Here is a 110,142-nt window from a genome sequence, read left to right as displayed (position 1 = left end):
TGTCGGTTATTCCCTGAATGACACGGTCGTGGTCTATGACCGAATGCGCGAGAATCTGAAGCGATACAAGAAGATGCCGCTGCCGATCCTGATCGATGCGTCGATCAACCAGACGCTGTCGCGCACCATACTGACCGCGGCGACGACGCTGCTCGCCTTGCTCGCGCTCTATCTTTTCGGAGGGGAGGTTATCCGCTCCTTCACCTTTACGATGCTCTTCGCCGTCGCTCTCGGCACCTTCTCTTCGATCTATATCGCCGCTCCTGTCCTGATCGTCTTCCGGCTGCGGCCGGCGAGCCCCGACGAGGAAGAGAGCAACAAGACGGATGCTGGTATAAAATCCGGCACGGTGGTTTGAAAACATGGCAAAAGGCATAGAAATCCGCGCCGCGCATTTTCCCGGGCGCGCGCCGATCGATACTTACGGCAATGGCGGTTTCCGTTTTGCCGACATGTCGCATCGCGGCTCGATCCTTTGCCTGCCCTCCGGCATTCACGGCTGGGACATGGACATGTCGAAACCGCTGTCACCGGAAAATTTCCGGCGGGTGCTTGATGAGGCTGATGATATCGAGGTTCTGCTCGTCGGGACCGGAACCGAGCTTCGCCGCCTGCCGGAAGAATTGAAGCAGGCGCTGAAATCGCGCGGCATCGCCTCCGATCCGATGAGCACGGGCGCAGCGGTACGCACTTTCAATATCATGCTGGCCGAGCAGCGCGCCGTCGCCGCGGCACTGATCGCGGTCTGACCAATGGCTGAAGCGAAAACTGCGACGAACCAGGAGATCTGCCTGGCGATGCTGCGCGACAGCGATCGTGATCGCTACCTTGCCTGCCTGCTGTCGCCGGATGACAAGCGCGGCGCGCTTGCCGCTCTGTACACCTTCAACGCCGAGCTTGCCCGCATTCGTGATCTCGTGCACGAGCCGCTGCCCGGCGAGGTCAGGCTGCAATATTGGCGCGATCTGCTGGAAGGCAGCGCCCATGGTTCAACGGCTGCCAATCCCGTCGCCGCCGCACTTCTGACGGCGGTCGAAACGCACCGCCTGCCGCGCAAGACGCTGATCGACATGATCGAGGCCCGGACCTTCGACCTCTACGACGATCCGATGGAAACGCGTCTGTCGCTCGAAGGTTATGCCGGGGAGACGGCATCGGCCCTCATTCAGCTCGCAAGCCTCGTGCTGTCGCCCGAGGAAGCCGCACGATCCGCCGATGCCGCCGGCCATGCCGGTGTGGCCCAGGCGGTCGCCGGCCTGTTGCTGCTAATGCCGCTGCATCGCCGCCGCGGCCAGGTCTATATTCCGCTGCAGATCCTGTCCGCCACCGGTCTTAACCGTGATGCCTTCCTTGCCGGCGAAGACAGGCCGCGCATCTCCGCCGCCATCGAGGCCTTTGCCGGCCTCGGTCGCGAACATCTGGCAAAGGCGAGGGCGGCAGGGCCGATCACGCCCAGGGTCTTTCCGGCCTTCCTGCCGGCGACGCTTGCCGAACCGGTGCTTCTCAGGGCGCAGAAGCTCGGCGCCGTCCTGTTCGACCGGACGCTGCAGCCGCCGCAATGGCGCCGCCAGCTCAGCATGGCGCTCTCGGCGAGCCGGAAAAAAATCTGACGCGGGTCAAACTCGCGCAAGTCTCGCGCGTTACAAGGCTTGAACCGCTACCCTTTCGAACGGAGACTCGGCGTGGGCATTATCGTCTGGTGCGTTCTTTTCGCCATCGTCATTTTCTTTGCCTTCGTGGCAACGCGTTTGGCCGCGCAGAACAAGGAAGACGGCCTGCATGACACGGGCCTCGCCATCATTGAATTCGGCCGCGCCTTTCCGAACGAGGCGATCCGCCAGTTGCAGGCGACGGAGAACGGCCAGGCGATCTTCGTGCGCCTGCATGACAATAAGGCGGGCTTCATGCGCAACATGTCGCGCCACTTCGCCTGCCATCTGATCGAGCCGGGCCGCGTGCGCGTGGTCAGCTCGCAAACGGGCAGGGGCCTGGTGATCGATTTCCTCGATGCGCCTCACCAAAACGGCGATTTCGAATTCGCTTCCGCCAAGGAGTCCTCGGAAGTCGCGCTCTGGCTGCTCGGCAATTATATCGCCGAGCCGGATAAGGATCTGCCGTCCAACCATATTTCGGCGGCGAACAAGCACTAAACCGCCAATCAGGCGCTGTCGGCAAGCGGGGAATTCTGGCCGAGCCAGGCGGCGCAGTCGGCAAGCGCGCGGCGCGCGATCAATTGCCGCTTCATGATCGTCTTATCCTTGCCGCGGAAGCGCTTGACGCCCTCGGGCTTGACGATCGAACCGGGCTGAAGCTCCGGAAACAGCCCAAAATTGATGTTCATCGGCTGGAACGAGCGTTTGCCCGGCTCCTCGTCGGTGACGATATGCCCGCCGGTGATATGGCCGAGCAGCGAGCCGAGCGCCGTCGTTGCCGGCGGCAGCGAGATCGCCTCGCCCTTGCGTTCGGCGGCGGCGAAGCGGCCGGCCATCAGCCCGACGCTGGCGCTTTCGACATAACCCTCGCAGCCGGTGATCTGGCCGGCGAAACGCAGGCCGGGCCGCGATTTCAAAGTCAGCGACGGGGTAAGCAGGGTGGGGGAATTGATATAGGTGTTGCGGTGTAGGCCGCCGAGGCGGGCGAACTCCGCATTTTCCAGACCTGGGATCATCCGGAAGATTTCCGCCTGCGCCCCATATTTCAGCTTGGTCTGGAAGCCGACCATATTGTAGAGCGTGCCGAGCGCATTGTCCTGGCGCAGCTGTACGACGGCATAGGCCTTGACCGTCGGATTATGCGCGTTCGTCAGCCCCATCGGCTTCATCGGACCGTGGCGCAGCGTCTCGCGGCCGCGTTCGGCCATCACCTCGATCGGCAGGCAGCCGTCGAAATAAGGCGTGCCTTCCCATTCCTTGAAACCCACCGTGTCGCCTGATATCAGCGCGTCGACGAAGGCATTGTACTGCGCTTCGTCCATCGGGCAATTGATGTAATCCTTGCCGGTGCCGCCGGGGCCGACCTTGTCGTAGCGCGACTGATACCAGCAGATATCCATGTCGATGCTCTCGCGGTAGACGATCGGCGCGATGGCGTCGAAGAAGGCGAGCGAATCCTCTCCCGTCTCCGCCTGGATGGCGCTGGCAAGCGACGGCGCCGTCAGCGGTCCGGTGGCGACGATGGCAAGATCCCAGTCGTTCGGCGGCAGGCCGGTGATCTCTTCGCGCACGACGGTGATCAGCGGGTGGTCATCGATCGCCCGGGTCACCGCCTCGGAGAAGCCATCGCGATCGACGGCGAGTGCGCCGCCGGCCGGCACTTGGTGCCGATCCGCCGTGGCCATGATCAGCGAGCCGGCCATGCGCATCTCGGCATGGATGACGCCGACGGCATTGCTGGTCGCGTCGTCGGAACGGAAGGAATTGGAGCAGACCAGTTCGGCAAGACCGTCGGTCTTATGGGCATCCGTACCGCGCACCCCGCGCATTTCATGCAGGATGACGGGAACGCCGGAACTGGCGATTTGCCAGGCGGCTTCCGAACCGGCGAGCCCGCCGCCGACGACGTGGATAGGGGAATAGGAGGAGATCGTGTTCATTCCGGGCTGATATCATGTCGGCAGGTGCGATCCAACACCTCGGAATCAAAAACGGCGCCTGAGGGCGCCGTCTTGGAAGCATCGCGCTAGCGGCCCGCTATTAGCGGAACGAGCGGGATGCGATATTGCGGATGTCGTAGCGGCTGACGCCGATATCGGACAGGGTCTGGTTCGAAAGGCCGCCCAGTTCGTTGAGCGTACGGCGGTAGCTGAGCCAGCTTTTTGCAATGCGGATCGGGTTCATTGTCTTTTTCCTCAAACAAATGTCCGCTGGATGGCGGGATCGCCTATCTCTCTGCGGTTGATGTTTATATAGGCGATATCAGTGCTTTTGTGCAGTGCAAATAAAAGGCGTCTGCTATGCAATTGTGCAATGTGATGCATGCCAATTAAGCGATGGATATTTTTTGAGCGGGCTAAGGAAGCGGGTAATGCCGTGCAACCGACGCGGCAGTGCCTAGCGACAAAGAAAACGCCCGCTGTGGGTACAGCGGGCGTTTCGATCGAGGACGAACGGCTTGGGAGGAAGCAGCGATCGCCTTGAATTAGCGGGAGGAAGCCTCACGGGCGACGCGATGGATGTCCGAACGATCGATGCCGAGGTCGTGCAATTCGCGGTTGCTCATGCGGCCGAGTTCAGTGATGGTCTGACGGTACTTGCGCCAGTTATTGAAAGAGCGAGAGAAGTTCATGTTAAGCCCCTTTCTGAGGGTTTGATCTGCCAGCAGCCACTGATCGGCGCTGACCTCTATTTGATGACCGGAATATATGTTGCGGCGCGAAAGAGGAAAACAGCCAAGTTTTCAGATCACCTATGCGAATTGTGCAACGCTCACAGGGTGTTTGACTAGGACTCGCCGCTTTTTGGTCAACGATTAGGCAGAATGGTTCTCAGGAAGGCAATCTGGTTTGGCGCCCTGCACAGTTGCCCGTGCTCCAAGACGCTGCTCCCTCCATGGTGCCGCCTGCGTCCACCGTAAAGAGGCGTTTCGCGTCGGATCGAAGGCCGCCCATTTATGGGCAGCCTCGGTGGGGCCGGTGAGGCGGCAGGCTCGCACGACGGGGCCAAATCCCCGAAATCCTGAGAGCGCTAAATGTTTTGATTGCATTTTTGCTCAATAAAACGCCCGCCGGGGGAGGATCCGGCGGGCGCATTATGGTGACTGGCAACTGGGAGGAGGAGGGTTGCCAGCCTTATCGCAGTGCGCTTGGGAGGAGGAGCGCGCGGCTGCGAATCTCGTCGCGGACATCCATCCGCGGGCATCCGGCAGAGCCGGGCGGGGCGCCATCCCCTGCTTCGATGACTTCTTAAATAGTATGACTAATTGGATTTCTGCAGTGCAATAAATTCATGAGGGATATGCCCTTAGCGCATACCTCTCCAGCATACCCTTACAATAGCACTAATGACGTTAGCGGCCGGTTAATACTCGCCCCAATTTAGACCAATGAGGAATTTGTATATTTGTCGTGAGGACGTTTATAACGACGGAAGCGCAGCGCTGGAATGAGCGTCGCGAAAATAAGGGGTGGGAGCATGTATCGCGGCAGATTGGAGCGGGATCTCTCGCTCTGGGTGGGCAAAGGCCTGTTGGGCCAGGAAACGGCGACCACGCTTCTCGCCGAATATGACGGTCGCCCGGCAAGCTTCAGCCTCGGCAGGGTGCTGATGGCGCTGGCAGCGGTGCTGCTTGCATCAGCCATCCTGCTGGTCGTCGCCTCCAACTGGGAGGCCATCCCACGCCTTGTCCGCGTCGGCGTTATCCTGGGGCTGATCTGGGTGGTGCACATCGCCGCCGCGTTGATGCTTGGCCGCGGTGCGACAGCGGCCGCAGGCGGCTTGCTGGTCATCGGCGCCATGAGTTTCGGCGGCGCCATATCGCTGGTTGGGCAGATGTATCATCTCTCCGGCGACGAGCAGACGGTGATGTATCTTTGGTTCGCCATCGCGACCATCTCGGCAATCCTGTTCCGTTCGGGCGCAGTGACCGTCGTCGCCGGCTTCCTCTCCTGGGCGTCCTTTGCCGTCTACCTCCAGAATTACGACACGCACTGGGTCGGCCTCGATCCCTGGATGGCGCCCGTCATGGCGGCGATCACAATCGCCCTGGTGCGCTATACCGACGCCGAGCGGGCCCGCCATCTCGCCTATCTGCTTTTGATCGGCTGGCTCGCCTGGCTCTATACTCTATATGAGGAGATCGCCGTTGCGCTCGCCTTCGCCGTCGGCGGCATGGCGGCCGTCGTCCTGGCGGCGTTGCCGCTCCCGCGCATCGCTTCCCTGGTCAGGACCGCCGGTGCTGCCCCGGCCTTCTACAGCTTCCTCGTCGCGGCAATCGGTTTCCTGCTGCTGCATATCGAAATCGAGGACGGTTGGCGGCTGGTGGTGCTTGGAGTGGCGACGCTTGCCGCGTCCGTGCTGGCGATCGCCCTGCATGGCAGGGACAACGGTGCGGTGCGTTATCTCGCCTACATGAGTTTTGCCGCCGAAATGCTTTATCTCGCCTCCGTCACGGTCGGCTCGATTCTCGGCACGTCGAGCCTGTTCCTGTTCTCCGGTCTGGTGGTGGCGCTGGTTGCCTGGCTCGTCATCCGTCTCGAACGGCGGTTTTCGGCGAATGCACAGGGGGAGCGCGCATGAACTCGCTCCTGGCAAGGCTGCAATCCGGCAGAGGCTATGTGCTTTCGGCAATCATCGTCGCCGGCCTTCAGACCGTGATCCTCGGCACGATCATCCAGAGCCGCGCGTCGATCCTCAATAGCGGTGCCGAGGTGCTGCTGAAGACGGCGCCCGTCGATCCGCGTGATTTCCTTCGCGGCGATTATGTCGTCTTGAACTACGACATTTCCTCGGTGCCGGTGCAGACGGTCTCAGGCGGCATTCCGGCGGAGCCCGGCGAGCGCACGTTATGGGTTCGGTTGAAGAAGCAGGAGGACGGTTTCTGGACGGTGATCGAATCGTCCTTTCACGGGCTGCCGCCGCTGCCGGAGACCGTGATCCTGCGCAGCCAGCCATTCTATAGTGGCGGACTTGCCGCCGGCGACAGCATCCGCGTCGAATACGGCATCGAGCGCTATTACGTTCCCGAAGGCGAGGGAAAGCCGATCGAGGAGGCCCGAAACGGCGGCAATGTCGCCATATCAGTACGCGTCTCGCCTGATGGAAGCGCGCAGATTCGCGGTCTTCTCGTCGACAACAAGCCGGTTTACGACGAGCCGCTCTATTGATCCGGCGGCACTTCGGGAGAGGGCGGTTTGCGGGCCGCAAATCCCTGTCATTTGCCGTTCATTTTTCCTTTGCCTCGACCAAATCGGGTGATATAGAGACGCCGCGCTCCGGAAGGCCTCATGCGCAGGCATAGGCATGCGGTTTTGTGAACGCGGGTATGGTGAAATTGGTAGACACGCCAGATTTAGGTTCTGGTGCCGCAAGGCGTGGGAGTTCAAGTCTCTCTACCCGCACCAAGCTGTTTGCAGCGGGAGACGGAGATAGTGGTCCCGAATACCCGGAAGCGAGCGCCGTTCCCCTTTGGGCGGAATGGCAGGAATTGGGAAAAGCCACGCGCGGCACGCTGCCGGCGTCGTGCTCATCGAAACGAACGGCGTCTGGGCACGGCCGCCAGGACATGAAGGTAGGAAGACATGCAGGTTATCGAAACGCTCGCTGAAGGGCTGAAGCGCGAAATCAAGGTCGTTATCCCGGCCAAGGACATGCAGGACAAGATGAATGAGCGTCTTGCCGATGTGAAGGACAAGGTCCGCATCAACGGCTTCCGTCCGGGCAAGGTACCCCCTGCTCACTTGAAGAAGGTCTACGGCAAGTCGATCATGGCCGAACTCGTCAACGAGATCGTCCGCGAGCAGCCGGCCGCCATCCTGTCCAGCCGCGGCGAGAAGTCGGCCACGCAGCCGGAAATCGCCATGACCGAGGACAAGGACGAAGCCGACAAGATCCTCGCCGCCGAGAAGGATTTCGAATTCACGCTCTCTTATGAAGTGCTGCCGCCGATCGAACTGAAGTCGGTCAAGGGCATCAAGGTCACGCGCGAAGTCATCGATATTTCGGACGACGAAGTCAACGAGCAGGTTCTCAAGGTCGCCGAAAGCGCCCGCGCATATGAGACCAAGACCGGCAAGTCCGCCAACGGCGACCGCATCACCATGGATTACGTCGGCAAGGTCGACGGCGAAGCCTTCGAAGGCGGCACCGACCAGGGCGCCGAACTGGTGCTCGGCTCCGGCCGCTTCATTCCTGGCTTCGAAGACCAGCTCGTCGGCGTCAAGGCCGGCGATGAAAAGACCATCACCGTGACCTTCCCGGCCGACTATCCGGCCAAGAACCTTGCCGGCAAGGAAGCCACCTTCGACGTGTCCGTCAAGGAGGTTGCAGCCCCCGGCGCCGTCGAGATCAACGACGAACTCGCCTCCAAGCTCGGCATCGAATCTGCCGACCGCCTGAAGGAAATCGTTCGCGGCCAGATCGAATCGCAGTACGGCTCGCTGACCCGCCAGAAGCTGAAGCGCCAGATCCTCGACCAGCTCGACGAGATGTACAAGTTCGAGACCCCGAACTCGCTGGTCGATGCCGAATATAACGGCATCTGGAGCCAGGTGAACAACGACCTCGCCCAGTCCGGCAAGACCTTCGAGGACGAAGACACGACCGAAGACAAGGCACGTGAGGAATACAAGACGCTCGCCGAGCGTCGTGTCCGCCTCGGCCTCGTTCTCTCCGAAATCGGCGAAAAGGCCGGCGTCGAAGTCAGCGAAGACGAAATGCAGCGCGCCATCTACGATCAGCTGCGCCAGTATCCGGGCCAGGAAAAGCAGATCCTCGAATTCTTCCGCAGCCAGCCGGGCGCCGCCGCTTCGATCCGCGCGCCGATCTTCGAAGAGAAGGTCATCGATCACCTGCTGACCGAAATCGACGTCACCGACAAGAAGGTGACCAAGGAAGAGCTGCTCGCCGAGGAAGAAGGCGAGGCGAAGGCTGAAACCAAGAAGGCCGCCCCGAAGAAGAAGGCTGCCGCCAAGGCCGAAGCTGCCGACGCCGGCGAAGGCGAAGAAGCCGCTCCGAAGAAGAAGGCTGCTCCTAAGAAGAAGGCAGCTGACGAAAGCGCCGAATAATCGCTTTTCAGTTCTGAAGTTTGGAAGGCCCCGCCATCGTGCGGGGCCTTTTTGTTTTTCGGCTCATCCGGACGGGCTACTCGACGCCCTCTTCATCATGGTGTTATCTTCGCCAGCAGCAACAGATAGTTGAAATAAGTATAAACCGATGCAGATCTTGCTGGTGCATGTCGCCCGGGGATGACGACATGCATAAAACAACGAGCTTTGGGTAGTGGGAGGACCTGAAAATGACTGCAAAGAAAGACATGAAGACGCTGGTCGAGGAAATCTATTCTGTGCGCGACCGTGGCGATATCGAGGGTACGCTTGCGCTGATCGGCGACGGTTGCACCTTTCGCATGGTCGGCAATGCACGGCTGGCGCCTCTGACGACTGAAACGAGCGGGCATGACTTTCGCCAAACGATAACGCAGCTTATCGCAGCATGGGATCTATCCAAGATCAGGACGACCGGTATCTATGTGGACGAGGATGAGCAGATGGTCTTCGCCCATCGTGAAGGGGAGGTCAGGCACGTTCCATCGGGCGTGAGCTTCAATACGGAATTCGTCGACAAGATCCATTTTCAGGATGGCAAACCGGTCAAGATCGTCGAATTCGTCGACACGCTGCAAGTGGCGGAGACGAGCCGGATGATCCAATTCGCGTAAGCGGCAACCGAAATCGGAGCCGCCAAAGCGCGTCGCATCGAACGTGATTCCTGCGACGCGCTTCAGCGCGAATTGCAACTCAATGCCGTGTGAGTTCCGCGACTTTCCTGACGTGGCTCACGGCTGCGGTTCCGCCTGATGTCTTGGTGAAGAGGCTGAGTGTCTCTTCCTCATCATCGGCGACGGGCGTTAAGGCCTGATCCATATAGGTCTTCGACTTCGCTTCCCTTGAAATCAGGAATGCCGAAATCGTCAGGCCGATGATCGTGCCGGCAAGCGAAGCGTGTTTTCTGAAGGTTTCCCAGGCAAAGCGCGGCCAGAAGACCAGCGGATTTTCCCGCGGCAGTTCCGGGCGCCGCTCCGACGGCGTCTTCAGGCGCAGCAGGCCGCTTTGCAGCGGATGCACGTTTTCCAGCGGCACGGTGGTCGCGAAGGAGACGAGAACCTTGACGAGCCTTGCGAGCGGTACTCCGGTCGCCACAGCGCGGCGCAACAGCGTCTTCATGTGATCAGGCGAATAATAGAGCGCCCAGGCCTCGTGGTAGATGTCTTCCCATTCCTGCTTGCTCATCTTCGGATGCGCGGTGCAGACGTGCTCGACATCGTAGATGTTGAGATCGCCATCCATCTCGACACCCTTCTTCCACAGCACCTGATGGTCCTCGGAGCCGGGCAGCGGCGTCAGGATGAAGAATTCGATGACGTCGAGCGGCAGCTCTTCCTGGATGATCGCGATGTCGCGGCGGATCGATTCCGGCGTGTCGGCCGGGAAGCCCAGGATATAACCGGCGAGCGTCATGATCCCCTGCGCCTTCCAGGCGAGCAGCATCTTGCGGTATTCGGTGATCTTGTTCTGGTTCTTCTTGGCGGCGGTCAGATTGTCCGGATTGACGTTTTCGAGGCCGATGAAGACACGGGTGACGCCGGCGCGCCGGGATTTCTCGATGAAATTCGGGATCTTGTGGCAGAGCGTGTCGACCTGGATCATCAGGCCGAGCGGAATGCCGTCCCGCTCCTTCAGCTCGATCAGCCGGTCGAAGATCGCTTCCCAATCCTTGTTGCGGGCAAAATTGTCGTCGGTGATGAAGAATTTGTGGATGCCCTGCGCCCAGTTCATCCGCACCAGCTTTTCGACGTCGTCGGCCGAGCGGAAACGCGACTTGCGCCCCTGGACGTTGATGATGGTGCAGAACGAGCACTGGTAGGGACAGCCGCGTCCGGCATCGAAGCTGGTGCTGAGCCCGAGCGTTCGCTGGATATTGTCCTTCGGCAGGAAGGGAACCGGCGTGCCGCCGATGCCGGGAAGGTCGTTCATGAAATTGTAGAGCGGCTTCAGCTCGCCGCCAGCGGCGTCGCGCAGCACCATCTCCAGCCGGCCCTCGGCCTCGCCGGCAAACATCGAGATGCCCATGTCGCGGCAGGCGTCGAGCCAAACCGCCTTGCCGTCCAGCATCGACAGGCAGCCCGAAACATGGAAGCCGCCGATCGAAACCGGCAGGCCGGCATCGCGAAACGGCCGGGCGATATCGAGGGCACGCGGATACTGGTTGGTCTGGACGCCGACAAGCGCGATCATGCCGAAATTGTCGTGGCGCTTGAACTGGGCGAGCAATCCGGCGAAGTCGATCCGCGTATTGGTCTCGTCGATCACGGTGATGTCGATCGCGGTATCGGGGCCGAGCACTTTGCGCTCGGCGCATTCGGCGGCGATGCCATAGAGAGCCGCGAGCGAATTGGAAGGAATCATCGCCCGCCACCAGCGGATGACATAGCCGTCGTCGTCATAATGCGACGGCTTGATCAGAATCAGCTGAAAACGTCGGCGCGCAGCTTCCAAGACATGGGACAAGAGTATCTATCTTTCTTCAGAAGCTTTTGCCGGAGGCAAAATGGAGTTGAAAGCACATATCATGCATGGCGTATCAATGCGACTTATGAGGGTTCAAACCAAGACGTAAAACACGGCGCTGCGCGCAAAACGTTTCGCGCAGCGTATCATTCCTCAATATACTACCCGATATCGAGCAGCAATGCGCGGTGGTCGGACACCTCCGGCGTCTCGACCACCTCGAATTTGGCAACGCTGACCCCTGGTGTGACCAGCATATAGTCGGCAAAGCGCCCCGGCTTCAGATAGTAGGAGGTTCGCGTGTCTACAAGGCCATTGCCGGTGACGAGCTCGCAAAGCCCGAGTCGGGTGAGAATCGCAAAGGTGGCGCTGTCAGCCAAAACGTTGAAATCACCGCAGACAACGAGGCCTTCATTGCCGGGCCAGATGCGCTCGACAAGCTTGACCAGTGCCGCGGCCTGCTCTTGGCGGGCCGCCGTGTCGTCCTTGCCGGCGGGATCGCGCAGGCCATGCATATGGGCGATGGTAACGGCAGAAGCCTGTTCATGGCTGAAGACGCGGATGCAATGGGCGTTGCGCGGCCGCGGGTGTTCACCCCAGCCATCGGCCGAAAAACCGCCATGCACGAAGTCCAGCCCCTGGGCGATGACCGAATGTGATTTGCGCACGAAGGTCGCCAGCCCGAATTCGGCGGCAATGGCGCTATCGCCGTTAAACAGCTCGCCTCTCGATGTCGGGCAGAAGAAGCCGTCGTGGCCGGGCAGGGCGGCGCTGATCTCGGCAAACAGATTGGCGCGCTGCGGCAGTTCCAGCCCCGCATCCCGATAGATTGACCATCCCCCATCCGCGCCCGGCGCCCGCAGCACTTCCTGCAGGCACAAAACATCCGCATCGGCCTGCCTGACATAATCGATCAGGGCCTCGTGCAGCCTGCCGCCCCAGGCGTTCAGCGAAATGATGCGCAATGTCGTTCGGCTCCGTTTTGGGCGGCCGGATTGAGACGACGGTTCTGCCGTCTGTGATTCGCCCTTAGAGTTCAGACTTGATGTCGCCCATCCGGTTCCAGGCGTCGAGGCCGGCGATCTTGTAGGCTTCGGCAAGCGTCGGATAGTTGAAGGTGTTTTCGACAAAATATTCGACCGTGCCTTTGAGATTGAGCACCGCCTGGCCGATATGAACCAGCTCGGTAGCGCCTTCGCCGACGATATGCACGCCGAGCAGGCGGCGTGTCTTCAGCGAGAAGATCAGCTTCAAAAGCCCGGTGTCGAGGCCCATGATATGACCGCGCGAGGTCTCGCGGAAACGGGCGATGCCGCATTCATAGGGAATACCGCGCTCCTTCATCTCCTCTTCGGTCAGGCCGCAGGTGGAAATTTCCGGCACGGCATAAATGCCGTACGGGAAATATTTCGGCGGCTCCTTGGCAACCGCGCCGATCGCGACGCGGGCGGCGATGCGGCCCTGTTCCATCGAGGTCGAGGCAAGGCTTGGAAAGCCGACGACGTCGCCGGCGGCATAGACGTTGGCAACCGATGTCTGGAAGGTTTCCGGATTGACCTTGAGGCGGCCGCGGCTGTCGGCTTCGAGGCCGATGGCCGGAAGGTTCAGCGCGTCGGTCGCCCCCATGCGACCGGCGGCGAAAAGCACCATGTCGGTGGTCAGGCGCCTGCCGCTGTCGAGCGTCAGCTCGACCTTGCCGCCGTCGAGCGTCTCCACCTTGTCAGCCTTCTGGCCGAGCAGCAGCTTCATGTTGCGGTCGCGCAGCTGGTAGGTGAAATCCTCGACGATTTCTTTGTCGATGAAGTCGAGCATCGTCGTCTTCGGGTCGATGACGGTGACGGCCGTGTCGAGCGCGCTGAAGATCGTCGCATATTCGATGCCGATGACGCCGGCGCCGATGACGACCATCGAACGCGGCAACTCCTGGATATCGAGCAATTCGTCGCTGTCGAGAACAGTCTTGCCGTCGAAGGGTATGTAATCGGGGCGGAACGGCTTTGTGCCGACGGCAAGCAGCACGCTGGCGCCGGTAACCTGGGTGATCTCGCCGTCATCCTTGATCACCTGCAGCGTCGAGGCATCGATGAAGCTCGCCTTGCCGCGAATATGCTGCACGCGGTTGCGGGCGAACTGGTGCTCGAGCACCTCGACTTCGTGGTTGAGGGTGATCAGCAGGCGGCGGCGCAGGTCGTCGGCACTGATCTCTTCCTTGACGCGGTAAGACCGGCCGTAAAAGCCGCGTTCACGCCAGCCAGAAAGATTGAGCGCGGTCTCGCGCAGCGTTTTGGAGGGGATGGTGCCGGTATGCACGGAGACGCCGCCGACGCGTTTTCCCTGCTCGATGACAAGTACTTTCTTGCCGAGTTTGGCAGCCTGGATCGCTCCGCGGCGCCCTGCGGGACCGCTGCCCACCACAACGAGATCGTACTGAAGCATTATCTGGCCCCGGATTGGAAATGGAATCATTTGCGACGCAAAAATGTCGCCCGTCTATCGGTAGCCGGTCAATGTTACAGATTGTTTTACGACCGCCGATTCGAGCCTGCCTGTGCTTTTCAGATCAGCTTCAGCCCCTTCAGGCTGACATGGCCGTCCTTGCCGATAATCACATGGTCGTGGACAGTAATATCAAGCGCCTTGGCCGCATCGATGATCACCTTCGTCATATCGATGTCTGCGCGCGACGGCGTTGGGTCGCCGGAGGGGTGGTTGTGCACCAGGATCATCGCCGTTGCCGAAAGCTCGAGCGCACGTTTGACCACCTCACGCGGATAGACCGGCGTATGGTCGACCGTGCCGCGGCCCTGCACCTCGTCGGCGATCAGTACGTTGCGCTTGTCGAGGAAGAGGATGCGGAATTGTTCGCGGGTCTCATGCGCCATGGCGGCATGACAATACTGGATGACCGACGACCATGAGGAGAGCACCTGCTTGGCTCTGAGTTCGCTTTTGAGGGTCCTGTGGGCGACGGTCGAGATCAGCTTCAGGTCGAGCGCCACGGCCTCACCGACACCTTTTACCTCCGTCAGCAGCGCCGCCGGCGCGCCGAAGACGCCGGAGAGCGAGCCGAAGCGTTCGATCAGCGCTTTGGCGATCGGCTTGGTATCGCGCCGCGGGATCAGACGAAAAAGCAGGAGTTCGAGGATTTCATAGTCGGCAAGGGCGATGTCGCCCTGTTCGCGGAAGCGGTCACGCAGTCGCTCGCGATGGCCATGATAATGCTCCTGAGCGGCGAGCGAGGCGGGCAGGGCGCTCTTGGCATTCGGCCCGGCCGGTTTTTGCGGCTGTCCGCCGAAGAACGAGCGTTCGTCGGCGGCAATGGGCTCCTGCGTTGCGAAAGGCAGCTCGTCGTCGGAAGATGTCGAAACAGGGCCCTTCGCCATCGGATTGTCAGCCGTTATGCGACGGCAGACCGGGGCGGTCGAGTCCGCCTGGCGACAGGGTGAAGATCTCGCAGCCGTCGGAGGTGACGCCAACGGTGTGTTCGTACTGCGCCGAGAGCGACCGGTCGCGGGTCACCGCCGTCCAGCCGTCGGCCAATACCTTCACATGCGGCCGGCCGAGATTGATCATCGGCTCGATGGTGAAGATCATGCCTTCGCGCAGCTCCGGCCCCTCGTTGGCGCGGCCGTAATGCAGAATGTTCGGCGAATCGTGGAACAGCCGGCCGACGCCGTGGCCGCAGAAATCGCGCACCACCGAGCAGCGTTCGGCCTCGGCAAAGGTCTGGATCGCCTCGCCGATCGCGCCGGTGCGGGCGCCGGGCCTGACGGCGGAAATGCCGCGCATCAGCGATTCATAGGTAACCTCGAGCAGTCGCTCGGCGGCGCGCTTGATCGTTCCCACCGGATACATCCGGCTGGAATCGCCGTGCCAGCCGTCGAGCACGAAAGTGACGTCGATATTGACGATATCGCCTTCGCGCAGCGGCTTGTCGTTTGGAATGCCGTGGCAGACGACGTGGTTGATCGAGGTGCAGGTCGATTTGGTGTAGCCGCGATAGTTCAGCGTCGCAGGGTGGGCGCCGTGATCCATGCCGAAATCGAAGACGAACCGGTCAATGTCATCGGTTACCAGCCCCGGCTTGACGATATCGGCCAGCGCATCGAGGCAGCGCGCCGTCAGCTGGCACGCCCTGCGCATGCCCTCGAATGCTTGTGCGTCATAAAGCCGAATGGCGCCCGTATTCTTCGAGGGCGCGGAAGAGGCTTCGATATAGTTCACCATTGCAGGGCCTTAGTGGAGAATATTAGAATTGTTCATAATGCAGCTATGCCGGGTTCGTCCATCGCGATCAACCGCCCGGACGAGATTTCTGAGCCGATCCGATCGGCCCGGCATGCAGTCCTCCACACCCCTGCGGGGTCCAATCATCTGTAGCGGATGAAATATCCACAATCTTCCCAAGAGGATAGGATTGATTGCAGGAAACCTCCCCGCTACTCACCGATTGGTGACAGCGGGAAAGGGGCGTTCGTGCTTGATGAAGCGGTAAAACTTGAAAGTTTGCCTGAGGCCGGCGGCGAGCCGGAACGGCGCGTGCGCGATCGCGGCGCCACCGAGCGCGCCATCCTTGCCGCCGCCAAGGGATTGCTGGCCGAGGAAGGTTTCCAGAATTTCGGCATCAATGCGGTTGCCCGCCGTGCCGGTTGCGACAAGCAGCTGATCTACCGTTATTATGGCGGTCTCGACGGTCTGGTCGAGGCGATCGGCGCCGATCTCGGCACATGGGTGAAGGATCGCATTCCTGAGGACACCGGCGGCATGTTCCTGCTCACCTATGGCGACCTGATGGAGCGGCTGTCGCTTCTCCTCCTCGACGCCTTGAGGAACGATCCGCTGATGCGCCGCATCCTCGCCTGGGAGATATCTGAGAACACCGAGCAGGTGAGGCGGCTCTCCGAAGCGCGTTCGAAGGCGCTCGCGCTCTGGCTGGAGCGCATGCGCGGCTCGCTGGCGCCGCCGAAGGGTGTGGATGCGGCGGCCGTCAATGCCGTCATCATCGCCGCGATCCAGCATCTCGTGCTTGCCGCAGCAAGCGGCGGGCAGTGCGCCGGTCTGTCGCTGAAGACATCAAAGGATTGGGAGAAGACGGCGACGGCGCTGAAGCGCATCGTGCGCGGCGTCTACGGCTGATACCTCACTCATCCACAGGGAGCGGCTGCTGCATTAACCTTAATGAATGGTTTACGTTGCCTGGCCGCAGTTAACCCGACAGTGTGGCGGTCAGCAGAGATGGAATGAGTGAGAGTCTCCGAGTTGACATCCATGGGACCCAAGATCGGCAGAGCCACGTTTTTCGTAACGGCGATGATGTTTTTCGCAGTTCTGGCGCTGGATATCGCAATTCCCACCCTGGTGCTTTGCATCATGGCATTGTCGACCTGGTTGGTCTCCCTCGATCTGCCCGTAACGCGCAAGCAAGGAGGAGAAGCCGCATGAAGTGGTTTCTGATCTTCTGGGCCGGCCCCATCGTCTTTCTCGGCGGATGGTACTGGCTCTCCTATTACGACATGAATTTCGGCATCTTCATGCTGTCGCGGCAGGTTCATGACTTGACGTTCCAGCTGTACGGCGAGGCGCTCGGTATTCCGCCGGAGACCATTCCGCCGCTGGTTGCCCGTGCGATCGCGGTGGATAGCCTCATCGTCTTCGCCATCCTCGGCTTCAGAAAGCGCAAGTCGATCATCGCCTGGTGGACGGCGCGTCAGGCGCTGAATTCGTCTCCTGCCGATCTTGCCAGCAAGGAAAGCCTGTCGAGCGCGCCCTGAAGGATGAAGCTTGCCGCGGCCGAATCGATCCGTTCGGCGCGCTTGGCGCGCGAGACGTCCATCTCGAGCAGCGTCCGTTCGGCGGCCACCGTCGAAAGCCGTTCGTCCCAATAGACGAAGGGCAGCGCGGTCTTCTGCTCCATGTTGCGCACGAAGGCGCGCGTCGCCTGTACCCGGGGACCCGCCGATCCATCCATATTCATCGGCAAGCCGATCACGAAGCCTGCGACCTTTTCCGCTATCGCAAAATCCATGAGCGCCTGCGCATCGATGGTGAATTTGATGCGCCGGATTACCGGGCGGGTGTGGCGAAGCGCCGCCCGAGATCCGACATCGAAAGCCCGATCGTCTTGGTGCCGAGATCGAGGCCGGCAATTGCCTGCCGCGGGGCAAGCGTCTCGGCCATTTCCTCGATCGTCAGCACCGTCATCGCCATTTCATCCCGTCAAAAGAAATTGAAGTCGCCGCCGCTTTTCTTTGCGGCCGCATGAGATATGTCCATAGAGCATGATGCCGAAAAGTGTGAGCGGTTTTCGGTCGACATCATGCTCCAATTCTTTGATTGAGATGCGGATTCAGAATTTGGGGCAGATCCTGCCTGAAGTCATCCGGATCTCCCCAAACTGGTTTTTGCATCACATAATAAAGGAGAGATTTCATGAAGATCACCTGGCTCGGCCATTCCGCCTTCCGCATCGAGACCGGAAAGGCGACGATCCTGCTCGATTCGTTCCTCAGCCATAACGCTTCCTTTTCCGGCCAGGATATCAAGGATGTCTCTTCAGGCGTTACCCATATCCTGCTGACTCATGGCCATGGCGACCATGTCGGCGATACCGTGGCGCTTGCCAAGGAAACCGGCGCCGTCGTTCTCGCCAATGCCGATCTCGCCGCCTGGCTCGGCTCCAAGGGCGTCGGCAAGATCGAGATGGGCAATACCGGCGGCACGATCGCGCTCGGCAGTTTCTCGGCGACCTTCACCAATGCGCTGCACTCCTCTGCCCAGATCACCGAAGACGGTGTTTCGCATGCGCTCGGCAATGCCAACGGCCTGATGCTGCATTTCGATGATGAAGCCTCGATCCTCGCCATGGGCGACACCGACATCTTCGCCGACATGGCGCTGATCAATGAATTGCACCAGCCCGATATAGGCCTCGTGCCGATCGGCGACCGCTTCACCATGGGCGGCGCCGTGGCAGCCCTTGCCTGCCGGCGCTATTTCAACTTCAAGACCGCGATCCCCTGCCATTACGGCACCTTCCCGATCATCGAGCAGACGGCCGATAAATTCGTTGCCGGCATGGAGGGATCGAAGACGGAAGTGAAGGCGCTGAAGCCCGCGGAGAGCCTGTCGATCTGACGAAATCCCGTTGCACCGGGCGGACATGGCCTTTATAGCGGGTAGGAAAAATCCCATCCGGAGAATGCCATGTCCGTCGATCTTGCCACCGTAAAGCGCGTCGCCCACCTTGCCCGTATTGCCGTCTCCGAGGACGAGGCAAATCGCATGGTCGGCGAGCTGAACGGCATCTTGGGCTTCGTCGAGCAGCTCTCCGAAGTCAATGTCGAAGGCGTCGAGGCGATGACGTCAGTCACGCCGATGGCGATGAAGAAGCGGACGGATGAGGTGACCGACGGCAGCAAGGCCGCCGATATCGTCGCCAACGCGCCCGTCACCGATCACAATTTCTTCCTGGTGCCGAAAGTCGTCGAATAAGGCTTCGTAGCCTCCTTCCGACCCTGTTGCCAATTTAAAGACCTGAAGCGAAAACACCATGAGCGAACTCACCAGCCTGACCATTGCCGAAGCCCGCCAGAAGCTGCGCGCCAAGGAAATCACCGCACTCGAACTGACCGAAGCCTATATCTCGGCGATCGATGCGGCCAATGGCCGGCTGAATGCCTATATCAAGGTCACGCCGGATCTCGCCCGCCTCATGGCCAAGAATTCCGACGAGCGCATCGCCGCCGGCAAGGCCGGCGAACTCGAAGGCATTCCGCTCGGCATCAAGGATCTCTTTGCCACCGTCGGCGTGCATACCCAGGCCTGCAGCCACATTCTCGATGGTTTCGAGCCGCGTTATGAATCGACCGTGACGCAGAACCTCTGGGATGACGGCGCCGTCATGCTCGGCAAGCTTAATATGGACGAGTTCGCCATGGGCTCTTCCAACGAGACGTCCTATTACGGCCCGGTGATCAATCCCTGGCGTGCGTCAGGCTCCAACCAGCAACTCGTTCCAGGCGGCTCCTCCGGCGGCTCGGCGGCGGCCGTCGCCGCGCATCTTTGCGCCGGGGCCACTGCCACCGATACCGGCGGCTCGATCCGCCAGCCGGCGGCCTTCACTGGCACCGTCGGCATCAAGCCGACCTATGGCCGCTGCTCGCGCTGGGGCACCGTTGCCTTCGCCTCTTCGCTCGACCAGGCAGGACCCATCGCCCGCGACGTGCGCGATGCCGCGATCCTTTTGAAATCGATGGCAAGTGTCGACGCCAAGGACACGACTTCGGTCGATCTGCCCGTGCCGGATTATGAGGCCGCCCTTGGCCAATCGCTGAAGGGCATGAAGATCGGCATTCCAAGCGAATACCGTGTCGATGGCATGCCGGAGGAGATCGAGACCCTTTGGCGCCAGGGCATCGCCTGGCTGAAGGACGCCGGTGCCGAAATCGTCGACATCTCGCTGCCGCACACGAAATACGCACTTCCGGCCTATTATATCGTCGCTCCGGCCGAGGCATCCTCGAACCTCGCCCGTTACGACGGCGTGCGCTACGGCCTGCGTGTCGACGGCAAGGACATCGTCGACATGTACGAGAAGACGCGCGCCGCCGGCTTCGGCCAGGAAGTCAAGCGCCGCATCATGATCGGCACCTATGTGCTGTCGGCCGGTTATTACGATGCCTATTATATTCGCGCCCAGAAGGTCCGCACGCTGATCAAGCGCGATTTCGAACTTGCCTTCGATGCCGGTGTCGACGCCATCCTGACGCCGGCGACGCCGTCGTCGGCCTTTGGCGTCGCCGATGAGGACCTCGCTTCCGATCCGGTGAAGATGTATCTGAACGACATCTTCACGGTGACGGTCAACATGGCGGGCCTGCCGGGCATCGCCGTGCCGGCCGGTCTCGACCAGAAGGGCCTGCCGCTCGGCCTGCAACTGATCGGCAAGCCCTTCGACGAGGAAACGCTGTTCAAGACCGCTCACGTCATCGAGCAGGCGGCCGGCCGGTTTACGCCGGCCAAGTGGTGGTAACGGATCTTACGATCCTAGAGAGAACGCCCGCCGACCACGAAGCGGTCGGCGCCGTCGGCTTCGCCGCATGGGCAAGGGCGTTGGTCGGGCGCTCCTGTTATATTTGAACAAATTGATGACAACGGAAGGGCTGGCGACGGCAGCCTCGACACGCATGCTGGAATACCGGCGGATCAGGCTCTACGAACGTTGCGGATTCACCAGCGTCTTGCGCGGCCGTGAGTTTTCCAAGAGCATGGGCATCGAACGCGAAGGTGCATCTGGAGAAGCGGTTGGCTGACCGATAACGGGATGCTGGAGGGAGGATGACAGGAGTGCAGGAGGGCTCACTCCACGAGCGTGACTACCCCCTTTTATAATAGGGTTATCACCCTAATTTCTGTTGTCAAACCCGCGAAAGCGAGCACACTCGACTGCAACCTTTCTGCCGAAGGGGCCGGCGCAGAGATGATTTTGGAAGACCTTTACCGTCTGCTGAAAAGCGGACATGTGCTGGCTCAGGGCATCGTCGATACGATGACCCAGCCGACTATCGTCCTCGATCATAATCTCTGCGTGACGACCGCCAACAACGCTTTCGTCCGGACCTTTGAGGTCGAGCGGGATGATATCCTCGGGCAAAACTTCTTTGATCTCGGTAACGGTCAATGGGACATAGCCGAGCTCCGGCATCTGATCGGGTCGGTTATCCCGAAAGCCGCCGCCGTCATCGGCTTCGAAGTGGTGCATAATTTTCCAGCGATCGGGCAGCGAACGTTTCTTGTCGATGCGCGCCGTCTGATTCATCCCGACAATAACAGCACCAATATCCTTATCCTCTTCGATGATGTCACGGAGCGCCGGCGCCACGACGCCGAGAGGGATTTCATCATTGCGGAAACCCGGCATCGTCTGAGGAACCTGTTGGCGGTGATACGCGCGATTGCCATGCAGACGGAAACTGAGGATCGCACTGCCACCGAATATCGCGACATCCTGCTCGGGCGGCTCGAAGTTACGCTTCGCGCGCAGGAACTCGCCGCTACCGGCGAGGCCACCGATTTTGAAGTATTGTTGCGGCAGTCGGTCAGCGAGCCCGGCGCCCAGCGTCTTCATTGCGACGGTCCGACGGTGACCCTTGCCAGTTCCAAGGTTCTTGCCATCAGCATGATATTCCACGAACTAGGTACCAACGCGGCGAAGTATGGCGCCTTGTCCGTTCCCGATGGTGAAATCCATGTGACCTGGGCACTCGAAGACGGTGCGAGGGACCGGACATATCTTGTCTGCAACTGGCGGGAGAAGAACGGGCTGCCTGTCACACCGCCAAAGCGCCGCGGTTATGGAACGGAGTTGATCGAGGGCACTTCCGCTCATCTCGGCGGAAAGGTGGAACTTAAATACGATCCGGGTGGTTTGGCAGCCATGATTAAAATCCCGGTGTGAGGACAGATGGACGACCCTGCGGAAATCGATGTTGAAGGCAGGAGATCGGTCCTCGTGGTTGAAGACGAACTATTGATTGCAATGGAGCTCAAGGAAGCCTTGATCGCTGGAGGGTTCCGGGTGTTGGGGCCGGCAGCATCGGTCGATCACGCTCTTGATCTGGTCAGCGAGGAATGCCCTCATGCCGCAGTCTTGGATTTCAATCTCGTTGGCGAAAAAGTCACGCCCGTCGCGCTTCAGTTGAAAGCGTTGGGTGTTCCGTTCGTCCTTGCCAGCGCGGTGCATCCCGCGGAACTTGCCGTCCACCCGGTGCTTGCCGGTGTCGCCAATATCGGAAAACCGACGGACCTGAAACGGCTTGTCGACGTACTGAAGACGTTTCTGACCTGATCGCTTTCAGCGCTCGCCTCCCGGCAAATCATCCACTACGGTCCGTCACAACGAGAACAGAGGTGCGAGGCTTTGGAAAATTCCGCCATCGAGCTCTTTGCAGGAAAACGCGTACTGATCGTCGAGGACGAATATTTCCTCGCGGATGAGACCCGGCGGAAGCTTGAGAAAGCCGGTGCTACCGTGGTCGGCCCTGTCGCCGGCGTGACCGCCGCGCTGGAACTTGTCGAGAATGAAAAGATCGACGCAGCAATCCTCGATGTACACCTGGAGGGCGAATTTGTATTTCCGGTCGCCGAGGAGCTTGAACGGCGCAATATTCCTTTTGTATTCGCAACTGCGTTCGACCCGGCGATCATTCCGGTGAAGTTCACAGGCTTCTCGCTATGCGAGAAGCCGACCGAATTGGGAAAGATCGCGGAAGCTTTGTTCGGCGGGAGGGCCGCGGAATACCATTAAGCCGAGTCGCGATTCACCTGTCGCGCCCAGGTTTTCCATTCCGCGCATGTCGTTGTCGCACATCTGCAGCGCACTTTTTGCGCCACGCTTTGTCACTCGGTGTCGAGCGCCTTTGTCAGCTGATGGCGGGCTCGGTTAACCCGGCTTTTGATTGTCCCGATCGGAACGCCGCACCGGTCCGCCGCGGCCTCGTAGCTGACGCCTTGAAGAAATACCAGGTCAACGGCCGTTCGATAATTGTCCGGCAAGGCTGAAATCGCCACCTCCAGCTCATGTCCGCGCACCTCCCAGATTTGCGATGGCGGCGAGGAAGCCCAATCGGCGGAATCTTCGATCTCACCGACATATTCTCGTTTGGACATTTTGAATTTCGTGCAGAACGTATTGCGCATGATTGTGAACAGCCAGGAGCGCAGCCGCGTGCCAGGCCGAAAATTCCCGGAGTGCGCGATGGCTTTGGCAATCGTTTCCTGAACAAGGTCGTCGATATCGCTGGTCGAGCTGTGGAAGCGCCTGGCGAAACATCGGAGAGCAGGCATGTTATCAAGCAGTTCCGCGTCCGTAAAACCGGGTCGATCATGATCTTGCATTGGCGTCCTCCACTAACGGGTGAACTTCGCCTCGGTCGTTACGTTCCACGCGGACCGCTGATTCTTATCTAATTCTGCCTACGCCGAGATCGGCGACGATGATATTGCTGTCGAAGGCTTTGCCGGTGGGGAGGGTATCATGTCGAAACAGGATCTTGCGCGATTGATCGAGGCCGCTGATCGCCTTGCTGCCGGCGGCTTCACCATGGACGCGGATTGGCAGGCAATGCACGACATCTGCCAGCGCCACGAAGGCGAACAGCCCTTCGACTGGGGCCATGCGCTCTGCCACCGCATCGAGGGCGACGACTGGAATGCCGATTACTGGTATCGCCGCGCCGGTAAGAGACGCGGCACGGGCACGATGGCCGAAGAATGGTCGGCGATGCGCATGGAACTCTCTGCAAAGATTTGAGGCGGCACCCTGACCGCGCCGGTTCGAGGCGCGGTCAGGACGGATGATAGTTACCTGTTGTTCAACTGCGACCTGACCAGTTTCAGCCCTCTTTCGGTGATCCGGTAGGGCTGGCCGCTGGAGGACTTGATTGCTCTCAGCCGCTTCAGCTTGCGGAAGAGATCGAGGTCGACGCCGGGATAGAGCCAGCCGTCGCGAGTGAAGCAACTCACGTTCTCGATCTTCCTGTTGTCGTCGCGAGAAATTTCGATGCGGCCGCCTTGGGCCATCAGATGCAGGATGCGCTGCTCCGTGCGGGAAATGTCCATGTTAAGATCCGGTATCGCGCCCAGAGGCGCGCGCAAAAACGATCTGGCGCTCTTTCGAACGTCAGGGCTTCGTTTTTCGGGCCCATGCGCGCAAGCGGACTTGCGGGCAGGGCCTTTACCGGGTCTGTGACAGGCTCAACATAAAACACCTCGATACGTTTTTGTATTCAGCGCGCAAAAGGCGGTCAAGTCGTGCTTGCCGATCAAACCGGTCGAAAACCGCAGTTGCCAGCCATCATCCCGCCGCGGGCACTGGTAAATTCCGCGACTCAATGGTCTAGTTGCGGGATAACGCGGAGGTGTCGTTGATCCACATTCGCAATGCCCGCGACGGCGAAGCGGAGCTGTTGAGCGAAATCGGGCTGAGGGCCTGGCAAAAGGCGATGGCGTCGATCGGCGAATCGGACGCGATGATCGATGCAGCCCGCAACGCCTTTCGCAACTTCGTGGAAAACGACTGGCTGACCATCACCGTCGTCGAGCAGAACGGCCAGGTCGCAGGCTGGGCGGCGCGTGAGGGATTGGACGAAACCATCTCGGATTTCTGGATCGATCCCGCCTTCACCCGCCAGGGTCTGGGCTCCGCCCTTCTCGAGCGCATCGAAAAGGAGATCGCCGACCGAGGCTTCGAGACGGCGGCGATGCAGACCCATTCCGGCAACAACGAAGCGATCGGTTTCTTCCGCAAGCATGGCTACAGCATCCACTGGCTCTCGGTTGCCTATAACCCGAAGCTCGACCGCGACGTGCCCTCGGTTGGGCTGACGAAGCAGCTCGCCTCGGACGGCCAGGGATACGGGCAGGAATTTTGACGTTTCAAAAATTCTGAAGAAGGCGAGGGGCCCATAGCGGCGCAAAGGCCAGCGCACCCGCCAATGTGCCGTGCAGGATCAGGATCGCTGCCAGGATTGACCGGAATGGCTCTTTTCTCGTCTTGTGCCGCAGCAGCTGCTGCGCCGCCACCGCGCCGAGGCTGCCGCCGATCAGCGCGAGGGTAAGCAGAGTACGCTCGCTGATGCGCCACCCGCCATTGCGCGCCGCCTTCTTGTCGAGAAAATAAATAAAGAAGACGAGGAGGTTCAGCGCCAGAAACAATGCGGCCAATTGGGTGATATAGATCATCGTCATGCGGCAACTCTATCGTGCCTCGGTTAACCCGCGGCAAATGTCGCCGCCGGGGTCAAACCACGCTGCGCGCTGTGGCGAAAGCCTTGCACCGGCACGCCATTTCCTTTACCTCACCAATGGAAAAGAACAGCCTGCAAAGAGTATCAGATGACCCTTGTCGACGTCCGCACGCCTGATCCGAAACGCTTCATCCCCGGCGCCACCGGCGACTGGGAAGTCATCGTCGGCATGGAAGTCCATGCCCAGGTGCTGTCCAATTCGAAGCTCTTCTCCGGCGCATCGACGGAATTCGGCAAGCCGCAGAATTCGAATGTCTCGCTGGTCGATGCGGCCATGCCCGGAATGCTGCCCGTCATCAACGAGGAATGTGTCAGGCAGGCCGTGCGCACCGGTCTCGGCCTCAAGGCCCGGATCAACAATAGCTCGCTCTTCGACCGCAAGAACTATTTCTATCCCGACCTGCCGCAGGGCTATCAGATCTCGCAGTTCAAGGATCCGATCGTTGGCGAGGGCAAGATCGTCATTTCGCTCGGGCCCGACCGCCAAGGCCAGTTCGAGGATATCGAGATCGGCATCGAGCGCCTGCACCTGGAGCAGGATGCCGGCAAGTCGCTGCACGACCAGCACGCCACCATGTCCTATGTCGACCTCAACCGTTCGGGCGTGGCGCTGATGGAGATCGTCTCCAAGCCCGACATGCGCTCGTCCGATGAGGCCAAGGCCTATATGACCAAGCTGCGTTCGATCGTGCGTTATCTCGGCACCTGCGACGGCAACATGGACGAAGGCTCGATGCGCGCCGACGTCAACGTCTCCGTCCGCCGCCCGGGCGAAGGTTTCGGCACGCGCTGCGAGATCAAGAATGTCAACTCCATCCGCTTCATCGGCCAGGCGATCGAATACGAAGCCCGCCGTCAGATCGGCATTCTGGAGGATGGCGGCGCGATCGAGCAGGAGACGCGCCTCTTCGACCCGAACAAGGGCGAGACGCGTTCGATGCGCTCCAAGGAGGACGCGCACGACTATCGTTATTTCCCCGATCCGGATCTATTGCCGCTCGAATTCGATGATGCCTTCGTCACGGCGCTCGCAGCCGATCTGCCGGAACTGCCTGACGACAAGAAGGAGCGCTTCGTGCGCGAACTCGGCCTGTCGATCTACGACGCCTCAGTGCTCGTCTCCGAAAAGGCGATCGCCGATTATTTCGAGGCGGTAGCTGCCGGCCGTGACGGCAAGATGGCGGCAAACTGGGTGATCAACGACCTGCTCGGCGCGCTGAACCGCACCGGCAAGGACATCGAGCAGACGCCGGTCTCGCCGGCCCAGCTCGGCGTCATCATCGATCTCATCAAGGCTGGAACCATTTCCGGCAAGATCGCCAAGGATCTCTTCGAGATCGTGCTGACCGAAGGCGGCGATCCCGCCGAAATCGTCGAAGCGCGTGGCATGAAGCAGGTGACGGATACCGGCGCGATCGAGAAGGCCGTGGACGAGATCATTGCCGCCAATCCCGATCAGGTGGAAAAGGTCAAGGCGAAGCCGACCTTGGCGGCATGGTTCGTTGGCCAAGTGATGAAGGCGACCGGCGGGAAAGCCAATCCGCAGGCCGTCCAGGCGCTCGTCAAGGCGAAGCTCGGCATCGAGGAATAAGCGGTGTATTTCGTCCGCACCGCCGGTGAGCGTGATCTGGAGAAGGTCCGCGCCCTGCTGGTGGAGAGCTTTCACGCCACCTATGACGGCCTGCATGGCAAAGCCAAGGTGGACGAGCTGATCGGCCATCTCTTTACGCCGGCAGCGCTGAAGGCGCGGCTGACGCGAAAGGATGCGGAATTCCTCGTTGCCGACGACGGCCGCAAGATCGGCGGCATGGGGTATGCGGCGATGTCGCAGGAACTGACGAAGACGGTTATGCTGCATCTCCTCTATGTCAGCCCGGCGCTACAGCGCCAGGGCATCGGCCGCGATCTCTTCGCCGAGCTCGAAACCTGCTTTCCGGATGCGGAAATCATGCGCCTCGAAGTCGAGCCGCAGAATGCGGCGGCACTCGCCTTTTATCAGGCCCACGGCTTCACCGAAGTTGGCCGCAACGAGAATAGTGCACCCGGTCAATCCGGCATCCCCTCGCTCATCTTCGAAAAACCTCTCGAAGGGCATTGAGGCATGGCGGCCGATCTACCCGACATTCGCATTCGCCAGGCCCGCCGGGAGGATCTTCCCGCCCTCGAGTCAATCTTGGGGGATCGGCGCCGGGATGATCGAGTTCGCCATATCAGAGGCAAAAGGCCGCGGGATCAAGCGGGTCGCGTTGACCTCGAATGCGATCCGCACAGATGCCCATCGGTTCTGTGAGAGACTGGGGTTCAAGCCCTCGCATATGGGCTTCAAGATGACCTTGAAATGACCCGTGGCTCTCGCGGAATCGCTGGACAATTCGGCTTGGCGACGGCATAAGCGAGGAAATGAGTTCTGGTTTGGCTCGCATCTGGCGGGCACAAGGAAAAGACATGTGGAATCTTCTGGTTCAGACCTTTACCTGGTGGAACAGTCAGACGATGGGCACGCGTTTTGCGACCTGGCGTTTCGGCAAGCGCGTCGGCGAGGATGAATTCGGCAACGTCTATTATGAAGGCGGCATGTCGTCCTACGGTCTGCCCAAGCGCTGGGTGATCTACAAGGGCTATGCCGATGCCTCCGCTATCCCGCCGGGCTGGCATGGCTGGATGCATCATCGCACCGATGTTCCGCCGTCCAAGGAAAACTACATCGCCAAGGAATGGCAGAAGGCGCACCGCCCGAACTTCACCGGGTCTGCGCAGGCCTATCGTCCGCCGGGCTCCATCGCCGTTCCGGGCGAGCGTCCGCGCGTCACCGGCGATTACGACGCCTGGACGCCGGGCAACTGAGGCGGCTCGACCGGGGTAATCCAAAACCCGGCTTTTGGCCACAATTGACCTTTACCCGCAGGTTGGCCGCGCTTGACCGCGGTCTTGAACTGAAAATGTCTGGAGACGGGTACACATGAAGCTCTTCACGCGGAACATGGCGCTGCGTGCCGCCGGGTCGCTGCTGACGCTTTCGGCCCTGCTTCCGCCGGTTGCGGCAAATGCCGCACGCATCGAAAATCCGGTTGCCGTCTTCTCCGGCCTCGACAAGATCACCGGCCGCATCACCACCTTCGACGTTTATGTCAACGAGACGGTGCAGTTCGGCGCGCTGCAGGTGACGCCGAAGGCCTGTTATTCGCGCGACCAGGCCGAAGCGCAGAAGATCGACGGTTTCGTCGAAGTCGACGAAATCACCCTCGACCGCAAGATCCGCCGCATCTTCACCGGCTGGATGTTTGCCGCCAGCCCCGGCCTCAACGCCGTCGAGCACCCGATCTACGACGTCTGGCTGAAGGACTGCAAGACCAGCTCGGACGTGCCCGCCCCGGACGGCGCCAAGGCGACAGCGCGCTAACACGTCTCGGCCAACGTCGCGGTGTCAGCGACGTATTCAACAACAGCGATTTGAAGCGCGGGCCTGGCGCCTGGTCGACGCCGCGAGTCTCTTCAGACGCGCGAAGCAGGTCATACTCTTTGAGTTTACGAATTGTGCGCCTATGCGGCCGGTGTTTTGTTCCGGTTGAAAAGGCCCTTGGCGAAGCGAAGCGCGCCGCCAAGCAGGACGACGACGAGAATGCCGGCCTTTTTGAAGAAGGCGAGAGCGAGTGCCAGCAATCCCACCTTTGCGGCAATCTTGGCGCCCGCACCCGCAGCGATCATTCCTGCCATTCCATAGGCAGCGATCTTGTCGCCTTCCACATAGTCGGTGTAGGCCTTTCCCTTGTCGAACTGCACGAGCTTGGTGACGGTCGGAATGACGCCCTCGATCTCCTTCAATTGATCGAGACCGGCGATGAAGTTGAATTGAAACACGCCCTCGCGGCCGAGCACACGCACGGAATAGTTCAGCGTGTGCTGGGGTTGCTTGTCATCGCCGAACATGAGATCGCGCGCCCAGTGCAGCGCATGCGCCGATGTGTCGTAGTGTGGCGCGGAAGCCCAGCCGACGAGCGTGATCTTCGGAAAACCCTGCTTTTCGCGCTCGACATTATTTTCCCGAATGGAATCTTTGATGTTTTGCAGCAATTCGTCGTAATTCGTCGTGGCGGCATCGGCGTCAGAGACATAGCCGTCGTCGCTGTATTCCACGGTCGAACCCCAGGCCTCGATATCAGTCGGCGCGTATTTCGCCGGGAAGATCATGCCCATCGTTCCCTCGGCCGCTGCCGGAGGGTTTCCCCAAATATCGACCAGTACTATCTTCGCGTCGGCGGGGCTGAGGTAATAGAAGTCGGCAGGCACGTTCAGCGTTGCCTTGGCTTCAGGCAGCTTAATGACACCCTGCTGAAAATCGAGCTTCTCCAGCAATGGCTTTTCTGCGTCGGTGAAATCGGACCTGTTGGCGAACATGTCCTGGTAGGGACGTGCGCTGCCCTGAGCTGTAAACAAGGTGAAAAGGATCGCGGCTGCAATATATCGTTTCAAAATTCTATCCCCCGTTGCGTTCGCGAACCTAATGAAATCGGTTCGAAAATCAACGCCTGGGTGAAATGATCCCGCTTAAAACTTAAGGTGTGGCGACTCCATCGCCGCGGCAAGCATCCCGGCATAATCGGCCTTGGGAACGTCGATCGCTCCGAACGTCTTCAAGTGCTCGGTGGTAAACTGGGTGTCGAGCAGGGTGAAGCCCTTTTCCCTGAGCCGCCCGACCAGATGCACGAGGCAGATCTTCGAGGCATCCGTCCGGCGCGAAAACATGCTTTCGCCGAAGAACGCCGAGCCCAGCGAGACTCCGTAGAGGCCGCCGACCAGTTCATCGCCGTCCCAGGCTTCGACGGTATGGGCATGGCCCATGTCGAAGAGCGTCGAATAGAGCGATCGGATCGTCCGGTTGATCCAGGTGCTCGGGCGCCCGGATGTTTCTTCCGCGCAAGCCGCGATCACTTGATCGAAAGCGTGATCGAAACGGATCTCGAAAGGGTTCCTGCGAACCGTCTTGGCAAGGCTCTTCGACACATGGAAATGGTCGAACGGCAGTACGCCGCGCAGCTCCGGCTCGACCCAGAAAATCTCCGGGTCGTCCGCGGATTCGGCCATCGGGAAGAGGCCGATGGAATAGGCGCGCAGGAGAATTTCAGGGGTAATGCCTGGTGACTTCCTGCGCGATCCTGCCATTCCCGCCCTATGCCGCCGGTGTGTTGGCGAGGTAGTGTTCCAGCCAGTGGATGTCGTAATCGCCGTTGGCGATATCCTGGTTGGAGACGAGATCCTGGAACAGCGGCAGCGTCGTATTGATGCCGTCGACGACGAATTCATCGAGCGCCCGGCGCAGCCGCATCATGCATTCGACGCGGGTCCGGCCGTGCACGATCAGCTTGCCGATCAGGCTGTCGTAATAGGGCGGGATCTTGTAGCCCTGATAGGCGCCGGAATCGATGCGCACGCCGAGGCCGCCCGGGGCGTGGAAATGCGTGATCGTGCCGGGCGAGGGCACGAAGGTGCGCGGGTGCTCGGCATTGATGCGGCATTCGATGGCGTGGCCGGAAAAATGCACCTCGTCCTGCGTCACCGAGAGACCGCCGCCGGAGGCAACGCGGATCTGCTCGTGCACCAGGTCGATGCCGGTGATCGCTTCCGTGATCGGGTGCTCCACCTGCAGGCGGGTGTTCATTTCGATGAAATAGAACTCGCCGTTCTCGTAGAGGAATTCGATCGTGCCGGCGCCGCGATATTTCAGCTTCTTCATGGCGTCGGCACAGACCTGGCCGATCTTCATGCGCTGCTCGACGTTCAGCGCCGGCGAATTCGCCTCTTCCCAGACCTTCTGGTGGCGGCGCTGCAGCGAGCAGTCGCGCTCGCCGAGATGGATGGCATTGCCTTCGCCGTCGCCGAATACCTGGATTTCGATGTGGCGCGGCTTGCCGAGATATTTTTCCATATAGACGGCATCGTTGCCGAAGGCGGCTGCCGCTTCAGTGCGCGCCGTCGACCAGGCTTCGATCAGGTCGGTCTCGCTCTTGGCGACCTTCATGCCGCGTCCGCCGCCGCCGGCGGTTGCCTTGATCAGCACCGGATAGCCGATCTCGGCGGCCGTCTTCAGCGCATCCTCTTCGGTCTTCACCTCGCCGTCCGAGCCCGGAACAACGGGAATGCCGAGTTCCAACGCCGTCGTCTTGGCGGTGATCTTGTCACCCATGATGCGGATATGGTCCGCCGTCGGCCCGATGAAGGTGATGCCGTGAGCTTCGAGAATATCGGCAAATTTGGCATTCTCAGACAGAAAGCCGTAGCCCGGATGCACGGCATCGGCGCCGGTGATCTCGCAGGCGGCGACGATCTGATGGATATTGAGATAGCTCTCGCGCGAAGATGGCGGGCCGATGCAGACACTTTCGTCGGCAAGGCGCACATGCATGGCATCGGCGTCGGCGGTGGAATGAACCACGACGCAGGCAATGCCGAGCTCCTTGCAGGCCCGAAGCACGCGAAGGGCGATTTCCCCGCGATTGGCGATGAGGATTTTCGAAATCATGGGCATGGGCCTATTCGATGACGACGAGGGCTTGGCCGTATTCGACGGGATGTCCGTCATCGACGAGGATTTCGGTCACCTTGCCCGATTTCGGCGAAGGGATCTGGTTCATCGTCTTCATCGCTTCGATGATGATCAGCGTCTGGCCTTCCTTGACGGTCGCGCCGATTTCGATGAACGGACGGGCGCCCGGAGCCGGCGCCATGTAGACGGTGCCGACCATCGGTGCATTGACTGTATTGGCGGGGTTGCGGGCGGGGGCTGCACCCGCTGCTGCCGGTGCGGCGGCCGGCGCTGCATAGGCCGGTGCTGCGATCGGCGCCTGGACATATTGCTGGGTGCCGGCGCGCGAGACGCGGATGCGCAGGTCGTCCTGCTCAACCTCGATTTCGGTCAGATCGGTCTCGTTGAGGATATTGGCGAGATCGCGGATCAGTGCCTGATCGATACCCGATTTCTTTTCAACCATGGTGTTGCCCTGTCTTCTTCTTATGCCGTGATGTTCTTCAGCGCGTGGAGCGCCAGGATGTAGCTGTGGGGCCCGAAACCGCAGATCACACCCTTACATGCCGGCGCGATCATCGATTTGTGGCGGAATTCTTCCCGCGCATGGACGTTCGATATGTGGAGCTCGATGACGGGAATGGAAATAGCGCGGATCGCATCATGCAGCGCAACCGACGTATGCGTATAGGCGCCCGCATTGATGGCGACACCGGCGGCTTTGTCGTCGGCCTCATGGAACCAGTCGACGAGCGTACCTTCGTGGTTGCTCTGGCGGAAATCGACGTCGAAGCCCAGTTCGCGGCCGGCAGCTTTGCAGTCCGCCTCGATGTCCTTCAGCGTCTTGCCGCCATAAATGCCGGGCTCTCGTTTGCCCAGCATGTTCAGGTTGGGGCCGTTCAGGACAAAAATCGTTTGCGTCATCGAATGTTCCGTAAAATGTACGACGGCAACCTATAGACTCCGCGAAGGCTGAATGAAAGCCCTTACGGATTGGCCGACAGGAATCGCGCCACATTTGTCCACATGGTTGAAACGCTTCGATTTTGGCGATTTGATGGGCGGCCGCCGGGCGGCTGACCTGCTCAGCAGGCGGTCTTGCCGCAGCTGCGCATATTCTTGACCTTGGCTTCGAGATCGTCGAGACCGACGGCGCCCGGCACCAGTTCGTTGCCGATTACATAGGACGGCGTGCCGCTGATGCCGAGGCTGGAAGCAAGCTGGTAGGTCGCCTGGACGATGCCGTCATTCGGGCTCTTGGCCATTTCGGCGCGGATCTTGTCCTCGCTGACGCCGAGCGAAGCGGCAACCGCGATCGCCGTTTCGTCCGAGGCGCGGCCTTCGGTGCCGAGCAGGGCGACGTGGAATTCGGCGTATTTCTCCGGCGCCAGCTTGCGAAAGGCGTCGGCCACCTTGTGGGCGGCGACCGAATCCGGCCCGAGGATCGGAAACTCCTTGAGCACGAAGCGGACGTTCTTGTCCTTCTTCAGCATTGCCTGCATGTCGGGAAGCGCGTGACGGCAGTAGCTGCAATTATAATCGAAGAATTCGACGACAGTGACATCGCCCTTGGGGTTGCCGAGCGTGACGTCGTTCTTCGAATCGAAGATGTCGGCGGTATTTTCATCGATCGCCATATTGGCCTTCACCAGCCGCTGGGCTTCCTGCTTCTTCTGCAGTGCATCCTGGACGTCGAGCATGATCTCGGGATTCTCGATCAGATATTGCTTGATGAATTCGCCGAACTCCTTCTTCTGCTGGTCGTCGAGCGCTGCCGCGGGAAACGGAAGGGCGATCGATGCGGCAAGCGCCAGTGCGGTGATGCTTTTCGAGAAGAAGGCCATGATATCCTCGTCATCGGCGATGTGGTCTTGGTCGGGAAGACCGTCGCCGGGTTATGGACTTGAATGCGTCGCGTCAAGGTACGGTGCGCCGAGTTCTGTTCAAACAGGAATTTTCACCCTTGAGCCGCCCTCGCGGGATTGTGATGAGCCGATTAATGCGGCAATTGTCTGGCCATCATCGAAGAAGCCGAGCGAGAAGCGATCTTGTTTTCCATATCGAAACGCAGCGAAGTCGAGCCATTTCATGCCATGGACGTCCTGGCGGAGGCGACGAAGCGGCGCGCGGCCGGCCATCCGGTCATCTCGATGGCGGTCGGCCAGCCCTCGCATCCAGCCCCTCAGGCGGCCCTCGATGCGGCGCGCCAAGCCCTCGCCGAAGGCCGGATCGGTTATACCGATGCGCTGGGCACGGCGCGGCTGAAATCGGCACTTGCCGGGCACTACAGGGATCGCCACGGCCTGGAGATCGATCCCAGACGGATCGCCGTCACCACCGGTTCCTCGGCCGGCTTCAATCTCGCCTTCCTGTCGCTCTTCGATGCCGGCGATGCGGTGGCAATCGCAAGACCCGGTTATCCGGCCTATCGCAATATTCTCGGCGCGCTGGGCCTGAGGGTTGTCGAAGTGCCGGTAACAGCGGAGACGCACTTCACGCTCACCCCTGAAAGCCTCGAGGCGGTGCAGAAGGAAAGCGGCGTGACGCTGAAGGGTGTGCTGCTGGCAAGCCCCGCCAACCCGACCGGCACGGTGACCGGCCGCGACGGGCTGAAGGCGCTTGCAGATTACTGCGCGGCCCATTCCATCGCCTTCATTTCCGATGAAATCTATCACGGGCTGACCTTCGCCGGCGAGGAGGCGAGCGCGCTCGAGCTGACTGACGAGGCGATCGTTATCAACTCCTTCTCCAAATATTATTGCATGACCGGCTGGCGAATCGGCTGGATGGTGCTGCCCGAACGCCTGGTGCGGCCGATCGAGCGGGTGGCGCAGAGCCTCTATATCTCCCCGCCCGAACTCTCCCAGATCGCCGCCACGGCCGCGCTCGGCGCCGGCGAAGAGCTCGATCGCTACAAGGCGAGTTATGCCGCCAACCGCGATTTGCTGATGAAGCGCCTGCCGCAAATCGGCCTTTCGATCGCCTCGCCGATGGACGGCGCCTTCTATGCCTATCTCGACGTCACCCGCTTCACCAATGACAGCATGGATTTTGCCAAACGCATGCTCGCGGAAATCGATGTCGCGGCAACACCCGGTCTCGATTTCGATCCGCTGGAGGGACATCGAACCCTGCGTCTGTCCTATGCGGGCTCGCAAGCCGAGATCGGCGAGGCGGTGGAGCGAATCGCAGCCTGGTTGAAATAACGCGCCGGCGGCGCTCGCTCTCCTATCGCTTAGCTGCGCGACGAAAACAGCGAGGCGAGCGTCGAGGACGGCTTGTTGTTCAGCCGCGGCACGACCACGAGCTGCTTGATATCGCCGCGCTTGTAGGCGGCGAGGAAGCGTTTGTAATCCTTGAAGGAAACGCAGCCGTTGGAATCGCCGTTCTTGCCGAGCATGTAGGTGTGGGCAAGCAGGCCGACGCGGTCATAGATGGCATCCGAGCCTTCGAGCGGCGTCAGCCGCAGCGCTTCGACGCCATGGAAGAGGCTTTCCCGCATGGTCAGCGCGTAGGTGTGCGGCGGCGTCGGTCCGCGCATCTTCTTGTTCGCGAAACGCGGATTGTCGCGCATCTTGCCGAGACCGGAATGGGCTTCCAGCCTCTCGCCGTTCGGCAGATAGACCGTGCTGTTCTCGATGTCGTAGATCGCCACGCCGGCGCGCAGCTTCGGCGAGAAGACCGGCTTGTCGTAGCGTGGCACCGCATCGTCCTCGTCGTCCTGAATCGGCGAGTTCGGCTGGGCGTAGGCAAGGGCAGGCTCGGCGCGCTGCGAACCCTTGGCGGTCGGCGCCGGTTTGCCGATAAGGCCGTCGGGACGCGCCATCGGCAGCGGCACGGAATCTTCTTCCGGCGTCAGCACGAGATCGAAAGGCGGCGCGTCATCGGCCGCGGCAACGACCACCGGTGCGGGTTGCGAGGCGGGAATTGACGCCGTTCTGACAGGAGTTGCGGGTGGCTCGACCGGCGGCGGCGCGATCTGCCGGGACCCCGCATCGGCAAGCGCCAGCAGGGCCGGGAGTTCGGCAGCGGCGACGGCCTCCTTTGAAGGAACGATGATCCGGTCGCCGTCGTCTTCTACAGTCTCTGCCGAGGCGACCTCGACGGGTGGCGCTGTGACCACATCATCCTTGCGGAATTTGGCGCTGTCGGAAATCGCGGCAACCGCAGGCTGCTCGGCAGCCATGACAAGCCGATTGTGTTTTGTCAGCGCCGCCAATGCCATTGCGGCTGCATTGGTCTTCTGCGCATGCGATTGGACGAGGTCGGCGGTAAGGGCGATGACCGGTTTGGCATCGAAGGCCGCCAGCCGATCGGCTTTGCCGACATGGATCAGTCGTTCGTGCGCCGCCGGCTTGGGCTTCGGCGCGGATACGACCTGCGTGAATTTTTCGGGCCGAGAAACCGGTGCGCCGATGGAATGCATCGTCACCAAGGTGGCGATCAGCCATGTGGAGGTTAGAAATCCGGCGCCGACAACGCCGTAAAGGAAACCGCGAGATCTGCGCAAACGAACAGCAAATCCGCCAAGAGGGGTGACGTCATCGAACGTCCCGACCGCAAACGCCATACTACACTCGTCTTTCAAACTCGCTACGCAGGCCGGCGGCACTGACTGACTACACTTCGCCGGGGCCGGTAATGGCGCAAATGGGCCGAATTTAGACCACCCGCGACATCCGACTGTTTCGCAAGGATGACGAATTATGGTTTCTAATTTATTTACGCGGCGTTGCGCTTTCTCACGACGTCTCAAAAAGAGATGAGGGGATCCCTTTCAGACGCGTTCCATCACATAACTTCCGGGCGCTTCCTCGATCGCATTCAGCGCATCGCCGCCCGGTTTGCGCGCCGCAACGCGCCTGCCGTCATGGGTCTCGATCCAGGCCTGCCAATGCGGCCACCATGATCCCGGCGTCTCGCTCGCCTGCTCGATCCAGGTCTCGTACTCGCCCTTGGCTGGGCCGCCCGTCCAGAACTGGTACTTCTTCTTGTCGGGAGGGTTGACGACGCCGGCGATATGTCCCGAGCCGGTGACCACGAATTCCACCTTGCCGCCGAAGAACTGGCTGCCGAGGAAGACCGATTTGGCAGGGGCGATGTGATCCTCGCGGGTGGCGAGATTATAGATCGGGATCTTTACATCCTTCAGCGACACCGGCTTGCCGTCGAGGATCATCTCGTTCCGCGTCAGCGCATTTTTCAAATAGCAATTGCGCAGATAGAAGGCATGGTTTGCCGCCGCCATGCGGGTCGAATCGGCGTTCCAGAACAACAGGTCGAAGGGCAGGGGCTCCTGACCCTTGAGGTAGCTGTTGACGAAATAAGGCCAGATCAGCTCGGACGCGCGCAGCATGTTGAAAGCCATCGACATCTTCGAGCCGTCGAGATAGCCGGCCGCCTTCATATGTTCTTCGAGCGCTGAAAGCTGCTCCTCGTCGACGAAGACCTTCAGGTCGCCGGCATGGGTGAAATCGACCTGGGTGGTGAAGAGCGTCGCAGTCTTGATGCGCTTGTTCTTCTCCTTGGCATGCAGCGCCAGGGTCGCGGCAAGCAATGTGCCGCCGACGCAGTAACCGACGGCGTTCACCTCCTTTTCGCCAGTCGCCTTCTCGATCGTCTCGAGCGCGAAATCGATGCCCTCGCGGGCATAGGCCGCCCAGTCCTTCTCGGCATGGCGCGCATCCGGATTGACCCAAGAAATCACGAAGACGGTTTGGCCCTGGTCGACGCACCATTTGATGAAGGATTTCTGCGGATTGAGATCGAGAATATAAAATTTGTTAATCCAGGGCGGGCAGATCAGCAAAGGTCGCTTCAGCACCGTGTCAGTCGAAGCTTCGTACTGGATGATCTGGCAGATGTCGTTCTGGGCGATCACTTTGCCCGGCGTCAGCGCCATGTCGCGGCCGACGGCGAATTTCGTCATGTCGGTCTGGCGAAGGCGAAGCTCTCCGTTTCCGGCAGCGATGTCCTCGGCAAGCATCCTCATCCCACGCACCAGGTTTTCGCCGCTGGTCGCGATCGTCTCGCGGTAGAGTTGCGGATTGGTGGCGACGAAGTTGCTTGGCGAAAGCGCGGCCGTGATCTGCTTCACGTAGAATCCGGCCTTGTGCTTGGTGTGCTCGTCGAGGCCATCGGTCTCCGACACCAGCTTTTCCACCCAGTCTGTGGTGACGAAATAGACCTGGCGGAGAAAATCGAAGAACGGGTTCTTCTCCCAGTCCTGGTCGGAGAAGCGTTTGTCCTTGCGGGTATCCGGTTCGGGAGGCGAGGGCTCGCCTTGCATGCGCTGCATCGAACGCATCCAGATGCCGAAGAACGAGGACATCAGCTGCGTCTGCGCCTCGAAGGTGCGGCGAGGATCGGTAATCCAGTATTCGGTGACCTTGGAAAGCGTCTTGACCATGTCGGTCATCGGATCGACGGCGGTTTCGCTGATCTCGCCGCGTTCGCGCGGCGCAAGCCAGGCTGAGGCAGCCTGTCCGAGATTCTCGAGCGCCCGGGCGAGATTCATCGCCATGGCCTCAGGATCCTTCAACAGATAGGGATCGAGATCGGTTGCGTTGAAACCGGCCTTGCCGCCATTCTTCTGGCCGCCATTTTCCTGCTTGCTGTCGGTCACCATTTCCTCCCGGCGGCAGCACTGTTTTTATCCATTCGTTGTACATCGTGATCGAACGAGAAAACAAGTTCCACCCGCATCGGCTCATGCTATTGCTTTGTGGCTGCGACAAATTTAACAGTCGACGCAGTCAGAACTGGATTTTGAGGCATGACGAAGAACGGCATCAGGCGCGTCGCAAACTTCAACCGCATCGCATTGATCTCCGCCGCGGCGGCGATGGCCCTTGCCGGATGCAATCTGACGGCGGAACAAAAAGCTGCTGCCGCCGCCAAGCGCGCGGCGCCGACCGCTGTCGTCATGCCGGCCACCAAGGGCGAAGCGGTCGAAGGCGGCCTGGCAAAATCGCCGGACGGTTATCCGAATTTCGGCGCGCCGCTGACCGCCGCCAATGTCCAGATGAGCGACGAGCAGGCGGCCGACCTGCAGCATCAGCTGACGGCACTTGCCGCCCGGCGCAAGGCCGGCACGCTCTCGGAGGCCGAATATCAGGCCAAGGTCGCCGAAATGCGCCGCCTTGCCGCCGAACACGGCACGGATACGCTCTCCGAAATCTCCAAATAGACCTTGCCTTTCAGGCAATTTGGACGCAAAGCCTTCCGGATGGATCGGAAGATACGATTTTCCCGATAATGCGCGCTCCGCGGCCTTTCCGTCAAAGATTTGCCGCGTGGCTTAGGTCTGATGAATACGGCGTTGCGATTCTGAAGTTCGTGTCGCAGCCGCCGGGAGACGGAACGAACTTCGACTGCGGCCCGAAATGCCGCCTTTCCATGGGGAATGAAATGGAAGAGTTTCACAAAGTCCGGCGTTTGCCGCCTTATGTTTTCGAACAGGTCAACCGTTTGAAAGCAAGCGCGCGAGCGGGCGGCGCCGATATCATCGATCTCGGCATGGGAAACCCCGATCTTCCCACTCCTCAGTCGATCGTCGATAAGCTGTGCGAGGTCGTGCAGGATCCGCGCACGCACCGTTATTCCTCCTCCAAGGGCATTCCCGGTCTCCGCCGCGCCCAGGCCGCCTATTATGCCCGCCGTTTCGGCGTCAAGCTCAACCCCGATACGCAGGTGGTCGCCACCTTGGGCTCCAAGGAAGGCTTCGCCAATATGGCGCAGGCGATCACCGCGCCCGGCGACGTCATCCTCTGCCCGAACCCGACCTATCCGATCCATGCCTTCGGCTTCCTGATGGCGGGCGGCGTGATCCGCTCGATGTCGGTGGAGCCGGACGAAACCTTCTTCCCGCCGCTTGAGCGGGCGGTCCGCCATTCGATACCGAAGCCCTTGGCGCTGATCCTCAACTATCCCTCGAACCCGACGGCCTTTGTCGCGACGCTCGATTTCTACAAGGATGTCATTGCCTTCGCCAAGAAGCACGACATCATCGTGCTCTCCGACCTTGCCTATTCAGAGATTTATTTCGACGAGGCGCCGCCGCCGTCGGTTCTCGAAGTTCCAGGCGCCATGGATGTGACGGTCGAGTTCACCTCGATGTCGAAGACCTTCTCCATGCCCGGCTGGCGCATGGGCTTTGCCGTCGGCAATGAGCGGCTTATCGCGGCGCTCACCCGCGTCAAGTCCTACCTCGATTATGGCGCCTTCACGCCGATCCAGGTGGCGGCGACACATGCCCTGAACGGCGATGGTTCCGATATTGCGGAAGTTCGCAACGTCTATAAACGTCGCCGCGATGTCATGGTCGAAAGCTTCGGCAAGGCCGGCTTCGACGTGCCGCCGCCGGCTGCCACCATGTTCGCCTGGGCGAAGATCCCGGAAAAGTTCCGTCATCTCGGTTCGTTGGAATTTTCCAAGCTGCTGGTCGAGAAGGCTGACGTCGCCGTTGCCCCGGGCATCGGCTTCGGCGAGATGGGCGACGACTACGTGCGTCTGGCACTCGTCGAGAATGAACACCGCATCCGCCAGGCTGCGCGCAACATCAAGAAGTTCATGTCGACGGCGGACGAGACGATGCATAACGTCATTTCGCTGAACGCGCACCGCTAATCCAACTCTCAAGGCAGCCGCACACCGCGGCTGCCTCCACACAGATATTTCAGGATTGATCCATGGCAGATGCCCTCAAAATCGGCATTGCGGGCTTGGGCACCGTTGGCGCCTCGCTAGTCCGCATCATTCAGCAGAAGAGCAACGAACTTGCCGTCACCTGCGGGCGTCCGATCACCATTACCGCGGTCTCCGCGCGTGACAAGGCAAGGGACCGCGGCATCGATCTTTCCGCCGTCAACTGGTTCGATCGGCCGGAGGATCTTGCCGAAAAGGGTGATATCGACGTCTTCGTCGAGCTGATGGGCGGCGCCGAAGGGGCTGCCAACACTTCCGTCCGCGCCGCACTCCAGCGTGGTCTCCATGTGGTGACAGCCAACAAGGCGCTGCTAGCCTATCACGGCGTCGAGCTTGCAACGATCGCCGAGGAGAAGGGCGCGCTTCTGAACTTCGAGGCCGCGGTCGCCGGCGGCATCCCCGTCATCAAGGCCCTGCGCGAATCGCTGACCGGAAATGCCGTCTCGCGCATCTACGGCATCATGAATGGCACCTGCAATTACATCCTGACCAAGATGGAAAAGGAGGGGCTTTCCTTCGCCGAATGCCTGAAGGAAGCGCAGCGGCTGGGTTATGCCGAGGCCGATCCCGCCTTCGATATCGAGGGCAACGACACGGCCCATAAGCTTTCCATCCTGACGACACTTGCCTTCGGCAATAAAATCGCGGCCGACGACATCTATCTCGAAGGCATCACCAACATCTCGATCGAGGATATCCACGCCGCCGCCGAGCTCGGTTATCGCATAAAACTCTTGGGCGTTGCCCAGCGCACCGATACCGGCATCGAGCAGCGCGTTCATCCCACAATGGTGCCGGTCGATTCGGTCATTGCCCAGGTCGACGGCGTGACCAATGCGGTGGCGATCGAATCCGACGTGCTCGGCGAACTGCTGATGGTCGGCCCCGGCGCCGGCGGCAATGCCACCGCCTCATCCGTGCTTGGCGATATCGCCGATATCGCCAAAAGCCAGCCGGGCGCCCAGCGCGTGCCGGTGCTAGGCCATCCCGCCAAGGCGCTGGAGCCCTACCGCAAGGCGCAGATGCAGAGCCATGAGGGCGGCTATTTCATCCGCCTGACCGTGCTCGACCGCACCGGCGTCTTTGCCAGCGTCGCAACCCGTATGGCCGAAAACAACATCTCGCTGGAATCGATTGTTCAGCGCTCCAAACAGCATCTGGCGCCGTCGCACCACCAGACGATCATTCTCGTCACGCACGCGACGATGGAAGAGTCGGTCCGCAAGGCCGTCGCCTCGATCAAGTCGGAAGGTTATCTCTTCGGCGAGCCGCAGGTGATTCGCATCGAGCGGCCGAAAGAGGACGGCTAACCGCTTTTCCCCTTTATGTGGAACCTTTAAACCGCCCTGTCTCTACAGGGCGGTTTTTCTGTGATTTTTTCAGCCTTCCCTAACGGAAGTCTATATTAACAGATACCGAAATATTGATATAAATAAAACCACAGATGGTGAGTCGTCGGCGTGGAGAATTTCATGAGCAAGGACAGCCACGCCGATAAGGGCTATGGCCGCCCAAGCGAGGTGCCGCCGGACCGTCCTGCGATGCTTGGGGAAATTCTCAAGCCGACCTATCGTGACATTCGCGAACAGGTTCCTGACGAGACTGACGACGATGAACACACCGAAGGCCGCAACTGGGCTATCCTTCTGACGCTGTTTTCGTTCCTGCTGGTGCAGCTGGCCGGCGTCGCCATGATCATCTGGGCGGTATTCTGGTAAAAACCCGTGTCTGCAAATCCGCCGCTATGTTATCTCCGCTGCTCCTGTAAAAAGAGCAGATGAAGTCAACGGAGTGTGGCATGGCAGATCTCGTCGATCCGGTACAGCGAGCCTTTCTCGGCGTGGAGAAATCCGCGCTCGACAATCGCTGGGTTGCTCGGCTCGACCAGGCTGGCCAGAACCGGGCGCTCGCCATGTCGCAGACCCACGGCCTGCCGGATCTGATCGCCCGCGTGCTGGCCGGCCGCGGCGTGGCGGTGGACGATGCGATCGAATTCCTCGATCCGACCATCCGCAGCCTTATGCCCGACCCGCATAAGCTGACCGATTGCGAAAAGGCCGCAAACCGTCTGGTGAGCGCGATCGAGCGCGGCGAGAATGTCGCGATCTTCGGCGACTACGATGTCGACGGCGCCGCCTCATCGGCGCTGATGTTCCGCTTCCTCAGCCATTTCGGCCTCAAGGCGAACATCTATATTCCCGACCGCGTCTTCGAAGGCTACGGCCCCAATCCGGCAGCGATCAACCAGTTGATCGACAATGGCGCTCAGTTGGTCGTTACCGTCGATTGCGGCTCGACCAGTCACGAGGCGCTGGCGGCCGCTGCCGCGCGCAATATCGATGTCGTCGTCATCGATCACCACCAGGTGACACATGAGCTGCCGCCCTGCCACGCGCTCGTCAACCCGAACCGTGAGGACGATCTCTCGGGGCAGGGGCATCTTTGCGCCGCCGGCGTTGTTTTCATGGTGCTGGTCGCCACACTCAGGCTGCTGCGGGCGGCCGGCAACAAGCGCATCCTGGCGCTCGACCTATTGCAATGGCTGGATATCGTCGCACTGGCGACGGTCTGCGATGTCGTGCCGCTGAAGGGCCTGAACCGCGCCTATGTGGTGAAGGGGCTGGTCGCCGCCCGCCATCAGAGCAATGCCGGGCTTGCCGCGCTCTTCCGCAAGGCCGGGCTCGCCGGCCCGGTGACACCCTATCATTTCGGCTTCCTGATCGGTCCGCGCATCAATGCCGGCGGGCGGATCGGCGACGCAGCCCTCGGAAGCCGCCTGCTGACGCTTGAGGACGCCGGGGAGGCGGAATTGATCGCCCAGCGCCTGGATGAGCTCAACCGCGAGCGCCAGGCGATGGAGGCGGTCATGCTGCAGGAGGCGGAAGCCGAGGCGCTCGCTGAATATGGCGACGGCGAGGGCGCCTCCGTCATCGTCACCGCCCATGAGAAATGGCATCCCGGCATTGTCGGGCTGATCGCGGCGCGGCTGAAGGAAAAATTCAAACGGCCGGCCTTTGCGATCGCCTTCGATCCCTCCGGCCGCGGCACCGGCTCGGGCCGCTCGATCAACGGCTTCGACATGGGCCGAATGGTGCGGGCTGCGGTCGACGAGGGGCTGCTCGTCAAGGGCGGTGGCCACGCCATGGCGGCAGGCCTGACGGTCGAGCGCGCCGATCTCGGCAGGCTGAGGACCTTCTTCTCGGAGAAGTCGGCAAGGACGGTGGCGAACCTCGTCGCCAATGAGACCTTGAAGATCGACGGGGCGATCGGCGCCAGCGGCGCCACGCTGGAACTCATCGACCGCCTGGAGGCCGCCGGCCCCTATGGCTCCGGCCATGCTCAGCCGCTCTTCGCCGTACCGGCGCACCGAGTGCGGGATGCACGGCTGGTCGGCGAGAAACATGTGAAGGTGACGCTGGAGGCAATGGATGGATCGCGGCTCGACGGCATCGCCTTCCGCGCCGCCGATACGGCGCTCGGCAGCCTGCTGCTCAACTCGCGCGGCGCCAGCCTGCATGTCGCGGGCTCGCTCAGCGCCGAGCATTACCAAGGTGCGCGCCGCATCCAGCTGCGCGTCTGCGATGCAGCGCCGGCGAAATAGGGTCTGTCGCGCAACCGTTTGAAAGACATTGAATTTGGAGAGAAAGTGGCACGCCCTAGGGGAGTCGAACCCCTCTTCCCAGAATGAAAATCTGGTGTCCTAACCGATAGACGAAGGGCGCTTCCTTCGTGGTGGCGCCCTTATAGTCAGCACGTTCGAAAGCCGCAAGCGCGAAGGCGTGAAATAATCACGGTTTTCGCTGATTTTTTTCTGTTGTGGAAAACTGCGCCGCCGCGGGAAGGTGAAGCCAGAAAAGATCGCCGTTGGGATGCCTCCGTCGGATTGCACAACCAGGCTGGTACGCCCTAGGGGAGTCGAACCCCTCTTTACAGAATGAGAATCTGTCGTCCTAACCGATAGACGAAGGGCGCTGGCAATTCAGTAAAATAGGAGCGAGCACCGACTTATGCAAGCGGATGCGATGGCTTCTGTGTGGAGAGAAAGTGGCACGCCCTAGGGGAGTCGAACCCCTCTTCCCAGAATGAAAATCTGGTGTCCTAACCGATAGACGAAGGGCGCTTCCTTCGTGGTGGCGCCCTTATAGTCAGGCGTTTTGAATCCCGCAAGCGGCAATTTCGGTTTTCTTTCAAAAAAATGACAGGAAATCCGAAGGCGTTCAAGGAGCTGATTATAAAAGCTGAATCAATAGGCTGCCGGTTGTTTCTTTAACCGGACAAGGCGGTACTGCCGTAACGTCATGCGAAAAGGGCACGGCCGTCAGATCGCTCTTGCGGTCGCCATGGGCGCGCGTTTGCCGCCGCAGCCCCAGTTCCAGTCGCGACTTTTGCCGGTGTCGAGATGAACCGAATCCGTGTGGCAATAGGTGCCGACGCCGCCGCGGTTCGGCAGCGAGCGAATATAGGCGGCGATATCCCAATTCGTCACGCCGTCGATCTGGATATCGGCCGCTTCGCAGCTTTTGTGCATCGATTCGTCGGCGCCGCCGACGAGACGGTTATGCTCCTCGTCGCGATAGCCAGAGGTGACGATAACAGGCCGGCTGAAATGGTTTTCGACCGTCTTGATCACGTTCAGCAACTCGGACTTGAAGCAGCCGACCTCGACCTTGTCGTTCTGGATATGCAGCCCATTCGGCGCGATACGCGTCATGCCGGGCAGCGACGCTTTTTGCAACAGGCCGGAGAGGCTGCCGAGCAGGTTCTGCCTCGGCGCGCTGTAGAGCGCATTCATTGTCGGGGCCGGATTGCCGTCTGTCGCCAACGACGCCGTGACGGGCACAAGCGGTGTGCTGCCATTCTGCGAGGATTGCTGCGGCAGCACCGGCTCCGCCGGCTGTCCTGATGCGGGTTGCTGGCTATAGACGCTACTTCTCGCGGGTGCTGCACCTTGGGCCGGCGCATAGGCCTGCGGCTGAATGACCGTCGACGTGCTGTTGTTCTGCAGCGCCGGCTGGTGGTCGGAAAAGATGCTCATCGCCTGCGCGTTGATCCGGGTCGACTGCAGGACGAGCCCGCCGATATTGGCAGGCGCTGTCGCTGCCGGATCGGCCGGCGGGACGGGGGCATTCGGATCCGCTGTCACGGCCCGGGGCGCGGTTTGAGCGCCGGAAACATTGACGAGCCGGGGATCTGTGTAGACCGAACGTGGGGCAGGGCTTGCGGGCGCAGCGGCAAGCTGCGGTGCGGCTGCCTCCGGTGTTGGAACCGCCGCGGCGGAATCGAGCGCCTTCTTGTCGGACGCGCAGCCGGACAGCGCCAACACCGAAGTGGCGATCAGCAAAGCGCCCGTCAGGGGCATCCGCATCTCAATCTTACGCAAGCGACAGTCTCCAGTTGATGCGCAAAATGGCCGAAAACCGCCATCTTCCGCTTCGAGTCGCCAGGAGATTGCCTGCGGGGCCGGATCGCGGCAAGCGTCAAGGCGCCGGCCGGACCCGAAATCGCAAAAGCCGCAAGCCTCGCAAAAGCCTTGCGGAAAAAAGCCTTACCAAGCGCCGGTATTGCCCATGGAGGCCCAGGGTTCGGCCGCGGCCAGCGGGCTGCCCTTCTGCAGAATTTCGATCGAGATGCCGTCGGGCGAGCGCACGAAGGCCATGTTGCCGTCGCGCGGCGGCCGGTTGATGGTGATGCCGTTGTCCATCAGATTCTGGCAGGTTGCGTAAATATCGTCGACCTCATAGGCGAGGTGGCCGAAATTGCGTCCTCCGCTATAATCTTCCGTATCCCAGTTGTAGGTAAGCTCAAGGCAGGGAGCCTTTTCGCTGCGCGCACGGTCGAGATCGTCGCGGGCGGCCAGGAAAACCAGGGTGAAGCGGCCCTTCTCGTTTTCGTGGCGGCGAATCTCCTCCAGCCCGAACAGCGTGGTGTAAAAGGCGAGCGAGGCGTCCAGGTCTTTGACGCGAACCATTGTATGGAGATAACGCATTCTATCTACTCCTTTATTGGGTCTGGCTTTTTCGGCGTGCTGAGGTCAGCTTCGGGCAAGTCATCGATATAAAATGTGCAGTTGGGAATAACCGAAAACTAGGACTTGCGCTTATCCGTTACCAAGATGTTAATCTTGATTTCAAGAATCAGTTAACCGTAACAGTGTGACGCGTATTCGAGGGGCTGGCGAAATGGCTGATAGGATTTCATCGAACGAATACTCCGACCTTGACGAGCTATCGGCAGAGGCGGTCGATCTTGTTGAAATCACCGGCGTCGTCAAGTGGTTCGACGTCGCCAAGGGTTTTGGCTTCATCGTGCCCGACAATGGTATGCAGGATGTTCTCCTGCACGTCACCTGCCTTCGTCGCGACGGTTACCAGACGATCCTCGAGGGAACGCGCATCGTCGCCCTCATCCAGCGCCGCGAGCGCGGCTACCAGGCTTTCAAGATCCTTTCGATGGACCAGTCGACTGCGGTTCATCCCTCGCAGCTGCCGCCAGTGCGCACCCATGTGCAGGTCACCGCGACGAGCGGTCTCGAGCGGGCGCTGGTCAAGTGGTTCAATCGCACCAAGGGCTTCGGCTTCCTGACGCGCGGCGAGGGCACGGAAGACATCTTCGTGCACATGGAAACGCTCCGCCGCTTCGGCCTGACGGAACTGCGCCCCGGCCAGGTGGTGCTCGTCCGCTTCGGAGATGGCGAGAAGGGCCTAATGGCCGCCGAAATCCACCCCGACATTCCGAGCCCGGCCAGCCGGTCGCATTGATATGCGTGACCCCGTCCTGTTTCATGTGATCAGAAGCGCCTTCCTGGCGCTTTTTTTCATGGTCGCCCTGCCGGCTCTGGCCGATGAGCAGATGCGCTTCGACAAGGAGCCGCTGCTCATCCAGACCGCGGCGGGCAAGATGCTGCATTTCACTGTCGAGATCGCCTCGACCCCCGATCAGCGCGCCTACGGGCTGATGTTTCGCAAAGTGATGGCTGATGATGCCGGCATGATCTTCGATTTCGACGAACCGCGGCGCGTTACCATGTGGATGGAAAACACCATCCTGCCGCTCGACATGCTTTTTGCCGACGACACCGGCACGATTCGCAACATCAAGGAAAACGCGACGCCCTATTCGCGCGATATCATCGATTCGATGGGCCCGGTGAAATACGTCGTCGAACTCAACGCCGGCATCGCCGCCAAACTCGGAATCAAACCGGGCGACAGGATCGTCAGCGCCACGACGACGAAGAAGGCGAAGTGACTGCGCGCACCCGACAATGCGGGTCATAAAGCGGCTGCCGAAGTTTCAAGATATCAGATGGTAGTGGCGACCCCTGCAGGAATCGAACCTGCGACAACCTGCTTAGAAGGCAGGTGCTCTATCCAGCTGAGCTAAGGGGCCGTCCGGCGGCCGCGTTCAGGGAGCGCGACCGGATGCGGCAGTTCTGGACGAGAAAACTCAATGCGTCCAGGGTTGCGTGCGGGTATAGCGGAAATTATCCGGATAGGCGACAACCTGGCGGACTGGATCCTTCGGGGCGATGACGCGATATTCAATGCCGTTGCGCTGGGCATAGGCTTCGGCCAGCTCCTGCGTTTCGAAGGTGAGTTTCACCTGTTGGCGCGTGTCACCGGAAGAGGTGTAGCCCATCATCGGATCGATCTTGCGCGGCGACTCCTGATCGAATTCGAGCACCCAGAGATGGGTCTTTGCCTTGCCGGACTGCATGGCGGTCTTAGCTGGACGATAGATCTTGGCAGACATGACTGCGGCGTCTCCGACTATGCGGGCAGCGCCCGCCTTTCATGGTCTCACTCCCGTCGCCGGGGATTGCTTCGTCGCTAGAGATAGCACGAAGAGATGAATTTTGCTTATCCGCGAATCCTGGGCTTTTCAAGAAAAAAGGCGGCGCACGACGCGCTGTCGATCCCATCACGATGACGAGGGTGATGCTGCGAAACACGGATATCGGCGGACAGGCCGGCTGCGGATATCCTCCCCGTGTCCAGCCGCCGCTTGACGCCCAGGGGGTCCGGCCGGTTGCGCGATATTACCGCCTGTCTCATGTTGTGATAACAACCTGATTGCCGCGGCAGGCCCCCGGTACTATTTACGGCTCAGTTAATTTCAATGGATTTGCAGTCATGATGAGACGTTCGGCCGAGTTCAACGCCATCGTGCTAGGGGCTGTAATTACGGCTTTCTTTTACGTTGCCATCAGCTATGCCCAATATATCGGCTTACTCGAACGCGGCTGAGGCAGCCTTCTCCTGACGCCTAGTTACGCCGACAGGTGCAGAATGGCAGCCCATCACGATTTTTCTGTATGCATCCAAATATCAGACGGGAAATCTGCTCCCAGGGCTGGATTTATGGGTTGCGACGGCGAAGTGAACCGTGTATCTCCCGCCCACGGCACGGAGTGTAGCGCAGTCTGGTAGCGCATCTGGTTTGGGACCAGAGGGTCGGGAGTTCGAATCTCTCCACTCCGACCATTTAACTGAGCCTCACACACCAGGCAGAATGGCCGTTTGGTTGCGCCGTATTGTCGTGTCTCCGCGGCTTGATCTCGGGTCCGCACCCGGTCGCTCCATGTTTTGGATCTTGATCATTCGAAAGCGGGCGGCGTGGGCTCTGTGGCGGACACCCAATGCACCCACACTCGGACCCCGCGACCTTTTCCATTGGCATTCCGGGCCTCAGGCTTGCAAGCGCCGCAACATCCACATTCTCGTTCGCTGCCGCCATTCCTGTCCTCTATAAATGCCTGCGAACACAGCTGCGGCCAAGCTTCCTCCGCTGTCGAGCCGACATCGAACACATGCCACCCTTTCGGACTTTCAATGCGGGGAAAAATGGCCGCCCATGCGCTCTGCCTGATCCGTGCGAGGATAGATTTTTTGGCCTCGGCCCATCGACGAGAAACGCTGGTGAAATCCCATTCCCTTTAATAGGATGGAAGCGACCCTGCGGGCCACGAACCGTCCGATCCGATGGAAGGCGGATGTATGGCGAATTTCTCAGGCGAGATTGCTGTCCATGACAATAGGCGTCGCGAAAGATGGGTGTCCGAATCGTGCTCATAGGCTTCCCGGGTGTTGGGAAGTTGACCATCGCGAAAGAGTTGAATGCGATGGTTTCGGCAAAAATTGTCGACAACCACTGGATCAATAACCCGATCCTGCGTCTGCTGGATGAGGATGGAACGGCCTCGCTTCCAAAGGGAATATGGGAGTTTACAGGTCGGGTTCGGCAAACCGTCCTTGATGCAATCACCGCTTATGCGCCGTCTGCCAATTTCATTTTCACGCATGCCGGCTTGGAGGGTGATGAGCGGAGCCTTCGTACCTTTCAACAGATCGCCGGTGCTGCCGAAGCCTGCGACGCAGTTTTGGTGCCGGTGCGATTGCTGTGTGACGAAGAGGAGCTGGCTCGCCGGATTTCGAACCCCGAGCGACGCGAAAGGTTGAAATCCACGGATGTGGCAGCCTCGAGAGATCGCAGCCGGAGGGCGGGGGTCTTCGACCCACTGCACCCAAACACATTGGTGCTCGACGTCACTTCCGCATCACCGGCAAAAACGGCCATCGCGATCCGGGATCATATTCTAAAGGTCCTTGGCGACCTGTCCGTCTGAAATTCGTCGGAGTTGATTCTATTCGCGCTACGATCGTCGATGCGCCTGACGGCGGGAGGTGAGGTGTTCTGACGAGCTATCGGCTTACGCAAAGCCGGCCCGAAAGGCCGGCTGACGCCTGCCGAAAAATCGCAGCGCGCGGATGGGGCTCCCTCATCCGCGCGCCGAAGTAGACGATTTTGCGGCCCGCGTGTTGTGGCGATCGGACGACCGCCACAACGGGGACAGTTACAGGAGAAAATCGCCTGCCCCCAAGTGGACGAGGCCCTTCAGCTGAACCTCGAAGTCATGAACACCGTCGCCGTTCGTGTCGGCCTGGATAACGGTAACATCGTTCGCGGTTCCGGACTGATCGTCATAGTGCCAAGCGAGCGCGCCAGCCTTGTGGTCGAACAAGGCATTCTCCTGTGCCTGGAAATGGAAGGTTCCATTGCCCGCCGCAGAGCCATTCGCATCGATCGCCGAGAGGTCGATCTTATCGATGCCGTGCTGGAAGTCGGTGATGACGTCGCGGTTCAAGCCGGACCCGGTTTCCGTCGGTGCCTTCAAGATAAACGTATCCTCGCCGGTGCCACCGGTCATAATGTCCTTCCCGGCTCCACCGATGAGGAAATCATTGCCGGCGCCGCCGTCCAGTTTGTCCGCGCCAGCCCCGCCAGTGAGAACGTTGCCGCCGCCGTTGCCGCCGGTCAGTACGTCGTTGTAGCTTGAGCCGGTCAAGTTTTCGATGCTGGCGATCTTGTCGCCGGTCGCCTGGCCGCCCGATGCGACCTTAGTCGCCAAGTTGACGTTGACCGCGTCGGAGCCCGCATAGCTGGCCGTGTCATTGCCAGTACCGCCGTCGAGCACGTCCGCGCCGGCCCCGCCCTTCAACACGTCACTACCGCCGAGACCCTTGAAGGTTTCGTTGCCACCGTTGGACTGACCGGTGTGCGGCAGGATGTCATTGCCGCTGGTGCCGATGAATTCCTTTATCGGCGCGGTTGGCGTTGTCGGTTGCGTCGGCGTGGTAGGCGTCGTCGGTTGCGTGGGCGTGGTTGGCGTTGTCGGTTCCGTGGGCGTGGTTGGGGTTGTCGGTTGCGTCGGCGTGGTTGGTGTTCCCGGGGTCGAGCTGGAGCCCGATTCGTAGGCACCCATATCGACAGTTCCAACGACGCGAGCGTGGCCGTCCAGGTCGACCGAGCCGACGCCGTATTTGGCGGTCCCGCCGTCGATCGCTGCCGAGCCGGAGCCGAGGTGGAAGTTGTCGCTCGCTGCTCCCAGGAATTTCGGGTCGATGCCGAGCTTGTTGCCGTTCGCCGTGCTCGGCATAGCGTTGCCGCCGTCGGTATTGACCGAGGCCTGGCCGGCCGTGCCGTTGTAGGTGTTGTTGTTGGCCCAGACGACGTTGGCGTTGGTATAGCCGCCGTACGACGTGTTATCGACCGCAGTGTTGTTCTTGTTCACCGACGGGTCGGCTACGGCGATGTTGTTGATCCAGGTGTTGTTGCTCGACTGCGCGTTGCTGAGTTCGCCGCGCCAGGTGCCGTCGTTCAGCAGGTCCTGATTGTTGTGGTATGCGGTGTTGTTTTTCACCGTGACGGAGTCGCTCCAGGTAACTTGGATGCCTTTGCTGCCGTTCTCATAGACGAGGTTGTTGTCGACCAGGGTCTTAAATGTGTAGTTCGGATGACCGCTCGTCTGCGTGCTCTGGAAATCGTCGATGATGATGCCGTTGCCATCGGTGTGCGCACCCGACTTCGTGACGTTGTCGTGCGAGATGTTGTTCCGGATGATGTTGCGGAAGCTGCCATCGTCCGGCGCCCCGGTGATATTCCGGTTCTGGTAGAGAGAGATGCCTGAAAACCAGCCGGCACTCGCATTTTTGTAAGTCTCGTTCCCTTCGATCGTGATGAAGTCGGATCCGGCGAAGGCGATGCCGGACGCACCGTTGTCGTGGGAAACGTTATTGGCGATCTTCACATGGTGGACGCCATCACCAACAATGCCGTGCGAATCGCTCCCGTAGACCTCGAAGCCCTCGACCGCTACATAGTTAGCAGTGATGTTGATACCATTTGCGCCGCCCGATGCTGAGTGGATCACCGCTCCACCCGGTACCTCCGAGCGCAAGGTAATGTAGCCGGCGGCCGAACCATCCTTGTACATGTTCACCGACTCGTTATAGGTGCCGGCGCGCACTACAACCTCGTCGCCGGGCTTAAGGTCCGACGCCATCGCGTCGCTGATCGTGCGAAATGGGGAGGAGGCACTGCCGTTACCACCGCCGCTGCCAGTCGTCGCTACGTAGTATGTCGTCATTGTCTTGTTCCTCAACCTTAGCGTTGTCTTTACCGATTACTATTTTTAGTTAATCAGGGGTTACGGCGGCAGGTTATAGGGCGGTGTTTTCGAGGGCGCAACAGCAACGCGACAGTAAGTGCTTGAGAAACATAGCCATATTGCTGCCACATTATCCAAATGGATCTGAAGTTACGATTTGAAATATTTGGTGAATTTCGAGTCGCCAAAAATGTGGCAGAATATATGTCTCGCTTACCGCGAATTATTCTTTCTGCAACTATAGCGAAATGCATCTTTTGAAAACATTGGAGAAATTTGGCGGGGGTGAGTGGATTCCTTCCGTCAAAGCGGAATAGTCATTTTTTTTCTGAATTTAACAATTTTGCGCAGTTTCGCCCTGCAATTGGCACCGATCGAGATGGAAAAGGGAGGGAATGACCGTCGTCGATTCGGGCCAAACCCATTGCCCGGCGCCTCAGGCGGCACCGCATTTCCCTAGAGATCATCCGGCTGCGGTGCGACTATACTTTCGGTTTCCGCTGAGCCTGCGTCATGTCGAGATCCTGCTTGCCAAGCGTGGTATCGATGTTTCGCAAGTTCTCTGGTTTTGCTCGCCGCGTGTAAAGAAGCCTGTCGACGGTCGCCGCAGACCTGTGAGTTGTCCTGGTCGCAGCTAAAGGATGGGGACACCTGTTGAAGTCGGATGGCAGCGGTGATGGCCGCCAACTCGACATACGCATCCGGCAGTCCTGGGGATCAATGGTAGCGGACGCTTCCGAGAGCATCGGCTTTACCAGGGCCGTCCTCGATACGACTTACAACGGCAACGACACATACCTAAGGCATGATTGACAACAGCGTGCCGAGCAGGTCGCCGACGGCTTGCAACGACGAGACCGAAAGCCGACGAGCGATCCGGTTTTAACGGCCTTGGAAAATCCTGATGATCTTCGGAGTAAAGCGGTGCTGTCTGACGTCGACGACGTCGTCATAGGTGAGACGGCCGGAAACCACGGCTGCAACAAATCGCTCGCATGCAACCCTCGGAGCGTCCTTGTCCGAAACGTTTGTCACAATTCCGGCGCCGCGACGGCCGTTTGCATCAAATCCTTTCGCGCAGTCTTTCACGGCCTCACTTCTCGCCCTTGAACTGCCCTGCAACAATGTGACGTAAGCATCATAGTCCTGACGTGTCGGCACGCAGCCGGTCAGAAGTCCTATGGCAATCATTACTGTTACGATACGAGCGCGCATTATTATTCCCTTAAATATCCAATGATTGGCGTCCGATGTTTATTTCGATTCGCGTGAAGCGGGAAAGACCATCCGCGAAATTGGCCATGACGATCTACGTCAAGGCGCTGCGGAGCAGGTCCGAATTGATTTTTGGATGCTTCTCGGATGGATGATAAGCTCCAACGAGGGCCGCCGTTACCATGAGACACACCGCAATGGACGATGCGACGAGACTCAGGATGGGGACGGATGATTTCCGCGCCGCCCAGAAAAAAACAAAACCGGCCGCGAACGCAAAGAACCAAAAGACCAGGACTTCACCCATAATTCTTGCGAATATCTCGAGTGCTCCGGAGGATACCGAAATCACGGTGTCTAATCCTCCAAGCCAAAGCACGGTGTTCATCACGACATCCGCGATGAAAGCCAACGCCATCGATGCTATCAAAAACCGTGACAACAAGTTTCTCCACTAAATGTTTAAGTTGTCTTTTTGCCAGAAGCATCTTTCGATCCTATTAGCTGGACAGCTAAAATGCTTACGAGCGAGCGGCAGCCGCCTCAACAGGCAAGGTCACGTCGGCGGGCGGGGGCTTGATCTGATAGGCCAACGGTCGTCACGGCGATCGGTTAGCAACTGTGCAGCGTCCGGGAGTTATCGCTCCGTCCTTATTTCGCCGCCAATGATGTGAGCATCCCGACAAGCATGCCGGCAAATGCTTTCGCATTCCCCGGCTGTGACGGCCGCCCTGAGACTATTCTCAGCGATCCAGAAAATGCTCGAAGTAAACTTCGGGGATCGGGTAGGCGTAGACGCCTCGGTCGACGAAGCCGCGTCTATAGAGGCAGTCTCGGAGTGCCGCGTTGTAATGCAGGCTGCGTGGATTCGGTGAGCCGCGGTGCCATGAACCTGCCTCCGGCACGCACCACCGGAGCGCTTTGTCGTACCGAGCCAGGAGGACCGGGTCGGTGTCGACGCGAATGCCGCTGTAGGATTGATAGTTTGCAGGAGATTCCGCGGCCGAAATACAGCCCAAGCTAAGTGCAACGCCAACGACTGCCATCAATCTCATTGGATTTCATTCTCCCGTGATCGATTATCGAAGTAATCGAGCGGAACGTTATTGGTTCCAGTGCCTGCGGGCAAGGGGGACTGATGGCCTCTGATCCGAGTTGCGTGTGCCCGGGGTTGCCGACGCTCCGCGACAGATGAACCTCTGTCGCGAAGCGCCGGCAGTTCTCGCTCATCGATCAATCCAGCAGATCGGCAGGTACTTTGCCGCCATTTTCCGACAGGCGTCTCATCAGCGCCTTGTGCAGCCACATATTCATTTTTGCGGAATCACCGGTGTCGCCGGTATAGCCGAGTTCAGCGGCAAGTTCCTTGCGCTCGGCCATGCTCGCATCCATCCCGACCGCTTTCATCAAGTCCACGATCGAGTGGCGCCAATCGAGTTTCTGGCCGCTCTTTTTCACGGCCGCGTCGAGGATCGGGACGATATCGACATTTGCTGAGGCCGTGGCCGTGGCCGGCTTGCTCTGAGCGGGAGAGGCCGCGGGCGCGGGACTGGGCGCCGCCGACGGCGAGGCGGGAGCCGGGGCGGGCTGCGTCTTTGGCGCGCCTGATGCAATCGGTTCGGCTGCTTTCGCTTCTCCGAAGATGGCGTGTTTGATCTTGTCGAAAATGCCCATTCTTGAACCTCCAGTTCCATCAGATGAGAACATGCTGAAACATGGACTTCCTGCCTGATATATCCAGACGGAAGGGCGTTATTTTTAGCGGTCTCAATCAGTGATGGAATCCGGCTCTGAGGCAAGGTGCAGGCGATCTGCAAAATCCTGTAAAAGGGTCAATCGCCACCCAATCGCATAGAGAGCTGCACGTTGCTTGCGGGCACTGAAGATTTCTACGCGGCCGCGGGAAAGAAATACTGGGCCGATGCACCGGTCGCCGTAAGACATGTTCGCTTTCGGCACGGTCGAGCTGCCAATTCGTATTCCGATAACCGTGAAAGATCATTGGACGCCGCTCAGCCGACTTGCCGTGCCGTGCTTTGAAACATTCGTCATCTCCTCACGTTGCCTTGCCATGGATGTCTTGCAGGCTGCAGTCGTCCAGACGATCGAAGGCACGCGCGTTCCTCGATTTTCGATTGCCGGGCAAATCGCCCGGCGAATGGAAACGGAGGAAAAAATGACTCATAATCACAGTAGGCTATCGCTGGCGGTGCTTGCATCCACCTGCGCCCTGCTTGCGATGCCGGCAAGCGATCTACACGCTCTCGATGTCGGCGTATCGGTAAATGCCGGCAAGGCCGTCAGCGCCGATGTCGGGGCATCACTTGGCGGCGGCAGTGGCGTCAGCGCCGGGGCCAATGCGTCCGTCGGCGGATCGAGCGGCCTCAATGGTAACGCGACCGCCAATGCCGGCGGCGGCCGGGGCGTTGATGCCGATCGCAATGCGGGGGCCGCCGGCGGCGATGGTCTCGACGCGAACGTCAATGTCAGGCTCGGCGCCCGGCGCGACATCAATGCTGATCTCAATGCACGCATCGGCGGCTCCGATGGGCTTGATACCGACGCCACAGCCTCGGTCAGGCGCGGCAGCGGCGCCGACGCCAATCTCACCATCGGCGGGGCAGGCGGCAGCAACAAATCCGCGGCTGAGGGCAACTTCAGCCCATCGCAGGCTCGCATCCTGGACGATTTCCGGTCGAGGCCGGTCAATGAGCAACGCAAGATGCTTGTCCGTTGCGCTGATATCTCATCCCCGGGCGGCTCGGCCTCAGGCGGCTCCGATTCCGGTCTTTCCGGTCTCTGCAGCCTGCTGCAGGCGTCAGCGTCACGTTGAACGTAAAAGACCCGCCGAACCGGAAGGGCGGCGGGTCTTTCAACGGCGTCAGTTCCCAGGCTTAATGCAGGATCTGGCTGAGGAACAGCTTGGTGCGTTCGTGCTGCGGATTGTCGAAGAATTCGGCCGGCGAATTCTGCTCGACGATCTGGCCTTGGTCCATGAAGATAACGCGGTTGGCGACCTGGCGGGCAAAGCCCATTTCATGGGTGACGCAGAGCATGGTCATGCCTTCCTCGGCAAGACCCACCATGGTGTCGAGCACTTCCTTGATCATTTCGGGATCGAGCGCCGAGGTCGGCTCGTCGAACAGCATGATCTTCGGGTTCATGCACAGCGACCGGGCGATCGCCACGCGCTGCTGCTGGCCGCCGGAGAGCTGGCCCGGATATTTGTTAGCTTGCTCCGGGATCTTGACCCGCTTCAGGAAGTGCATGGCCACTTCTTCGGCCTGCTTCTTCGGCATCTTGCGCACCCAGATCGGCGCCAGCGTGCAGTTTTCGAGGATCGTCAGGTGCGGGAAGAGGTTGAAGTGCTGAAACACCATGCCGACTTCGCGCCTCACCTCGTCGATCTTTTTCAGATCGTTGGTCAGTTCGGTGCCGTCGACGATAATGCGGCCCTTTTGATGCTCTTCCAGGCGGTTGATGCAGCGGATCATCGTCGATTTGCCCGAGCCCGACGGGCCGGCGATAACGATGCGCTCGCCGCGCATGACCTTCAGGTTGATATCGCGCAGCACGTGGAAATCGCCGTACCACTTGTTCATGTTAACGATATCAACTGCAACTTCCGTTGCGGAAACGGTGAGCTTTTTAACTGGAGCTTCAGCCATGACTATTTTCCCTCATTCTTATCGTTTGTGGCCGGTATCAAGATGGCGTTCCATGAAGCCTGAATAGCGCGACATGCCGAAGCAGAACAGCCAGAAGATGAAGCCGGCGAAGATCAGACCCGTGATCGGCGTGACGGCGCTTGCCCAGTTGGCGTCGGAGAAATTCAGCTTGACGATACCGAGCAGGTCGAACATGCCGATAATGGTGACCAGCGACGTGTCCTTGAACGTTCCGATGAAGGTGTTGACGATGCTCGGGATGACGAGCTTGATCGCCTGCGGCATGATGATCAGCCGCGTCTTCTGCCAATAGCCGAGGCCAAGCGAATCGGCGCCTTCGAACTGTCCTTTCGGGATCGCCTGCAGGCCGCCGCGGATTACTTCAGCCATATAGGCCGAGGTGAAGATCGAAACACCGATCAGCGCCCGAAGCAATTTGTCCACGTTCCAGCCCGTGGGCAGGAAGAGCGGCAGCATGACGCTTGCCATGAACAGAACTGTGATCAGCGGAACGCCTCGAATGACCTCGATGAAGGTAACGCAGAGCATCCGGATGACCGGCATCTTCGAGCGGCGCCCGAGCGCAAGCAGAATTCCACAGGGTAAGGAGACGGCAATACCGACAAAGGACAGGACGAGTGTCACCATGAGGCCGCCCCAGAGTGGGGTGTCCACCACTTCGAGACCTAAGCCGCCGTGAAGAAGCCAGAAGGCGATGACCGGCAGGACTCCGAACAGAAGAATGGCGTTCAAACCCTTGCGCGGCACCGACGGGATCAGCATCGGAACCAGCAGCAGAATGAACATGATCCCGACGATCGCCGGCCTCCAACGCTCATCGAGCGGATAGCGGCCGAAGATAAATTGATCGTACTTGGCGCTGACGAAGGCCCAGCATGCACCACTCCAGCCATCGGGCTGGATGCCGCCCTGGATCGTCGTCGCGCAGAATGTGCGGTCCGGCCCCGACCAAACAGCCTGGATGAACAGCCAGTTGACGAGATGCGGCACTGCCCATGCGATCAGCGCAAGAGCCAGGATCGTCAGGATGATATCTTTCGGGGTTGCCAAGAGATTGCGGCGTATCCAGGCGGCGGCTCCACGCTCGCCACGGGGCGGCGGTTCGGCGGCAAGGATGGACGTTCTGACGAAGGGTTTATCGGCGACCGACATCTTATCTCTCCACCAGTGCCATCTTGGCATTGAACCAATTCATGAACAGCGACGTGAGAATGCTCAAGCTGAGATAGACGATACCCCAGATGCACACGATCTCGATCGCTTGACCGCTCTGATTGAGGATTGTGCCGCCGACGGCAACGAGATCCGAGAAACCGATCGCGATGGCGAGTGAGGAGTTCTTGGTCAGGTTCAGGTATTGGCTCGTCAGCGGCGGAATGATGATGCGCAGCGCCTGCGGCACCACGACGAGTCTCGTCACACCAGACGGATGCAGCCCCAGCGCACCGGCTGCCTCGGATTGCCCCTTCGGAACGCCGCGAATGCCGCCACGAACGATCTCGGCGATGAACGAGGCGGTATAGAAGGACAGGGCGAGAAACAGCGATATAAATTCGGGGCCGACGACGGAGCCGCCCGTCAGGTTGAACTTTCCGGCGATCGGAACGTCGAAAGTGAGTGGAAAGCCGGAAACAACGAAGACCAGCAGCGGCAAGCCGACGATCAGCCCGATCGATGCCCATACCGTGTGGAACGGCTGGCCGGTTGCGGCCTGGCGCTTGTGGGCCCAGCGCGCCATGACGATGGTGGCGACGATCGCAACTAGCAGGGCGATGCCGACTGCTATCATGCCTGTCTCGAAGATCGGCTTCGGGAAGGCCAGTCCTCTGTTGTTGAGGAACATGCTGAACGGCAGCGCCAGCGATTCGCGAGGCTGCGGCAGGACGGAGAGAACCCCGAGATACCAAAAGAAGATGACGAGCAGCGGCGGTATGTTGCGGAAGATTTCGACATAGACCGTGCAGAGCTTGGCAATCAGCCAGTTGTGCGACAGCCGGCCTATCCCGATCAGGAAGCCGATGATGGTCGCCGTGACGATACCGCTCACCGCCACCAGCAAGGTATTCAGAATGCCAACGAGAAGGGCGCGTGCATACGTCGAGTCGCTTGAATAGCCGATCAGCGACTGGCCGATTTCGAAACCGGCGCGACCGCTCAGAAAGCCGAAACCCGATGCCGTATTGCTGCGGGCAAGGTTCACGGCCGTGTTGTGGGCCACCCACCACACAAACGCCACGAGAACGACGATCGTTAGAACCTGGAAAAATATGCTCCGGTATTTCGGGTCGTACATTGCCGACCGGAAACTCCAGCCGGTGTCATGCAAAGGTGTTCTATCCACAGCCCCATGCGTCATGCCGCGCCAATCCCCTTGTGCCCGTTTTCGGGCTTTCTTTTTGCTTTTGACGATGGGAGGGCGGCTTGGCCGCCTTCCCGGATTTCATGCCGAAGTTCTACTAACGAACCGGCGGTGCGTATTGGATGCCGCCCTTGTTCCAGAGAGCATTCAGGCCGCGTGCGATCTTGAGCGGGCTTCCCTGGCCGATATTGCGCTCGAAGATTTCACCATAATTGCCGACGCCCTTGATGACGTTGGCCGCCCAATCATTGGTCAGGCCCAGATCGGTACCGATCTTGGTGTCGGCCTCGCTGCCGAGGAAGCGCTTGATATCGGGGTTCGGCGAGTTCTTCATCTCGTCGACATTTGCCTGGGTGATGCCGAACTCTTCGGCATTGATCAGCGCATAAGCCGTCCAGGAAACGATATCGAACCACTGATCATCACCCTGACGGACGGCCGGCCCAAGCGGCTCCTTGGAAATGATCTCAGGAAGGATGACGTGTTCGTCCGGATTTTTCAGCGTCAGACGCAACGAATAAAGACCGGATTGGTCGGTCGTGTAAACGTCGCAACGACCGGCGTCATAAGCCGCGTTGACCTCAGGAAGATTTTCGAAGACGACCGGATTGTACTGCAGATTGTTCGTCTTGAAATAATCGGCGAGGTTCAGTTCCGTGGTCGTGCCCGACTGCACGCAGATTGCGGCGCCGGAGAGTTCGAGAGCCGACTTCACGTTCAGGCTCTTGCGCACCATGAAGCCCTGGCCGTCATAATAGGTGACGGGACGGAAGTTGAAGCCGAGTGCGGTGTCGCGATTAATCGTCCAGGTCGTGTTGCGCGAGAGGACATCGATTTCACCGGACTGCAGAGCGGTAAAGCGTTCCTTCGCATTTGTCGGCGTGTACTTGACCTTGGTGGGGTCGCCGAACACGGCCGAAGCGACGGCCTTGCAGAAGTCGACGTCGAAGCCGGCCCAATTGCCGGAAGCGTCAGGTGCGGCAAAGCCGGTAAGGCCGGTGTTGACGCCGCACTGAACGAAACCCTTCGCCTTGACGTCTCCGAGAGTGGTGGCCGAGGCGGCCGAAGCGCCAAGTGCCAAAACTGCTGCGCCGAGAGCGGCGGACAGAAGCGTGTTCTTCATTTTTTTCCCAACCTTTTCCGTTGTCTTATCTTTTCTTGTGGGAGGCCCGGCGGAAAAACCTGCCGCTCCCATGTGTCTCGACACCCTCCCGGCGCGAGTGAGTCTATCACAGTCGCAAATGTCACTATGGTCAAGTGTCGCCATCAATAATTGCGGCAAAATTCAGAATTTTGGTCGATTGCGCCGCATTCGAAGGCGGCTGACTATGAAATAGGCGTCCGATTGCGGAAAAATAACGCGAAAATCCAAATTTTGTCGTCCGAGAGCGTCGCCTGCAATCCATCGTCAAGGGGTTGACCGGAAACGACGCGGCGTCCAAAAGTCTGGTTTTGCGACCCCTCGCCAAAGGCTATTCCCGACATGAAAGACAAAGACAGCGTGCTGCAGAACGCGGGGATCAATACCCGGCTGACCCATATCGGCAACGACCCTTTCGACTATCATGGCTTCGTCAATCCGCCGGTCGTGCATGCCTCGACGGTGCTGTTTCCGAATGCGCGCACGATGGAGACGCGCTCGCAGAAATACACCTATGGAACGCGCGGCACTCCAACGACCGATGCGCTCTGCGAGGCGATCGATGCACTCGAAGGCTCGGCGGGCACGATCCTGGTGCCCTCGGGTCTTGCGGCCGTCACCATTCCGTTCCTGGGTTTCGTCGCCGCCGGCGACCATGCGCTGGTCGTTGATTCGGTCTATGGCCCGACCCGCCATTTCTGCGATACGATGCTGAAGCGCCTCGGCGTCGAGGTGGAATATTACGACCCGGCGATCGGCGCCGGCATCGAGACATTGTTCCGCCCGAACACCAAGCTCGTCCACACCGAGGCTCCCGGCTCCAACACTTTCGAGATGCAGGATATCCCGGCGATCTCGGCAGTGGCGCATCGCCATGGCGCCGTCGTCATGATGGACAATACCTGGGCGACGCCGCTCTATTTCAAGCCGCTCGATCACGGCGTCGACATTTCCATCCACGCGGCGACGAAATACCCGTCTGGCCATTCCGATATCCTGCTCGGAACGGTGTCGGCCAACGCCGAGCACTGGGATCGGCTGAAGGAGGCGAATGGCGTGCTCGGCATCTGCGGCGCACCCGATGACGCCTATCAGATCCTGCGCGGTTTGCGCACCATGGGCCTGCGCCTCGAGCGGCATTATGAAAGCGCGCTCGCAATCGCAGAATGGCTGGAGAGCAGGGAGGACGTCGCCCGCGTGCTGCATCCGGCCCTGCCGAGTTTCCCTTCTCACCATCTCTGGAAGCGCGATTTCAAGGGCGCCAGCGGCATCTTTTCCTTCGTGCTCGCCGCCGATGGCCCGGAAAAATCCAGGGCAAAGGCGCATGCCTTCCTCGATGCGCTCAGGATTTTCGGCCTCGGCTATTCCTGGGGCGGCTTTGAAAGCCTCGCCCTGCACGCCTACCTCAATGATCGCAAGGTCGCCAAGGCTCCGACCGATGGTGCGGTGATCCGCCTGCAGATCGGCATCGAGGATGTGGTTGACTTGAAAGCCGATATCGAACGGGGTTTTGCCGCCGCAAGCGCCGTCTGACACGCTATGCTTTATGGCAGACGCAGAGCCCGGTAGCCGTAGATCCAGTCGAGGTCCGTCGCCAGGCTTTGCGGCGGCTTGAGGCCGAGCACGAGATCGCGGCCGATGCGGATCGGTCCTTTCGCATGATAGGCAAACCGGTTGAAGGCGCCGCGCTGGCGAAGTTTTGCGATGCGTGGGGCTCGATGGCTTTCAAAGAGCTTAAGGGCTTCCGCCGCCGGGCGATCGGAAAGAAACGCAGCAAGTTCGTAGCCGTCTTCGATCGCCATGGCCGCTCCCTGTGCGGCAAAGGGCATCATCGCATGCGCGGCATCGCCGATCAGAACCGTCTTGCGGCCGTCCTGCCATGTGCCTGATGTCGTTTCGAACAGCGGCCAGAAGCGCAGCTTCTGGTGTCTTTCGAGCAGCGAGACGATCGTGGAATTCCAGCCGGAAAGACGCGCGAACAACTGCGCGCGCTGCTCGGCCGTCGCCTCGCTTTGCCAGGCCTGCGGCGCGATATTGCCGGCGGTGATCGCCACCATGTTGAAGCTGGCGATCTCCCTCAAAGGGTAGCAGACAAGATGCGCCGACCCGCCGAGGAAAGCGCAAACGCTTGCCCGGTCGAGGAAATCAGGCGCTTCGGTTTGGGCAATGGTGAAGCGGTAGGCGATATTGCCGGAAAACCGCGGCGAGGGGCTGCGCGGAACGAATTGCCGCAGCTTCGACCAGACGCCGTCGGCGCCGATGACGACATCGGCGTCCCGTCCAATAGCCGGCAGGTTCGATTCCATCCGGATGCCAAGGTGAAGCCGGCAGAGTGGATCGGCCTCGACCGCAGCCAACAGGGCTTTCTGCAATGTGCTGCGATGCAGGACGCCATAGGGAGCGCCCCAGCGCTGCCGCGCGAATGTGCCTGCAGGCACGGCCGTCAGCTGGCGAAGCGAACTGCCCGAGATCAACCGGATCGTCTCCGGCTCGAGCCAGACCTTTGACAGCCCTTCAAGGATACCGAGTTCGGCAAGGATGCGCGAGGCGTTGGGCGAAACCTGCAAGCCGGCGCCGATGTAGGTGAGTTCGCCCGCCTGCTCGAAGATGTCGGAGCTGATGCCGCGGCGCGAAAGCGAAAGCGCTGCGGTCAGTCCGGATATTCCGGCGCCGATGATGGCGGCATGTTCGACCGGCATTGTCCGTCCGATCCGAAATCTGGACGGGTTAGGCCGCCTTCACATGGAAAACGCAGCCGGCCGGGTTGGTCTGGCTGGGCTTGAGCGCGGAATTGAAGCGATAGAGCGTCGAGCAGTAGGAGCAGACCTTCTCGTTGTCGTCGCCCATGTCGATGAAGATATGCGGATGGTCGAACGGGGCCGACGCGCCGGTGCACATGAATTCCTTGACGCCGACTTCGATAACCCGGTGACCGCCGTCGTTCTGGAAGTGGGGAATGTTGTGGCCGGCCATGTCGCTCTCCGAATGCTTGAAATCTGCGCGGACCTTATAAGCGTTCGCCGCAAATGTGTAGAGCCAAAGCGCCGCGGTGGGCACTGTTTTTAGGCACAGTTTTAGCCACAGTTTTTGGCTTCACGACGAATGGCGGCTCGATTATGGTCGCGCCAAAAGGAAGACCCGATGAACCTGAACACGCCCGCATTTTCAAGCTTCACGCATGACGGATTGCAGCTCGCCTTCTTCGACGAGGGCGATCCGGCCGGCGTGCCCGTCCTGCTGATCCACGGTTTTGCCTCGACTGCAAACGTCAACTGGGTGCATCCGGGCTGGCTGAAGACGCTGGGGGATGCCGGCTATAGGGTGATCGCCATCGACAATCGCGGCCACGGCGCCAGCGATAAGCCGCACGACGCCGAAGCCTATCGTCCCTGGGTGATGGCCGGCGATGCGATCGCTCTTCTGGACCACCTCGGCATCCCGGAAGCCAATCTGATGGGCTATTCGATGGGCGCGCGCATTTCGGTCTTTGCCGCCCTTGCCAATCCGCATCGCGTCCGCTCGCTGGTGCTCGGCGGCCTCGGTATCGGCATGACCGACGGTGTCGGCGACTGGGATCCGATCGCCGATGCGCTGCTTGCTCCCTCGCTGGAGGACGTCACGCATGACCGCGGCCGCATGTTCCGCGCCTTTGCCGAGCAGACGAAAAGCGACCGCATCGCCCTTGCCCAATGTATCCGCGGCTCGCGCGATCTCGTGCCCCGCGCGGATATGGGAAAGCTCGACATGCCGGCGCTGATCGGCGTCGGCACCAAGGATGACATCGCCGGCTCGCCGCAGGAGCTGGCGGCGCTGATGCCCGATGCCCAAGCGCTCGATATTCCAGGCCGCGATCATATGCTCGCCGTCGGCGACAGGGTTTTCAAGCAGGCCGTGCTGGCCTTCTACGCGAAAGTCGCCGGCAGGTGACATCATCGTGATGCCGAAAACCCATGCTAAAAAACCATGGCGACGGCACCCATTTATGTTATTGGCGTTTTCCACTATATATTGGCATTCCGCAAACGGCATTCCTGTTGGCAACGAGGAGAGCGGCGATGGTCGCCAAGACTGATATTCGTGCTTTTGAGACAGGCCATCCGCTGAAGGTGATGGATCCCATTTGGGACAGCCTGCGCGAGGAAGCCCGGCTCGCCGCCGAACGGGACCCGGTTCTCGCCGCCTTCCTCTACTCGACGGTGATCAACTACCATTCGCTCGAGGAATGCGTCATTCACCGCATCTGCGAACGTCTCGATCACCCTGATATGCAAGCGAACCTGCTTCGCCAGACCTTCGAGGAAATGCTGCTCGATTGGCCGGAATGGAGCTCCATTCTGCGCGTCGATATCCAGGCCATCTACGATCGCGATCCCGCCTGCCTGCGTTTCATGGAAGCCGTGCTCTATTTCAAGGGCTTCCATGCGCTGCAGACGCACCGTCTCGCCCATTGGCTGCTGAACCGCGGACGGCGAGATTTCGCGCTTTATCTGCAGAGCCGCTCCTCCAGCGTCTTCCAGACCGATATCAATCCGGCCGCCCGTATCGGCAAAGGCATCTTCCTCGATCACGCCACCGGCCTCGTCGTCGGCGAGACGGCGGTGATCGGCGATAATGTCTCGATCCTGCACAACGTCACGCTCGGCGGCACCGGTAAAGAGGGCGCCGACCGCCATCCGAAGATCGGCAGCGGTGTCATGATCGGCGCCGGCGCAAAAATCCTCGGCAATATCGAGATCGGCTTCTGCTCCCGCATCGCCGCCGGCTCCGTCGTCTTGAAGGCGGTGCCGCCGAAAAAGACGGTCGCCGGCGTGCCGGCCAAGGTCGTCGGCGAAGCCGGTTGTTCCGAGCCGTCGCGCAACATGGACCAGGTGATCGGCGCCGATATCTGATCGGCTGCCGGAAAAAGGATCGGGAACAGTCGGCGGACCTCAGCCGGGGACGGAAATTGCCAAGTGGCAACCTTGCCTTTACACCGCTGCTTTTCCTGTGCAAGAAGCGGCCAATCAAGACCGTTTACGGAGATGACAGAGTGAAGCCAGAAGAAATCAAGAAGCTCGACGCCTATTTCAAACGCATGCTCAACCCGCAGATCGTCGTCAAGGCGCGTCCGCGCAAGAATGACTCTGCGGAAGTCTATATCGGCGAAGAATTTCTGGGCGTCGTCTATATCGATGACGAGGACGGCGACCGCTCCTACAACTTTTCGATGGCGATCCTCGACGTCGATCTCTGACGCGTTCGAAGCTTTCAAAGGGACCGAACGGCGCGATCCGTTCGGTCTTTTTTCGTTTTCTGGGCCTGGGATCAAAATTTTTTTGAAGCTTCCGGTTGTGCTGATCTGATATATATTAGCAAAATCAGTTAAAGACGTACGTGCCCCGGCGCGCATCCTTTGTTATATTGTTGTCATGCAACTGCAAGGTGTTTTGCGGCGCACAAGACTACTTGACTATTTGTGCGTTGCGGTTACCCTGCCGCCATCCCACAGCCCAACGGAGGACGGTCATGTTCAACTTCGACGATGCAAACAGGAAGAGCAAGGAAGCCGTCGACACGGCGCTGAGAACCTATTCCGATACGACCAGGGGCTTCCAGGCGATCGCCGCCGAAGCCGCTGACTATTCGAAGAAATCCTTTCAGGACGCAGTGACGCATTTCGAAACGCTGGCCGGCGTCAAGAGCTTCGAGGCCGCTTTCGAACTTCAGACCAATTACGTCAAGTCCTATTTCGAAGGCCTCGTCTCCGAGACGACGAAACTCAGCGAGATGTATGCCGATCTCGCCAAATCCGCTTACAAGCCTTACGAAGCGCCGATCGCCACTGCCGTCGCCAAGACCACCAGGCAGGCGCCGCCGGCCACCCCCGCCGCTGCATGAATTGATTGCGACGGCGCAACCTGCGCTACATATTGAAATTTAAAGACCGGCTACGCATCTGTGGCCGGTCTTTTTTGTTTCCACTTCGCTGCTGCACCTGCGTGGGATCGGCCGGGGACTTTTTTGGTCTTTCCCGTGCATGCCGGCCATTTCTTGATTGCAGTGACTGACAGGGGGCTTAAAATCGGCCTATTATGAACTAAGTTAGTGTTTCAGATATTCGGCGGGAAAAAGCACCCTCCCATGCTCCGCCGGATTGCTTGAGGAATGAATGACAATGATCGCAAAGCCGATCCGGATGCAGAACGACAGCGATAGGAACGGGGAGAACGGAAATCGAACCTCGGTCATCACACGCACCAAGCCGAAGACCAAGAAGCCCAATCTCTACCGCGTGCTGCTTTTGAATGACGACTACACGCCGATGGAATTCGTCATCCATATTCTGGAGCGTTTTTTTCAAAAGGATCGTGAAAGTGCCACCCGCATCATGCTCCATGTCCATAACCACGGCGTCGGCGAATGCGGAATATTCACATACGAGGTGGCGGAAACGAAGGTCAGCCAGGTGATGGATTTCGCCCGGCAGCACCAGCATCCGCTGCAATGCGTCATGGAAAAGAAGTGAGGATCTGAACGTGCCAACATTTTCGCCTAGTTTAGAGAAGGCGCTCCATCAGGCACTGACCTTTGCCAACGAGCGGCATCACGAATATGCGACGCTCGAGCATCTGCTGCTCGCCCTGATCGACGATGCCGATGCGGCCGCGGTCATGGGCGCCTGCAATGTCGATCTCGACGCGCTGCGTAAGACGCTCGTCGAATATGTCGATAACGAACTCTCCAATCTGATCACCGGCTATGACGAGGATTCGAAGCCGACCTCCGGCTTCCAGCGTGTCATCCAGCGCGCCGTCATCCACGTGCAATCGTCCGGCCGCGAGGAAGTGACCGGCGCCAACGTGCTCGTCGCGATCTTCGCCGAGCGCGAAAGCCATGCCGCCTATTTCCTGCAAGAGCAGGAGATGACCCGCTACGACGCCGTCAACTATATCTCCCATGGCATCGGCAAGCGCCCGGGTGCTTCGGAAACTCGCCCCCCGCGCGGCGCCGAGGAGGAAGCCGAGAGCAGCAAGCCGACGGCGCGCGGCGGCGAGGAAGAGGGCGGCCCCAAGAAGCAGCAGGATGCGCTCAAGGCCTATTGCGTCAATCTCAATGAGAAGGCGAAGGGCGGCAAGATCGACCCGCTGATCGGCCGTCACGCCGAGGTGAGCCGCACCATCCAGATCCTGTGCCGCCGTTCGAAGAACAACCCGCTCTACGTCGGTGATCCCGGTGTCGGCAAGACGGCGATCGCCGAAGGTCTGGCCAAGCGCATCGTCGAAGGCAAGGTTCCCGAAGCGCTCGCCGATGCGACGATCTTCTCGCTCGACATGGGGACGCTGCTCGCCGGCACGCGCTACCGCGGCGATTTCGAGGAGCGCCTGAAGCAGGTCGTCAAGGAACTGGAAGAATATCCGGGCGCCGTGCTGTTCATCGACGAAATCCATACGGTGATCGGCGCTGGCGCCACTTCCGGCGGCGCGATGGATGCATCGAACCTCTTGAAGCCGGCCCTGTCGTCGGGCGCGATCCGTTGCATCGGTTCGACCACCTACAAGGAATACCGCCAGTTCTTCGAAAAGGACCGGGCGCTGGTCCGTCGTTTCCAGAAGATCGACGTCAGCGAGCCGTCGATCAATGATGCGATCGAGATCATGAAGGGCCTGAAGCCTTATTTCGAAGAGTATCACCATCTGCGGTATTCGAACGATGCCATCAAGTCGGCCGTCGAACTCTCGGCCCGCTACATCTCCGACCGTAAGCTGCCGGATAAGGCGATCGACGTGATCGACGAGACCGGTGCCGCCCAGATGCTGCTGCCGCCGTCGAAGCGCCGCAAGCTGATCACCGAAAAGGAGATCGAGGCGACGGTCGCCACGATGGCGCGCATTCCGCCGAAGACCGTCTCCAAGGATGACGAAGCGGTGCTTGCCAATCTCGAGCAGGAACTGCGTTCGGTCGTCTACGGCCAGGATATCGCCATTGAAGCCCTGTCGACCTCGATCAAGCTGGCGCGCGCCGGCTTGCGCGAGCCGAACAAGCCGATCGGCGCCTATGTCTTCTCCGGTCCGACCGGCGTCGGCAAGACCGAGGTGGCAAAGCAGCTGGCATCGTCACTCGGCGTCGAACTGCTGCGCTTCGACATGTCGGAATATATGGAGCGGCACACGGTGTCGCGCCTGCTCGGTGCACCTCCCGGCTATGTCGGTTTCGACCAGGGCGGTCTTCTCACCGATGGCGTCGACCAGCACCCGCATTGCGTGGTCCTGCTCGACGAAATCGAGAAGGCGCATCCCGACATCTATAATATCCTGCTGCAGGTCATGGACCATGGCACCCTGACCGATCATAACGGCAAGAAGATCGACTTCCGCAACGTCATCCTGATCATGACGACGAATGCGGGCGCCTCCGAAATGGCCAAAGCGGCGATCGGCTTCGGCTCGTCCAAGCGCACCGGCGAAGACGAGGAGGCACTGACCCGCCTGTTCACGCCGGAGTTCCGCAACCGTCTCGACGCGATCATTCCTTTCGCGGCACTGCCGACGGCTGTCATTCACAAGGTCGTGCAGAAGTTCATCATGCAGCTGGAGGCCCAGCTTTCCGAAAGGAACGTCACCTTCGACCTGCATGAGGATGCGATCGCCTGGCTGTCGGAAAAGGGTTACGACGAAAAGATGGGCGCTCGCCCGCTTGCCCGGGTCATCCAGGACACGATCAAGAAGCCGCTGGCCAACGAAATCCTCTTCGGCAAGCTGAAGAAGGGCGGCGTCGTCAACGTCACCGTCGGCCCCAAGGAAGACGGCAAGCCCGGCATCGTGCTGGAGGCCATTCCGGATACGGCGCCGATCAAGCCGAAGCCGGAAGCCGAGGTCGTCCATCCCGAAGCCGATGAAGATGGCGATGGCGAGCTGAAGACCAAGGCAGCGCCCAAGACCCGCGCCAAGACAGTCCCCCAGGCCGAGCCTGAAGTCCGCGACGCCCCGAAGAAGGGCAGGACGGTTCCGAAGGTTCCGCGCAAGAAGTGAACTTTCGTCACAGAATGAAAAAGGCCGCGTCACCCGCGGCCTTTTTGGTTTTCGCGTCCTTGTTAGACGGTAATGACCTTACGCCAGTGCCGCCCTGATCTTTTCGGCATGGGCGGCAAGCACGGCGCCATCCTCCATCTTGTCGGAATGCGGCTTGAGTGCTGTGCCCTCGTGGCGCGGGATGACGTGGAAATGCAGATGAAAGACCGTTTGCCCGGCCGCCGGTTCGTTGAACTGGGCGATGAACACGCCGTCAGCATCGAAGACGTCCTTGACCGCATTGGCGACCTTTTGAACGACGGTAATCGCATGGGTGAGGGTGGCTGGATCGGCATCGAGGATGTTGCGAGAAGGCGCCTTTGGAAGGACCAGCACATGGCCCGGCGCCTGCGGCATCACATCCATGAAGGCGACCGTATGCTGGTCCTCATAGATGCGGTGTGAAGGAATTTCGCCGCGCAGGATCTTGGCGAAGATGTTGTTGTCGTCATAGGCGCTGGTCATCGCAAAATCTCCTCATTTCCTGTTGATCGGGTAACGCGCCCGGCAAGGCGGCGTCAATCCTCCTGCTGGCGCTCGCCCTTGCGGAACGGGCTGTGCTCGGAGAGCACCTCGCTCATCTGTTCGACATCGGCGCGCTCGCGGGCGAGATAATCGCCGATCGCCCGGCGAAGGCCGGCATGGGCGACATAATGGGCCGAATGCGTCGTCACCGGCAGGTAGCCGCGGGCGAGCTTGTGTTCGCCCTGGGCACCGGCCTCGACCCGTTTTAGCCCTTTCGAAAGCGCGAAATCGATCGCCTGGTGATAGCAGACCTCGAAATGCAGGAAGGGATGATCCTCGACGCAACCCCAGTGACGGCCGTAGAGCGTATCTCCGCCGATGAAGTTGATCGCGCCGGCGATATAGCGCCCGTCGCGCTTGGCCATGACCAACAGGATGTCGTCGGCCATGCGCTCGCCGATCAACGAATAGAATTTGCGGGTGAGATAGGGCCGGCCCCATTTGCGCCCGCCGGTATCCATATAGAATTTGAAAAACTGGTCCCAGATGCGTTCCGTCAGGTCACGGCCGGTCAGCCAGTCGATGCCGATGCCGTTTTCGAGGGCGGCGCGGCGTTCCTTGCGCAGCGCCTTGCGTTTGCGCGAGGCAAGCGTTTCGAGAAACTCCTCGTGATTGGCGTAGCCGTCATTGATAAAATGGAACTGCTGGTCGGTGCGGTGCAGATAATCATCCATCTCGAAGACGCCGATCTCCTCATCAGGCACGAAGGTGACATGCGCCGAGGAGATGCCGAGCCGGCGCACCACCTCCTTGAGGCTTTCGGCCATCGCGCTCTGGATCGGCAGCCGCTGCAGTCCCTCGGCAACAAGAAGACGCGGGCCCGTCGCAGGCGTGAACGGAATGGAGCATTGAAGCTTGGGATAATAACGCCCGCCGGCCCGCTCGAAAGCGTCGGCCCAGCCATGGTCGAAGACATATTCGCCCTGGCTGTGGTTCTTGAGATAGCCGGGCAGGGCACCGATCAGTTCGCCGCGATCGGTCTCGAGCAGCAGATGGTGGCCGAGCCAGCCGGTCTCGGCGCTAGCCGAGCCCGATTCCTCCAGTGATGATAAAAATGCGTGCGAAACGAAGGGATTGTAGGCAAGCGTGTTGCCACTCTTCGACGCCCCGGAAAGCCTGGACCAGCTCTCCGGGGAAATCGCGGTGAAGGACCGTTCTATGCGAATGGATAGTTCGTCAGTCATGCTGCAGATGCGAAGCCTGTGGGAGGATGGTCTCGGCTCTGTTTCAGTCTGCCCATCATATTGGCCAAAAAGCGAGCGTCAAACCGCACGCGGATCGAAACCTTCGAAGGTCATCTGGTCTGCGTTGGCGAAGGTCCGTCGGCGCGCCTCTTCGTCGCGCACCGTCCAGGTGATGACGGGGATGCCCTTTTCGCGTTCGCCGGTGATGAAGGCGTTCGGCAGCTCGTCATAATAATAGGAGATGAAATCGAGACCGATATCCATCGCATCCGCATGCGCCGCAAACTCTTCTGGCGTGTTGCCGTTGGCGGTCAGTCCGAGTGGGTAGGGGGCCTCAAGTGCCTTCAGATCGCGCAGCAGCCAATGGTCGAAGCTCATCAGCGCCACTTTGCCCTCATAGCCCTCGAGCACCTCGAGAACGGCTTCGGCAAAACCCTCGTCGTCGGCCTCACGGCCCTTGAGCTCCAGCACTAGAGGCACCTTGCCCTGAACGAGATCGAGAAGTTGGCGCAGTGTCGGCACCTTGTCGCTCGTGCCGCCGATGGCGATCAGTCCGAGCTCACGGGAGGTGCGCTCGCGGATGTCGCCGGTGAGATTGCAGAGCCGCTGCAGGTCCTCGTCGTGAAAGACGACCGGCACGCCGTCGGAGGCGTAATGTAGGTCGCATTCGATCGCAAAGCCGGCTTCGACGGCACGCGAAAAGGCCGAGAGCGTGTTTTCCCAGACGCGTTTATTGAGGTCGTGATAGCCGCGATGGGCGACCGGCACGTCCCGGATCCAGGCCGCATTGGTCATTCGGCGATTTCCATGATAGCATCGATTTCGACGGCGGCGTTCAGCGGCAGGGCGGCCATGCCGACGGCGGCACGCGCATGTTTGCCGGCCTCGCCGAGCACGCCGGCAATCAGGTTCGAAGCGCCATTGATGACGAGATGCTGCTCGACGAAGTCGGGCGCCGAGGCGACGAAGCCGTTCAGCTTGATGACGCGCCGGATGCGGCCGAGATCGCCGCCAAGTGCCGCCTTCGCCTGGGCAAGGATGTTGATGGCGCAGAGTTCGGCGCCGCGCTGGCCGCTCGCAACGTCGACGGTCTTGCCGAGATGTCCGGAGACGGCGATCTTGCCGCTGTCGAGCGGCAACTGCCCGGAGATGTAGAGAAGATTGCCGCTGATGACATAGGGAACGTAATTTGCAGCGGGGGCTGCGGCTTCGGGCAGGGTTATCCCCATCTCAGTCAGGCGCTTTGCAATTTCATCGGACATTTTCGTCTCCGCTTTTGTTGTCAATTCTTCAAAAATTATGCATCAAGACTAGAATCTTTAATATGACAGGTTCGAGCCTCGATTTGGCCGAAAGCGTTCTTATAACATCGCGACCGAGTCCAACAGGAGTTAATGAATGTTCCGATCAGGTCTTGTCGCTCTGCTTCTCGCCAGCGTTTCCGCCAATGCATGGGCGGCCGCGCCTGCGGTAAGCGCTGCGATCGCGACCGGCCTCGTCGCACATCGCGCCGTCTACGATCTGGAACTGAAGGACGCCTCGGACCGCTCCGGCATTGCCGGCATGTATGGACGCATGGTCTATGAGTTCGACGGCAATTATTGCCAGGGCTTCACTACCAACTTCCGTTTCGTGACGCAGATCGACACTGGCGACAGCGTCCGCGTCAGCGACCAGCAGACGAAGACCTTCGAGAACCTCAAGGACGGCAAGTTCACATTCGACACAAAATCCTTCACCGACGAACAGCTCGACAAGGAGGTCAACGGTGCGGCTCAGGATCAGCCGGATGGCGTCAAGGTCGATCTCAAGCAGCCGTCGAGCCGCGAACTGCAGCTTGCCGAAAGCCGTTTTCCTACCGAACATATGCTCGACGTGATCCAGAACGCCAAGGATGGCAAGCGCTTCTTCGAAGCCCGCGTCTTCGACGGCTCCGATGACGGCGACAAATCGCTGGTAACGACGACGATCGTCGGCAAGCAGCAGACGCCGGTGGCCGAGGAGGCAGATGCCGGCAATGCCGGCGCTTTCTCCAAGACGGCCTTCTGGCCGGTGACGATCGCCTATTTCAACGAGAATGCAAAATCGGATGCCTTGCCGGTCTACCGCATGTCGTTCAAACTCTATGAGAACGGCATCACCCGCGACCTGACGATGGATTACGGCGATTTCGTCCTGACCGGCAAGCTCGCCAAGTTGGAGCTGCTCGATCGCAACGCCGAGGTTTGCAAGTAGGCACGGAATCGCGCCTGTCTTCAAACTCTCTCATCAGATTCACCGTGGTCGGCGATCGCCGCCGTCTCCTATGTCCTCGTGTAGACAATTGCAGTGCAAGCCCTTGGGAGCTGCCACCGGCAATGCCGACGGTTCCATATCGCTTGACGCCGATCGAGGCCGATGCGTCCGTTTCGACACCGTCTCGTCCAGTGCCGGGCGAATGAGCGGGGATTTTTCGGCATAAGCCTTGCTTTTGCGCCAAATCGAATGTATGGGCACCACCATTCCACACGTAAGGCATGGGATTGTCCGGGAGAAATCCGGATCGTTCCGCCCGGTGGCATCCTCGAATAGGATGCTGTTCGCCTTGCGGAGGTTCAACCGGAAAAGGATACAAAGGCATGGCATTGCCCGATTTCTCTATGCGCCAGCTTCTCGAAGCAGGCGTCCACTTCGGCCACCAGACGCACCGCTGGAACCCGAAGATGAAGCCGTACATCTTCGGCGACCGTAACAACATCCACATCATCGACCTGGCCCAGACCGTTCCGATGCTGTCGCGCGCCCTGCAGGTCGTCAGCGACACCGTTGCCCGCGGCGGCCGCGTTCTGTTCGTCGGCACCAAGCGCCAGGCGTCGGAGATTATCGCCGACAGCGCCAAGCGTTCGGCCCAGTACTACGTCAACTCGCGCTGGCTCGGCGGCATGATGACGAACTGGAAGACGATCTCCAACTCGATCCAGCGCCTGCGCAAGCTCGACGAGATCCTCAACGGCGAAGCCCAGGGCTTCACCAAGAAGGAACGCCTGAACCTCGAGCGCGAGCGTGAAAAGCTCGACAAGGCTCTCGGCGGTATCCGTGACATGGGCGGCACCCCGGACCTGATGTTCATCATCGACACCAACAAGGAAAAGATCGCGATCGACGAAGCCAAGCGCCTCGGCATCCCGGTCGTCGCCATCATCGATTCGAACTGCGATCCGGACCTGATCGACTATCCGATCCCGGGCAACGACGACGCATCGCGCGCCATCGCTCTCTACTGCGAGCTGATCTCCCGCGCCGCCATCGATGGCATCGCGCGTCAGCAGAGCTCTTCCGGCCGCGATCTCGGCGCGTCCTCCGAAGTTCCGGTCGAACCGGCTCTCGAGGAAGCAGCCGAAGGCTGATGAAAGCCGGCGGATCGAAAGTTCCGCCAAAGCTTGCATGACTGGGAAAGGCCGCTCGCGACTCATCGAAGTTCGGCGGCCTTGCCTGTTTCAGGGCGAGGGCATCAGGCTCTTCGCCGATTAAGTTTCGTTATGACGCGTCTTCATCACGCTGTCATACATACAGGTACATTTCGTGCCTCAATCCGGTGCCGCGCCGCGCTTTGCGGCCCACCGTTTGAACCGACAAGAGGAAGCTAATGAGCGAGATTACGGCTGCAATGGTGAAGGAACTGCGCGAAAAGACCGGCGCAGGCATGATGGACTGCAAGAAGGCTCTTGCTGAAACCGGCGGCGACATGGAAGCGGCAATCGACTGGCTGCGCGCCAAGGGCATCGCCAAGGCCGACAAGAAGTCGGGCCGCACCGCTGCCGAAGGCCTCATCGGCGTTTCGAGCCAGGGCACCAAGGCCGTTGTCGTCGAAGTCAACTCCGAAACCGACTTCGTCGCCCGTAACGATGCCTTCCAGGATCTCGTCCGCGGTATCGCCAAGGTTGCTGTCTCCACAAACGGCAGCGTCGACGCCGTGGCGGCTGCGACCTACCCGGCCTCCGGCAAGTCGGTTTCCGACACGATCAAGGACGCGATCGCAACGATCGGCGAGAACATGAACCTGCGCCGTTCGGTCGCTCTCTCCGTCGAGGACGGCGTCGTCGCCACCTATATCCACAATGCTGTTTCCGACGGCCTCGGCAAGCTCGGCGTTCTCGTCGCGCTGAAGTCGACCGGCGACAAGGAAGCTCTGAACGCAATCGGCCGCCAGGTCGCCATGCATATCGCTGCGACCGCACCGCTGGCGATCCGCCCTGAGGAAGTCGATGCCGCCGTCGCCGAGCGCGAGCGCAACGTCTTCATCGAGCAGTCGCGCGCTTCCGGCAAGCCTGACAACATCATCGAGAAGATGGTCGACGGCCGCATGCGCAAGTTCTTCGAGGAAGTTGCCCTTCTCTCGCAGGCTTTCGTCATCAATCCGGACCTGACTGTCGCAGCCGCCGTCAAGGAAGCTGAAAAGGCCGTCGGCGCGCCGATCGAAGTCGCCGGCATGGCCCGCCTTCTGCTCGGCGAAGGCGTCGAGAAGGAAGAGACCGATTTCGCAGCCGAAGTTGCGGCTGCCGTCAAGGGTTGATCTTCCAGCCATAATTGGGAAAACAAGAGGGGCATCGCGTGACAACGCGGTGCCCTTCGTGTATCGGGCATTCACGGCAATTTACGAGGAGCCAAGATGTCTTTAGAGCCTGTCTATAAACGCGTTCTACTCAAGGCTTCCGGCGAAGCGCTCATGGGTAGCCAGGGTTTCGGGATCGATGTTGCGGTGGCGGACCGCATTGCATCCGATATCGCCGAGGCAAGGCATATGGGCGTGGAAGTCGGCGTCGTCGTCGGTGGCGGCAATATTTTTCGCGGTGTCGCGGTCGCGTCCAAGGGCGGTGACCGGGTCACCGGCGACCACATGGGCATGCTCGGCACCATTATCAATGCGCTGGCGCTGGCGACCTCGCTGCGCAAGCTGAACATCGATACGGTAGTGCTTTCGGCCATCTCGATGCCCGAGATCTGCGAGAGCTTTTCGCAGCGCGCGACCCTCTATCACCTGTCGATGGGGCGTGTGGTGATCTTTGCCGGCGGCACCGGCAACCCCTTCTTCACCACCGATTCGGCCGCAGCGCTGCGCGCCGCCGAAATGGGTGCGCAAGCGATCTTCAAGGGCACGCAGGTAGACGGTATCTACACCGCCGACCCGAAAAAATATCCCGATGCGACCCGTCTCGATCGCCTGACGCACCAGGAAGTGCTGGACAGAGGGCTTGCGGTAATGGACGTTGCCGCCGTGGCGCTCGCCCGGGAGAATTCCATTCCGATCATCGTCTTCTCGATCCACGAGAAAGGCGGTTTTGCTGAAATCCTGACGGGCGGCGGCCTCAAGACCATCGTCTCCGACAACTGATATAGACTGCGCCGCTTTATCGGGCGCAGCCATCGCGACGCGCTTTATACGGGAGCATCGACATGAGTGAAGGTATCGACATCAAGGAACTGAAGCGCCGCATGGACGGCGCAGTTTCCGCATTCAAAAGCGACATCGCATCGCTGCGCACCGGCCGTGCTTCGGCCAACATCCTCGATCCGGTCACGGTCGAGGCCTATGGTTCGCGTATGCCGTTGAACCAGGTCGCCAACATCACTGTGCCCGAGCCGCGTATGCTGGCAGTTTCCGTCTGGGACAAGTCGATGGTCAGCGCCGTCGAGCGCGGCATCCGCGAATCCAATCTCGGCCTCAACCCGATTGTCGATGGCCAGAACCTGCGTATTCCGCTGCCGGAGCTGAACGAGGAACGCCGCAAGTCGCTCGTCAAAGTGGCGCATGATTATGCCGAAAAGAGCAAGGTCGCGATTCGCCACGTTCGCCGCGACGGCATGGACGGCCTTAAGAAAGCCGAAAAGGATGGCGTAATCGGCCAGGACGAGGGCAGGGCGCAGTCGGAACGTGTACAGAAGATGACGGACGAGACGATTTCCGAAATCGACCGCTTGCTTGGCGAGAAGGAAAAGGAAATCATGCAGGTCTAGTGGATCTGTGCCTTTGCCTGGAAAGACCGGACGGGAAATGTCGGAATCTGTATTTGTGACTGTGCCAGAGCATGTTGCCATCATCATGGACGGCAATGGCCGTTGGGCCAAGCAGCGCGGCCTGCCGCGCACAATGGGCCATCGCAAGGGCGTCGAGGCGGTCCGCGAGACAGTGCGCGCCGCCGGCGCGGCCGGCATAAAATATCTGACCCTCTTTGCCTTCTCCTCGGAGAACTGGCGCCGGCCGGAGGCCGAGGTCTCCGATCTGCTTGGTCTGCTCAAGGCTTTTATCCGGCGTGACCTTGCCGAGCTTCATCGCCAGAATGTGCGGATCAAAGTGATCGGCGACCGCCACAGCCTGCGCAGCGACATCCTCGGCCTGCTGCTCGAGGCGGAGGAAACGACCAAGGACAACACGGCGCTGACGCTGGTCATCGCCTTCAACTACGGCTCGCGCGACGAGATCTCCCGGGCTGTGGCGAGCTTGGCGAGGGACGTCGAGGCCGGCCGCCTGAGGGCGCAGGATATCACGCCATCGCTGATCAACGCCCGTCTCGATACGGCCGGCATTCCCGATCCAGACCTCATCATCCGCACCAGCGGTGAGGAGCGGCTTTCAAACTTCCTCCTCTGGCAGGCTGCCTATTCGGAATTCATCTTCATTCCGGAATATTGGCCGGATTTCAGCCCCGAAATCTTCCGCCAGGCGCTCGAGAAATTCGCCTCCCGCGACCGGCGCTTCGGCGGCCTGTCGTCGCAGGCAGCCGCGGTCGGCACCTGATGCAGCAGGAATTGAAGCTCCGCATCGTTTCAGGACTTATTCTTGCGGTCATCGTTCTTGCCGCCACCTGGTATGGTGGTTTTGCCTTCCGCATCTTGGCGGCCGTGATCGGCCTGCTGATCTATTATGAATGGTCGACAATTACCGGCGTCGCGCGTGATTGGGTCGCCAATGCCGTCGGCTGGATCGGTCAGGCGGCGGTGGCCTTCCTCGTGCTTGTCGGCAATTTTGAATTCGCCGCCGGCATGCTGGTCGGCGTCACCGCCGTCGGCATAGCGCTGATCATCCTGCACGGCACCAGCCGCTGGTTGCCGGTGGGCCTGTTTTATGCCGGTGCCACCGGCTTGGCGCTTGCCGCGATCAGAAGCGATGACCGGCCCGGCCTCTATGCCATGCTCTTCGTCTTTGCCGTCGTCTGGGCAACCGACATCCTTGCTTATTTCGTCGGCAGGGCGCTTGGCGGACCGAAGCTTGCGCCTTCGATCTCGCCGGGAAAGACATGGTCGGGCGCAATCGGCGGTGCCGTTTCGGCGGTTGCAGCCGGCGTCGTTCTCGTCCACTTTCTCATTCCTGGCGCGGAAATCATCGCTGCCGTTGCGGCACTCGTTCTCTCGGTTTGCAGCCAGTCGGGAGACCTGTTCGAATCGTTCATCAAGCGGAAATTCGGCGTCAAGGATTCAAGCCGTCTCATTCCAGGTCACGGCGGCGTCATGGATCGTGTCGACGGACTGATTTTCGCCTGTTTTTCGGCGTTCTTGCTTGCTGGACTATTTTCCCTGATAAGGGGGACTGCGATGACGTCGCTCGGCGCGGCTCTGTTCGGCCTTTGATGACGCGGCAGCCTGACGGAAGGAACTGTTGGAAGTGATGACCGATATATACGCATTCCTGATGGGGAATATCGTCACCTTCATCCTCGTGCTCTCGCTGCTCGTCTTCGTGCACGAGATGGGCCACTACCTCGTCGGGCGCTGGAGCGGCATCCGCATCCTGGCCTTTTCCGTCGGTTTCGGTCCGGAAATATTCGGCTTCACCGACCGCCACGGAACGCGCTGGAAGATTTCGGTGATCCCGCTTGGCGGATACGTCCGGTTCTTCGGCGACGAGGATGCTTCCAGCAAGCCAGACACGGACAAGCTCAATGCCATGTCCGAAGAGGACAGGGCGCGTTCCTTTGCCGGCGCTAAGCTGTGGAAACGCGCCGCGACCGTCGCGGCCGGCCCGATCGCCAATTTCCTGCTGGCGATTGCCATCTTCACCCTGCTTTTCTCGATTTATGGCCGTTCGGTCGCCGATCCCGTCGTTTCCGAAGTCAAGCCGGATGGCGTAGCGGCTGCGGCCGGCATCCTTCCCGGCGATCTCTTGGTCGCCATCGACGGCGGCAAGGTCGAAACTTTCGACGACGTGCGCCGCTATGTCGCCATCCGCCCGAGCCAGCAGATCGTCGTCACCATCGAGCGCGGCGGCCAGAAGCTGGATCTGCCGATGGTGCCGCAACGCGTCGACATGACCGACCAGTTCGGCAACAAGATCGAGGTCGGCCAGATCGGCATCGTCACCAGCAAGGAAGTCGGCAATTTCCGGCTGCAGACCTACACGCCGTTCCAGGCGCTGCGGGAGAGTGTGCTCGAGACCCGGGACATCGTCACCGGCACCTTCAAATATATCGGCAACATCTTCGCCGGAACGATGCGGGCCGACCAACTGGGTGGACCGATCCGCGTCGCGCAAGCCTCGGGCCAGATGGCGAAGCTTGGGATAGGGGCGGTGTTGCAGCTTGCTGCCGTGCTTTCAGTTTCGATAGGATTGCTTAACCTGATGCCGGTTCCGGTACTTGATGGCGGCCACCTGATGTTCTATGCGGTGGAAGCGCTGAGAGGGAAACCGCTGGGCGCCAAGGCTCAGGAAATCGCATTTCGCATTGGCTTGGCCATGATACTGACATTGATGGTTTTCACGACCTGGAACGACATTAGCCTGAGCTAAGGGTAAACGCGCAAGGCAGGGGAATTACTATTTATTTACGATGTTTCAAGGCTGTAGTGGCGAATGGGTCACGCTTCGAAATGAAGTAAACAGAAATTAACGACCTCCCTTGCTTGTATGTCAAAAGCGGGTAAAACGACACACGTGACCGGAATCGGGTTCTCCTGGGGCCGGGGACGAGGGAAAAAAAGGTAATAGGTGAAATGAAGGCTGGTTCAAAGTTTTTGAACGCAGTATCGGCGGTTGCGCTGTCTGCTAGTGTTGTTGCTTCGGGCGCAGGTGCTTTGACGTTCGTTTCCGCCACGGCCGCCGAAGCCGCGGTCATCCAGCGCATCGATGTGCGCGGCGCAAGCCGCGTCGGCGCGGAAGCAGTCCGGTCGAACCTCACCATCGCTCCCGGAAAGAGTTTTTCGAACACCGATATCGATGACTCGGTCAAGCAGCTCTACGGCACGGGTTACTTCTCCGACGTCAAGATCTCGGTTTCCGGGAGCACGCTTGTCGTCAACGTCCAGGAAGCCCAGCTCGTCAATCAGGTGGTCTTCAACGGCAATCGCAAGATCAAGGACGACAAGCTCGCGACCATCGTCCAGACGCACGCCGCCGGCCCTTACAGCGACACCCAGATCCAGTCCGACATCCAGTCGATCAAGGATGCCTATGCCGCCACCGGCCGCAGCGAAGTCGAAGTGACGACGCAGGTCGTGCCGCTCGGCGAAGGCCGTGTCAACCTGGCCTTCGTCATTAACGAAGGCGACCGCACCAAGATCGATTCGATCAACTTCGTCGGTAACAATGCCTATAGCGCCGGCCGCCTGGCTGCCGTCATCGCCACCAAGCGTTCGAACTTTCTGTCGTTCCTGACCCGCAAGGACGTCTACAACGACGACAAGCTCCATGCCGACGAGGAAGCGCTTCGCCAGTTTTATTACAATCGCGGCTATGCCGATATGCGCATCGTCTCTTCCGATGCCACCTTCGACGAGGCGACCAACAAATACACGCTCACCTTCAACATCGAGGAAGGCCAGCGTTACGACTTCGGTCCGGTGACCGTCCAGTCCACCGTCGAAGGCGTCGGTTCCGAGCAACTGCAGCCCCTCGTGCGCACGAAGGAGGGTCACCTCTACAGCGCCAAGGAAGTGCAGAAGTCGATCGAGGCGATCTCCGATCAGGTGGCCTCGGCCGGTTATCCCTTTGCGCGCGTCACGCCGCGCGGTAACCGCGACCTCAACAACAACACGATTGGTGTCGAATACCTGGTCGACCAGGGCGAGCGCGCCTATGTCGAGCGCATCGAGATCCGTGGCAACAGCCGCACGCGCGACTACGTCATTCGCCGCGAATTCGATATGAGCGAAGGCGATGCCTTCAACCAGCAGATGATCACCAAGGCCAAACGTCGCCTCGAAGCGCTCGGTTACTTCTCGTCCGTCAATATTTCCACCCAGCCGGGCAGTTCGCCAGACCGTGTCGTGGTGGTTGTCGACGTGCAGGATCAGTCGACAGGTTCGTTCGGTGTGGGTGCAGGTTATGCCGCCGGCGGCGATGGTCTGCTGCTCGAAGCCTCGATCGAGGAAAAGAACTTCCTCGGCCGCGGTCAGTACATCCGCATCTCGGCCGGCGGCGGTCAGGAAGGTTCGCGTGCTTACGGCGTTAGCTTCACCGAACCCTATTTCCTCGGCTACCGCCTGGCTGCAGGCTTCGACGTCAACCACAGCGAGACGTCGAGCAACGACAACTACGACTACGAGGAAACCAGCGTCGTGCTGCGCGTCACCGCGCCGATCACCGAGGATTTGGCGACGACCTTCCGCTATAACTACAAGCAGATGAAGTATGACGCGGATAACAACGATCTTTCCGATCTGTCCGCTCCGTATCAGCACCTCGTTGAGGATAGCCCGTGGACACGGTCTTCGGTCTCCCAGACGCTGACCTACAACACGCTTGATGACACCGTCCTGCCGCGTGAAGGCATCTACGCGACGGCGACGCAGGAAATTGCCGGTCTCGGCGGAGACTCGCAGTTCTACAAGATCTACGGCAAGGCCCGTTACTACCACCTGCTCGCCGACGATGCCGATATTATCGGCTCGGTTTCGGCCTCGGCGGGTTATGTCATCGGCTTCGGGGAACACCTGAATGTCTTCGACCAATTCACGCTGACCAACGGCGATATTCGCGGCTTCGAAAACAAGGGTATCGGCCCGCGCGTTTCCGGCACCAACGACGATCCACTGGGTGGTACGACTTACTTCACGGCATCGGCCGAAGCGACCTTCCCAATGCCGGGCTTCCCGCGTGACTTCAACCTGCGCGGTGCGGTTTTTGCCGATGCAGGCACGCTGTTCGGCAATGACGTTGACCTGAGGGGCGACGGCATTGACGGCGAAGACGCCTCCCTGCGCGCTTCCGTCGGTGTCGGTGTCGTCTGGCAGTCTCCCTTCGGTTCATTGCGCCTGGATTACGCGATCCCGGTTCTCAAGGAAGACTTCGACAAGACGCAGAACTTCAAGTTTGGCATCAACAACCAATTCTGATATCGGCAGTCCGGAACTGTAAGACTCAATTCCGTTCTGGAGCATTGCCGATGGAGCAAAACGTTTTTTTTCTGCCCCATGAAGGTCTGAAGCTCGCTGAGCTTGCAGAGTTTCTTGGGGCGGAACTCGCCAATTCCGATCATTCAGATGTTGTCGTCAGGTCCGTTGCCCCCGTCAACCGGGCGCGGGCGGGCGATCTCTGTTATATCCTGTCGCGCCGCAACCGTGATGAACTAGCGACATGTGAGGCCTCGGCGGTGATCTGCGACAAGGCGCTCGCCGACCTCGTCCCCGAACATATCCCGGTCATCCTGTCGTCCAATCCGCATGCGGCCTTCGCCATGGCGGGCGGTGTGCTCTATCCCGCGGCATTGCGCCCGGTCGTTTTCCCGCCGGGTGAAAGCGAAATCGCACCCAGCGCTGTGATCGACCCGAGCGCGAAACTCGAAAAGGGCGTGATCGTCGAGCCGCTGGCCGTGATCGGCCCGCATGCCGAGATCGGCGAAGGGACGCGGATCGGCGCACACAGCATAATCGGTCCAGGCGTCAAGGTCGGCCGGGATTGTTCGATCGCGGCCGGTGCGAGCATTCTCTGCGCGCTGATCGGCAACGGCGTCATCATCCACAACGGTGTGCGCATCGGCCAGGATGGTTTCGGTTATGCACCGGGTCCGCGCGGCATGATCAAGATCGTCCAGATCGGTCGGGTGATCATCCAGGATAATGTCGAAATCGGCGCCAATACCACGGTCGACCGCGGCGCCATGGACGATACGGTCATCGGCGAAGGCACCAAAATCGACAACCAGGTCCAGATCGGCCACAACGTCCAGATCGGCCGCCATTGCGCCATCGTTTCGCAGGTCGGCATCGCCGGCAGCACGAAGATCGGCAACGGTGTGCAGATCGGCGGCCAGGCCGGGATCAAGGGTCACGTGACCATCGGTGACGGCGTGCAGATAGCCGCCAAAAGCGGTATCATGACCGATCTTCCCGCCGGCGGACAATATGGCGGTGTCCCGGCACGGCCACTAAAAGACTATCTGAGAGAGGCCGCACTGCAGGTGTCGAAAAGCAAGCTGCGCGGAAAGAACCCTGGAGGCAAGCAAAATGACTGAGGAAGCCACGACAACGCTTTCTTCGGCTGACATCATCGAGATCATGAAGCTCCTGCCGCACCGGTATCCGTTTCTCATGGTCGACAAGATTATCGAGATCGACGGCGACAACAGCGCGGTCGGCATCAAGAACGTCACGGTGAACGAACCGCATTTCACCGGTCATTTTCCGGAAGCTCCGATCATGCCCGGCGTTCTCTTGATCGAGGGCATGGCGCAGACCGCAGGTGCGATCTGTGCTAAGAAGGAAGGCCAGCCCGGCAACCTCGTTTACTTCATGACCATCGAGAATGCGCGTTTTCGCAAGCCCGTCGTGCCCGGCGATCGCGTCGAATTCCACGTCAAGAAGCACAAGCAGCGCGGCAACATCTGGAAATTCCATTGCGACGCCAAGGTTGACGGGGCGCTTGTCGCCGAAGCCGATATCGGCGCGATGATCGTTCGTAAGGAACAGGCATGAGCACGATTGCCGAAAGCGCCCGCATTCATCCGATGGCTGTCGTCGAAGACGGGGCTGTGATCGGTGAGGGCGTCAAGATCGGTCCCTTCTGCCATGTCGGGCCGCACGTCGTCCTGCATGAAAATGTCGAACTCTTGTCACATGCGGTCGTCACCGGCCGCACCGTGATCGGCAAGGGCACACGCATCTTTCCGATGGCCGTCATCGGCGGCGATCCGCAGAGCGTGCATCACGGCGGCGAGGAGACGACGCTTTCGGTCGGCGCCAACTGCACGATGCGCGAAGGCGTGACGATGAACACCGGCACGGCCGATTTCGGTGGCCAGACGATCGTCGGCGACAACAACCTCTTCCTGGCCAATTCTCACGTCGCGCATGACTGCAAGGTCGGCAATCACGTGATCATGTCGAACAATGTCATGCTCGCTGGCCATGTCGTCATCGAGGATCGCGTCATCCTGGGTGGTGGCTCAGCCGTTCACCAGTTCACCCGCGTTGGCCGTCAGGCCTTCGTCGGCGGGCTTTCGGCGGTGAGTTACGACGTCATTCCCTACGGCATGTTGAACGGCAACCCCGGCCTGCTGAGCGGCCTCAATGTCGTCGGCATGACGCGCGCCGGCGTCGACCGCGCCGTCATTCACCGGGTGCGCCGCGCCTACAAGTCGATCTTCGAAGGAACGGCCTCCGTCCGCGAAAACGCCGCCGCCATCCGCGATGAATATGCCGATTGCGAGCCGGTGGTCCAGATCCTCGATTTCATTGCGGCCGACAGTGATCGTGCCTTGTCCTCGCCGACCCGGGGGCAGAAGGGCTAGTCCTGTGGCTTTTTCCAGCGACACCGCTGCGGGCCGGCTGGCGATCATCGCCGGCGGCGGTCTTCTGCCTTCTTATGTCGCCGAAGCCGCGCGAGCCGCGGGTGAAAATCCCGTCGTCGTCGCCCTGAAGGACGAAAGCGACCGGCGCTGGGAAGGCTATGACCACGCCGTCATCGGGATCGGCGATTTCGCAGCTCTTGATGCGTTGCTCAATCGTTATGGTGTCGGCCGTGTCGTGATGTCGGGGAGTGTGGCGCGCCGGCCGGAGTGGCGCGAGGTGCGCCCGACGCTACGCGTTCTGATGAAGATGCCGGCTGCCATCCGCACGCTGCTGTCCGGCGGTGACGATACGGTTCTGCAGATGGTGATCCGGCTGATCGAAGGAAACGGCCGCCGTGTCGTCGGCGCCCATGAGATCGCCCCCGATCTTCTTGCGGCCGTCGGCCCGCTGGGCACAGTGGCGCCCGGGGAGGAGGATCGTCGCGATATCAGCCGCGCGGCCGAAGCCGCGGACATGCTCGGCCGGCTCGATGTCGGGCAGGGCGCTGTCAGCATCGGCGGTCGCATCGTTGCGCTGGAAGGGTTGGAAGGCACGGACGAGATGCTCGAGCGTGTCGCGGGTCTGAGAGCCGCCGGGCGCATCTCGCCGCGCCGCCGCGGCGCGCTCGTCAAACTTTGCAAGCCGCAACAGGATATTCGCGCCGACCTGCCGGCGATCGGTGTTTCCACCGTCCTGAACGCTAAAAACGCCGGTCTCGGCGGCATCGCGGTGGAGGCTGGCCGCTCGCTGGTGCTCGATCGCACCGCCGTCATTAAGGCCGCCGATGAGGCGGGGCTTTTTATCTGCGGCATTGATCGCGGGCTGCCGGCATGGGGGTTCGAATGAACGGGGCGCCGCTGAAGATCGCCGTCATTGCCGGTGAGGTGTCGGGCGATCTGCTCGGCGCCGACCTGATTGCCGCCCTGAAGCGGATTCATGGCGGACCGGTGGAACTCGTCGGCGTCGGCGGCGAGGGGCTGCAGGCGGAAGGCCTGAAATCCCTCTTCGATTTCTCCGAACTGTCGATCATGGGTATCACCCAGGTGCTAAGCCGGCTGCCGAAGCTCTATAGGCTGATCCGCCAGACGACTGCTGCGATCATCGCTGCAAGGCCTGACATTCTCGTCATTATCGACAGCCCGGATTTCACCCATCGCGTCGCAAAGCGGGTTCGCACCGCGCTGCCCGATCTGCCTGTCGTCAATTATGTCTGTCCGAGCGTCTGGGCCTGGAAGGAATATCGCGCCACGCGCATGCTCGGCTATGTCGATCATGTGCTTGCCGTCTTGCCCTTCGAGCCGTCAACCATGCAGCGCCTCAATGGGCCGGCAACGACCTATGTGGGGCATCGCCTGACCGCCGACCCGGCGCTGCTGGAGACCCGGCGCCGGCGCGCCGGCAGACAGCCCGGCACCGGCGCGATCCTGCTTCTGCCCGGCTCACGCTCCTCCGAGATCCAGAAGCTCCTGCCGCATTTCGAGGTGGCAGTGAGCGAACTCATTGCCCGCAACGGGCCGATGCGTTTTATTCTACCGACGGTGATGCACAAGGAAGGGCTTGTCCGCGAATTGACGGCGAAGTGGGTGGTCCAGCCGGAGATCGTTATCGGCGCGGAAGCGAAATGGAAGGCCTTCGCTGAAGCCGATGCAGCCATGGCGGCGTCCGGAACCGTTATTCTTGAACTGGCGCTTGCCGACGTTCCCGTCGTCTCCGCCTACAAGGTCGACTGGATCATGAGGCTGCTGACGTCGAGCATCAAGACCTGGACGGGAGCACTACCAAACCTGATTGCCGATTATGCGGTCGTGCCGGAATATCTGAACGATGTCGTTCGCGGAGCAAGCCTCGCACGCTGGATGGAAAGGCTCTCGGCCGACACCTACCAGCTGAAGGCGATGAAGGAAGGCTACGAACTCATCTGGCAGCGCATGCAGACCGAAAAGCCGCCCGGCGCCCATGCCGCCGAAATCCTTCTCGACGTGCTGAGAAAGAAAAAACCCGGTCGTTTCTGACCGGGTTTCTTTTTGGCTGTGAAGCGATCAGCGCTTCGAAACCGGGATGTAATCGCGCTTCGGTTCGCCGACATAAAGCTGGCGCGGCCGGCCGATGCGCTGTTCAGGATCCTCGATCATCTCGTTCCACTGCGCGATCCAGCCGACGGTGCGGGCAAGCGCAAACAGCACGGTGAACATGGTCGTGGGGAAGCCCAGCGCCTTCAGCGTGATGCCGGAATAGAAGTCGATGTTCGGATAAAGCTTCTTCTCGATGAAATATTCGTCGGTGAGCGCGATGCGCTCCAGTTCCATCGCCACTTCGAGCAACGGATCATCCTTGATGCCGAGCTCGCCGAGCACCTCATGCGTCGTCTTCTGCATGATCTTGGCGCGCGGGTCATAGTTCTTGTAGACGCGGTGACCGAAGCCCATCAGGCGGAAGGGATCGTTCTTGTCCTTGGCGCGGGCGATATATTCCGGAATGTGTTCGACCGAGCCGATCTCGTTCAGCATGTTGAGCGCTGCTTCGTTGGCGCCGCCATGGGCGGGGCCCCAGAGGCAGGCGATGCCGGCTGCGATGCAGGCGAACGGGTTGGCGCCCGACGAACCGGCAAGACGCACGGTCGAGGTTGAGGCGTTCTGCTCGTGATCGGCATGCAGGATGAAGATGCGGTCCATGGCGCGGGAAAGCACCGGATTGACCACATATTCTTCGCAAGGCACAGCAAAACACATGCGCAGGAAGTTCGAGGCGTAGTCGAGGTCGTTCTTCGGATAAACGAAGGGCTGGCCGATATGGTACTTGTAGGCCATGGCGGCAAGCGTCGGCATCTTGGCGATCATGCGCAGGCTGGCGACCATGCGCTGGTGCGGATCGGTGATGTCCGTGGAGTCATGATAGAAAGCCGACAGGGCGCCGACGCAGCCGCACATGACGGCCATCGGATGCGCATCGCGGCGGAAGCCGGTGAAGAAGCGGCTCATCTGCTCATGCACCATGGTGTGGTGCGTGACACGATAATCGAAATCCTTCTTCTGGGCGGTGGTCGGCAGTTCACCGTAGAGAAGCAGGTAGCAGACTTCGAGGAAGTCGCCATGCTCGGCCAGCTGCTCGATCGGATAGCCGCGGTGCAGCAGCACACCTTCGTCGCCGTCGATATAGGTGATTTTCGATTCACAGGATGCGGTCGACGTAAAACCCGGATCGTAGGTGAAGGAAGCGGTGTTCTTGTAGAGGGCACCGATATCGATGACGCTCGGACCGATCGTGCCGCTTTTGACGGCGAGGTCGACTGATTTGTCACCGATTTTTATTGTTGCGCTTTGATCCGTCATGCTGATCCTCCGAACTGGCGGTGGCGCCATAAAAGCGCCATAGGGGTTAAGCGTCCTCAGCGATAGCTATATGATCGCGAAGCTAATGCCAAGTTACCGTGACGGCTTTTTGTGCATTGCGGCATCACCTTTTAGGCACTGCAGCGATGAGCCGCAGGCATAGCGGAAGCCAATGATTCGACTGGTCTTTTGGCACTCTCGATTTTCCCTCATATTTCAATCGATTATTCTTGCTCGTTTTGATTGAAGGTTGCATTCTGACTGCCGGTGCGGGTGATCTTGGGCGGGGCATGGAGGAATTGACGACAGTCGAATTGCGGCCGGAAGCGGGCGTGGGCCGTGCCGTTCCGCCGGCTCTTCCCGCGATTGCGATGGTGACCCGACCGGCAAGGACGCAATCGGAGACCCCCTTGCGCCATCGACTGCCGGCCACCGGCCGGCAAGTGCTGCGTGCCGGAGCCTGCATGCTGGGCGAAGAGGCCGATCACGGCCGCCTGCTGCTGTTCTCGCCGGTCTTCCTCGGCGCCGGCTCGGCCTGCTGGTTTCTTGCGGCATGGGATTTTCCCTTCTTTGCATCGCTGCTCTGTCTGCTGGTGCCGGCGGCTGCGGTTTTCCTCGCCGGCCGCAGCCGGCCGGCATTGCGCGCAACTTTCCTGGCGCTGGCGTTTTTCGCCTGCGGCATGCTCTCGGCCCAGTTCGAGAGCTGGCGGGCTTCGACTGTGATCCTCGATTCAGCGGTGACGACGACGGTCACCGGCCGCGTGGAACGGCGGGAAGGCGACGGCCGGGGGCGCTGGCGCTATATTCTTGCCGTCACCGGCACTGAGGCACCGGAACTGAAGCGGCAGCCGGGACGCATCACCGCAATCGCCCGTGGCGCCGATGCGCCGTTCGAGATCGGCGACATCATCACCGGCAGGGCGCGGCTGACGCCGCCGGCGGGCCCGGCGCTGCCCGCGCTCAACGATTTCTCCTTCGGTGCCTATTTCGACGGCATCGGCGCCAACGGTTTCTTCTACGGTGCGCCGAAGAAAGTCGACTTGCAGGCTGGTCCACAGGCTGCAAGATCGACGTCGGAAGCTGTGCTCGAATGGCTTTACCAGTTGCGCAGTAGCATTGGCGACCGCATTCGGTCGATCCTGCCCGGTGATACGGGCGCTTTTGCAGCTGCTTTGGTGACCGACGAACGGCGCGCCATCTCGAAGGCGACGACGGAGGCGCTGCGCCAGTCCGGTCTTGCCCATATCGTTGCGATATCGGGCCTCAACATGGCCCTGTCGGCAGGCATTTTCTTCGTCGGGTTCCGGATGCTGCTCAGCCTGTTTCCGGGCGTTGCTCAAGCCTATCCGACAAAGAAAATCGCCGCCGCCGGCGCGCTCATCGCCGTCACCGCCTACTTCCTGATATCAGGATTCGGAGTCTCGGCCGAACGCGCCTTCATCATGATGGCCATCATGCTGATCGCAGTCTTCTTCGATCGCCCGTCAATCAGCCTGCGCAATGTCGTCCTCTCGGCTCTTGTCATCATCGCCATTTCGCCCTCGGAAGTCCTGGGCCCGAGCTTCCAGATGTCCTTTGCCGCGACATTGGCGCTGGTATCGGGCTATCAGCTGTGGAAGGACCGGCGCATCCGCGAAAACGCTTTGCTGAAGCTGCCGATCATCAGGCCGGTCGTTGCGGTCGCCGGTTTCTTCGGCGGCGTCTTCCTGACCTCACTGATCGGCGGTTTTTCCACGGCGCTGTTTTCGATCGAGCATTTTCATCGCCTGACCGCTTACGGCCTGCCGGCAAACCTCGCGACGATGCCGATCATCTCCTTCATCGTCATGCCGGCGGGGCTGCTGGCGATGTTGCTCATGCCTTTCGGTCTGGACGCGCCGCTCTGGAAGGTGGTCGGCTTTGGCCTCGATATGGTGATTGCGGTTGCCAAGACGGTGTCCGGCTGGGGCGGCGATATTGGCGTCGGCCGTCTCCCCGCCTGGTATTTCGTCGTGGCGGTGGCAGGCTTTCTGCTGCTGACGCTGCTCCGCACCCGGTTGCGCCATGCCGGCACTTCGATCCTCGCCGCCTCGACGTCCATCGTGCTGCTTCTGCCGGTTCCCCGGCCGCCGGATCTGGTGATTTCGGAGGATGGCAGTCTGGTTGCAGTCGTCGCGGCTGAGGCAATGGCTTCCAATCGCGAAAACCCGCCGGATTTCATTTTCGACCAGTGGCAGCGAGCGCTGGTCCTGCCGGCGCATTACCCGCCGAAGATGCTGGATGGTCCCGCAATTCCGCCGGAGGGAGACGACCGCCGCGTCAGGCTTTCCCGCGATCAGCAGAATGAAGCGAGGACGGCGATGCGGGCGGCGGCCGCGGGCGGTGAAACAAACCGCTTTTCCTGCGTCAAGAGGGCCTGGTGTACATCGAGGCTTGGCAATGGCCGTATCGTCACGGTCATCGACAATGCCGCTTATCTCGGTCCGGCCTGCGATGCGGCCGATATCGTCGTCACATCAGTCCGCCTGCGTTTCAACAGCTGCCGTTCAGGTGGGACGCTTTTTACCGGTGAGACACTACGCAAAACCGGTTCCATCGAGCTGCGCTTCGCAGACACCGGCTTGGAGGTCGCAACGGCATTCGAAACCCTGTCACGGCCGTGGATGCGCCATCGCGCTTATGACTGGCGCAGCAACAGTTTTGTCGAATCTGGCCTGTCCAGTGTCAGTGATAGCGGCGAATGAGGCCGACGAGCTTGCCCTGCACCTTGACACGATCAGGTCCGAAGATCCGGGTCTCGTAAGCCGGGTTGGCCGCTTCAAGTGCGATCGAGGCACCCTTGCGGCGAAAGCGCTTCAGCGTCGCTTCCTCGTCATCGACGAGGGCAACGACGATGTCGCCTGGGCTTGCGGTGCTGCCGTTGCGGATGATCACCGTGTCGCCATCAAAGATGCCGGCGTCGATCATCGAATCGCCTTTGACCTCCAGAGCATAATGCTCGCCGGAGCCAAGCATATCGGCCGGAACGACGATATCGTGGGTGTTGTTCTGAATCGCCGAAATCGGCACGCCGGCAGCGATTCGGCCCATAACCGGCACCGAGACCGAGTTGCCGTTGTCAGCAACGGGTTTTACAGGCGAGGGAGCGGCGACCGGCTGGGGCTTGCCGAGGCTGCCCTCGATGACGCTCGGCGAAAAGCCGCGCCGGGGCTGGATGCTGGGGCTATAGGCCTCCGGAAGCCTGATGACCTCAAGTGCCCTGGCGCGGTTCGGTAGGCGGCGAATGAAACCGCGTTCCTCGAGCGCCGTGATCAGGCGATGAATGCCGGATTTCGAGGCCAGATCGAGGGCATCCTTCATCTCGTCGAAAGACGGCGGAACGCCGGATTCCTTCATGCGCTCATGAATAAAAAGGAGAAGCTCCTGTTGTTTGCGCGTGAGCATCGACGTCAGACCCCTGATTGAAACAAATCCAGAACAGACACTATATGTTCCATATGTGTTCCGCAAGTAGCTAATTTTCCGTAAAACTTGCCGCCAACTCGTTGAGATTTTTATTTTCATTCGCCGGATTGGCACACATGTCTTGCTTTGGGGGTGGCGCTGTCGCACATCTTTTGTCGTTTGAGGGAGGGATATCATGAACGAGCATTCCGCCATACCGCACCCGCTGGATCATGTCGTGCTGCCCGTCGTCAATATCGATCTGGCCCGCGAACGGCTAGGCAAGCTCGGCTTCACCGTTGCCGCCGATGCCCGCCATCCCTTCGGAACGGAAAATGCCTGCGTCTTCCTTGCCGACAAGACCTATCTGGAGCCGCTTGGTATTGCGAGCGTCGAGGAGAACGAGGCGTCGGCGCGGCAAGGCAATGTCTTCACCGCCCGCAACCGGGCCTTCCGCTTCCGTTGCGGCGAGGAGGGGCTTTCGGCGGTGGTTTTCGGCACCGCGGACGCCGGCCACGACCATCAGAGCTTCGCTGCCGGCGGATCGAGCGCCGGCGAGATGTTGCAATTCAGCCGGCCGATGAAAATGCCGGATGGTTCCAGGAGCGTCGGCAGCTTCAAACTGGCTTTTGCGGGCGATCTGCGGGCGCCCGATTTCTTTCTCTTTACCTGCCAGCGCATCAATCCCTTGCCGGCCGACCGCGGCGTGCTGGAGACGCATGCCAATGGCGCAACAGGCATTGCCGAGATCGCGCTGTGCGCGCCGGACCCCGCTGCATTCGCCGCCTTCGTCGGCCTTGCCGCGGCGCAATCGGTCGTCGAGAAGACCGGTTTCGGCGTCAATATCGCCGCCTCGAATGCAAAAATCAGCCTGATGACGCCGGAAGGGCTGGAGGCCTATTTCGAGATCGCCGTCTCATCCGCCGACCGCGGCCTGCGCGGCCGGGCTATCCTCTTTGCCGTCGCTGATCTTGCCGTGACAGAAGCGCATTTGGCTGCTAACGGAGTGACCTACACGCGCAAGAACAATCGCATTCTGGTGAAGCCGGCGCCCGGGCAGGGCACGCTCTTCGCCTTCGAGGAAACACGATGAGCACTGATACGAATTCCGAAGTCAGGATCGGCGAGGGCGCAGGCCAGGTCACCTTTTCCAATGCTGGCCGCCTGTCGCTGATTGCCGGCCCCTGTCAAATGGAGAACCGCGACCACGCTTTCATGGTTGCCGGGACGCTGAAGGAGCTCTGCGCCAAGCTCGGCATCGGCCTCGTCTACAAGAGTTCCTTCGACAAGGCGAACCGGACTTCGCTGTCGGCCGAGCGCGGCATCGGGCTTGAAAAGGGCATGCAGATCTTTGCCGATCTCAAGAAGGAGTTCGGCTTTCCGGTCCTGACCGACGTTCACACCGCCGAACAATGCGCCGAAGTGGCCAAGGTGGTCGATGTCCTGCAGATTCCGGCCTTCCTCTGCCGTCAGACCGACCTTCTGATCGCCGCTGCCGAGACCGGCCGTGCCGTCAATGTCAAGAAGGGACAGTTCCTGGCTCCCTGGGACATGAAGAACGTCCTGAAGAAGCTCAACGCCAGCGGCAATCCGAACGTACTGCTCTGCGAGCGCGGCGCTTCCTTCGGCTACAATACTTTGGTTTCCGATATGCGCTCACTGCCGATCATGGCGTCGATGGGCGCCCCCGTCGTTTTCGATGCGACCCATTCCGTCGCGCAGCCCGGCGGGCAGGGCGATTCCTCCGGCGGTCAGCGGGAATTCGTCGAAACGCTGGCGCGCGCAGCGGTGGCGACCGGAATTGCCGGCGTTTTCGTTGAAACCCACCAGGACCCGGACAACGCACCGTCCGACGGCCCGAACATGGTCTATCTCAAGGACATGCCGCGGCTGCTGGAAAAGTTGCTCGCCTTCGATGCTGTCGCCAAGGCCTGACAGTCAAAAGCCTGACATGTTCGTGCTATAGCGACGATCAGACACGCAGGTCGATGGCGTCGCAATGCGCCATTGTAATTTGCCCGCCTTCGATTATGACAGGCTTCGAATGATTGATCACCCACCGAGCAGGAAGAACCCATGACTGCAATCACCGATATCATCGCCCGCGAGATTCTCGATAGCCGTGGTAACCCCACCGTCGAAGTCGATGTCTATCTCGAAGACGGCAGCATGGGCCGCGCGGCCGTTCCCTCGGGCGCTTCGACCGGCGCGCATGAGGCGGTCGAGCTGCGCGACGGCGGCAAGCGCTACCTCGGCAAGGGCGTCCAGAAGGCGGTCGATGCCGCCAATACCGAGATCTTCGACGCAATCGGCGGCATCGACGCCGAAAACCAGATCCAGATCGACAACATCATGATCGAGCTGGACGGCACGCCGAACAAGTCGCGCCTCGGCGCCAACGCCATTCTCGGCGTCTCGCTTGCCGTCGCCAAGGCTGCCGCCCAGGCCTCCGGCCTGCCGCTCTACCGGTATGTCGGTGGCGCTTCCGCGAGCCTCCTGCCGGTGCCGATGATGAACATCATCAACGGCGGCGCCCATGCCGACAACCCGATCGATTTCCAGGAATTCATGATCCTTCCGGTCGGCGCCGACACCATCGCTGAAGCCGTGCGCATGGGCTCGGAAGTCTTCCATACGCTGCGCAAGGAACTGGCCGCCCAGGGCCACAACACCAATGTCGGCGACGAAGGTGGTTTCGCACCGGGCCTGAAGAGCGCTTCGGAAGCCCTCGACTTCATCATGAAGTCGGTCGAGAAAGCCGGCTACAAGCCGGGCGAGGACATTTACCTCGGCCTCGATTGCGCCTCGACCGAGTTCTTCAAGGACGGCAAATACGTTCTCGAAGGTGAAGGCCGCACGCTCGAATCGGGCGCCATGGCCGAATATCTCGCCGAACTCGCCGCTAAGTATCCGATCATCTCGATCGAAGACGGCATGGCCGAAGACGATTGGGACGGCTGGAAGACGCTGACCGACCTGACCGGCAAGAAGACCCAGCTCGTCGGCGACGATCTCTTCGTCACCAACTCCGCCCGTCTTCGCGACGGCATCCGCATGGGTGTCGCCAACTCGATCCTCGTCAAGGTCAACCAGATCGGCTCGCTGACGGAAACCCTCGACGCCGTCAACACGGCGCACAAGGCAGCCTATACCGCCGTCATGTCGCACCGCTCCGGCGAAACCGAAGATTCGACCATCGCAGACCTCGCGGTCGCCACCAACTGCGGCCAGATCAAGACCGGCTCGCTCTCGCGTTCCGACCGTCTTGCCAAGTACAACCAGCTGATCCGCATCGAGGAGGGCCTCGGCCCCCAGGCTCAGTATGCCGGTCGCTCGATCATCCGCAACTGATCGAATCTGCTTTCGACGACTTCACCCGCGCCTCACCTGGCGCGGGTTTTTTATTGCCGGCGGTTACGGTCAATGAACGGTTAATCTCTGCGCGTTATGCTGAACGAATTGGTAATGCGTTCAAGAGCATGCGTGTATGTGGACAAAGCATCATAAGAAGAGAAAGATCGGCCGCTTCGTCATTCCGGCTATGACGGTCGCCTTCCTTTCCTATTTCGGTTATCATTGCATTCACGGCGATTACGGTCTGCGCGCAACGGAAACGTTCGAGCATCAGCGTCTCGCGCGTGAAAAAGAGCTTGCGATCTTGAAGGCAAAGCGCGAACATCTTGAAAATCAGGTCGCGCTGCTGAGTGATGGCTCGCTCGACAAGGATATGCTGGACGAAAAAGCGCGCTATCAGCTCAATATGTCGCGCGCGGACGAGATCGTCATATTCAACCATTATTCCAATTAACCGGAATTCAGTTAATTGGAATTTCTCGTGTATTTCCAATAATTTAGTGCCGAATACGAGCCATGCAATTATGGCATTGCTGTGGTCATATTTCTTCCCTATGGTACGCGCCACCGAGAAACGACAAACCCATAGGGAGGGTTGAATGGCGCCGCGAAAGACCGCGACCGTTTCCAGCCGCAAGACTGCAGCTAAACCGGCAGCCAAAGCATCGAATGGAGGCCCCGTAGCCGACTTCGATCGCGACGAAGAGCTCAAGGCCTATCGCGAGATGCTATTGATCCGCCGCTTCGAGGAGAAGGCCGGCCAGCTTTACGGCATGGGCTTCATCGGCGGCTTTTGCCACCTTTACATCGGTCAGGAAGCTGTCGTCGTCGGCATGCAGATGGCGCAGAAGGAAGGCGACCAGGTTATCACCGCCTATCGCGACCACGGCCACATGCTGGCGACCGGCATGGAAGCACGCGGCGTCATGGCTGAACTGACCGGGCGCCGCAGCGGCTATTCCCACGGGAAGGGCGGCTCGATGCACATGTTCTCGAAAGAGAAACATTTCTACGGCGGCCACGGCATCGTCGGTGCCCAGGTTTCGCTCGGAACGGGCCTTGCCTTTGCAAACCACTACCGCGGCAACGGAAATGTCTCGATCGCCTATTTCGGCGACGGCGCCGCCAATCAGGGCCAGGTCTACGAGAGCTTCAACATGGCCGCTCTTTGGAAGCTGCCGATTGTCTATATTGTCGAAAACAACCGTTACGCCATGGGCACCTCGACCGCCCGCGCGACGGCTCAGTCGAACTACTCGCTGCGCGGATCCGGCTTCGGCATCCCCGGCATCCAGGTCGACGGCATGGATGTTCGCGCCGTCAAAGCGGCGGCCGACGAGGCGCTCGAACATTGCCGCTCCGGCAAGGGCCCGATCATCCTCGAAATGCTGACCTATCGCTATCGCGGCCACTCCATGTCCGATCCGGCGAAGTATCGCTCCAAGGAGGAGGTGCAGAAGATGCGCTCCGAGCAGGACCCGATCGAACAGGTGAAGGCACGCCTCATCGAAAAGGGCTGGGCCTCCGAAGACGATTTGAAGGCGATCGACAAGGATGTCCGCGACATCGTCGCCGACAGCGCCGACTTCGCCCAGGCCGATCCGGAGCCGGATGCATCCGAGCTCTATACCGACATTCTGCTCTAATCGGGGAGGGAACCCATGCCTATCGATATCCTCATGCCCGCCCTCTCTCCGACGATGGAAGAAGGCACGCTGTCCAAATGGCTGAAGCAGGAAGGTGACAAGGTCACTTCTGGCGACGTGATTGCCGAAATCGAAACCGACAAGGCGACGATGGAAGTCGAAGCCGTCGACGAAGGCGTCATCGGCAAGCTGCTCGTCGATGCCGGCACCGAAGGCGTCAAGGTCAACACCAAGATCGCCGTGCTGCTGCAGGACGGCGAATCAGCCGCGGATATCTCCGCCGCCAAACCGGCTGCAGCCGCCGCTCCGCAGGTTGCCCAGGAAGAGAAGCCGACCAATACCGGCTCCGCTTCCGCGCCGCTTCCGGCCGAGCCGAAGGCCGTCGTTCCGAACGATCCGGAAATCCCGGAAGGCACCGAAATGGTATCGATGACGGTGCGCGAAGCGCTGCGCGACGCCATGGCCGAAGAAATGCGCGCCAGCGACGACGTCTTCGTCATGGGCGAGGAAGTCGCCGAATATCAGGGCGCCTACAAGGTCACCCAGGGCCTGCTGCAGGAATTCGGAGCCCGTCGTGTCATCGATACGCCGATCACCGAGCACGGCTTTGCCGGCGTCGGCGTCGGTGCTGCTATGGCCGGCCTGCGTCCGATCGTCGAATTCATGACCTTCAACTTCGCCATGCAGGCGATCGACCACATCATCAACTCGGCCGCCAAGACGCTCTATATGTCCGGCGGCCAGATGGGCGCTCCGATCGTCTTCCGCGGACCGAACGGTGCTGCTGCCCGCGTCGGCGCTCAGCACAGCCAGGACTATGCTGCCTGGTATAGCGCCATTCCCGGTCTGAAGGTCGTCATGCCCTACACGGCGTCCGACGCCAAGGGCCTGCTGAAGGCGGCGATCCGCGATCCGAATCCGGTCATTTTCCTCGAAAACGAAATTCTCTACGGCCAGCATTTCGACGTGCCGAAGCTCGACAATTTCGTCCTGCCGATCGGCAAGGCCCGCATCCATCGTCCGGGCAAGGACGTCACAGTCGTCTCCTTCGGCATCGGCATGACCTATGCGACGAAGGCGGTTGCCGAACTGGAGAAGCTCGGCATCGACGTCGAACTGATCGACCTTCGCACCATCCGCCCGATGGACCTTCCAACGGTCATCGAATCGGTCAAGAAGACCGGCCGTCTGGTCACCGTCGAGGAAGGTTATCCGCAGTCCTCCGTCGGCACTGAAATCGCCACCCGCGTCATGCAGCAGGCCTTCGACTATCTCGATGCGCCGATCCTGACGATTGCGGGCAAGGACGTGCCGATGCCTTATGCCGCCAATCTCGAAAAGCTGGCGCTTCCGAACGTCGGCGAAGTGGTCGATGCGGTGAAGGCTGTTTGCTACAAATAAGGGGAGGGTATTTCGATGCCGATCAATATCACGATGCCCGCCCTCTCTCCGACCATGGAAGAAGGCAATCTTTCCAAGTGGCTGGTCAAGGAAGGCGACACGGTCAAGTCTGGCGATGTGATCGCCGAGATCGAGACCGACAAGGCGACGATGGAAGTCGAAGCCGTCGATGAAGGCACGGTCGCCAAGCTCGTCGTTGCCGCCGGCACCGAAGGTGTCAAGGTCAATGCGCTGATCGCCGTTCTCGCCGCCGATGGCGAAGATGTCGCCGCTGCCGCAAGCGGCGCGGCTTCCGCCGCTCCGGCAAAGGCCGAGGCCGCCCCCGCGCCGAAGGCCGAGGCTGCACCGGCTCCTGCCGCTGCACCCGCGTCGGTTTCAGCCGATGGCAACCGCACCTTCTCTTCGCCGCTCGCCCGCCGTCTGGCCAAGGAAGCCGGTATCGACCTTTCTGGTGTCGCCGGCTCCGGTCCGCATGGCCGCGTCGTCAAGAGCGACGTCGAAGCTGCCGTTGCCGCCGGTGGTGCCAAGGCCGCGCCCGCACCGGCCGCTGCCGCGCCGCAGGCTGCCGCCGCTCCGGCTCCGGCCGCAGCGCCGAAGGGCGCTTCCGAGGAAGCCGTGCTGAAGCTCTTCGAGCCGGGCTCCTACGAGCTCGTGCCGCATGACGGCATGCGCAAGACGATCGCCAGGCGCCTGGTCGAATCCAAGCAGACGATCCCGCATTTCTACGTCAGCGTCGATTGCGAGCTCGATGCTCTGATGGCGCTACGCGCCCAACTCAACGATGCGGCGCCGCGCAAGGACAATGCCCCGGCCTACAAGCTTTCGGTCAACGACATGGTCATCAAGGCCATGGCGCTGGCGCTGCGCGACGTGCCCGACGCCAACGTGTCATGGACCGACAACAACATGGTCAAGCACAAGCACGCCGATGTCGGCGTCGCAGTCTCGATCCCCGGCGGCCTGATCACACCGATCATCCGCAAGGCCGAGCAGAAGACGCTGTCGGTCATCTCCAACGAGATGCGCGATCTCGGCAAGCGCGCCAAGGACCGCAAGCTGAAGCCCGAGGAGTATCAGGGCGGCACCAGCTCGGTCTCCAACATGGGCATGATGGGCGTCAAAAACTTCGCCGCCGTCGTCAACCCGCCGCATGCGACGATCCTCGCGGTCGGCGCCGGCGAGCAGCGGGTCGTCGTCAAGGGCGGCGAAATGGCGATCGCCACCGTGATGTCGGTGACGCTGTCGACCGACCATCGCTGCGTCGATGGCGCGCTCGGCGCCGAGCTGCTCCAGGCCTTCAAGGGCTACATCGAAAACCCGATGGGCATGCTTGTCTGATAGCAAAACGGAGGCGGAAATGAGCAAGACCGTTCTTTGCTATGGCGACTCGCTGACCTGGGGTTATGACGCCGAGACGATCGGCCGTCATGAGTACAAGAATCGCTGGCCGAGCGTGCTTCAGGCAGCGCTCGGCAGCGAGGCGCGTGTCATCGCTGAAGGCCTGAACGGTCGCACGACCGCTTTCGACGACCACCTCGCCGATTGCGACCGCAACGGTGCGCGCGTCCTGCCGACAATCCTGCAGACGCATGCGCCGCTGGATCTCGTCATCCTCCTGCTCGGCACCAACGACATGAAGCCGGTCGTTGCCGGTTCCGCCTTTGCCGCCTGCCAGGGCATCAGCCGCCTCGTGCGGCTGATCCGCAATCATGCCTGGCCCTTCGAATTCGATGGACCGGAGATCCTGATCGTGGCGCCGCCGGCGATCTGCGCGACGGGCAACGTTCCCTTCGCCGCATCCTTTCCCGGCGGCATCGAGGAATCGGCAAAGCTTGCAACGCTTTATCGCGATCTTGCCGACGAACTCGGCTGCGGCTTCTTCGACGGCAATTCCGTCGCCAGGACCACGCCGATCGACGGCATTCATCTCGATGCGGAGAATACGCGGGCGCTCGGGCGCGGGCTGGAATCGATCGTGCGGATGATGCTGGGGATCTGAATGGCCGCCTTCATCGCGCTGCGGCAGGCCTCACGGCGGGATGCCTCGGAGCTGGCGATCCTGGCGGATATTGCTTCGCACGGTTTTGCCTCCTGGCTCTGGTTCGCCGATGTGGCGAATGGCGTCAGCGACACGCCGCTGGAGCGGGGCCGGTTGAAGATGAGCGAAGAGGAGGCTGTCGGCGGCTGGCGGGATTCCGTCATCGCCGAGGCCTATGGCGAGGTCGCAGGTGTGGCGATCGGCCATGCGCTCGACGAGAGGATAGGCAATATCGAGGCGACGATTCCGGCGACCGCGCCGATGCTCGCCTTGCAGAAAACGGTTGTGGGAAGCTGGTTCATCGGCAGTCTCGGCGTTTATCGCCATCTGCGCGGCATCGGCATCGGGCGGAGGCTGCTGGACGACCAGATCGAAAGGGCGGATTGCCGCCCCGTCAGTCTCATTACCGCAAGTGATAACGAGGCGGCTCTGTCGCTTTATGGAAGAAACGGATTCCTGGAGGCTGCGCGCGCCAATGCCGTGCCGCTCTTCGAAAACAGCAAGAGACACGCGTGGGTGCTCATGACCCGCAGCGCAGCGTAACAAAAGGGCAGGAAACACATGGCTGAATCCTACGACGTCATCATCATCGGCTCCGGTCCCGGCGGCTATGTCGCCGCCATCCGCGCCGCTCAACTCGGCCTCAAGACGGCGATCGTCGAGCGCGAGCATATGGGCGGCATCTGCCTGAACTGGGGCTGCATCCCGACAAAGGCGCTGCTGCGCTCGGCCGAGGTGCTGGATCACGCCAATCACTTCAAGGATTTCGGCCTTGTTCTCGACGGCACGGTCAAGCCGGATGCCAAGGCCGTCGTCGGCCGCTCGCGCGCCGTCTCCGCCCGCCTCAATGCCGGCGTCGGCTTCCTGATGAAGAAGAACAAGATCGACATCATCTGGGGCGAAGCAAAAATCACCAAGCCAGGCGAGATCGTCGTCGGCAAATCGTCGAAGCCCGTCGTCGAGCCGCAGCACCCGCTGCCGAAGAACGTCAAGGGCGAGGGCACCTATAGCGCCAAACACATCATCATCGCCACCGGCGCCCGCCCGCGCGCACTGCCCGGCATCGAGCCCGACGGCAAGCTGATCTGGACCTATTTCGAAGCGCTGAAGCCGGATGCGCTGCCGAAGTCGCTGATCGTCATGGGCTCCGGCGCGATCGGCATCGAATTCGCAAGCTTCTACCGCTCGATGGGCGTCGACGTCACGGTTGTGGAAGTCATGCCGACCATCATGCCGGTCGAGGATGCCGAAATCACCGCCATCGCGCGCAAACAGCTGGAGAAGCGCGGCCTCAAGATATTCACCAGCGCCAAGGTCACCAAGGTCGAGAAGGGTGCCAATAGCATCACCGCTCATGTAGAGACGTCAGATGGCAAAGTCCAGCAGATCATCGCCGACCGGATGATTTCGGCCGTCGGCGTTCAGGGCAACATCGAAAACCTCGGCCTCGAGGCGCTTGGCATCAAGACCGATCGCGGCTGCGTCGTCGCCGATGGTTACGGCAAGACCAATGTCGCCGGCATCTATGCGATCGGCGACGTCGCCGGCCCGCCGATGCTGGCCCACAAGGCCGAGCATGAGGGCGTCGTCTGCGTCGAAAAGATCGCCGGCCTGCCGAATGTTCATCCGACAGACAAGGGCAAGGTTCCCGGCTGCACCTATTGCAATCCGCAGGTCGCCTCCGTCGGCCTGACCGAAGCCAAGGCCAAGGAACTGGGCCGCGACATCCGTGTCGGCCGGTTCTCCTTTGCGGCGAACGGCAAGGCGATCGCACTCGGCGAAGACCAGGGAATGGTGAAAGTGATCTTCGACAAGAAGACCGGCGAGCTGCTCGGCGCCCATATGGTCGGTGCGGAGGTCACAGAGCTTATCCAGGGCTTCGTCGTCGCGATGAACCTCGAAACGACCGAAGAAGAGCTGATGCACACCATCTTCCCGCATCCCACCGTCTCGGAAACGATGAAGGAAGCGGTGCTCGATGCCTATGGCCGCGTCCTGAACGCTTGATAATTTCCACGGCTGCCCTCTATCCCGAGGCGGCGAAGCCGTCCTTCAGGATGGCCTAGGTCATCCCTGGGGGCTGGAAAAAACGAAAGGAAATCATCATGTCTATGGAGACGCAGGCGTTGCTGGTGTTTTTGCTGATTGGCCTGGTTGCAGGCTTCCTCGCCAGTCTGGTCGTCGGTGGCGGCGGCTTGATCAGATGCCTGCTCAGCGGCATCATCGGCGCCTTCGTCGGCGGTTATCTGTTCAGCGCGCTCGGCATATCACTGGGCATTGACAACGCGCTGGTCGTGCAGATCATCCACGCCACGGTCGGCGCCATTATCGTGGTGCTGATCGCCAGGGCGGTCGCTTGAGGCGCAACTGAAGGGCAAGTTGAGGGTAGGGGCAGGCATGGAAGGCGTAGGCTGGATTTCGGCAATCATCATCGGCGGACTTGCGGGCTGGCTGGCCGGCAAGCTGATGGAAGCGCGGTACGGGATTTTTCTGAACATCGTGCTCGGCATCGTCGGCTCGGTTGTTGCCAGCGCCATCCTCGCGCAGTTTCACCTCGCCTTGGTCGGCGGCAGGCTCGGTTACTTCGTGACGGGTTTCCTTGGCGCCTGCCTGCTGATATTCCTTGCGCGGCTGGTGCGGCGCTAGGTCCTGATGATTTGCCGCACAGGGGCGGTAGAAAGCTGAAACTGCAATGGTGACCATACTCGACACGATCAATCCCGACGCCAAGCGCGTGCGCCATCCCGAGAAGGCGCATCGGCCCGATACTGAGGTCATGCGCAAGCCGGACTGGATCCGCGTCAAGGCGCCGACCTCCAAGGGTTATGCCGAGACGCGCGCGATCGTGAAGGAGCACAAGCTCGTCACCGTCTGCGAGGAGGCCGGCTGCCCGAATATCGGCGAGTGCTGGGATAAGAAGCACGCGACCTTCATGATCATGGGCGAGATCTGTACCCGCGCCTGCGCCTTCTGCAACGTCGCCACCGGCAAGCCGAATGCGCTCGACATGGCCGAGCCCGAGAATGTCGCCAAGGCGGTCAAGGAGATGGGCCTATCCCACGTCGTCATCACCTCGGTCGACCGTGACGATCTTGAAGACGGCGGCGCCGAACATTTCGAAAAGGTGATCTGGGCGATCCGCGCGGCCTCGCCGGCAACGACGATCGAAATCCTGACGCCCGACTTCCTGAAGAAGCCGGGTGCGCTGGAGCGCGTCGTCGCCGCCAAACCCGACGTTTTCAACCACAATATGGAAACGGTCCCCGGCAACTATCTGACAGTTCGCCCCGGTGCCCGGTATTTCCATTCCGTCCGCCTGCTGCAACGGGTGAAGGAACTCGATCCCACCATGTTCACCAAATCGGGCATCATGGTCGGCCTCGGCGAGGAGCGCAACGAGGTGCTGCAGCTGATGGACGACCTGCGCACTGCCGATGTCGACTTCCTGACGATCGGCCAGTATCTGCAGCCGACCCGCAAACACCACAAGGTCGAAAGCTTCGTCACACCAGACGAATTCAAGTCCTACGAGACCGTCGCCTACAGCAAGGGCTTCCTGATGGTCGCCTCCAGCCCGCTGACCCGCTCGTCCCATCACGCCGGCGACGATTTCGCCCGGCTGAGAGCGGCGCGCGAGAAGAAGCTACTGATCGCCGCTGAGTAGGATTCGATGCCGCTTTATGACCGCATCCTGGTCATCGGCTGCCCCGGCAGCGGCAAGAGCACGATTGCAAAACAGCTCTCGCAAGCGCTCGGCCTTCGCTACATCTCCATGGACTGTGACTTCTACTGGCTGCCGGGCTGGAGAAAGAGACCGCGCGACGAGATCGATCGCCTGATCGCCAAGGCGGTGGCGGAAGAGCGCTGGATCATGGATGGAACCGGCCTCAGTTCCTTCCATCTTCGCCTGCCGCGCGCTGATGTCGTCATTTGGCTTCGTCTGCCCAGATATGCATGCCTCTACGGCGCCGTCTCAAGAGCATTGCGTTATTTCGGGCGCAACCGTCCCGAGCTGCCTGCCGGCTGTCCAGAACGCCTCTCCCTCGGCGCACTCGCCTATATCTGGAATTTCGAGCGGGACGCCGTGCCCCTGATTGAGGCAGCACTTCGGGAGCATGTCGCCGGCATCGCCGCGCACGGCCCCGGCATACCCGTTCTGCAGCTAAAATCCCGCCGCCAGATGCGTGAGCTTCTTGATCTTCTCGGCCCGCCCGCTTAAGTGCCGCCTATGCCGCAATTCGAAACCCATCGCCCCGTCCCGCACACGCCCGATCAGATGTTCGATCTCGTTGCCGATGTCGAGCGCTATCCCGAATTTCTGCCGCTCTGCGAAGCCCTCGCCATCAGAAGCCGCAAGGAGCGCGACGGCAAGATCCTGCTCGTTGCCGACATGACGGTGGGATACAAGGCGATCCGCGAGACCTTCACGACGCAGGTGCTGCTGAACCGTGCCGAGCACGTCATCGAGGTCAAATATATCGATGGCCCGTTCCGGTATCTCGAAAATCGGTGGCACTTCGCCGAGACGACGACCGGCGGCTGCACCGTCGATTTCTTCATCGATTACGAGTTCAAGAGCCGCATTCTCGGGGCGTTGATGGGCTCGATGTTCGACCGTGCCTTCCGCATGTTCACCGAAGCCTTCGAAACGCGCGCGGGCAAGATCTACGCGGCGGTCTGATGAGGCAATCAGCCGGCGAGCAGCGAGTGCACCATATCAAGCGCCGTCCGGACCGTTGCCAGCCGAACCTCGCTGCGGCCGATATCGCCATAGAGCATTTTCCGATGGATCAGTGCGCCGCTGCGTGACTTGGCGGCGAGGTGCACCAGGCCGATGGGTTTTTCCGCCGATCCGCCGCCGGGGCCGGCAATGCCGGTGACGGCGATGGCGATCGCGGCGCGCGAGCGGAAGAGGGCGCCGTGGGCCATCTGCCGCGCGGTCTCTTCGGAGACAGCTCCGAAGCTGAGTAGCGTTTGCTCCTGTACCCCGAGCAGTTCGATCTTGGCGGTATTGGTATAGGTGACGAAGCCGCGATCGACGACGGCGGAGGAGCCGGATATCTCGGTCAGTGCGCCTGATATCAGCCCGCCGGTACATGATTCTGCAGTCGAGACCATCAGCCCGGCGGCGATGAAATCGCGGATGATCGTCTCTGCCGCTGACAAAATATCCTGCGGGAAAAGACTCATCGTTTCCCCCCGCGATAGACGACGGTCGCCGTGGCGATCGCGGCGATACCTTCGCGCCGGCCGACGAAGCCGATCGTCTCGTTGGTCGTCGCCTTGACCGAGCAGCGCTCTATATCGATGCCGAGATAATCCGACAGTTTTGCCCGCATGGCCTGGCGATGCGGGCCGACTTTCGGCGCCTCGGCGATCAGCGAGACATCGGCATTCATGATCGTGCCGCCGTGCTCGCGCACGATCCGGGCGGCATGCTCGAGGAAGATCCGCGAGGCCGCGCCCCTCCACTGCGGATCGGATGGCGGGAAATGATCGCCGATATCGCCGGCGCCGCAGGTGGCAAGCAGCGCGTCGGTCAACGCATGCAGCGCGACGTCAGCATCCGAATGGCCTTTAAGTTTCTGGTCATGCGGAATGAACACGCCGCAGAGCGTGACGCCGTCGCCGGCTTCGAGTTGGTGCACGTCGTAACCGTTGCCGGTGCGCACGTCCGGAAGCGACGAGGTCGACAGCTTGTCGTCGGCCATGGCGATATCGCTCTTGACCGTGAGCTTGACGTTGTCGGGCGCGCCCTCGACGATCGTCACCGGAATGCCCGCCCATTCCGCGATCGAGGCGTCGTCGGTGAAATCGCTTCGCCTGCTCGCCGCGGCCTTCTCATGCGCATCGAGAATCGTTCCGAAAGCGAAGGATTGCGGCGTCTGCGCCGCGTAGACATGCTCGCGCGAAACCGTGGTCAGCACGGTACCGGCGCTGTCGACGCGTTTCAGCGTGTCGGTGACCGGGATCGCCGGCAGCACCGCTTGAGCGCCGTCGCCAAGGCTCGCGGCAATGCGGTCGAGAAGCGCGTTGTCGAAGAACGGTCGCACCGCATCGTGGATCAGCACATGGCTGATTTGCTTGTCCTTGAGATATCTGAGGCCAGCCAGCACCGATTGCTGCCGGGTCGGACCGCCATGCACCGTTGTGATCGGCGTTGCGGAAATGATATGGCGGAACGCCTTGGCAAATAGCGCCTCGTCGTCGGGATGTATCACGACGACGATCTCGGTCGTGGCTTCCCATGTCATGAAGTTTTCAAGCGTATGGACGATAACCGGCTTGCCGCCGATCAGGCGATATTGCTTGGGGCCTTCCTTGGAGGATCCTGCGCGCTCGCCGCGGCCGGCGGCAACGATGACAATTCCTGCCGATATCGGTTGCTTGGAAGGCATTTGCAGCATAAATCCCCTAAATTATGCGGAATTGACCGCAGTGCTCTAACCTCTTGCTTTGGCCTTTTCCAGCATCTGCCCGAAAAATATCGATTCCGATCCGAGCCCCCTTGGCAAGACATGGAACAATGGCTAAAAATAATGCAGTTCCATGGTTTGCCTGAAAGATAATCAATTGATTTCCAAGGACCTCGCAGCGCCTTTCCGAGTAGGAGATGTCTCCGTGCGGAACCGCGTTGTGCTGGCGCCGATGTCCGGCGTCACCGACATGCCCTTTCGCGAACTCGCCTGGCGCTTCGGCGCCGGCCTCGTCGTCACCGAAATGGTGGCGAGCCGCGAGCTGGTCAACGATACGGCCGAATCCTGGTCGCGGCTGAAGGCCGCGGGATTCCGGCCGCATATGGTGCAGCTTGCCGGCCGAGAGGCGCGCTGGATGGCAGAGGCGGCAAAGATCGCAGCCGATCACGGCGCCGATATCATCGACATCAACATGGGCTGCCCGGCTAAGAAGGTGATCGGCGGTTATTCCGGCTCGGCGCTGATGCGCGATCCCGATCACGCGCTCGGCCTCATCGAGGCGACCGTCAAGGCCGTCGACATTCCGGTGACGCTGAAGATGCGCCTCGGCTGGGACGAGAATTCGATCAACGCGCCCGAGATTGCGCGCCGCGCCGAGGCGGCCGGCATTCAGCTCGTCACCATACATGGCCGCACCCGCATGCAATTCTATGAAGGCCGCGCCGATTGGGATGCGATCCGTCCCGTCCGCGAGGTGATCTCCATTCCGCTGATCGCCAACGGCGATGTCGAGACCGCTGCGGACGCGCAGGAAATCCTGCGCCGCTCCGGCGCCGATGCCGTGATGGTCGGCAGGGGCTGCCAGGGTAGGCCGTGGCATGCCGGCGTCATCGCTGGTGCGGCCGCGCCGCGACCCGAGGAGATTGCCGATATCGCCGTCGAACATTACCGCATGATGCTGGATTTCTACGGCGAGGCGGTGGCGATCCGCCATGCCCGCAAGCATCTCGGCTGGTATCTCCAGCGTTTCGCACCTGATATCGCCGGCGATGAGAAGGCCGGCATCATGACCTCGCGCGATCCGCGCGAGGTGACCGCGCGCCTTTACGATGCGCTGGCATCAGCAGTTGTCGATAGCCGGGAGGCGGCATGACGAAGGATACGACTTCTCCGCTCGATCACGCCGGCGGAACCGTCGCCATGGCCGTGCTCAACGCCATCCAGAACCCCGTCATCATGGTCGACGAATCCGGCTTCGTCGTTTTCGCCAATTGGGAGGCGGAGGCCTTCTTCGGCGCCAGCGCCTCGCATCTGGCGCGTTACCGGATCTCGACCTTCATTCCCTTCGGCAGCCCGCTGCTTGCCCTGATCGACCAGGTGCGCGAGCGCAAGGCGCCGGTGAACGAATATCGTGTCGACCTGAGCTCGCCCCGCCTCGGCCAGGACAAGCTCGTCGACCTTTACGTCGCCCCGGTGCTCAGCGAGCCCGGCGCCGTCGTCATCGTCTTTCAGGAACGCTCGATGGCCGACAAGATCGACCGGCAGCTGACGCACCGCGCCGCCGCCCGCTCGGTGACCGGCCTCGCTTCAATGCTGGCGCACGAAATCAAGAACCCGCTCTCCGGCATCCGGGGCGCAGCCCAGTTGCTCGAGCAGTCGGCGGTCGACGACGACCGGGCGCTGACCCGGCTGATCTGTGACGAAACCGACCGCATCGTCTCGCTGGTCGATCGCATGGAGGTTTTTTCCGACGAACGCCCTGTGGACCGCATGCCGGTCAACATCCATTCCGTGCTCGATCATGTGAAGGCCGTCGCCAGGGCGGGTTTTGCCCGCAACATCCGCGTCACCGAGAGCTACGACCCGTCGCTGCCGGCCGTCTATGCCAATCGCGACCAGCTCGTCCAGGTCTTCCTCAATCTGGTGAAGAACGCCGCCGAAGCGGTCGGCGACCGGCCGGATGGCGAGATCATGCTGACGACGGCCTATCGCCCCGGCATTCGTCTCTCCGTTGCCGGCACGCGGGAGAAAATCTCGCTGCCGCTCGAATTCTGCGTCCACGACAATGGCCCCGGCGTTCCCGCCGATCTGCTGCCGCACCTCTTCGATCCCTTCATCACCACCAAGACGAACGGCAGCGGCCTCGGCCTGGCGCTCGTCGCCAAGATCATCGGCGATCACGGCGGCATCATCGAATGCGACAGCCAGAACAGCCGCACGACATTCCGCGTCCTCATGCCGGTGTCGAAGGACGCCTCGCTCGACGACGCCTCTTCCGCAAGCTCGACAGGACCTTCTCGATGACAGCTACGATCCTCGTTGCAGATGATGATGCGGCCATCCGGACCGTGCTCAACCAGGCTCTGAGCCGCGCCGGCTATGACGTTCGCATCACCTCCAACGCCGCTACCCTCTGGCGCTGGATTTCGGCAGGTGAGGGCGATCTGGTCGTCACCGATGTGGTGATGCCCGACGAAAACGCCTTCGACCTGTTGCCGCGCATCAAGAAGGCGCGTCCCGAACTGCCGGTCCTGGTCATGAGTGCGCAAAACACCTTCATGACCGCCATCAAGGCTTCCGAGAAGGGCGCTTATGATTATCTGCCGAAGCCCTTCGACCTCACCGAGCTGATCGGCATCATCGGCCGCGCGCTCGCCGAGCCGAAGCGCAAGCCTGCCAAGCTGGAAGACGACGTACAGGACGGCATGCCGCTGGTCGGCCGGTCGGCGGCGATGCAGGAAATCTATCGCGTGCTCGCCCGCCTGATGCAGACCGACCTGACGCTGATGATCACCGGCGAGTCCGGCACCGGCAAGGAACTCGTCGCCCGCGCGCTGCATGATTACGGCAAGCGCCGCAACGGCCCTTTCGTTGCGATCAACATGGCGGCGATCCCGCGCGACCTGATCGAATCTGAACTCTTCGGCCATGAGAAGGGCGCCTTCACCGGCGCGCAGACCCGCTCGACCGGCCGCTTCGAGCAGGCCGAAGGCGGCACGCTCTTCCTCGATGAAATCGGCGACATGCCGATGGATGCCCAGACACGGCTGCTGCGCGTGCTGCAGCAGGGCGAATACACCACCGTCGGCGGCCGCACGCCGATCCGCACCGATGTACGCATCGTCGCCGCTACCAACAAGGATTTGAAACAGGCGATCAACCAGGGCCTGTTCCGCGAGGATCTTTATTACCGCCTCAACGTCGTGCCGCTGCGCCTGCCGCCGCTGCGCGACCGCGCCGAGGATATTCCCGATCTCGTCCGCCATTTCATCCAGCAGGCTGAAAAGGAAGGCCTCGGCTCCAAGCGCTTCGACCAGGAAGCGCTGGAACTGATGAAGGCCTATGCCTGGCCGGGCAACGTCCGCGAGCTGGAAAATCTCATCCGCCGTCTGATGGCGCTCTATCCGCAGGATGTCATCACCCGCGAGATCATCGACGC

General features: G+C 60.6%; 116 protein-coding genes, 6 tRNA genes and 3 pseudogenes (2 of these 125 running past the window's edge). 78 read left to right on the top strand and 47 right to left on the bottom strand.

Annotation, left to right across the window (positions count from 1 at the left end):
* The 4 genes from secDF to FFM81_RS11870 form a co-directional block, all read left to right on the top strand.
* Positions 1-358 carry the 3' portion of a protein translocase subunit SecDF gene (gene secDF, locus FFM81_RS11885; RefSeq protein ID WP_138384347.1) on the top strand. It extends 2,183 nt beyond the left edge of the window, so only the last 358 of its 2,541 coding nucleotides appear in the window; its start codon lies off the left edge, out of view; the stop codon is at positions 356-358.
* 4 nt (positions 359-362) lie between these two features.
* Entirely contained in the window at positions 363-749 is a 387-nt protein-coding gene (locus FFM81_RS11880) for an Mth938-like domain-containing protein (RefSeq protein ID WP_003573530.1), read from the top strand.
* A 3-nt stretch (positions 750-752) separates the two neighbouring features.
* On the top strand, positions 753-1,610 hold the full coding sequence (locus tag FFM81_RS11875; protein ID WP_003573529.1) for a phytoene/squalene synthase family protein: 858 nt from the start codon (positions 753-755) through the stop codon (positions 1,608-1,610).
* Between the two features lie 72 nt (positions 1,611-1,682).
* Positions 1,683-2,150, top strand: a complete 468-nt coding sequence (locus tag FFM81_RS11870; RefSeq protein ID WP_003573528.1) for a hypothetical protein — start codon at positions 1,683-1,685, stop codon at positions 2,148-2,150.
* Between the two features lie 8 nt (positions 2,151-2,158).
* Here the strand turns inward: FFM81_RS11870 and trmFO are convergent, their stop codons facing one another.
* The 3 genes from trmFO to FFM81_RS11855 form a co-directional block, all read right to left on the bottom strand.
* Entirely contained in the window at positions 2,159-3,592 is a 1,434-nt protein-coding gene (trmFO, locus tag FFM81_RS11865) for a methylenetetrahydrofolate--tRNA-(uracil(54)-C(5))-methyltransferase (FADH(2)-oxidizing) TrmFO (RefSeq protein ID WP_003573526.1), read from the bottom strand.
* Between the two features lie 100 nt (positions 3,593-3,692).
* Complete coding sequence (locus tag FFM81_RS11860) at positions 3,693-3,836, bottom strand: DUF1127 domain-containing protein (RefSeq protein ID WP_003573524.1); 144 nt, start codon at positions 3,834-3,836, stop codon at positions 3,693-3,695.
* A 301-nt stretch (positions 3,837-4,137) separates the two neighbouring features.
* A complete protein-coding gene (locus FFM81_RS11855; RefSeq protein WP_003573522.1) occupies positions 4,138-4,284 on the bottom strand; it encodes a DUF1127 domain-containing protein in 147 nt (48 codons plus the stop codon).
* A gap of 845 nt (positions 4,285-5,129) precedes the next feature.
* Between FFM81_RS11855 and FFM81_RS11850 the strand changes: the two genes are divergently transcribed.
* From FFM81_RS11850 to FFM81_RS11830, 5 genes are all read left to right on the top strand, one after another.
* Positions 5,130-6,233, top strand: a complete 1,104-nt coding sequence (locus tag FFM81_RS11850; protein ID WP_003573520.1) for a DUF2157 domain-containing protein — start codon at positions 5,130-5,132, stop codon at positions 6,231-6,233.
* Complete coding sequence (locus FFM81_RS11845; protein ID WP_003573519.1) at positions 6,230-6,820, top strand: GDYXXLXY domain-containing protein; 591 nt, start codon at positions 6,230-6,232, stop codon at positions 6,818-6,820. Before FFM81_RS11850 ends, FFM81_RS11845 begins: the two co-directional genes overlap by 4 nt.
* Positions 6,821-6,972: 152 nt before the next feature.
* Positions 6,973-7,057 (top strand) — tRNA-Leu (locus tag FFM81_RS11840).
* Between the two features lie 177 nt (positions 7,058-7,234).
* Positions 7,235-8,719: a trigger factor gene (tig, locus tag FFM81_RS11835; RefSeq protein ID WP_138384346.1), complete on the top strand. Its 1,485-nt coding sequence runs from the start codon at positions 7,235-7,237 to the stop codon at positions 8,717-8,719.
* 230 nt (positions 8,720-8,949) lie between these two features.
* On the top strand, positions 8,950-9,372 hold the full coding sequence (locus FFM81_RS11830; RefSeq protein WP_003573515.1) for a nuclear transport factor 2 family protein: 423 nt from the start codon (positions 8,950-8,952) through the stop codon (positions 9,370-9,372).
* Between the two features lie 79 nt (positions 9,373-9,451).
* Here the strand turns inward: FFM81_RS11830 and FFM81_RS11825 are convergent, their stop codons facing one another.
* From FFM81_RS11825 to map, 5 genes are all read right to left on the bottom strand, one after another.
* Positions 9,452-11,221: a B12-binding domain-containing radical SAM protein gene (locus tag FFM81_RS11825; protein ID WP_138384345.1), complete on the bottom strand. Its 1,770-nt coding sequence runs from the start codon at positions 11,219-11,221 to the stop codon at positions 9,452-9,454.
* Positions 11,222-11,382: 161 nt separating this feature from the next.
* Positions 11,383-12,186: an endonuclease/exonuclease/phosphatase family protein gene (locus tag FFM81_RS11820; RefSeq protein WP_138384344.1), complete on the bottom strand. Its 804-nt coding sequence runs from the start codon at positions 12,184-12,186 to the stop codon at positions 11,383-11,385.
* Positions 12,187-12,250: 64 nt separating this feature from the next.
* The gene (gene sthA / locus FFM81_RS11815) at positions 12,251-13,657 is read right to left on the bottom strand and encodes a Si-specific NAD(P)(+) transhydrogenase (RefSeq protein ID WP_003573508.1); all 1,407 of its coding nucleotides are present in this window, start codon (positions 13,655-13,657) and stop codon (positions 12,251-12,253) included.
* Positions 13,658-13,776: 119 nt separating this feature from the next.
* Complete coding sequence (radC, locus tag FFM81_RS11810) at positions 13,777-14,604, bottom strand: RadC family protein (RefSeq protein WP_025416073.1); 828 nt, start codon at positions 14,602-14,604, stop codon at positions 13,777-13,779.
* Positions 14,605-14,611: 7 nt separating this feature from the next.
* Positions 14,612-15,448: a type I methionyl aminopeptidase gene (gene map, locus FFM81_RS11805; protein ID WP_003573504.1), complete on the bottom strand. Its 837-nt coding sequence runs from the start codon at positions 15,446-15,448 to the stop codon at positions 14,612-14,614.
* A gap of 249 nt (positions 15,449-15,697) precedes the next feature.
* On the opposite strand from map, the gene FFM81_RS11800 reads away from it, so the two are divergent.
* The 3 genes from FFM81_RS11800 (at position 15,698) to FFM81_RS11790 (ending at position 16,992) form a co-directional block, all read left to right on the top strand.
* Positions 15,698-16,357 (top strand): TetR/AcrR family transcriptional regulator, encoded by a 660-nt coding sequence (locus FFM81_RS11800; RefSeq protein WP_003573502.1) that lies wholly within the window; start codon positions 15,698-15,700, stop codon positions 16,355-16,357.
* 132 nt (positions 16,358-16,489) lie between these two features.
* Positions 16,490-16,663 carry a hypothetical protein gene (locus tag FFM81_RS11795; RefSeq protein ID WP_003573500.1) on the top strand — a complete coding sequence of 58 codons (174 nt, stop codon included), beginning with the start codon at positions 16,490-16,492 and terminating at the stop codon, positions 16,661-16,663.
* Complete coding sequence (locus FFM81_RS11790) at positions 16,660-16,992, top strand: DUF6105 family protein (protein WP_003573498.1); 333 nt, start codon at positions 16,660-16,662, stop codon at positions 16,990-16,992. Before FFM81_RS11795 ends, FFM81_RS11790 begins: the two co-directional genes overlap by 4 nt.
* Here FFM81_RS11790 and ruvX read toward each other — a convergent pair.
* Positions 16,929-17,422: pseudogene (ruvX, locus tag FFM81_RS11785) on the bottom strand (Holliday junction resolvase RuvX). The gene FFM81_RS11790 and the pseudogene ruvX overlap by 64 nt on opposite strands.
* Before the next feature lie 228 nt (positions 17,423-17,650).
* Here ruvX and FFM81_RS11780 point away from each other — a divergent pair.
* The 7 genes from FFM81_RS11780 to FFM81_RS11750 all read left to right on the top strand — a co-directional run bounded on the left by FFM81_RS11780 (position 17,651) and on the right by FFM81_RS11750 (position 22,526).
* Positions 17,651-18,355: a metal-dependent hydrolase gene (locus FFM81_RS11780; protein ID WP_138384343.1), complete on the top strand. Its 705-nt coding sequence runs from the start codon at positions 17,651-17,653 to the stop codon at positions 18,353-18,355.
* 69 nt (positions 18,356-18,424) lie between these two features.
* Entirely contained in the window at positions 18,425-18,712 is a 288-nt protein-coding gene (gene gatC, locus FFM81_RS11775; RefSeq protein WP_003573492.1) for an Asp-tRNA(Asn)/Glu-tRNA(Gln) amidotransferase subunit GatC, read from the top strand.
* Positions 18,713-18,770: 58 nt separating this feature from the next.
* Positions 18,771-20,252, top strand: a complete 1,482-nt coding sequence (gatA, locus tag FFM81_RS11770; protein WP_003573490.1) for an Asp-tRNA(Asn)/Glu-tRNA(Gln) amidotransferase subunit GatA — start codon at positions 18,771-18,773, stop codon at positions 20,250-20,252.
* 115 nt (positions 20,253-20,367) lie between these two features.
* Positions 20,368-20,532 (top strand): hypothetical protein, encoded by a 165-nt coding sequence (locus FFM81_RS32710; RefSeq protein ID WP_244597341.1) that lies wholly within the window; start codon positions 20,368-20,370, stop codon positions 20,530-20,532.
* A 167-nt stretch (positions 20,533-20,699) separates the two neighbouring features.
* Positions 20,700-21,677, top strand: a complete 978-nt coding sequence (locus FFM81_RS11760) for a PAS domain-containing protein (protein WP_003573488.1) — start codon at positions 20,700-20,702, stop codon at positions 21,675-21,677.
* Positions 21,678-21,683: 6 nt separating this feature from the next.
* On the top strand, positions 21,684-22,067 hold the full coding sequence (locus tag FFM81_RS11755; RefSeq protein ID WP_025416077.1) for a response regulator: 384 nt from the start codon (positions 21,684-21,686) through the stop codon (positions 22,065-22,067).
* 72 nt (positions 22,068-22,139) lie between these two features.
* The gene (locus FFM81_RS11750) at positions 22,140-22,526 is read left to right on the top strand and encodes a response regulator (protein ID WP_003573484.1); all 387 of its coding nucleotides are present in this window, start codon (positions 22,140-22,142) and stop codon (positions 22,524-22,526) included.
* A 92-nt stretch (positions 22,527-22,618) separates the two neighbouring features.
* Here FFM81_RS11750 and FFM81_RS11745 read toward each other — a convergent pair whose 3' ends face one another.
* The gene (locus FFM81_RS11745) at positions 22,619-23,116 is read right to left on the bottom strand and encodes a sigma-70 family RNA polymerase sigma factor (protein ID WP_003573482.1); all 498 of its coding nucleotides are present in this window, start codon (positions 23,114-23,116) and stop codon (positions 22,619-22,621) included.
* A gap of 139 nt (positions 23,117-23,255) precedes the next feature.
* On the opposite strand from FFM81_RS11745, the gene FFM81_RS11740 reads away from it, so the two are divergent.
* The gene (locus FFM81_RS11740; protein WP_003573480.1) at positions 23,256-23,531 is read left to right on the top strand and encodes a hypothetical protein; all 276 of its coding nucleotides are present in this window, start codon (positions 23,256-23,258) and stop codon (positions 23,529-23,531) included.
* Positions 23,532-23,581: 50 nt separating this feature from the next.
* On the opposite strand, the gene FFM81_RS11735 is transcribed toward FFM81_RS11740, so the two are convergent.
* Positions 23,582-23,839 carry a YjhX family toxin gene (locus FFM81_RS11735; RefSeq protein WP_003573478.1) on the bottom strand — a complete coding sequence of 86 codons (258 nt, stop codon included), beginning with the start codon at positions 23,837-23,839 and terminating at the stop codon, positions 23,582-23,584.
* A gap of 305 nt (positions 23,840-24,144) precedes the next feature.
* On the opposite strand from FFM81_RS11735, the gene FFM81_RS11730 reads away from it, so the two are divergent.
* Positions 24,145-24,651: a GNAT family N-acetyltransferase gene (locus tag FFM81_RS11730; RefSeq protein WP_003573476.1), complete on the top strand. Its 507-nt coding sequence runs from the start codon at positions 24,145-24,147 to the stop codon at positions 24,649-24,651.
* 4 nt (positions 24,652-24,655) lie between these two features.
* On the opposite strand, the gene FFM81_RS11725 is transcribed toward FFM81_RS11730, so the two are convergent.
* Positions 24,656-24,967 (bottom strand): DUF1294 domain-containing protein, encoded by a 312-nt coding sequence (locus FFM81_RS11725; RefSeq protein ID WP_003573474.1) that lies wholly within the window; start codon positions 24,965-24,967, stop codon positions 24,656-24,658.
* A 147-nt stretch (positions 24,968-25,114) separates the two neighbouring features.
* On the opposite strand from FFM81_RS11725, the gene gatB reads away from it, so the two are divergent.
* The 5 genes and pseudogenes from gatB (at position 25,115) to FFM81_RS11705 (ending at position 28,426) form a co-directional block, all read left to right on the top strand.
* Entirely contained in the window at positions 25,115-26,617 is a 1,503-nt protein-coding gene (gene gatB / locus FFM81_RS11720) for an Asp-tRNA(Asn)/Glu-tRNA(Gln) amidotransferase subunit GatB (RefSeq protein WP_138384342.1), read from the top strand.
* A 3-nt stretch (positions 26,618-26,620) separates the two neighbouring features.
* Positions 26,621-27,124, top strand: a complete 504-nt coding sequence (locus FFM81_RS11715) for a GNAT family N-acetyltransferase (RefSeq protein ID WP_003573471.1) — start codon at positions 26,621-26,623, stop codon at positions 27,122-27,124.
* Between the two features lie 79 nt (positions 27,125-27,203).
* Positions 27,204-27,368, top strand: a pseudogene (locus FFM81_RS32705) (GNAT family N-acetyltransferase); the annotation flags it as partial.
* 103 nt (positions 27,369-27,471) lie between these two features.
* Positions 27,472-27,870: an NADH:ubiquinone oxidoreductase subunit NDUFA12 gene (locus tag FFM81_RS11710; RefSeq protein WP_003573469.1), complete on the top strand. Its 399-nt coding sequence runs from the start codon at positions 27,472-27,474 to the stop codon at positions 27,868-27,870.
* A 115-nt stretch (positions 27,871-27,985) separates the two neighbouring features.
* Complete coding sequence (locus FFM81_RS11705; protein WP_003573466.1) at positions 27,986-28,426, top strand: DUF2155 domain-containing protein; 441 nt, start codon at positions 27,986-27,988, stop codon at positions 28,424-28,426.
* A 140-nt stretch (positions 28,427-28,566) separates the two neighbouring features.
* Here FFM81_RS11705 and FFM81_RS11700 read toward each other — a convergent pair whose 3' ends face one another.
* From FFM81_RS11700 to FFM81_RS11670, 7 genes are all read right to left on the bottom strand, one after another.
* Entirely contained in the window at positions 28,567-29,496 is a 930-nt protein-coding gene (locus FFM81_RS11700) for a DUF2167 domain-containing protein (RefSeq protein WP_003573465.1), read from the bottom strand.
* 75 nt (positions 29,497-29,571) lie between these two features.
* A complete protein-coding gene (gene aat, locus FFM81_RS11695) occupies positions 29,572-30,186 on the bottom strand; it encodes a leucyl/phenylalanyl-tRNA--protein transferase (RefSeq protein ID WP_003573463.1) in 615 nt (204 codons plus the stop codon).
* Positions 30,187-30,193: 7 nt separating this feature from the next.
* The gene (accC, locus tag FFM81_RS11690; RefSeq protein WP_172643058.1) at positions 30,194-31,549 is read right to left on the bottom strand and encodes an acetyl-CoA carboxylase biotin carboxylase subunit; all 1,356 of its coding nucleotides are present in this window, start codon (positions 31,547-31,549) and stop codon (positions 30,194-30,196) included.
* 4 nt (positions 31,550-31,553) lie between these two features.
* The gene (accB, locus tag FFM81_RS11685; protein WP_003573458.1) at positions 31,554-32,012 is read right to left on the bottom strand and encodes an acetyl-CoA carboxylase biotin carboxyl carrier protein; all 459 of its coding nucleotides are present in this window, start codon (positions 32,010-32,012) and stop codon (positions 31,554-31,556) included.
* A 20-nt stretch (positions 32,013-32,032) separates the two neighbouring features.
* Entirely contained in the window at positions 32,033-32,470 is a 438-nt protein-coding gene (gene aroQ / locus FFM81_RS11680) for a type II 3-dehydroquinate dehydratase (RefSeq protein WP_097535204.1), read from the bottom strand.
* A 161-nt stretch (positions 32,471-32,631) separates the two neighbouring features.
* Positions 32,632-33,390 (bottom strand): DsbA family protein, encoded by a 759-nt coding sequence (locus tag FFM81_RS11675; RefSeq protein WP_128398921.1) that lies wholly within the window; start codon positions 33,388-33,390, stop codon positions 32,632-32,634.
* A gap of 99 nt (positions 33,391-33,489) precedes the next feature.
* Positions 33,490-33,636 carry a hypothetical protein gene (locus FFM81_RS11670; RefSeq protein WP_164895956.1) on the bottom strand — a complete coding sequence of 49 codons (147 nt, stop codon included), beginning with the start codon at positions 33,634-33,636 and terminating at the stop codon, positions 33,490-33,492.
* Here FFM81_RS11670 and FFM81_RS11665 point away from each other — a divergent pair.
* Positions 33,595-34,752 carry a pyridoxal phosphate-dependent aminotransferase gene (locus FFM81_RS11665; protein WP_097535205.1) on the top strand — a complete coding sequence of 386 codons (1,158 nt, stop codon included), beginning with the start codon at positions 33,595-33,597 and terminating at the stop codon, positions 34,750-34,752. The genes FFM81_RS11670 and FFM81_RS11665 overlap by 42 nt on opposite strands.
* Positions 34,753-34,781: 29 nt before the next feature.
* Here the strand turns inward: FFM81_RS11665 and FFM81_RS11660 are convergent, their stop codons facing one another.
* Together FFM81_RS11660 and FFM81_RS11655 are read right to left on the bottom strand one after the other, a co-directional pair.
* A complete protein-coding gene (locus FFM81_RS11660) occupies positions 34,782-36,116 on the bottom strand; it encodes a DUF2778 domain-containing protein (RefSeq protein ID WP_128398920.1) in 1,335 nt (444 codons plus the stop codon).
* Positions 36,117-36,323: 207 nt separating this feature from the next.
* A complete protein-coding gene (locus FFM81_RS11655; RefSeq protein WP_038573818.1) occupies positions 36,324-38,174 on the bottom strand; it encodes a PHA/PHB synthase family protein in 1,851 nt (616 codons plus the stop codon).
* A gap of 147 nt (positions 38,175-38,321) precedes the next feature.
* Here FFM81_RS11655 and FFM81_RS11650 point away from each other — a divergent pair, with 147 nt between their 5' ends.
* The 5 genes from FFM81_RS11650 (at position 38,322) to recJ (ending at position 43,853) form a co-directional block, all read left to right on the top strand.
* On the top strand, positions 38,322-38,735 hold the full coding sequence (locus tag FFM81_RS11650; protein WP_138384341.1) for a hypothetical protein: 414 nt from the start codon (positions 38,322-38,324) through the stop codon (positions 38,733-38,735).
* 221 nt (positions 38,736-38,956) lie between these two features.
* Positions 38,957-40,174 carry an LL-diaminopimelate aminotransferase gene (locus FFM81_RS11645; protein ID WP_003573445.1) on the top strand — a complete coding sequence of 406 codons (1,218 nt, stop codon included), beginning with the start codon at positions 38,957-38,959 and terminating at the stop codon, positions 40,172-40,174.
* 62 nt (positions 40,175-40,236) lie between these two features.
* The gene (locus tag FFM81_RS11640) at positions 40,237-41,562 is read left to right on the top strand and encodes a homoserine dehydrogenase (RefSeq protein ID WP_003573443.1); all 1,326 of its coding nucleotides are present in this window, start codon (positions 40,237-40,239) and stop codon (positions 41,560-41,562) included.
* A 162-nt stretch (positions 41,563-41,724) separates the two neighbouring features.
* Complete coding sequence (locus FFM81_RS11635) at positions 41,725-41,970, top strand: hypothetical protein (protein WP_003573442.1); 246 nt, start codon at positions 41,725-41,727, stop codon at positions 41,968-41,970.
* An 80-nt stretch (positions 41,971-42,050) separates the two neighbouring features.
* On the top strand, positions 42,051-43,853 hold the full coding sequence (gene recJ / locus FFM81_RS11630) for a single-stranded-DNA-specific exonuclease RecJ (RefSeq protein ID WP_003573440.1): 1,803 nt from the start codon (positions 42,051-42,053) through the stop codon (positions 43,851-43,853).
* A gap of 46 nt (positions 43,854-43,899) precedes the next feature.
* On the opposite strand, the gene FFM81_RS11625 is transcribed toward recJ, so the two are convergent.
* From FFM81_RS11625 to gloA, 5 genes are all read right to left on the bottom strand, one after another.
* Positions 43,900-43,974: transfer RNA gene (locus FFM81_RS11625), tRNA-Glu, on the bottom strand.
* A 175-nt stretch (positions 43,975-44,149) separates the two neighbouring features.
* A tRNA-Glu gene (locus FFM81_RS11620) sits at positions 44,150-44,224 on the bottom strand.
* Positions 44,225-44,297: 73 nt separating this feature from the next.
* Positions 44,298-44,372: transfer RNA gene (locus FFM81_RS11615), tRNA-Glu, on the bottom strand.
* Positions 44,373-44,570: 198 nt separating this feature from the next.
* Entirely contained in the window at positions 44,571-45,632 is a 1,062-nt protein-coding gene (locus FFM81_RS11610; RefSeq protein WP_138384340.1) for a D-Ala-D-Ala carboxypeptidase family metallohydrolase, read from the bottom strand.
* A gap of 165 nt (positions 45,633-45,797) precedes the next feature.
* On the bottom strand, positions 45,798-46,238 hold the full coding sequence (gene gloA, locus FFM81_RS11605) for a lactoylglutathione lyase (protein WP_003573436.1): 441 nt from the start codon (positions 46,236-46,238) through the stop codon (positions 45,798-45,800).
* A gap of 193 nt (positions 46,239-46,431) precedes the next feature.
* Here gloA and FFM81_RS11600 point away from each other — a divergent pair, with 193 nt between their 5' ends.
* Positions 46,432-47,010 carry a cold-shock protein gene (locus FFM81_RS11600; protein ID WP_003573434.1) on the top strand — a complete coding sequence of 193 codons (579 nt, stop codon included), beginning with the start codon at positions 46,432-46,434 and terminating at the stop codon, positions 47,008-47,010.
* Position 47,011: 1 nt separating this feature from the next.
* Positions 47,012-47,500 (top strand): DUF192 domain-containing protein, encoded by a 489-nt coding sequence (locus tag FFM81_RS11595; RefSeq protein ID WP_003573432.1) that lies wholly within the window; start codon positions 47,012-47,014, stop codon positions 47,498-47,500.
* Between the two features lie 64 nt (positions 47,501-47,564).
* Here the strand turns inward: FFM81_RS11595 and FFM81_RS11590 are convergent.
* Both FFM81_RS11590 and FFM81_RS11585 read right to left on the bottom strand, forming a co-directional pair.
* A tRNA-Arg gene (locus FFM81_RS11590) sits at positions 47,565-47,641 on the bottom strand.
* 57 nt (positions 47,642-47,698) lie between these two features.
* The gene (locus FFM81_RS11585) at positions 47,699-48,004 is read right to left on the bottom strand and encodes an ETC complex I subunit (protein WP_003573430.1); all 306 of its coding nucleotides are present in this window, start codon (positions 48,002-48,004) and stop codon (positions 47,699-47,701) included.
* A 654-nt stretch (positions 48,005-48,658) separates the two neighbouring features.
* Here FFM81_RS11585 and FFM81_RS11580 point away from each other — a divergent pair.
* Positions 48,659-48,735 (top strand) — tRNA-Pro (locus FFM81_RS11580).
* Positions 48,736-49,301: 566 nt separating this feature from the next.
* Positions 49,302-49,877: a DEAD/DEAH box helicase family protein gene (locus FFM81_RS11575; RefSeq protein ID WP_138384339.1), complete on the top strand. Its 576-nt coding sequence runs from the start codon at positions 49,302-49,304 to the stop codon at positions 49,875-49,877.
* Between the two features lie 228 nt (positions 49,878-50,105).
* On the opposite strand, the gene FFM81_RS11570 is transcribed toward FFM81_RS11575, so the two are convergent.
* A complete protein-coding gene (locus FFM81_RS11570; protein ID WP_003573424.1) occupies positions 50,106-52,178 on the bottom strand; it encodes a choice-of-anchor Q domain-containing protein in 2,073 nt (690 codons plus the stop codon).
* Positions 52,179-52,622: 444 nt separating this feature from the next.
* Here FFM81_RS11570 and FFM81_RS32700 point away from each other — a divergent pair.
* Positions 52,623-52,753, top strand: a pseudogene (locus tag FFM81_RS32700) (IS6 family transposase); the annotation flags it as partial.
* 328 nt (positions 52,754-53,081) lie between these two features.
* Here FFM81_RS32700 and FFM81_RS11565 read toward each other — a convergent pair.
* The 4 genes from FFM81_RS11565 to FFM81_RS11550 form a co-directional block, all read right to left on the bottom strand.
* The gene (locus tag FFM81_RS11565) at positions 53,082-53,414 is read right to left on the bottom strand and encodes a hypothetical protein (protein WP_003573422.1); all 333 of its coding nucleotides are present in this window, start codon (positions 53,412-53,414) and stop codon (positions 53,082-53,084) included.
* Positions 53,415-53,508: 94 nt separating this feature from the next.
* Positions 53,509-53,856, bottom strand: a complete 348-nt coding sequence (locus tag FFM81_RS11560) for a hypothetical protein (protein WP_080588197.1) — start codon at positions 53,854-53,856, stop codon at positions 53,509-53,511.
* A gap of 301 nt (positions 53,857-54,157) precedes the next feature.
* Entirely contained in the window at positions 54,158-54,469 is a 312-nt protein-coding gene (locus FFM81_RS11555) for a hypothetical protein (RefSeq protein WP_003573418.1), read from the bottom strand.
* A 178-nt stretch (positions 54,470-54,647) separates the two neighbouring features.
* Positions 54,648-55,088 carry a DUF3597 domain-containing protein gene (locus FFM81_RS11550; protein WP_025416094.1) on the bottom strand — a complete coding sequence of 147 codons (441 nt, stop codon included), beginning with the start codon at positions 55,086-55,088 and terminating at the stop codon, positions 54,648-54,650.
* A gap of 502 nt (positions 55,089-55,590) precedes the next feature.
* Between FFM81_RS11550 and FFM81_RS11545 the strand changes: the two genes are divergently transcribed.
* On the top strand, positions 55,591-56,247 hold the full coding sequence (locus FFM81_RS11545; protein WP_138384338.1) for a hypothetical protein: 657 nt from the start codon (positions 55,591-55,593) through the stop codon (positions 56,245-56,247).
* Positions 56,248-56,308: 61 nt separating this feature from the next.
* On the opposite strand, the gene FFM81_RS11540 is transcribed toward FFM81_RS11545, so the two are convergent.
* From FFM81_RS11540 to FFM81_RS11525, 4 genes are all read right to left on the bottom strand, one after another.
* Positions 56,309-57,082 carry an amino acid ABC transporter ATP-binding protein gene (locus tag FFM81_RS11540; RefSeq protein WP_003573412.1) on the bottom strand — a complete coding sequence of 258 codons (774 nt, stop codon included), beginning with the start codon at positions 57,080-57,082 and terminating at the stop codon, positions 56,309-56,311.
* An 18-nt stretch (positions 57,083-57,100) separates the two neighbouring features.
* Positions 57,101-58,255, bottom strand: coding sequence for an amino acid ABC transporter permease (locus FFM81_RS11535; RefSeq protein WP_128399250.1), 1,155 nt, complete (start codon positions 58,253-58,255; stop codon positions 57,101-57,103).
* 1 nt (position 58,256) lies between these two features.
* Positions 58,257-59,459, bottom strand: a complete 1,203-nt coding sequence (locus FFM81_RS11530) for an amino acid ABC transporter permease (protein WP_003573408.1) — start codon at positions 59,457-59,459, stop codon at positions 58,257-58,259.
* Between the two features lie 100 nt (positions 59,460-59,559).
* Entirely contained in the window at positions 59,560-60,585 is a 1,026-nt protein-coding gene (locus tag FFM81_RS11525) for an amino acid ABC transporter substrate-binding protein (RefSeq protein WP_003573407.1), read from the bottom strand.
* A 360-nt stretch (positions 60,586-60,945) separates the two neighbouring features.
* On the opposite strand from FFM81_RS11525, the gene FFM81_RS11520 reads away from it, so the two are divergent.
* Positions 60,946-62,136, top strand: coding sequence for a cystathionine beta-lyase (locus tag FFM81_RS11520; RefSeq protein ID WP_025416096.1), 1,191 nt, complete (start codon positions 60,946-60,948; stop codon positions 62,134-62,136).
* Between the two features lie 11 nt (positions 62,137-62,147).
* On the opposite strand, the gene FFM81_RS11515 is transcribed toward FFM81_RS11520, so the two are convergent.
* Positions 62,148-63,302 (bottom strand): FAD-dependent monooxygenase, encoded by a 1,155-nt coding sequence (locus FFM81_RS11515; RefSeq protein WP_138384337.1) that lies wholly within the window; start codon positions 63,300-63,302, stop codon positions 62,148-62,150.
* A 28-nt stretch (positions 63,303-63,330) separates the two neighbouring features.
* Positions 63,331-63,576, bottom strand: coding sequence for a zinc-finger domain-containing protein (locus FFM81_RS11510; RefSeq protein ID WP_003539274.1), 246 nt, complete (start codon positions 63,574-63,576; stop codon positions 63,331-63,333).
* Between the two features lie 168 nt (positions 63,577-63,744).
* On the opposite strand from FFM81_RS11510, the gene FFM81_RS11505 reads away from it, so the two are divergent.
* The 6 genes from FFM81_RS11505 to clpA all read left to right on the top strand — a co-directional run bounded on the left by FFM81_RS11505 (position 63,745) and on the right by clpA (position 69,611).
* The gene (locus FFM81_RS11505) at positions 63,745-64,530 is read left to right on the top strand and encodes an alpha/beta fold hydrolase (RefSeq protein ID WP_025416098.1); all 786 of its coding nucleotides are present in this window, start codon (positions 63,745-63,747) and stop codon (positions 64,528-64,530) included.
* 128 nt (positions 64,531-64,658) lie between these two features.
* Positions 64,659-65,492, top strand: coding sequence for a serine O-acetyltransferase (gene cysE / locus FFM81_RS11500; RefSeq protein WP_003573400.1), 834 nt, complete (start codon positions 64,659-64,661; stop codon positions 65,490-65,492).
* A 140-nt stretch (positions 65,493-65,632) separates the two neighbouring features.
* Entirely contained in the window at positions 65,633-65,836 is a 204-nt protein-coding gene (locus FFM81_RS11495; RefSeq protein WP_025416099.1) for a DUF3126 family protein, read from the top strand.
* Positions 65,837-66,108: 272 nt separating this feature from the next.
* Positions 66,109-66,480, top strand: a complete 372-nt coding sequence (locus tag FFM81_RS11490; protein WP_003573396.1) for a phasin family protein — start codon at positions 66,109-66,111, stop codon at positions 66,478-66,480.
* A 277-nt stretch (positions 66,481-66,757) separates the two neighbouring features.
* Positions 66,758-67,108: an ATP-dependent Clp protease adapter ClpS gene (gene clpS, locus FFM81_RS11485; protein WP_003586692.1), complete on the top strand. Its 351-nt coding sequence runs from the start codon at positions 66,758-66,760 to the stop codon at positions 67,106-67,108.
* A 10-nt stretch (positions 67,109-67,118) separates the two neighbouring features.
* Complete coding sequence (clpA, locus tag FFM81_RS11480; RefSeq protein ID WP_138384336.1) at positions 67,119-69,611, top strand: ATP-dependent Clp protease ATP-binding subunit ClpA; 2,493 nt, start codon at positions 67,119-67,121, stop codon at positions 69,609-69,611.
* Positions 69,612-69,689: 78 nt separating this feature from the next.
* Here clpA and FFM81_RS11475 read toward each other — a convergent pair whose 3' ends face one another.
* The 4 genes from FFM81_RS11475 to FFM81_RS11460 all read right to left on the bottom strand — a co-directional run bounded on the left by FFM81_RS11475 (position 69,690) and on the right by FFM81_RS11460 (position 72,621).
* Complete coding sequence (locus FFM81_RS11475) at positions 69,690-70,115, bottom strand: HIT family protein (RefSeq protein ID WP_138384335.1); 426 nt, start codon at positions 70,113-70,115, stop codon at positions 69,690-69,692.
* 53 nt (positions 70,116-70,168) lie between these two features.
* The gene (locus tag FFM81_RS11470; RefSeq protein ID WP_138384334.1) at positions 70,169-71,359 is read right to left on the bottom strand and encodes a GNAT family N-acetyltransferase; all 1,191 of its coding nucleotides are present in this window, start codon (positions 71,357-71,359) and stop codon (positions 70,169-70,171) included.
* Positions 71,360-71,437: 78 nt separating this feature from the next.
* Entirely contained in the window at positions 71,438-72,154 is a 717-nt protein-coding gene (locus FFM81_RS11465; protein WP_138384333.1) for a glycerophosphodiester phosphodiesterase, read from the bottom strand.
* On the bottom strand, positions 72,151-72,621 hold the full coding sequence (locus FFM81_RS11460) for a RidA family protein (RefSeq protein ID WP_003573385.1): 471 nt from the start codon (positions 72,619-72,621) through the stop codon (positions 72,151-72,153). Before FFM81_RS11460 ends, FFM81_RS11465 begins: the two co-directional genes overlap by 4 nt.
* Positions 72,622-72,757: 136 nt before the next feature.
* On the opposite strand from FFM81_RS11460, the gene FFM81_RS11455 reads away from it, so the two are divergent.
* The 14 genes from FFM81_RS11455 to lpxB all read left to right on the top strand — a co-directional run bounded on the left by FFM81_RS11455 (position 72,758) and on the right by lpxB (position 87,108).
* On the top strand, positions 72,758-73,594 hold the full coding sequence (locus FFM81_RS11455) for a cell envelope integrity EipB family protein (protein WP_003573384.1): 837 nt from the start codon (positions 72,758-72,760) through the stop codon (positions 73,592-73,594).
* A 383-nt stretch (positions 73,595-73,977) separates the two neighbouring features.
* Positions 73,978-74,745: a 30S ribosomal protein S2 gene (gene rpsB / locus FFM81_RS11450; protein ID WP_003573382.1), complete on the top strand. Its 768-nt coding sequence runs from the start codon at positions 73,978-73,980 to the stop codon at positions 74,743-74,745.
* Between the two features lie 239 nt (positions 74,746-74,984).
* On the top strand, positions 74,985-75,911 hold the full coding sequence (tsf, locus tag FFM81_RS11445; protein ID WP_003573380.1) for a translation elongation factor Ts: 927 nt from the start codon (positions 74,985-74,987) through the stop codon (positions 75,909-75,911).
* Positions 75,912-76,007: 96 nt separating this feature from the next.
* Positions 76,008-76,730, top strand: coding sequence for a UMP kinase (pyrH, locus tag FFM81_RS11440; protein WP_003573378.1), 723 nt, complete (start codon positions 76,008-76,010; stop codon positions 76,728-76,730).
* A gap of 62 nt (positions 76,731-76,792) precedes the next feature.
* On the top strand, positions 76,793-77,353 hold the full coding sequence (gene frr / locus FFM81_RS11435; RefSeq protein ID WP_003573377.1) for a ribosome recycling factor: 561 nt from the start codon (positions 76,793-76,795) through the stop codon (positions 77,351-77,353).
* Between the two features lie 37 nt (positions 77,354-77,390).
* On the top strand, positions 77,391-78,134 hold the full coding sequence (locus tag FFM81_RS11430; RefSeq protein WP_003573375.1) for an isoprenyl transferase: 744 nt from the start codon (positions 77,391-77,393) through the stop codon (positions 78,132-78,134).
* Positions 78,134-78,964, top strand: a complete 831-nt coding sequence (locus tag FFM81_RS11425; RefSeq protein WP_097533588.1) for a phosphatidate cytidylyltransferase — start codon at positions 78,134-78,136, stop codon at positions 78,962-78,964. Before FFM81_RS11430 ends, FFM81_RS11425 begins: the two co-directional genes overlap by 1 nt.
* A gap of 37 nt (positions 78,965-79,001) precedes the next feature.
* Positions 79,002-80,120: an RIP metalloprotease RseP gene (gene rseP, locus FFM81_RS11420; RefSeq protein ID WP_037092930.1), complete on the top strand. Its 1,119-nt coding sequence runs from the start codon at positions 79,002-79,004 to the stop codon at positions 80,118-80,120.
* 203 nt (positions 80,121-80,323) lie between these two features.
* On the top strand, positions 80,324-82,663 hold the full coding sequence (gene bamA / locus FFM81_RS11415; protein WP_128399247.1) for an outer membrane protein assembly factor BamA: 2,340 nt from the start codon (positions 80,324-80,326) through the stop codon (positions 82,661-82,663).
* A gap of 50 nt (positions 82,664-82,713) precedes the next feature.
* Positions 82,714-83,781, top strand: a complete 1,068-nt coding sequence (gene lpxD, locus FFM81_RS11410; protein ID WP_003573369.1) for a UDP-3-O-(3-hydroxymyristoyl)glucosamine N-acyltransferase — start codon at positions 82,714-82,716, stop codon at positions 83,779-83,781.
* Complete coding sequence (fabZ, locus tag FFM81_RS11405) at positions 83,774-84,241, top strand: 3-hydroxyacyl-ACP dehydratase FabZ (RefSeq protein WP_003573367.1); 468 nt, start codon at positions 83,774-83,776, stop codon at positions 84,239-84,241. The genes lpxD and fabZ overlap by 8 nt, the downstream gene beginning before the upstream one ends.
* Positions 84,238-85,056, top strand: a complete 819-nt coding sequence (lpxA, locus tag FFM81_RS11400; RefSeq protein ID WP_003573366.1) for an acyl-ACP--UDP-N-acetylglucosamine O-acyltransferase — start codon at positions 84,238-84,240, stop codon at positions 85,054-85,056. Before fabZ ends, lpxA begins: the two co-directional genes overlap by 4 nt.
* 4 nt (positions 85,057-85,060) lie before the next feature.
* Complete coding sequence (locus tag FFM81_RS11395; protein ID WP_003573364.1) at positions 85,061-85,942, top strand: LpxI family protein; 882 nt, start codon at positions 85,061-85,063, stop codon at positions 85,940-85,942.
* Positions 85,939-87,108, top strand: a complete 1,170-nt coding sequence (gene lpxB / locus FFM81_RS11390) for a lipid-A-disaccharide synthase (RefSeq protein ID WP_003573363.1) — start codon at positions 85,939-85,941, stop codon at positions 87,106-87,108. Before FFM81_RS11395 ends, lpxB begins: the two co-directional genes overlap by 4 nt.
* Positions 87,109-87,135: 27 nt before the next feature.
* Here the strand turns inward: lpxB and gltA are convergent, their stop codons facing one another.
* Positions 87,136-88,425: a citrate synthase gene (gene gltA, locus FFM81_RS11385; RefSeq protein ID WP_003573360.1), complete on the bottom strand. Its 1,290-nt coding sequence runs from the start codon at positions 88,423-88,425 to the stop codon at positions 87,136-87,138.
* A 290-nt stretch (positions 88,426-88,715) separates the two neighbouring features.
* On the opposite strand from gltA, the gene FFM81_RS11380 reads away from it, so the two are divergent.
* Positions 88,716-91,148: a ComEC/Rec2 family competence protein gene (locus tag FFM81_RS11380; RefSeq protein WP_138384332.1), complete on the top strand. Its 2,433-nt coding sequence runs from the start codon at positions 88,716-88,718 to the stop codon at positions 91,146-91,148.
* On the opposite strand, the gene lexA is transcribed toward FFM81_RS11380, so the two are convergent.
* Positions 91,129-91,848 (bottom strand): transcriptional repressor LexA, encoded by a 720-nt coding sequence (lexA, locus tag FFM81_RS11375; RefSeq protein ID WP_138384331.1) that lies wholly within the window; start codon positions 91,846-91,848, stop codon positions 91,129-91,131. The two genes, FFM81_RS11380 and lexA, sit on opposite strands and share 20 nt — an antisense overlap.
* A gap of 196 nt (positions 91,849-92,044) precedes the next feature.
* Between lexA and FFM81_RS11370 the strand changes: the two genes are divergently transcribed.
* The 15 genes from FFM81_RS11370 (at position 92,045) to FFM81_RS11300 (ending at position 104,968) form a co-directional block, all read left to right on the top strand.
* A complete protein-coding gene (locus FFM81_RS11370) occupies positions 92,045-92,941 on the top strand; it encodes a VOC family protein (protein ID WP_138384330.1) in 897 nt (298 codons plus the stop codon).
* Positions 92,938-93,783: a 3-deoxy-8-phosphooctulonate synthase gene (gene kdsA, locus FFM81_RS11365; protein WP_138384329.1), complete on the top strand. Its 846-nt coding sequence runs from the start codon at positions 92,938-92,940 to the stop codon at positions 93,781-93,783. The genes FFM81_RS11370 and kdsA overlap by 4 nt, the downstream gene beginning before the upstream one ends.
* Positions 93,784-93,924: 141 nt before the next feature.
* Complete coding sequence (gene eno, locus FFM81_RS11360; RefSeq protein ID WP_025416108.1) at positions 93,925-95,199, top strand: phosphopyruvate hydratase; 1,275 nt, start codon at positions 93,925-93,927, stop codon at positions 95,197-95,199.
* A 136-nt stretch (positions 95,200-95,335) separates the two neighbouring features.
* Positions 95,336-95,656, top strand: coding sequence for an FtsB family cell division protein (locus FFM81_RS11355; protein WP_003573348.1), 321 nt, complete (start codon positions 95,336-95,338; stop codon positions 95,654-95,656).
* Between the two features lie 145 nt (positions 95,657-95,801).
* Positions 95,802-96,848, top strand: coding sequence for a pyruvate dehydrogenase (acetyl-transferring) E1 component subunit alpha (gene pdhA, locus FFM81_RS11350; protein ID WP_003579069.1), 1,047 nt, complete (start codon positions 95,802-95,804; stop codon positions 96,846-96,848).
* A gap of 15 nt (positions 96,849-96,863) precedes the next feature.
* The gene (locus FFM81_RS11345) at positions 96,864-98,249 is read left to right on the top strand and encodes a pyruvate dehydrogenase complex E1 component subunit beta (protein WP_138384328.1); all 1,386 of its coding nucleotides are present in this window, start codon (positions 96,864-96,866) and stop codon (positions 98,247-98,249) included.
* 15 nt (positions 98,250-98,264) lie between these two features.
* The gene (locus tag FFM81_RS11340) at positions 98,265-99,587 is read left to right on the top strand and encodes a pyruvate dehydrogenase complex dihydrolipoamide acetyltransferase (protein WP_138384327.1); all 1,323 of its coding nucleotides are present in this window, start codon (positions 98,265-98,267) and stop codon (positions 99,585-99,587) included.
* A gap of 19 nt (positions 99,588-99,606) precedes the next feature.
* Entirely contained in the window at positions 99,607-100,248 is a 642-nt protein-coding gene (locus FFM81_RS11335) for an SGNH/GDSL hydrolase family protein (protein ID WP_003573340.1), read from the top strand.
* On the top strand, positions 100,249-100,830 hold the full coding sequence (locus FFM81_RS11330) for a GNAT family N-acetyltransferase (protein WP_003573338.1): 582 nt from the start codon (positions 100,249-100,251) through the stop codon (positions 100,828-100,830).
* A gap of 18 nt (positions 100,831-100,848) precedes the next feature.
* Positions 100,849-102,294, top strand: coding sequence for a dihydrolipoyl dehydrogenase (gene lpdA, locus FFM81_RS11325; protein WP_003573337.1), 1,446 nt, complete (start codon positions 100,849-100,851; stop codon positions 102,292-102,294).
* Between the two features lie 98 nt (positions 102,295-102,392).
* Positions 102,393-102,647 (top strand): GlsB/YeaQ/YmgE family stress response membrane protein, encoded by a 255-nt coding sequence (locus tag FFM81_RS11320; RefSeq protein WP_003573335.1) that lies wholly within the window; start codon positions 102,393-102,395, stop codon positions 102,645-102,647.
* A 37-nt stretch (positions 102,648-102,684) separates the two neighbouring features.
* The gene (locus FFM81_RS11315) at positions 102,685-102,933 is read left to right on the top strand and encodes a GlsB/YeaQ/YmgE family stress response membrane protein (RefSeq protein ID WP_003573333.1); all 249 of its coding nucleotides are present in this window, start codon (positions 102,685-102,687) and stop codon (positions 102,931-102,933) included.
* A 46-nt stretch (positions 102,934-102,979) separates the two neighbouring features.
* A complete protein-coding gene (gene lipA, locus FFM81_RS11310; protein ID WP_003573330.1) occupies positions 102,980-103,951 on the top strand; it encodes a lipoyl synthase in 972 nt (323 codons plus the stop codon).
* A gap of 6 nt (positions 103,952-103,957) precedes the next feature.
* On the top strand, positions 103,958-104,506 hold the full coding sequence (locus tag FFM81_RS11305) for an AAA family ATPase (RefSeq protein ID WP_138384326.1): 549 nt from the start codon (positions 103,958-103,960) through the stop codon (positions 104,504-104,506).
* A 9-nt stretch (positions 104,507-104,515) separates the two neighbouring features.
* Positions 104,516-104,968 carry a type II toxin-antitoxin system RatA family toxin gene (locus FFM81_RS11300; protein ID WP_003573327.1) on the top strand — a complete coding sequence of 151 codons (453 nt, stop codon included), beginning with the start codon at positions 104,516-104,518 and terminating at the stop codon, positions 104,966-104,968.
* 8 nt (positions 104,969-104,976) lie between these two features.
* Here the strand turns inward: FFM81_RS11300 and FFM81_RS11295 are convergent, their stop codons facing one another.
* Together FFM81_RS11295 and FFM81_RS11290 are read right to left on the bottom strand one after the other, a co-directional pair.
* Complete coding sequence (locus FFM81_RS11295; protein WP_138384325.1) at positions 104,977-105,477, bottom strand: CinA family protein; 501 nt, start codon at positions 105,475-105,477, stop codon at positions 104,977-104,979.
* Positions 105,474-106,694 carry a bifunctional 2-C-methyl-D-erythritol 4-phosphate cytidylyltransferase/2-C-methyl-D-erythritol 2,4-cyclodiphosphate synthase gene (locus tag FFM81_RS11290; RefSeq protein WP_025416113.1) on the bottom strand — a complete coding sequence of 407 codons (1,221 nt, stop codon included), beginning with the start codon at positions 106,692-106,694 and terminating at the stop codon, positions 105,474-105,476. The genes FFM81_RS11295 and FFM81_RS11290 overlap by 4 nt, the downstream gene beginning before the upstream one ends.
* Before the next feature lie 142 nt (positions 106,695-106,836).
* Here FFM81_RS11290 and dusB point away from each other — a divergent pair, with 142 nt between their 5' ends.
* The 3 genes in view from dusB to ntrC are tightly spaced (each overlapping or abutting the next) and all read left to right on the top strand, a layout consistent with a single transcriptional unit that may run on beyond the window.
* Positions 106,837-107,856, top strand: coding sequence for a tRNA dihydrouridine synthase DusB (gene dusB / locus FFM81_RS11285; protein WP_138384324.1), 1,020 nt, complete (start codon positions 106,837-106,839; stop codon positions 107,854-107,856).
* Positions 107,853-109,007, top strand: a complete 1,155-nt coding sequence (locus FFM81_RS11280; protein ID WP_025416115.1) for a two-component system sensor histidine kinase NtrB — start codon at positions 107,853-107,855, stop codon at positions 109,005-109,007. The genes dusB and FFM81_RS11280 overlap by 4 nt, the downstream gene beginning before the upstream one ends.
* A protein-coding gene (ntrC, locus tag FFM81_RS11275) for a nitrogen regulation protein NR(I) (RefSeq protein WP_003573318.1) crosses the window boundary here: on the top strand, positions 109,004-110,142 show its 5' portion. Its footprint extends 313 nt past the window's final position; 1,139 of the gene's 1,452 nt are visible here — the first part of the coding sequence; the start codon lies at positions 109,004-109,006; the stop codon falls past the right edge of the window. The genes FFM81_RS11280 and ntrC overlap by 4 nt, the downstream gene beginning before the upstream one ends.

This window comes from Rhizobium hidalgonense, assembly GCF_005862185.2.
In the GTDB taxonomy this organism is placed as follows: domain Bacteria; phylum Pseudomonadota; class Alphaproteobacteria; order Rhizobiales; family Rhizobiaceae; genus Rhizobium; species Rhizobium hidalgonense.
This window is presented reverse-complemented; position numbering and strand designations above follow the sequence as displayed.

Excerpts from the sequence above, each read along its gene's own strand:
- FFM81_RS11880 (WP_003573530.1), top strand. The coding sequence starts at position 363 with ATGGCAAAAGGCATAGAAATCCGCGCCGCGCATTTTCCCGGGCGCGCG.
- FFM81_RS11875 (WP_003573529.1), top strand. The coding sequence starts at position 753 with ATGGCTGAAGCGAAAACTGCGACGAACCAGGAGATCTGCCTGGCGATG.
- trmFO (WP_003573526.1), bottom strand. The coding sequence starts at position 3,592 with ATGAACACGATCTCCTCCTATTCCCCTATCCACGTCGTCGGCGGCGGG.
- FFM81_RS11860 (WP_003573524.1), bottom strand. The coding sequence starts at position 3,836 with ATGAACCCGATCCGCATTGCAAAAAGCTGGCTCAGCTACCGCCGTACG.
- FFM81_RS11855 (WP_003573522.1), bottom strand. The coding sequence starts at position 4,284 with ATGAACTTCTCTCGCTCTTTCAATAACTGGCGCAAGTACCGTCAGACC.
- FFM81_RS11850 (WP_003573520.1), top strand. The coding sequence starts at position 5,130 with ATGTATCGCGGCAGATTGGAGCGGGATCTCTCGCTCTGGGTGGGCAAA.
- FFM81_RS11845 (WP_003573519.1), top strand. The coding sequence starts at position 6,230 with ATGAACTCGCTCCTGGCAAGGCTGCAATCCGGCAGAGGCTATGTGCTT.
- tig (WP_138384346.1), top strand. The coding sequence starts at position 7,235 with ATGCAGGTTATCGAAACGCTCGCTGAAGGGCTGAAGCGCGAAATCAAG.
- FFM81_RS11830 (WP_003573515.1), top strand. The coding sequence starts at position 8,950 with ATGACTGCAAAGAAAGACATGAAGACGCTGGTCGAGGAAATCTATTCT.
- sthA (WP_003573508.1), bottom strand. The coding sequence starts at position 13,657 with ATGCTTCAGTACGATCTCGTTGTGGTGGGCAGCGGTCCCGCAGGGCGC.
- radC (WP_025416073.1), bottom strand. The coding sequence starts at position 14,604 with ATGGCGAAGGGCCCTGTTTCGACATCTTCCGACGACGAGCTGCCTTTC.
- map (WP_003573504.1), bottom strand. The coding sequence starts at position 15,448 with ATGGTGAACTATATCGAAGCCTCTTCCGCGCCCTCGAAGAATACGGGC.
- FFM81_RS11795 (WP_003573500.1), top strand. The coding sequence starts at position 16,490 with ATGGGACCCAAGATCGGCAGAGCCACGTTTTTCGTAACGGCGATGATG.
- FFM81_RS11790 (WP_003573498.1), top strand. The coding sequence starts at position 16,660 with ATGAAGTGGTTTCTGATCTTCTGGGCCGGCCCCATCGTCTTTCTCGGC.
- FFM81_RS11780 (WP_138384343.1), top strand. The coding sequence starts at position 17,651 with ATGAAGATCACCTGGCTCGGCCATTCCGCCTTCCGCATCGAGACCGGA.
- gatC (WP_003573492.1), top strand. The coding sequence starts at position 18,425 with ATGTCCGTCGATCTTGCCACCGTAAAGCGCGTCGCCCACCTTGCCCGT.
- gatA (WP_003573490.1), top strand. The coding sequence starts at position 18,771 with ATGAGCGAACTCACCAGCCTGACCATTGCCGAAGCCCGCCAGAAGCTG.
- FFM81_RS32710 (WP_244597341.1), top strand. The coding sequence starts at position 20,368 with ATGACAACGGAAGGGCTGGCGACGGCAGCCTCGACACGCATGCTGGAA.
- FFM81_RS11760 (WP_003573488.1), top strand. The coding sequence starts at position 20,700 with ATGATTTTGGAAGACCTTTACCGTCTGCTGAAAAGCGGACATGTGCTG.
- FFM81_RS11755 (WP_025416077.1), top strand. The coding sequence starts at position 21,684 with ATGGACGACCCTGCGGAAATCGATGTTGAAGGCAGGAGATCGGTCCTC.
- FFM81_RS11745 (WP_003573482.1), bottom strand. The coding sequence starts at position 23,116 with ATGCAAGATCATGATCGACCCGGTTTTACGGACGCGGAACTGCTTGAT.
- FFM81_RS11740 (WP_003573480.1), top strand. The coding sequence starts at position 23,256 with ATGTCGAAACAGGATCTTGCGCGATTGATCGAGGCCGCTGATCGCCTT.
- FFM81_RS11735 (WP_003573478.1), bottom strand. The coding sequence starts at position 23,839 with ATGGACATTTCCCGCACGGAGCAGCGCATCCTGCATCTGATGGCCCAA.
- FFM81_RS11725 (WP_003573474.1), bottom strand. The coding sequence starts at position 24,967 with ATGACGATGATCTATATCACCCAATTGGCCGCATTGTTTCTGGCGCTG.
- gatB (WP_138384342.1), top strand. The coding sequence starts at position 25,115 with ATGACCCTTGTCGACGTCCGCACGCCTGATCCGAAACGCTTCATCCCC.
- FFM81_RS11710 (WP_003573469.1), top strand. The coding sequence starts at position 27,472 with ATGTGGAATCTTCTGGTTCAGACCTTTACCTGGTGGAACAGTCAGACG.
- FFM81_RS11705 (WP_003573466.1), top strand. The coding sequence starts at position 27,986 with ATGAAGCTCTTCACGCGGAACATGGCGCTGCGTGCCGCCGGGTCGCTG.
- aat (WP_003573463.1), bottom strand. The coding sequence starts at position 30,186 with ATGGCAGGATCGCGCAGGAAGTCACCAGGCATTACCCCTGAAATTCTC.
- accC (WP_172643058.1), bottom strand. The coding sequence starts at position 31,549 with ATGCCCATGATTTCGAAAATCCTCATCGCCAATCGCGGGGAAATCGCC.
- accB (WP_003573458.1), bottom strand. The coding sequence starts at position 32,012 with ATGGTTGAAAAGAAATCGGGTATCGATCAGGCACTGATCCGCGATCTC.
- aroQ (WP_097535204.1), bottom strand. The coding sequence starts at position 32,470 with ATGACGCAAACGATTTTTGTCCTGAACGGCCCCAACCTGAACATGCTG.
- FFM81_RS11675 (WP_128398921.1), bottom strand. The coding sequence starts at position 33,390 with ATGGCCTTCTTCTCGAAAAGCATCACCGCACTGGCGCTTGCCGCATCG.
- FFM81_RS11670 (WP_164895956.1), bottom strand. The coding sequence starts at position 33,636 with ATGAAATGGCTCGACTTCGCTGCGTTTCGATATGGAAAACAAGATCGC.
- FFM81_RS11660 (WP_128398920.1), bottom strand. The coding sequence starts at position 36,116 with ATGGCGTTTGCGGTCGGGACGTTCGATGACGTCACCCCTCTTGGCGGA.
- FFM81_RS11655 (WP_038573818.1), bottom strand. The coding sequence starts at position 38,174 with ATGGTGACCGACAGCAAGCAGGAAAATGGCGGCCAGAAGAATGGCGGC.
- FFM81_RS11650 (WP_138384341.1), top strand. The coding sequence starts at position 38,322 with ATGACGAAGAACGGCATCAGGCGCGTCGCAAACTTCAACCGCATCGCA.
- FFM81_RS11645 (WP_003573445.1), top strand. The coding sequence starts at position 38,957 with ATGGAAGAGTTTCACAAAGTCCGGCGTTTGCCGCCTTATGTTTTCGAA.
- FFM81_RS11640 (WP_003573443.1), top strand. The coding sequence starts at position 40,237 with ATGGCAGATGCCCTCAAAATCGGCATTGCGGGCTTGGGCACCGTTGGC.
- FFM81_RS11635 (WP_003573442.1), top strand. The coding sequence starts at position 41,725 with ATGAGCAAGGACAGCCACGCCGATAAGGGCTATGGCCGCCCAAGCGAG.
- recJ (WP_003573440.1), top strand. The coding sequence starts at position 42,051 with ATGGCAGATCTCGTCGATCCGGTACAGCGAGCCTTTCTCGGCGTGGAG.
- gloA (WP_003573436.1), bottom strand. The coding sequence starts at position 46,238 with ATGCGTTATCTCCATACAATGGTTCGCGTCAAAGACCTGGACGCCTCG.
- FFM81_RS11600 (WP_003573434.1), top strand. The coding sequence starts at position 46,432 with ATGGCTGATAGGATTTCATCGAACGAATACTCCGACCTTGACGAGCTA.
- FFM81_RS11595 (WP_003573432.1), top strand. The coding sequence starts at position 47,012 with ATGCGTGACCCCGTCCTGTTTCATGTGATCAGAAGCGCCTTCCTGGCG.
- FFM81_RS11585 (WP_003573430.1), bottom strand. The coding sequence starts at position 48,004 with ATGTCTGCCAAGATCTATCGTCCAGCTAAGACCGCCATGCAGTCCGGC.
- FFM81_RS11575 (WP_138384339.1), top strand. The coding sequence starts at position 49,302 with ATGGGTGTCCGAATCGTGCTCATAGGCTTCCCGGGTGTTGGGAAGTTG.
- FFM81_RS11570 (WP_003573424.1), bottom strand. The coding sequence starts at position 52,178 with ATGACGACATACTACGTAGCGACGACTGGCAGCGGCGGTGGTAACGGC.
- FFM81_RS11565 (WP_003573422.1), bottom strand. The coding sequence starts at position 53,414 with ATGCGCGCTCGTATCGTAACAGTAATGATTGCCATAGGACTTCTGACC.
- FFM81_RS11555 (WP_003573418.1), bottom strand. The coding sequence starts at position 54,469 with ATGAGATTGATGGCAGTCGTTGGCGTTGCACTTAGCTTGGGCTGTATT.
- FFM81_RS11550 (WP_025416094.1), bottom strand. The coding sequence starts at position 55,088 with ATGGGCATTTTCGACAAGATCAAACACGCCATCTTCGGAGAAGCGAAA.
- FFM81_RS11545 (WP_138384338.1), top strand. The coding sequence starts at position 55,591 with ATGACTCATAATCACAGTAGGCTATCGCTGGCGGTGCTTGCATCCACC.
- FFM81_RS11540 (WP_003573412.1), bottom strand. The coding sequence starts at position 57,082 with ATGGCTGAAGCTCCAGTTAAAAAGCTCACCGTTTCCGCAACGGAAGTT.
- FFM81_RS11535 (WP_128399250.1), bottom strand. The coding sequence starts at position 58,255 with ATGTCGGTCGCCGATAAACCCTTCGTCAGAACGTCCATCCTTGCCGCC.
- FFM81_RS11530 (WP_003573408.1), bottom strand. The coding sequence starts at position 59,459 with ATGACGCATGGGGCTGTGGATAGAACACCTTTGCATGACACCGGCTGG.
- FFM81_RS11525 (WP_003573407.1), bottom strand. The coding sequence starts at position 60,585 with ATGAAGAACACGCTTCTGTCCGCCGCTCTCGGCGCAGCAGTTTTGGCA.
- FFM81_RS11520 (WP_025416096.1), top strand. The coding sequence starts at position 60,946 with ATGAAAGACAAAGACAGCGTGCTGCAGAACGCGGGGATCAATACCCGG.
- FFM81_RS11515 (WP_138384337.1), bottom strand. The coding sequence starts at position 63,302 with ATGCCGGTCGAACATGCCGCCATCATCGGCGCCGGAATATCCGGACTG.
- FFM81_RS11510 (WP_003539274.1), bottom strand. The coding sequence starts at position 63,576 with ATGGCCGGCCACAACATTCCCCACTTCCAGAACGACGGCGGTCACCGG.
- FFM81_RS11505 (WP_025416098.1), top strand. The coding sequence starts at position 63,745 with ATGAACCTGAACACGCCCGCATTTTCAAGCTTCACGCATGACGGATTG.
- cysE (WP_003573400.1), top strand. The coding sequence starts at position 64,659 with ATGGTCGCCAAGACTGATATTCGTGCTTTTGAGACAGGCCATCCGCTG.
- FFM81_RS11490 (WP_003573396.1), top strand. The coding sequence starts at position 66,109 with ATGTTCAACTTCGACGATGCAAACAGGAAGAGCAAGGAAGCCGTCGAC.
- clpS (WP_003586692.1), top strand. The coding sequence starts at position 66,758 with ATGATCGCAAAGCCGATCCGGATGCAGAACGACAGCGATAGGAACGGG.
- FFM81_RS11475 (WP_138384335.1), bottom strand. The coding sequence starts at position 70,115 with ATGACCAGCGCCTATGACGACAACAACATCTTCGCCAAGATCCTGCGC.
- FFM81_RS11470 (WP_138384334.1), bottom strand. The coding sequence starts at position 71,359 with ATGACTGACGAACTATCCATTCGCATAGAACGGTCCTTCACCGCGATT.
- FFM81_RS11465 (WP_138384333.1), bottom strand. The coding sequence starts at position 72,154 with ATGACCAATGCGGCCTGGATCCGGGACGTGCCGGTCGCCCATCGCGGC.
- FFM81_RS11460 (WP_003573385.1), bottom strand. The coding sequence starts at position 72,621 with ATGTCCGATGAAATTGCAAAGCGCCTGACTGAGATGGGGATAACCCTG.
- FFM81_RS11455 (WP_003573384.1), top strand. The coding sequence starts at position 72,758 with ATGTTCCGATCAGGTCTTGTCGCTCTGCTTCTCGCCAGCGTTTCCGCC.
- rpsB (WP_003573382.1), top strand. The coding sequence starts at position 73,978 with ATGGCATTGCCCGATTTCTCTATGCGCCAGCTTCTCGAAGCAGGCGTC.
- tsf (WP_003573380.1), top strand. The coding sequence starts at position 74,985 with ATGAGCGAGATTACGGCTGCAATGGTGAAGGAACTGCGCGAAAAGACC.
- pyrH (WP_003573378.1), top strand. The coding sequence starts at position 76,008 with ATGTCTTTAGAGCCTGTCTATAAACGCGTTCTACTCAAGGCTTCCGGC.
- frr (WP_003573377.1), top strand. The coding sequence starts at position 76,793 with ATGAGTGAAGGTATCGACATCAAGGAACTGAAGCGCCGCATGGACGGC.
- FFM81_RS11430 (WP_003573375.1), top strand. The coding sequence starts at position 77,391 with ATGTCGGAATCTGTATTTGTGACTGTGCCAGAGCATGTTGCCATCATC.
- FFM81_RS11425 (WP_097533588.1), top strand. The coding sequence starts at position 78,134 with ATGCAGCAGGAATTGAAGCTCCGCATCGTTTCAGGACTTATTCTTGCG.
- rseP (WP_037092930.1), top strand. The coding sequence starts at position 79,002 with ATGACCGATATATACGCATTCCTGATGGGGAATATCGTCACCTTCATC.
- bamA (WP_128399247.1), top strand. The coding sequence starts at position 80,324 with ATGAAGGCTGGTTCAAAGTTTTTGAACGCAGTATCGGCGGTTGCGCTG.
- lpxD (WP_003573369.1), top strand. The coding sequence starts at position 82,714 with ATGGAGCAAAACGTTTTTTTTCTGCCCCATGAAGGTCTGAAGCTCGCT.
- fabZ (WP_003573367.1), top strand. The coding sequence starts at position 83,774 with ATGACTGAGGAAGCCACGACAACGCTTTCTTCGGCTGACATCATCGAG.
- lpxA (WP_003573366.1), top strand. The coding sequence starts at position 84,238 with ATGAGCACGATTGCCGAAAGCGCCCGCATTCATCCGATGGCTGTCGTC.
- lpxB (WP_003573363.1), top strand. The coding sequence starts at position 85,939 with ATGAACGGGGCGCCGCTGAAGATCGCCGTCATTGCCGGTGAGGTGTCG.
- gltA (WP_003573360.1), bottom strand. The coding sequence starts at position 88,425 with ATGACGGATCAAAGCGCAACAATAAAAATCGGTGACAAATCAGTCGAC.
- FFM81_RS11380 (WP_138384332.1), top strand. The coding sequence starts at position 88,716 with ATGGAGGAATTGACGACAGTCGAATTGCGGCCGGAAGCGGGCGTGGGC.
- lexA (WP_138384331.1), bottom strand. The coding sequence starts at position 91,848 with ATGCTCACGCGCAAACAACAGGAGCTTCTCCTTTTTATTCATGAGCGC.
- FFM81_RS11370 (WP_138384330.1), top strand. The coding sequence starts at position 92,045 with ATGAACGAGCATTCCGCCATACCGCACCCGCTGGATCATGTCGTGCTG.
- kdsA (WP_138384329.1), top strand. The coding sequence starts at position 92,938 with ATGAGCACTGATACGAATTCCGAAGTCAGGATCGGCGAGGGCGCAGGC.
- eno (WP_025416108.1), top strand. The coding sequence starts at position 93,925 with ATGACTGCAATCACCGATATCATCGCCCGCGAGATTCTCGATAGCCGT.
- FFM81_RS11355 (WP_003573348.1), top strand. The coding sequence starts at position 95,336 with ATGTGGACAAAGCATCATAAGAAGAGAAAGATCGGCCGCTTCGTCATT.
- pdhA (WP_003579069.1), top strand. The coding sequence starts at position 95,802 with ATGGCGCCGCGAAAGACCGCGACCGTTTCCAGCCGCAAGACTGCAGCT.
- FFM81_RS11345 (WP_138384328.1), top strand. The coding sequence starts at position 96,864 with ATGCCTATCGATATCCTCATGCCCGCCCTCTCTCCGACGATGGAAGAA.
- FFM81_RS11340 (WP_138384327.1), top strand. The coding sequence starts at position 98,265 with ATGCCGATCAATATCACGATGCCCGCCCTCTCTCCGACCATGGAAGAA.
- FFM81_RS11335 (WP_003573340.1), top strand. The coding sequence starts at position 99,607 with ATGAGCAAGACCGTTCTTTGCTATGGCGACTCGCTGACCTGGGGTTAT.
- FFM81_RS11330 (WP_003573338.1), top strand. The coding sequence starts at position 100,249 with ATGGCCGCCTTCATCGCGCTGCGGCAGGCCTCACGGCGGGATGCCTCG.
- lpdA (WP_003573337.1), top strand. The coding sequence starts at position 100,849 with ATGGCTGAATCCTACGACGTCATCATCATCGGCTCCGGTCCCGGCGGC.
- FFM81_RS11320 (WP_003573335.1), top strand. The coding sequence starts at position 102,393 with ATGTCTATGGAGACGCAGGCGTTGCTGGTGTTTTTGCTGATTGGCCTG.
- FFM81_RS11315 (WP_003573333.1), top strand. The coding sequence starts at position 102,685 with ATGGAAGGCGTAGGCTGGATTTCGGCAATCATCATCGGCGGACTTGCG.
- lipA (WP_003573330.1), top strand. The coding sequence starts at position 102,980 with ATGGTGACCATACTCGACACGATCAATCCCGACGCCAAGCGCGTGCGC.
- FFM81_RS11305 (WP_138384326.1), top strand. The coding sequence starts at position 103,958 with ATGCCGCTTTATGACCGCATCCTGGTCATCGGCTGCCCCGGCAGCGGC.
- FFM81_RS11300 (WP_003573327.1), top strand. The coding sequence starts at position 104,516 with ATGCCGCAATTCGAAACCCATCGCCCCGTCCCGCACACGCCCGATCAG.
- FFM81_RS11295 (WP_138384325.1), bottom strand. The coding sequence starts at position 105,477 with ATGAGTCTTTTCCCGCAGGATATTTTGTCAGCGGCAGAGACGATCATC.
- FFM81_RS11290 (WP_025416113.1), bottom strand. The coding sequence starts at position 106,694 with ATGCTGCAAATGCCTTCCAAGCAACCGATATCGGCAGGAATTGTCATC.
- dusB (WP_138384324.1), top strand. The coding sequence starts at position 106,837 with ATGGTTTGCCTGAAAGATAATCAATTGATTTCCAAGGACCTCGCAGCG.
- FFM81_RS11280 (WP_025416115.1), top strand. The coding sequence starts at position 107,853 with ATGACGAAGGATACGACTTCTCCGCTCGATCACGCCGGCGGAACCGTC.